At 60.9% G+C, this 110,599-nt stretch carries 111 protein-coding genes, 1 tRNA gene and 2 pseudogenes (2 of these 114 cut by a window edge); 76 read left to right on the top strand and 38 right to left on the bottom strand.

Going from position 1 to position 110,599, the window contains the following annotated elements; translation table 11 throughout:
- Positions 1-920 carry the 5' portion of a bifunctional aconitate hydratase 2/2-methylisocitrate dehydratase gene (acnB, locus tag HW090_RS03695; RefSeq protein WP_179114815.1) on the bottom strand. 1,690 nt of this gene lie to the left of the window's left edge, so 920 of the gene's 2,610 nt are visible here — the first part of the coding sequence; its start codon is at positions 918-920; the stop codon falls past the left edge of the window.
- A 380-nt stretch (positions 921-1,300) separates the two neighbouring features.
- Between acnB and HW090_RS03690 the strand changes: the two genes are divergently transcribed.
- The gene (locus HW090_RS03690; RefSeq protein ID WP_179112210.1) at positions 1,301-1,774 is read left to right on the top strand and encodes a DUF1289 domain-containing protein; all 474 of its coding nucleotides are present in this window, start codon (positions 1,301-1,303) and stop codon (positions 1,772-1,774) included.
- A 21-nt stretch (positions 1,775-1,795) separates the two neighbouring features.
- On the opposite strand, the gene HW090_RS03685 is transcribed toward HW090_RS03690, so the two are convergent.
- Complete coding sequence (locus HW090_RS03685; RefSeq protein WP_179112209.1) at positions 1,796-2,659, bottom strand: universal stress protein; 864 nt, start codon at positions 2,657-2,659, stop codon at positions 1,796-1,798.
- 199 nt (positions 2,660-2,858) lie between these two features.
- On the opposite strand from HW090_RS03685, the gene HW090_RS03680 reads away from it, so the two are divergent.
- A complete protein-coding gene (locus tag HW090_RS03680; protein ID WP_179112208.1) occupies positions 2,859-3,497 on the top strand; it encodes a tRNA-(ms[2]io[6]A)-hydroxylase in 639 nt (212 codons plus the stop codon).
- Between the two features lie 14 nt (positions 3,498-3,511).
- Here the strand turns inward: HW090_RS03680 and lpxH are convergent, their stop codons facing one another.
- Entirely contained in the window at positions 3,512-4,237 is a 726-nt protein-coding gene (lpxH, locus tag HW090_RS03675) for a UDP-2,3-diacylglucosamine diphosphatase (protein WP_179112207.1), read from the bottom strand.
- Complete coding sequence (locus tag HW090_RS03670) at positions 4,234-4,728, bottom strand: peptidylprolyl isomerase (RefSeq protein ID WP_179112206.1); 495 nt, start codon at positions 4,726-4,728, stop codon at positions 4,234-4,236. Before HW090_RS03670 ends, lpxH begins: the two co-directional genes overlap by 4 nt.
- A 173-nt stretch (positions 4,729-4,901) precedes the next feature.
- On the opposite strand from HW090_RS03670, the gene HW090_RS03665 reads away from it, so the two are divergent.
- The 4 genes from HW090_RS03665 to HW090_RS03650 all read left to right on the top strand — a co-directional run bounded on the left by HW090_RS03665 (position 4,902) and on the right by HW090_RS03650 (position 9,705).
- On the top strand, positions 4,902-6,572 hold the full coding sequence (locus HW090_RS03665; RefSeq protein WP_179112205.1) for a glutamine--tRNA ligase/YqeY domain fusion protein: 1,671 nt from the start codon (positions 4,902-4,904) through the stop codon (positions 6,570-6,572).
- Positions 6,572-7,957 (top strand): cysteine--tRNA ligase, encoded by a 1,386-nt coding sequence (gene cysS / locus HW090_RS03660; protein ID WP_179112204.1) that lies wholly within the window; start codon positions 6,572-6,574, stop codon positions 7,955-7,957. The genes HW090_RS03665 and cysS overlap by 1 nt, the downstream gene beginning before the upstream one ends.
- 173 nt (positions 7,958-8,130) lie before the next feature.
- Entirely contained in the window at positions 8,131-8,712 is a 582-nt protein-coding gene (locus HW090_RS03655; RefSeq protein ID WP_179112203.1) for an alpha/beta hydrolase, read from the top strand.
- 51 nt (positions 8,713-8,763) lie between these two features.
- Positions 8,764-9,705 (top strand): sigma 54-interacting transcriptional regulator, encoded by a 942-nt coding sequence (locus HW090_RS03650; RefSeq protein WP_179112202.1) that lies wholly within the window; start codon positions 8,764-8,766, stop codon positions 9,703-9,705.
- Between the two features lie 93 nt (positions 9,706-9,798).
- On the opposite strand, the gene HW090_RS03645 is transcribed toward HW090_RS03650, so the two are convergent.
- Positions 9,799-10,185, bottom strand: coding sequence for a hypothetical protein (locus HW090_RS03645; RefSeq protein ID WP_179112201.1), 387 nt, complete (start codon positions 10,183-10,185; stop codon positions 9,799-9,801).
- Positions 10,186-10,362: 177 nt separating this feature from the next.
- Between HW090_RS03645 and HW090_RS03640 the strand changes: the two genes are divergently transcribed.
- Positions 10,363-10,821 carry a hypothetical protein gene (locus tag HW090_RS03640; RefSeq protein WP_179112200.1) on the top strand — a complete coding sequence of 153 codons (459 nt, stop codon included), beginning with the start codon at positions 10,363-10,365 and terminating at the stop codon, positions 10,819-10,821.
- A 55-nt stretch (positions 10,822-10,876) separates the two neighbouring features.
- Here HW090_RS03640 and HW090_RS03635 read toward each other — a convergent pair whose 3' ends face one another.
- Entirely contained in the window at positions 10,877-11,431 is a 555-nt protein-coding gene (locus HW090_RS03635) for a pesticin C-terminus-like muramidase (protein WP_179112199.1), read from the bottom strand.
- A 165-nt stretch (positions 11,432-11,596) separates the two neighbouring features.
- Between HW090_RS03635 and HW090_RS03630 the strand changes: the two genes are divergently transcribed.
- From HW090_RS03630 to HW090_RS03620, 3 genes are all read left to right on the top strand, one after another.
- The gene (locus tag HW090_RS03630) at positions 11,597-11,980 is read left to right on the top strand and encodes a Mor transcription activator family protein (RefSeq protein ID WP_179112198.1); all 384 of its coding nucleotides are present in this window, start codon (positions 11,597-11,599) and stop codon (positions 11,978-11,980) included.
- A gap of 78 nt (positions 11,981-12,058) precedes the next feature.
- Positions 12,059-12,715: a DUF2589 domain-containing protein gene (locus HW090_RS03625; RefSeq protein WP_179112197.1), complete on the top strand. Its 657-nt coding sequence runs from the start codon at positions 12,059-12,061 to the stop codon at positions 12,713-12,715.
- A 67-nt stretch (positions 12,716-12,782) separates the two neighbouring features.
- Positions 12,783-13,352 (top strand): DUF2589 domain-containing protein, encoded by a 570-nt coding sequence (locus HW090_RS03620; RefSeq protein WP_179112196.1) that lies wholly within the window; start codon positions 12,783-12,785, stop codon positions 13,350-13,352.
- Between the two features lie 111 nt (positions 13,353-13,463).
- On the opposite strand, the gene HW090_RS03615 is transcribed toward HW090_RS03620, so the two are convergent.
- From HW090_RS03615 to HW090_RS03595, 5 genes are all read right to left on the bottom strand, one after another.
- A complete protein-coding gene (locus HW090_RS03615; RefSeq protein WP_179112195.1) occupies positions 13,464-13,874 on the bottom strand; it encodes a hypothetical protein in 411 nt (136 codons plus the stop codon).
- A 108-nt stretch (positions 13,875-13,982) separates the two neighbouring features.
- On the bottom strand, positions 13,983-14,597 hold the full coding sequence (locus HW090_RS03610; RefSeq protein ID WP_179112194.1) for a DUF4136 domain-containing protein: 615 nt from the start codon (positions 14,595-14,597) through the stop codon (positions 13,983-13,985).
- Positions 14,598-14,614: 17 nt separating this feature from the next.
- Positions 14,615-15,364, bottom strand: a complete 750-nt coding sequence (locus tag HW090_RS03605; protein WP_179112193.1) for a methyltransferase domain-containing protein — start codon at positions 15,362-15,364, stop codon at positions 14,615-14,617.
- The gene (locus HW090_RS03600; protein ID WP_179112192.1) at positions 15,361-15,666 is read right to left on the bottom strand and encodes a nucleotide pyrophosphohydrolase; all 306 of its coding nucleotides are present in this window, start codon (positions 15,664-15,666) and stop codon (positions 15,361-15,363) included. The genes HW090_RS03605 and HW090_RS03600 overlap by 4 nt, the downstream gene beginning before the upstream one ends.
- Before the next feature lie 283 nt (positions 15,667-15,949).
- Positions 15,950-17,533, bottom strand: coding sequence for a peptide chain release factor 3 (locus HW090_RS03595; RefSeq protein ID WP_179114814.1), 1,584 nt, complete (start codon positions 17,531-17,533; stop codon positions 15,950-15,952).
- Between the two features lie 205 nt (positions 17,534-17,738).
- Between HW090_RS03595 and HW090_RS03590 the strand changes: the two genes are divergently transcribed.
- The 6 genes and pseudogenes from HW090_RS03590 to HW090_RS03570 all read left to right on the top strand — a co-directional run bounded on the left by HW090_RS03590 (position 17,739) and on the right by HW090_RS03570 (position 26,306).
- Complete coding sequence (locus tag HW090_RS03590) at positions 17,739-20,270, top strand: sulfite reductase flavoprotein subunit alpha (RefSeq protein ID WP_179112191.1); 2,532 nt, start codon at positions 17,739-17,741, stop codon at positions 20,268-20,270.
- A 122-nt stretch (positions 20,271-20,392) separates the two neighbouring features.
- A pseudogene (locus tag HW090_RS18085) lies at positions 20,393-21,151 on the top strand (MCP four helix bundle domain-containing protein); the annotation flags it as partial.
- Positions 21,152-21,193: 42 nt separating this feature from the next.
- On the top strand, positions 21,194-22,057 hold the full coding sequence (locus HW090_RS18080; protein WP_373416379.1) for a methyl-accepting chemotaxis protein: 864 nt from the start codon (positions 21,194-21,196) through the stop codon (positions 22,055-22,057).
- Positions 22,058-22,783: 726 nt separating this feature from the next.
- Complete coding sequence (locus tag HW090_RS03580) at positions 22,784-23,947, top strand: type III PLP-dependent enzyme (RefSeq protein ID WP_179112190.1); 1,164 nt, start codon at positions 22,784-22,786, stop codon at positions 23,945-23,947.
- Positions 23,948-24,160: 213 nt separating this feature from the next.
- Positions 24,161-26,080, top strand: coding sequence for a triacylglycerol lipase (locus tag HW090_RS03575; protein WP_306299184.1), 1,920 nt, complete (start codon positions 24,161-24,163; stop codon positions 26,078-26,080).
- A 52-nt stretch (positions 26,081-26,132) separates the two neighbouring features.
- Entirely contained in the window at positions 26,133-26,306 is a 174-nt protein-coding gene (locus HW090_RS03570; protein ID WP_179112189.1) for a hypothetical protein, read from the top strand.
- 32 nt (positions 26,307-26,338) lie between these two features.
- On the opposite strand, the gene HW090_RS03565 is transcribed toward HW090_RS03570, so the two are convergent.
- From HW090_RS03565 to HW090_RS03535, 7 genes are all read right to left on the bottom strand, one after another.
- Positions 26,339-27,343: a DUF4105 domain-containing protein gene (locus HW090_RS03565; RefSeq protein ID WP_179112188.1), complete on the bottom strand. Its 1,005-nt coding sequence runs from the start codon at positions 27,341-27,343 to the stop codon at positions 26,339-26,341.
- Between the two features lie 199 nt (positions 27,344-27,542).
- Positions 27,543-30,593, bottom strand: coding sequence for a multidrug efflux RND transporter permease subunit (locus HW090_RS03560; protein WP_179112187.1), 3,051 nt, complete (start codon positions 30,591-30,593; stop codon positions 27,543-27,545).
- A gap of 5 nt (positions 30,594-30,598) precedes the next feature.
- Positions 30,599-31,729, bottom strand: a complete 1,131-nt coding sequence (locus tag HW090_RS03555) for an efflux RND transporter periplasmic adaptor subunit (RefSeq protein ID WP_179112186.1) — start codon at positions 31,727-31,729, stop codon at positions 30,599-30,601.
- Between the two features lie 159 nt (positions 31,730-31,888).
- Positions 31,889-32,983, bottom strand: coding sequence for a DUF1513 domain-containing protein (locus HW090_RS03550; RefSeq protein ID WP_179112185.1), 1,095 nt, complete (start codon positions 32,981-32,983; stop codon positions 31,889-31,891).
- Positions 32,984-34,063: an imelysin family protein gene (locus HW090_RS03545; RefSeq protein ID WP_179112184.1), complete on the bottom strand. Its 1,080-nt coding sequence runs from the start codon at positions 34,061-34,063 to the stop codon at positions 32,984-32,986. It lies immediately after the preceding gene.
- 26 nt (positions 34,064-34,089) lie between these two features.
- Complete coding sequence (locus HW090_RS03540; RefSeq protein ID WP_179112183.1) at positions 34,090-35,508, bottom strand: di-heme oxidoredictase family protein; 1,419 nt, start codon at positions 35,506-35,508, stop codon at positions 34,090-34,092.
- Positions 35,509-35,668: 160 nt separating this feature from the next.
- Positions 35,669-37,012 carry an imelysin family protein gene (locus HW090_RS03535; protein ID WP_179112182.1) on the bottom strand — a complete coding sequence of 448 codons (1,344 nt, stop codon included), beginning with the start codon at positions 37,010-37,012 and terminating at the stop codon, positions 35,669-35,671.
- Positions 37,013-37,332: 320 nt separating this feature from the next.
- Here HW090_RS03535 and HW090_RS03530 point away from each other — a divergent pair, with 320 nt between their 5' ends.
- Complete coding sequence (locus HW090_RS03530) at positions 37,333-37,584, top strand: YkgJ family cysteine cluster protein (RefSeq protein WP_179112181.1); 252 nt, start codon at positions 37,333-37,335, stop codon at positions 37,582-37,584.
- Positions 37,585-37,671: 87 nt separating this feature from the next.
- Here HW090_RS03530 and gltA read toward each other — a convergent pair whose 3' ends face one another.
- Positions 37,672-38,943, bottom strand: coding sequence for a citrate synthase (gene gltA / locus HW090_RS03525; protein ID WP_179112180.1), 1,272 nt, complete (start codon positions 38,941-38,943; stop codon positions 37,672-37,674).
- A gap of 361 nt (positions 38,944-39,304) precedes the next feature.
- On the opposite strand from gltA, the gene sdhC reads away from it, so the two are divergent.
- The 13 genes from sdhC to HW090_RS03460 all read left to right on the top strand — a co-directional run bounded on the left by sdhC (position 39,305) and on the right by HW090_RS03460 (position 56,154).
- Positions 39,305-39,679 (top strand): succinate dehydrogenase, cytochrome b556 subunit, encoded by a 375-nt coding sequence (gene sdhC / locus HW090_RS03520; protein ID WP_179112179.1) that lies wholly within the window; start codon positions 39,305-39,307, stop codon positions 39,677-39,679.
- Positions 39,673-40,041 carry a succinate dehydrogenase, hydrophobic membrane anchor protein gene (gene sdhD / locus HW090_RS03515; protein WP_179112178.1) on the top strand — a complete coding sequence of 123 codons (369 nt, stop codon included), beginning with the start codon at positions 39,673-39,675 and terminating at the stop codon, positions 40,039-40,041. The genes sdhC and sdhD overlap by 7 nt, the downstream gene beginning before the upstream one ends.
- Before the next feature lie 3 nt (positions 40,042-40,044).
- Positions 40,045-41,817, top strand: a complete 1,773-nt coding sequence (sdhA, locus tag HW090_RS03510) for a succinate dehydrogenase flavoprotein subunit (RefSeq protein WP_179112177.1) — start codon at positions 40,045-40,047, stop codon at positions 41,815-41,817.
- Positions 41,818-41,828: 11 nt separating this feature from the next.
- Positions 41,829-42,533 carry a succinate dehydrogenase iron-sulfur subunit gene (locus HW090_RS03505; RefSeq protein WP_179112176.1) on the top strand — a complete coding sequence of 235 codons (705 nt, stop codon included), beginning with the start codon at positions 41,829-41,831 and terminating at the stop codon, positions 42,531-42,533.
- 286 nt (positions 42,534-42,819) lie between these two features.
- Positions 42,820-45,651: a 2-oxoglutarate dehydrogenase E1 component gene (locus tag HW090_RS03500; RefSeq protein WP_179112175.1), complete on the top strand. Its 2,832-nt coding sequence runs from the start codon at positions 42,820-42,822 to the stop codon at positions 45,649-45,651.
- 69 nt (positions 45,652-45,720) lie between these two features.
- Positions 45,721-46,941, top strand: a complete 1,221-nt coding sequence (gene odhB, locus HW090_RS03495; protein WP_179112174.1) for a 2-oxoglutarate dehydrogenase complex dihydrolipoyllysine-residue succinyltransferase — start codon at positions 45,721-45,723, stop codon at positions 46,939-46,941.
- Between the two features lie 92 nt (positions 46,942-47,033).
- Positions 47,034-48,470: a dihydrolipoyl dehydrogenase gene (lpdA, locus tag HW090_RS03490; RefSeq protein WP_179112173.1), complete on the top strand. Its 1,437-nt coding sequence runs from the start codon at positions 47,034-47,036 to the stop codon at positions 48,468-48,470.
- A gap of 295 nt (positions 48,471-48,765) precedes the next feature.
- On the top strand, positions 48,766-49,932 hold the full coding sequence (sucC, locus tag HW090_RS03485) for an ADP-forming succinate--CoA ligase subunit beta (protein WP_179112172.1): 1,167 nt from the start codon (positions 48,766-48,768) through the stop codon (positions 49,930-49,932).
- The gene (gene sucD / locus HW090_RS03480; RefSeq protein ID WP_179112171.1) at positions 49,933-50,808 is read left to right on the top strand and encodes a succinate--CoA ligase subunit alpha; all 876 of its coding nucleotides are present in this window, start codon (positions 49,933-49,935) and stop codon (positions 50,806-50,808) included.
- An 81-nt stretch (positions 50,809-50,889) separates the two neighbouring features.
- Complete coding sequence (brnQ, locus tag HW090_RS03475; RefSeq protein ID WP_179112170.1) at positions 50,890-52,206, top strand: branched-chain amino acid transport system II carrier protein; 1,317 nt, start codon at positions 50,890-50,892, stop codon at positions 52,204-52,206.
- Positions 52,206-52,931, top strand: coding sequence for a DUF599 domain-containing protein (locus HW090_RS03470; RefSeq protein ID WP_179112169.1), 726 nt, complete (start codon positions 52,206-52,208; stop codon positions 52,929-52,931). Before brnQ ends, HW090_RS03470 begins: the two co-directional genes overlap by 1 nt.
- Positions 52,932-53,075: 144 nt before the next feature.
- Entirely contained in the window at positions 53,076-54,980 is a 1,905-nt protein-coding gene (htpG, locus tag HW090_RS03465; RefSeq protein ID WP_179112168.1) for a molecular chaperone HtpG, read from the top strand.
- 157 nt (positions 54,981-55,137) lie between these two features.
- Entirely contained in the window at positions 55,138-56,154 is a 1,017-nt protein-coding gene (locus tag HW090_RS03460) for an amidohydrolase family protein (protein WP_179112167.1), read from the top strand.
- 117 nt (positions 56,155-56,271) lie between these two features.
- Here the strand turns inward: HW090_RS03460 and HW090_RS03455 are convergent, their stop codons facing one another.
- From HW090_RS03455 to fabA, 3 genes are all read right to left on the bottom strand, one after another.
- Positions 56,272-57,690, bottom strand: coding sequence for an IS1182 family transposase (locus HW090_RS03455; protein WP_179112166.1), 1,419 nt, complete (start codon positions 57,688-57,690; stop codon positions 56,272-56,274).
- Between the two features lie 111 nt (positions 57,691-57,801).
- Positions 57,802-59,019 (bottom strand): beta-ketoacyl-ACP synthase I, encoded by a 1,218-nt coding sequence (fabB, locus tag HW090_RS03450; protein WP_179112165.1) that lies wholly within the window; start codon positions 59,017-59,019, stop codon positions 57,802-57,804.
- An 11-nt stretch (positions 59,020-59,030) separates the two neighbouring features.
- Positions 59,031-59,546, bottom strand: coding sequence for a 3-hydroxyacyl-[acyl-carrier-protein] dehydratase FabA (gene fabA, locus HW090_RS03445; RefSeq protein WP_179112164.1), 516 nt, complete (start codon positions 59,544-59,546; stop codon positions 59,031-59,033).
- A gap of 419 nt (positions 59,547-59,965) precedes the next feature.
- On the opposite strand from fabA, the gene HW090_RS03440 reads away from it, so the two are divergent.
- The 6 genes from HW090_RS03440 (at position 59,966) to HW090_RS03415 (ending at position 64,374) form a co-directional block, all read left to right on the top strand.
- The gene (locus HW090_RS03440; RefSeq protein WP_179112163.1) at positions 59,966-61,009 is read left to right on the top strand and encodes an NAD(P)H-dependent glycerol-3-phosphate dehydrogenase; all 1,044 of its coding nucleotides are present in this window, start codon (positions 59,966-59,968) and stop codon (positions 61,007-61,009) included.
- Positions 61,006-61,332, top strand: a complete 327-nt coding sequence (locus tag HW090_RS03435; protein ID WP_179112162.1) for a DUF4389 domain-containing protein — start codon at positions 61,006-61,008, stop codon at positions 61,330-61,332. Before HW090_RS03440 ends, HW090_RS03435 begins: the two co-directional genes overlap by 4 nt.
- The gene (sixA, locus tag HW090_RS03430; RefSeq protein WP_179112161.1) at positions 61,329-61,784 is read left to right on the top strand and encodes a phosphohistidine phosphatase SixA; all 456 of its coding nucleotides are present in this window, start codon (positions 61,329-61,331) and stop codon (positions 61,782-61,784) included. The genes HW090_RS03435 and sixA overlap by 4 nt, the downstream gene beginning before the upstream one ends.
- A 57-nt stretch (positions 61,785-61,841) precedes the next feature.
- Entirely contained in the window at positions 61,842-62,264 is a 423-nt protein-coding gene (locus HW090_RS03425; RefSeq protein WP_179114811.1) for a hotdog fold thioesterase, read from the top strand.
- A 203-nt stretch (positions 62,265-62,467) separates the two neighbouring features.
- Entirely contained in the window at positions 62,468-63,265 is a 798-nt protein-coding gene (locus HW090_RS03420) for a DUF4892 domain-containing protein (RefSeq protein ID WP_179114810.1), read from the top strand.
- Between the two features lie 23 nt (positions 63,266-63,288).
- Entirely contained in the window at positions 63,289-64,374 is a 1,086-nt protein-coding gene (locus HW090_RS03415; protein ID WP_179112160.1) for an AI-2E family transporter, read from the top strand.
- Positions 64,375-64,675: 301 nt separating this feature from the next.
- Here HW090_RS03415 and nadS read toward each other — a convergent pair whose 3' ends face one another.
- Positions 64,676-64,963 (bottom strand): NadS family protein, encoded by a 288-nt coding sequence (nadS, locus tag HW090_RS03410; RefSeq protein ID WP_179112159.1) that lies wholly within the window; start codon positions 64,961-64,963, stop codon positions 64,676-64,678.
- Between the two features lie 5 nt (positions 64,964-64,968).
- Complete coding sequence (locus HW090_RS03405) at positions 64,969-65,283, bottom strand: type II toxin-antitoxin system RelE/ParE family toxin (RefSeq protein WP_179112158.1); 315 nt, start codon at positions 65,281-65,283, stop codon at positions 64,969-64,971.
- 62 nt (positions 65,284-65,345) lie between these two features.
- On the opposite strand from HW090_RS03405, the gene HW090_RS03400 reads away from it, so the two are divergent.
- Entirely contained in the window at positions 65,346-65,552 is a 207-nt protein-coding gene (locus tag HW090_RS03400) for a hypothetical protein (RefSeq protein WP_179112157.1), read from the top strand.
- A 280-nt stretch (positions 65,553-65,832) separates the two neighbouring features.
- Here the strand turns inward: HW090_RS03400 and HW090_RS03395 are convergent, their stop codons facing one another.
- Positions 65,833-66,405 (bottom strand): DUF4760 domain-containing protein, encoded by a 573-nt coding sequence (locus HW090_RS03395; protein ID WP_179112156.1) that lies wholly within the window; start codon positions 66,403-66,405, stop codon positions 65,833-65,835.
- Positions 66,406-66,911: 506 nt separating this feature from the next.
- Positions 66,912-67,220, bottom strand: coding sequence for a hypothetical protein (locus HW090_RS03390; RefSeq protein ID WP_179112155.1), 309 nt, complete (start codon positions 67,218-67,220; stop codon positions 66,912-66,914).
- A 207-nt stretch (positions 67,221-67,427) separates the two neighbouring features.
- Here HW090_RS03390 and HW090_RS03385 point away from each other — a divergent pair, with 207 nt between their 5' ends.
- Both HW090_RS03385 and HW090_RS03380 read left to right on the top strand, forming a co-directional pair.
- Positions 67,428-67,643 (top strand): hypothetical protein, encoded by a 216-nt coding sequence (locus HW090_RS03385; protein WP_179112154.1) that lies wholly within the window; start codon positions 67,428-67,430, stop codon positions 67,641-67,643.
- Positions 67,644-67,758: 115 nt separating this feature from the next.
- Complete coding sequence (locus tag HW090_RS03380; RefSeq protein WP_179112153.1) at positions 67,759-68,607, top strand: DUF6387 family protein; 849 nt, start codon at positions 67,759-67,761, stop codon at positions 68,605-68,607.
- A gap of 123 nt (positions 68,608-68,730) precedes the next feature.
- On the opposite strand, the gene HW090_RS03375 is transcribed toward HW090_RS03380, so the two are convergent.
- Entirely contained in the window at positions 68,731-69,216 is a 486-nt protein-coding gene (locus HW090_RS03375) for a hypothetical protein (protein ID WP_179112152.1), read from the bottom strand.
- A 185-nt stretch (positions 69,217-69,401) separates the two neighbouring features.
- Between HW090_RS03375 and HW090_RS03370 the strand changes: the two genes are divergently transcribed.
- The 21 genes and pseudogenes from HW090_RS03370 to HW090_RS03270 all read left to right on the top strand — a co-directional run bounded on the left by HW090_RS03370 (position 69,402) and on the right by HW090_RS03270 (position 81,264).
- Entirely contained in the window at positions 69,402-69,605 is a 204-nt protein-coding gene (locus HW090_RS03370; protein ID WP_179112151.1) for a helix-turn-helix domain-containing protein, read from the top strand.
- Between the two features lie 82 nt (positions 69,606-69,687).
- Positions 69,688-69,957, top strand: coding sequence for an AlpA family phage regulatory protein (locus tag HW090_RS03365; RefSeq protein ID WP_256930734.1), 270 nt, complete (start codon positions 69,688-69,690; stop codon positions 69,955-69,957).
- Complete coding sequence (locus HW090_RS03360) at positions 69,954-70,187, top strand: hypothetical protein (RefSeq protein ID WP_179112150.1); 234 nt, start codon at positions 69,954-69,956, stop codon at positions 70,185-70,187. The genes HW090_RS03365 and HW090_RS03360 overlap by 4 nt, the downstream gene beginning before the upstream one ends.
- Positions 70,184-70,561 carry a DUF3077 domain-containing protein gene (locus tag HW090_RS03355; RefSeq protein WP_179112149.1) on the top strand — a complete coding sequence of 126 codons (378 nt, stop codon included), beginning with the start codon at positions 70,184-70,186 and terminating at the stop codon, positions 70,559-70,561. The genes HW090_RS03360 and HW090_RS03355 overlap by 4 nt, the downstream gene beginning before the upstream one ends.
- A 3-nt stretch (positions 70,562-70,564) precedes the next feature.
- The gene (locus HW090_RS03350; protein ID WP_179112148.1) at positions 70,565-70,999 is read left to right on the top strand and encodes a hypothetical protein; all 435 of its coding nucleotides are present in this window, start codon (positions 70,565-70,567) and stop codon (positions 70,997-70,999) included.
- The gene (locus HW090_RS03345; protein ID WP_179112147.1) at positions 70,996-71,412 is read left to right on the top strand and encodes a hypothetical protein; all 417 of its coding nucleotides are present in this window, start codon (positions 70,996-70,998) and stop codon (positions 71,410-71,412) included. The genes HW090_RS03350 and HW090_RS03345 overlap by 4 nt, the downstream gene beginning before the upstream one ends.
- A complete protein-coding gene (locus tag HW090_RS03340) occupies positions 71,402-71,635 on the top strand; it encodes a hypothetical protein (protein WP_179112146.1) in 234 nt (77 codons plus the stop codon). Before HW090_RS03345 ends, HW090_RS03340 begins: the two co-directional genes overlap by 11 nt.
- Positions 71,632-71,853, top strand: a complete 222-nt coding sequence (locus HW090_RS03335) for a hypothetical protein (protein ID WP_179112145.1) — start codon at positions 71,632-71,634, stop codon at positions 71,851-71,853. Before HW090_RS03340 ends, HW090_RS03335 begins: the two co-directional genes overlap by 4 nt.
- Positions 71,853-72,746: a phage replication protein gene (locus HW090_RS03330; RefSeq protein WP_179112144.1), complete on the top strand. Its 894-nt coding sequence runs from the start codon at positions 71,853-71,855 to the stop codon at positions 72,744-72,746. Before HW090_RS03335 ends, HW090_RS03330 begins: the two co-directional genes overlap by 1 nt.
- 163 nt (positions 72,747-72,909) lie before the next feature.
- On the top strand, positions 72,910-73,518 hold the full coding sequence (locus HW090_RS03325) for an ATP-binding protein (protein WP_256930732.1): 609 nt from the start codon (positions 72,910-72,912) through the stop codon (positions 73,516-73,518).
- Positions 73,515-73,943: a DnaB-like helicase N-terminal domain-containing protein gene (locus HW090_RS03320; protein ID WP_179112143.1), complete on the top strand. Its 429-nt coding sequence runs from the start codon at positions 73,515-73,517 to the stop codon at positions 73,941-73,943. The genes HW090_RS03325 and HW090_RS03320 overlap by 4 nt, the downstream gene beginning before the upstream one ends.
- Positions 73,944-74,012: 69 nt before the next feature.
- Entirely contained in the window at positions 74,013-74,720 is a 708-nt protein-coding gene (locus HW090_RS03315; protein ID WP_179112142.1) for a DnaB-like helicase C-terminal domain-containing protein, read from the top strand.
- Positions 74,721-74,730: 10 nt separating this feature from the next.
- Positions 74,731-74,934 (top strand): annotated as a pseudogene (locus HW090_RS03310) (tyrosine-type recombinase/integrase); the annotation flags it as partial.
- Positions 74,935-75,218: 284 nt separating this feature from the next.
- Entirely contained in the window at positions 75,219-75,497 is a 279-nt protein-coding gene (locus HW090_RS03305; RefSeq protein WP_179112141.1) for a type II toxin-antitoxin system RelE/ParE family toxin, read from the top strand.
- A complete protein-coding gene (locus tag HW090_RS03300) occupies positions 75,497-75,784 on the top strand; it encodes a HigA family addiction module antitoxin (RefSeq protein WP_179112140.1) in 288 nt (95 codons plus the stop codon). The genes HW090_RS03305 and HW090_RS03300 overlap by 1 nt, the downstream gene beginning before the upstream one ends.
- 46 nt (positions 75,785-75,830) lie before the next feature.
- Positions 75,831-77,105, top strand: a complete 1,275-nt coding sequence (locus tag HW090_RS03295) for a hypothetical protein (protein WP_179112139.1) — start codon at positions 75,831-75,833, stop codon at positions 77,103-77,105.
- 488 nt (positions 77,106-77,593) lie between these two features.
- Positions 77,594-77,875, top strand: coding sequence for a DNA-binding protein (locus HW090_RS03290; RefSeq protein WP_256930731.1), 282 nt, complete (start codon positions 77,594-77,596; stop codon positions 77,873-77,875).
- Entirely contained in the window at positions 77,868-78,116 is a 249-nt protein-coding gene (locus HW090_RS03285) for a hypothetical protein (RefSeq protein ID WP_179112138.1), read from the top strand. The genes HW090_RS03290 and HW090_RS03285 overlap by 8 nt, the downstream gene beginning before the upstream one ends.
- Positions 78,109-78,495, top strand: a complete 387-nt coding sequence (locus HW090_RS03280) for a hypothetical protein (RefSeq protein ID WP_179112137.1) — start codon at positions 78,109-78,111, stop codon at positions 78,493-78,495. The genes HW090_RS03285 and HW090_RS03280 overlap by 8 nt, the downstream gene beginning before the upstream one ends.
- Positions 78,496-78,952: 457 nt before the next feature.
- The gene (locus tag HW090_RS03275; RefSeq protein ID WP_179112136.1) at positions 78,953-80,233 is read left to right on the top strand and encodes a hypothetical protein; all 1,281 of its coding nucleotides are present in this window, start codon (positions 78,953-78,955) and stop codon (positions 80,231-80,233) included.
- A complete protein-coding gene (locus HW090_RS03270) occupies positions 80,230-81,264 on the top strand; it encodes a tyrosine-type recombinase/integrase (protein ID WP_179112135.1) in 1,035 nt (344 codons plus the stop codon). Before HW090_RS03275 ends, HW090_RS03270 begins: the two co-directional genes overlap by 4 nt.
- Before the next feature lie 24 nt (positions 81,265-81,288).
- Here HW090_RS03270 and HW090_RS03265 read toward each other — a convergent pair.
- The 5 genes from HW090_RS03265 to HW090_RS03245 all read right to left on the bottom strand — a co-directional run bounded on the left by HW090_RS03265 (position 81,289) and on the right by HW090_RS03245 (position 86,479).
- A tRNA-Met gene (locus HW090_RS03265) sits at positions 81,289-81,365 on the bottom strand.
- Between the two features lie 95 nt (positions 81,366-81,460).
- Positions 81,461-81,832 carry a hypothetical protein gene (locus HW090_RS03260; RefSeq protein WP_179112134.1) on the bottom strand — a complete coding sequence of 124 codons (372 nt, stop codon included), beginning with the start codon at positions 81,830-81,832 and terminating at the stop codon, positions 81,461-81,463.
- A 27-nt stretch (positions 81,833-81,859) separates the two neighbouring features.
- Entirely contained in the window at positions 81,860-82,663 is an 804-nt protein-coding gene (locus tag HW090_RS03255; RefSeq protein WP_179112133.1) for a putative RNA methyltransferase, read from the bottom strand.
- On the bottom strand, positions 82,657-83,805 hold the full coding sequence (gene dapE / locus HW090_RS03250) for a succinyl-diaminopimelate desuccinylase (protein WP_179112132.1): 1,149 nt from the start codon (positions 83,803-83,805) through the stop codon (positions 82,657-82,659). The genes HW090_RS03255 and dapE overlap by 7 nt, the downstream gene beginning before the upstream one ends.
- A gap of 85 nt (positions 83,806-83,890) precedes the next feature.
- Positions 83,891-86,479, bottom strand: coding sequence for a glycosyltransferase (locus tag HW090_RS03245; RefSeq protein WP_179112131.1), 2,589 nt, complete (start codon positions 86,477-86,479; stop codon positions 83,891-83,893).
- Between the two features lie 237 nt (positions 86,480-86,716).
- Here HW090_RS03245 and tcdA point away from each other — a divergent pair, with 237 nt between their 5' ends.
- A complete protein-coding gene (gene tcdA, locus HW090_RS03240; protein ID WP_179112130.1) occupies positions 86,717-87,517 on the top strand; it encodes a tRNA cyclic N6-threonylcarbamoyladenosine(37) synthase TcdA in 801 nt (266 codons plus the stop codon).
- 16 nt (positions 87,518-87,533) lie between these two features.
- On the opposite strand, the gene eco is transcribed toward tcdA, so the two are convergent.
- Positions 87,534-88,007 carry a serine protease inhibitor ecotin gene (gene eco / locus HW090_RS03235; RefSeq protein ID WP_179112129.1) on the bottom strand — a complete coding sequence of 158 codons (474 nt, stop codon included), beginning with the start codon at positions 88,005-88,007 and terminating at the stop codon, positions 87,534-87,536.
- Between the two features lie 212 nt (positions 88,008-88,219).
- Between eco and HW090_RS03230 the strand changes: the two genes are divergently transcribed.
- The 7 genes from HW090_RS03230 to HW090_RS03200 all read left to right on the top strand — a co-directional run bounded on the left by HW090_RS03230 (position 88,220) and on the right by HW090_RS03200 (position 96,096).
- Positions 88,220-90,250: an NADPH-dependent 2,4-dienoyl-CoA reductase gene (locus HW090_RS03230; RefSeq protein ID WP_179112128.1), complete on the top strand. Its 2,031-nt coding sequence runs from the start codon at positions 88,220-88,222 to the stop codon at positions 90,248-90,250.
- Positions 90,251-90,709: 459 nt separating this feature from the next.
- Entirely contained in the window at positions 90,710-91,633 is a 924-nt protein-coding gene (locus HW090_RS03225; protein ID WP_256930730.1) for a 1-aminocyclopropane-1-carboxylate deaminase/D-cysteine desulfhydrase, read from the top strand.
- A gap of 157 nt (positions 91,634-91,790) precedes the next feature.
- Positions 91,791-92,678 carry an NAD(+) kinase gene (locus HW090_RS03220; protein ID WP_179112127.1) on the top strand — a complete coding sequence of 296 codons (888 nt, stop codon included), beginning with the start codon at positions 91,791-91,793 and terminating at the stop codon, positions 92,676-92,678.
- 49 nt (positions 92,679-92,727) lie between these two features.
- Positions 92,728-93,687, top strand: a complete 960-nt coding sequence (locus HW090_RS03215; RefSeq protein WP_179112126.1) for a metallophosphoesterase — start codon at positions 92,728-92,730, stop codon at positions 93,685-93,687.
- Positions 93,674-94,558: a rhomboid family intramembrane serine protease gene (locus HW090_RS03210; protein ID WP_179112125.1), complete on the top strand. Its 885-nt coding sequence runs from the start codon at positions 93,674-93,676 to the stop codon at positions 94,556-94,558. Before HW090_RS03215 ends, HW090_RS03210 begins: the two co-directional genes overlap by 14 nt.
- Positions 94,559-94,673: 115 nt before the next feature.
- Positions 94,674-94,958, top strand: coding sequence for an integration host factor subunit beta (gene ihfB, locus HW090_RS03205; protein WP_131185458.1), 285 nt, complete (start codon positions 94,674-94,676; stop codon positions 94,956-94,958).
- A gap of 214 nt (positions 94,959-95,172) precedes the next feature.
- Positions 95,173-96,096, top strand: a complete 924-nt coding sequence (locus HW090_RS03200; RefSeq protein WP_179112124.1) for a lipid A biosynthesis lauroyl acyltransferase — start codon at positions 95,173-95,175, stop codon at positions 96,094-96,096.
- A 49-nt stretch (positions 96,097-96,145) separates the two neighbouring features.
- Here the strand turns inward: HW090_RS03200 and HW090_RS03195 are convergent, their stop codons facing one another.
- Both HW090_RS03195 and HW090_RS03190 read right to left on the bottom strand, forming a co-directional pair.
- Entirely contained in the window at positions 96,146-96,922 is a 777-nt protein-coding gene (locus tag HW090_RS03195; RefSeq protein ID WP_179112123.1) for a VacJ family lipoprotein, read from the bottom strand.
- The gene (locus HW090_RS03190; RefSeq protein ID WP_179112122.1) at positions 96,919-98,277 is read right to left on the bottom strand and encodes an alpha/beta fold hydrolase; all 1,359 of its coding nucleotides are present in this window, start codon (positions 98,275-98,277) and stop codon (positions 96,919-96,921) included. Before HW090_RS03190 ends, HW090_RS03195 begins: the two co-directional genes overlap by 4 nt.
- 192 nt (positions 98,278-98,469) lie before the next feature.
- Here HW090_RS03190 and HW090_RS03185 point away from each other — a divergent pair, with 192 nt between their 5' ends.
- A complete protein-coding gene (locus HW090_RS03185) occupies positions 98,470-98,787 on the top strand; it encodes a hypothetical protein (RefSeq protein WP_373416361.1) in 318 nt (105 codons plus the stop codon).
- 129 nt (positions 98,788-98,916) lie between these two features.
- On the opposite strand, the gene HW090_RS03180 is transcribed toward HW090_RS03185, so the two are convergent.
- Positions 98,917-100,422 carry a beta (1-6) glucans synthase gene (locus tag HW090_RS03180; protein ID WP_373416360.1) on the bottom strand — a complete coding sequence of 502 codons (1,506 nt, stop codon included), beginning with the start codon at positions 100,420-100,422 and terminating at the stop codon, positions 98,917-98,919.
- Positions 100,423-100,701: 279 nt separating this feature from the next.
- On the opposite strand from HW090_RS03180, the gene HW090_RS03175 reads away from it, so the two are divergent.
- The 3 genes from HW090_RS03175 to rraA all read left to right on the top strand — a co-directional run bounded on the left by HW090_RS03175 (position 100,702) and on the right by rraA (position 103,363).
- Entirely contained in the window at positions 100,702-101,016 is a 315-nt protein-coding gene (locus tag HW090_RS03175) for a DUF485 domain-containing protein (RefSeq protein WP_179112119.1), read from the top strand.
- Positions 101,013-102,671, top strand: coding sequence for a cation acetate symporter (locus tag HW090_RS03170; protein ID WP_179112118.1), 1,659 nt, complete (start codon positions 101,013-101,015; stop codon positions 102,669-102,671). The genes HW090_RS03175 and HW090_RS03170 overlap by 4 nt, the downstream gene beginning before the upstream one ends.
- A gap of 203 nt (positions 102,672-102,874) precedes the next feature.
- The gene (rraA, locus tag HW090_RS03165; RefSeq protein WP_179112117.1) at positions 102,875-103,363 is read left to right on the top strand and encodes a ribonuclease E activity regulator RraA; all 489 of its coding nucleotides are present in this window, start codon (positions 102,875-102,877) and stop codon (positions 103,361-103,363) included.
- A 69-nt stretch (positions 103,364-103,432) separates the two neighbouring features.
- On the opposite strand, the gene HW090_RS03160 is transcribed toward rraA, so the two are convergent.
- Together HW090_RS03160 and HW090_RS03155 are read right to left on the bottom strand one after the other, a co-directional pair.
- The gene (locus HW090_RS03160; protein ID WP_179112116.1) at positions 103,433-106,186 is read right to left on the bottom strand and encodes a response regulator; all 2,754 of its coding nucleotides are present in this window, start codon (positions 106,184-106,186) and stop codon (positions 103,433-103,435) included.
- Between the two features lie 79 nt (positions 106,187-106,265).
- On the bottom strand, positions 106,266-106,892 hold the full coding sequence (locus HW090_RS03155; protein WP_179112115.1) for a trimeric intracellular cation channel family protein: 627 nt from the start codon (positions 106,890-106,892) through the stop codon (positions 106,266-106,268).
- A 122-nt stretch (positions 106,893-107,014) separates the two neighbouring features.
- Here HW090_RS03155 and HW090_RS03150 point away from each other — a divergent pair, with 122 nt between their 5' ends.
- From HW090_RS03150 to relA, 4 genes are all read left to right on the top strand, one after another.
- Positions 107,015-107,911, top strand: coding sequence for an HTH-type transcriptional regulator ArgP (locus tag HW090_RS03150; protein ID WP_179112114.1), 897 nt, complete (start codon positions 107,015-107,017; stop codon positions 107,909-107,911).
- Between the two features lie 82 nt (positions 107,912-107,993).
- Positions 107,994-108,896 (top strand): cysteine synthase CysM, encoded by a 903-nt coding sequence (gene cysM, locus HW090_RS03145; RefSeq protein WP_179112113.1) that lies wholly within the window; start codon positions 107,994-107,996, stop codon positions 108,894-108,896.
- Between the two features lie 21 nt (positions 108,897-108,917).
- A complete protein-coding gene (gene rlmD, locus HW090_RS03140; RefSeq protein WP_179112112.1) occupies positions 108,918-110,267 on the top strand; it encodes a 23S rRNA (uracil(1939)-C(5))-methyltransferase RlmD in 1,350 nt (449 codons plus the stop codon).
- A 94-nt stretch (positions 110,268-110,361) separates the two neighbouring features.
- Positions 110,362-110,599, top strand: partial view of a GTP diphosphokinase gene (gene relA, locus HW090_RS03135; RefSeq protein WP_179112111.1) — the start only. It continues 2,006 nt past the right edge of the window; only the first 238 of its 2,244 coding nucleotides appear in the window; it begins with the start codon at positions 110,362-110,364; its stop codon lies beyond the right edge, outside the window.

The raw sequence follows: 110,599 nt of genomic DNA, 5'->3' as shown, positions 1-110,599 counted from the left end.
ATGGCGTCGCCCATGGCCAGGTCGGTGCAGTCGAATTCGATCGGCAGGGCGCCGGCGTCTTCCATGGTGTTGTAGAAGATCGGGGCGATCTTGGTGCCGAAGCAGAAGCCGCCGCCGCGCTTGTTCGGTACGTTCGGGATGTCGTCGCCGAAGAACCACAGTACGGAGTTGGTGGCGGATTTACGCGAAGAACCGGTACCGACCACGTCACCGACGTAGGCGACAGGGAAGCCTTTGGCTTTCAGCGCTTCCATCTGCTTCAGCGGACCGACCGAGCCAGGTACTTCCGGCTCGATGCCGTCGCGGGCCATCTTCAGCATGGCCAGGGCGTGCAGCGGGATGTCCGGGCGCGACCAGGCATCAGGTGCTGGCGACAGGTCATCGGTGTTGGTTTCGCCGGTCACCTTGAACACGGTCAGGGTGATTTTCTCGGCAACGGCCGGACGGTTCTGGAACCATTCGCCCTCGGCCCAGGATTGCAGTACGCCCTTGGCGACCGCGTTACCGGCCTTGGCGCGCTCTGCGACATCGTGGAACGCGTCGAACATCAGCAGGGTGTGCTTCAATTGCTCGCCTGCGACTTCGGCCAGTTCGGCGTTGTCCAGCAGTTCGACCAGGGTGGCGATGTTGTAGCCGCCCTGCATGGTGCCGAGCAGTTCGACAGCGTGCTTCTTGTCGATCAGCGGGGAGGTCGCTTCGCCCTTGGCGATGGCGGACAGGAGGCCGGCCTTGACGTAGGCGGCTTCGTCCACGCCTGGCGGCACGCGGTTGGTGAGCAGGTCGAGCAGGAAGGCTTCTTCGCCCGCTGGAGGATTCTTCAGCAGCTCGACCAGGCCTGCGGTTTGTTCGGCGTTCAGCGGCTGGGGCACGATACCCTGAGCGGCACGCTCTTCTACGTGTTTGCGATAGGCTTCAAGCACAGTTTTTACCCTCATCATTGGTCCCATGGTGTAACGGGACGCTCATCCGGAAGCTGCTTTCAAAGTTTTACGCCGGGTCGATGAGAGCGGGTGGCGGAGGAGGGAGCGCGCACCCGGCTCTGGACCGGTTCAACTGTGCCGTGACGCTTTGAAAACAGCTTCGCAAGGATAGTGGTGCCGAAAACGGCGTGCCGATTCTACTGGATCGGGACCATAAAGTTAAGCCGCAACGCGCTCGGCCAGGCTTTGTACCGTCTGTCGGGAATCGCTGCCTGGGCTGCGCGGCACCTGGCTTGCACTACTTTCGACAGGCGTCGGGTGACCCTGCTAGGACAAAAGTCTAAGATGCCGTCATCGCTCATTTCGGCCATTTGCTCCCCATGTCTTCCTCGCGTATCAAAACCCCTTGTGTCGGTCTCTGCTCTACGGTCTATGGCGATCAGGTCTGCCGCGGCTGCAAGCGTTTCCATCATGAGGTGGTGAACTGGAACGGCTACGACGAGGAGCAGAAGCGTTCGGTCTGTCGCCGGCTGGAGGTGCTGCTGGTGCAGGTGATGATGGCCAAGCTGGAAGTGTTCGACAGCGCCCTGCTGCGCAGCCAGCTGGAAAGCCGCAGCGTACGTTTCGTGCCGGAGCAGTCGCCTTATTGCTGGGCTTATCAGTTGATTGCCCGTGGTGCGCGACTGATCCAGCAGACCGAGGCCTACGGCGTGGCCCTTTTGCCCGAGTTCCGAGGCTGGGAATTGCCTCGCCTGCGCGATGCCATCGACCGGGAGTTCTTCCTGCTGTCGGAGGCGCATTATGAGCGCTATATCGCACCGGGTTTCCTCCGCGAAGTGTTGGCCGGGCGCTAAGCGGAGCGCCCGGCGCGGGCCTCAGCGCTGGGCGACCAGTTCTTCCAGGTGCTCGATGATGTCGTCGGGCTTCAGCACCAGCACGTCGCTTTCCAGCGCATCCAGCACCACTTCGGCGGTATTGCCCATCAGTACGCCGGAGAAACCGGTGCGCGCCACGGTGCCGAGTACCGTGACCACGGCCTGCAATCGATTGCAGGTGTAGGGAATAAGGGCGTCGGCCGGGCCTTCCTCGATATGCAGGTGGTCGTCCTCGATGTCGAATTCGCTCTGGAACTGCTGGCAGGCGGCGCGGTAGCGCGCCTCGATGGTTTCCTTCAATTGGAAGGCCGGGTCGGCGGCGGCCAGCATCGCCGACGGGTGCGCGCTGATCACGTGCAACTGGCCGCCTGCCAGTGCAGCGATGTCGTAGCCATGGTCGACGATGCTGCTGTGCAGGGTGCGGTGTTCGTTGTCGGCATTGCCGACGTCCACCGCCGCGAGGATATTGCCACCGGTCCAGGGGCGGTCGGTCTTGACCATCAGCACCGGGCAGGGGCAATAGCGCAGCAGCTTCCAGTCATCGGGAGTGAGCAGGGCGCGTTTGAGGATGTTGTCCGGGACGTGTTGCTTGACCACCAGCCCGCAGCCTTCCGCCTGCTGGGCGTTGATGATGGTCTGGTGCACGCTGCCGTCCCAGGCCTGCTGGGTCGAGACGCTATGGCCTTCCTGCTCCAGGCTTTCGCGCAATGTGTCCAGGTAGGCGGCCTGTTCCGGGCGGGTGTCGCACAGCAGTAGATGCAGGTGCGACTGGCTGACACTGGAAATCAGATGGGCTCGCTTGAGTGCGAGGGCTTCCGGCAGGGTAGGGTCGACTACCACGAGGATGCAGCGAATGGCTTGCATGATCGGCTCCGTTTCCAGGTTGGGTGTATCCACTATAGGCAACTGCGAGGCGGTTTGGATGATACAGGTCAGTCCGATGCTGTTTTGCGGGCTCGCCGTCTGGCCTGGCGGCGCAGATCGCGTCAGGCGATTTTTGTCCGTGCGCCTCCCAAGGCTCTCCGTATAATGCCGCCCCCTGACGTTTCCGAGGACGGTTGCCGTGTTGCCTGAAATCCATGAGTTCCTGGGGTGCCGTACGCCCGATGCCTGGGTGCGGGCGGCGCTGGCCGAGCAGGATGTGATGCTGATCGATCACAAGAACTGCGAGTTCAAGGCGGCCTCCACGGCCCTGAGCCTGATCGCCCGCTATAACCAGCACCTCGACCTGGTGAACTATATGTCACGCCTGGCGCGGGAAGAGTTGGTTCACCACGAACAGGTCCTGCGCCTGATGAAGCGGCGCAAGATCGCCATGCGACCGATTTCGGCCAGCCGCTATGCCTCGGGCCTGCGCAAGGTCGTGCGCAACCATGAGCCCTGCAAACTGGTGGATACCCTGGTGGTCGGTGCCTTTATCGAGGCGCGCTCCTGCGAGCGTTTCGAGGCGCTGGTACCGCATCTGGACGAAGAACTGGGCAAGTTCTACTTCGGGCTGTTGCAGTCCGAGGCGCGGCATTTCCAGAACTACCTGCGCTTCGCCTATCAGTATGGCGAGGCCGACGATGTCGAGCAGGTGATCGAGCGTGTCCGTGCAGCGGAGCGTGAGCTGATCGAAAGCCCGGACAGCGAGTTCCGCTTCCACAGTGGCGTGCCGGTGCTCACGGGCGAGCAGCCCGTTTCCGTCGAAATACCGGCTTGATGCCCTGAAGCCGTTCAGGAGTCGAGCGGGAAAGACGCCTGTTGCAAGCCGTGTTCGTCCACCTGCAGGGCCCAGCCGCTACGGTCCCAGTCTCCGAGAACGATGCGTCGGGCGCTTTGGCCGCCGACCTGCAAGGTATGGTCGGCGGGGCGATGGGTATGGCCGTGGACCAGGGTGCGGACGCGGTGGCGACTCATCAGGCGCACCACTTCCTGAGGCGTGACGTCGACGATGTCGCTGGCTTTCATGCGGGTCTGCTCCCTGCTTTTGGCGCGCAGTTTGCGCCCCAGTTTCTGCCGTGTGCGCAGCGGCAGGTTGCGCAGGATCAACAGGCTCAGCGGGTTGCGCAGCCAGCGGCGCAGGCGCATATAGGCCAGGTCGCGGGTGCAGAGTGCGTCGCCATGGCTCAGCAGGACCGGTTCGCCCGCCAGTTCGACCAGGCAGGGATCGGGCAGCAGGCGACAACCCGCCTCGCGGCAGAATGCCTTGCCGATCAGGAAGTCCCGGTTGCCGTGCATCAGGAATACCTGGGTGCCGCGTTGCGCGAGTGCGCGTAGCTGGCTGGCGATGTAGTGATGGAACTCACTCATGGCGTCGTCGCCGATCCAGGCCTCGAAGAAGTCGCCGAGGATGTAGAGCGCTGAAGCCTGGCTGGCCCGATGCTCCAGAAATCGGACGAACGCCCGGGTGATGTCCGGGCGTTCTTCTTCCAGGTGCAGATCGGAGATCAGCAGGATCATTCGATGATTTCGGCTTTCTCGATGATCACGTCTTCGACCGGAACGTCCTGGTGGCCGGACTTCATGGTGGTCGGCACGTTCTTGATGCTCTCCAGTACTTCCAGGCCTTCGGTCACTTCACCGAATACGGCATAGCCCCAGCCCTGGGTGGTGGGGGCGCTGTGGTCGAGGAAGTCGTTGTCCTTGACGTTGATGAAGAACTGCGCAGAGGCGGAGTGCGGGTCCATGGTACGGGCCATGGCGAGGGTGCCGGTCTTGTTGGAGAGGCCGTTGTTGGCTTCGTTCTTGATTGGCGCGCGGGTGGTTTTCTGCTTCATGCCCGGCTCGAAACCGCCGCCCTGGATCATGAAGTTGCCGATTACGCGGTGGAAGATAGTGCCGTCGTAGTGGCCGCTCTTCACGTATTCCTTGAAGTTGGCCACGGTTTCCGGGGCCTTGTCGGCGAACAGCTTGATGGTGATGTCGCCGTGGTTGGTGTGCAGTTTGATCATCTGGGGGTCCGTAGTCTGTGGGGCCTGCCGTCGCCCGTGTGCGAGACTGTGGGGCGCCGGCCTGTCGTTTGCTCTGTCAGGGGGTTGACGGGTTCGCTATCATAAGCCCTTTATTCTGACCGGCCTACCTTGAACGTCTCCAGGCCGTATATCCGCAGACCATTAAGGACATCATGAGCAAGCCAGAGATCACCGCCGCCACGAATTTCCTCCGCGCCATCGTCCAGGCCGACCTGGATGCCGGCAAGCATCAGAAGATCGTCACGCGTTTCCCGCCGGAGCCCAATGGCTACCTGCATATCGGTCATGCCAAGTCGATCTGTCTGAACTTCGGCCTGGCCGAGGAGTTCGGTGGTCAGTGCAATCTGCGCTTCGATGACACCAACCCGGCCAAGGAAGACCAGGAATACATCGACGCAATCAAGGCGGACGTCGAGTGGCTGGGCTTCAAGTGGGCAGGCGAGGAGCACTACGCCTCCGATTATTTCGATCAACTGCACGCCTGGGCGATCCAGTTGATCGAGGCGGGCAAGGCCTATGTCTGTGACCTGACGCCGGAGCAGGCGCGCGAATACCGTGGCAGCCTGACCGAGCCGGGGCGCAACAGTCCGTTCCGCGAGCGTTCCGTCGAGGAAAACCTCAACCTGTTCGCCCGTATGAAGGCGGGTGAGTTCCCCGATGGCGCACGGGCGCTGCGGGCGAAGATCGACATGGCTTCGCCGAACATGAACCTGCGCGACCCGATTCTCTACCGCATCCGCCATGCCCATCACCACCAGACGGGTGACAAATGGTGCATCTACCCGAGCTATGACTTCACCCATGGCCAGTCGGATGCGATCGAAGGCATCACGCATTCCATCTGTACCCTGGAGTTCGAGGATCACCGTCCGCTCTACGAATGGTTCCTGGACAACCTGTCGGTGCCGGCCAAGCCGCGCCAGTACGAATTCGCCCGCCTGAACCTGAACTACACCGTCACCAGCAAGCGCAAGCTCAAGCAACTGGTGGACGAGCAGCACGTCAACGGTTGGGACGACCCACGCATGTCGACGCTGAGCGGCTTCCGCCGCCGTGGCTATACGCCGGCCTCGATCCGCACCTTCTGCGACATGATCGGTGTCAACCGCGCCGGTGGCGTGGTGGACGTCGGCATGCTGGAGTTCGCCATCCGTGACGACCTGGACGCCAATGCCGCCCGCGCCATGTGCGTGCTCAAGCCGCTCAAGGTGGTGATCACCAATTACCCCGAGGGGCAGGTCGAGCAACTGCAACTGCCGCGCCATCCCAAGCAGGACATGGGCGTGCGTGTGCTGCCGTTCTCCCGCGAGATCTATATCGACGCCAGCGATTTCGAGGAAAACCCGCCGGCTGGCTACAAGCGCCTGATCCCGGGCGGCGAAGTCCGCCTGCGCGGCAGCTACGTGATCCGGGCCGACGAAGCGGTGAAAGATGCCGCCGGCAATGTCGTCGAACTGCGCTGCAGCTACGACGAAAACACCCTGGGCAAGAACCCCGAGGGGCGCAAGGTCAAGGGTGTCATCCACTGGGTGCCGCTGGCCGAAAGCGTCGAGTGCGAAGTGCGCCTGTACGACCGCCTGTTCAAGTCGGCCAACCCGGACAAGACCGAAGACGGCGGCAGCTTCCTCGACAATATCAACCCGGACTCGCTGCTTGTTCTCAAGGGCTGCCGCGCCGAGCCGTCGCTGGCGAGTGCCACGGCGCAGGAGCGTTTCCAGTTCGAGCGCGAGGGGTATTTCTGTGCGGATTCCCGCGACAGCAGGCCGGACGCGCTGGTCTTCAACCGCACCGTGACCCTGCGCGACTCCTGGGGAGGGCAGTGATGGCCCTGTCGATCTACAACACCCTGAGCAAGGCCAAGGAACCCTTCCAGCCGCTGGTCGGCAACCAGGCGCGGCTGTATGTCTGCGGCATGACCGTCTATGACTTCTGCCATATCGGTCATGCGCGGGTAATGGTGGCCTTCGACGTGGTGACACGCTGGCTGCGCACGCGCGGCTACGACGTGACCTATGTGCGCAATATCACCGACATCGACGACAAGATCATCCGCCGCGCCAATGAGAACGGCGAGCCGTTCGAGGCGCTGGTCGAGCGCATGATCGCCGCCATGCACGAGGACGAGGCGCGCCTGAACGTGTTGCGCCCGGACATCGAGCCACGCGCCACCGGGCATATCGACGGCATGCAGGCGATGATCCAGACGCTGATCGACAAGGGCTTCGCCTATGCCGCCGGCAATGGCGATGTCTATTACCGGGTCGGCAAGTTCGCCGGCTACGGCAAGCTGTCGCGGCGCAAGATCGAAGACCTGCGCATCGGTGCGCGGGTCGAGGTGGACGAAGCCAAGGACGATCCGCTGGACTTCGCCCTGTGGAAGGGCGCCAAGCCTGGCGAGCCGAGCTGGGCGTCGCCCTGGGGCGACGGGCGTCCGGGCTGGCACATCGAGTGTTCGGTGATGTCGACCTGCTGCCTGGGCGATACTTTCGATATCCATGGCGGCGGCCCCGACCTGGTGTTCCCGCACCACGAGAACGAGATTGCGCAGAGCGAGGCGGCCACCGGCAAACCCTATGCCAACGCCTGGATGCATGCCGGCGCGGTGCGCGTGGATGGCGAGAAGATGTCCAAGAGCCTGGGCAACTTCTTCACCATTCGCGAAGTACTGGAGAAGTATCACCCGGAGGTGGTGCGCTACCTGCTGGTGTCCAGTCACTACCGCAGCCCGATCAACTATTCGGAAGACAGTCTGCGTGAGGCCCGTGGTGCGCTGGAGCGCTTCTACCAGGCCTTGCGTGGCCTGCCGCAAGCCTCGGTGAGCGGTGGCGAAGCCTATGCCGAGCGCTTTGCCGCCGCCATGGACGATGACTTCAATACTCCGGAAGCCTGTGCCGTGCTGTTCGAACTGGCGCGAGAAATCAACCGCCTGCGCGATAGCGATCCGGCAGCCGCTGCTGGGCTGGCGGCACGTTTGAAGGCTTTGGCCGAGGTGTTGGGCGTGTTGCAACTGGATGCCGATGCCTTCCTGCAAGGGCAGGGTGTGGGCAAGGTGGATGCGCAGCAGGTCGAGGCGCTGATCGCCGCGCGTCTGCAGGCTCGTGCCGAGAAGAACTGGGCCGAGTCGGATCGCATCCGTGATGAGCTGGCCGGGTTGGGCGTGGTGCTCGAAGATGGCAAGGGCGGGACGACCTGGCGTTTTGCCGACTGAAGCGTGCAAGACGTGAAAGTCATATGAAAACGGCGCCTGCGGGCGCCGTTTTCATAAGCATCGGTTTTTGAATGATTGTTCTGTTTGGAATAAACAAATAATTTCTTATTCCTTAACATGCTGTCTTCGCCGCTCTAGACTGGCGCCCATTCCAGTTCCGAGAGGTGTGCCCCATGCACAGCCAGAGCATTCGTTACCTGATCCTGCCGGGATGGCAAGGCTCCCCTGATGAGCACTGGCAGAGCCATTGGCAGCGCTGCCTGCCGAATGCTTCGCGGGTGGAGCAGCTGGATTGGGACCTGCCTGATACCGAGAGCTGGGTGGCGTCGCTGGATGCCTGTGTGCGCAGCGAAAATACGCCAGTGATCCTGATCGCCCACAGCCTGGGCTGCGTGACCGTGGCGCGCTGGGCGGCACGGGCCGGCAGCGATCTGCTGGCCAGGGTGCGTGGCGCCTTGCTGGTGGCGCCGGCCGATGTGGAGCGTCTGGCCTGCCCACCTGCGTTGCAGGGGTTCGCCCCTATTCCGCAGCAGACACTGCCGTTTCCCTGCCACCTGGTGGGTTCCGACAACGACTCGGCGGCGAGCGCCGCGCGGGCACTGGAACTGGCGAGGCACTGGGGCGCCGAAGCGTCGATCCTGACGGGTGCCGGGCATATCAACGTCAAGTCCGGGCATCACCGCTGGGAGCAGGGTTTCGTCTATCTCTACCGTTTGCAGCAGCGCATCGAACAACTGGCAAGACGCCGGGCCTGATCGTTGTACCCGTTATCATCGAGCCTGTTGGCTCATCCGCAGGAGAGCACAATGAGTCGCCCCGCAGTACCCCAGCAACCCCTGCTGACCTTCCCTGATGCGGAGCGCAGCCCGCTGAGCATCCGGGCCAAGGCACTGGTCTTCGTCGATCCTCGTTCGCGCCAGTTGCGCACCGAGGTCGAGCGCCTGGCGGTGCGTCCGGCACCGGTGTTGATCCTGGGGGAGACCGGCAGTGGCAAGGAGCTGCTGGCGCGTCATATCCACAATGCCAGCGAGCGCTCCGGTCTGTTCGTGGCACTGAGTTGCAGCGGCCTCGGCGCGCGTACTGCCCAGGCCGAGCTGTTCGGTTATGTCACGGCCAGCCACGAAAGCACGGCGACAGGGCGCGCGGGCTGGTTCGGTTCGGCCAATGGCGGCACGCTCTATCTCGATGAAATCGGCGACTTGTCGCTGAGCCTGCAGGAGCAATTGCTGCAGGCGCTGGAAACCGGCGAAGTGCTCCGGGTTGGCGCCAACCGGGCCACGCCGGTGGACGTGCGGGTGGTGGCAGCAACCAGTATCGACCTGGCCCAGGCCGTTGCGGCTGGCAAGTTCAGCGAGCGGCTCTACCAGTACCTGGGCGATGGCCTGCTGAGCCTGCCACCGTTGCGCGAGCGGGTGGGGGATATCCTGCCGATGGCCGAGTACTTCCTGGGCATCCATGCGCAGCGCCTGGGGCTGGCGTTTCCCATCATCGGCGAAGCGGCGCAACACACGCTGGAAGCCTATGCCTGGCCGGGCAATACCCGGGAGCTGGAGAACATCATCCACTTCGCGCTGCTGGTCAGTCCGGGTGACGAGATCGAGCCGAAGCACCTCAACCTGCCGGGTATCGGCGACCCCCTGGCATCGCTGGAAAGCGGTTTCCGCCAGGCGCTGGCATCGAGTGACGCCACGCAGCGCGAGCGACTGGGCCAGTGGCTGCGCGAGGCTTTGCAACGCTTCGAGGATTGATACGGGGCCGCGGACTTCGGCCAGGGCAGGCTTCCCGCCTGGCTTGAGCAAACAAAGCGCTCCAGAGGCGCGCTTTGTTGCAAGGGTGTCGACTCAGTTAGGCGCTAGCAGTGAGCGGAAGCGTGAATCGCTGCGTTCTGGGTCCAGGGTATACAACTGCTTTTTCTTGTCGACCCAGGTGTAGAGCGCGTACTCCCTGTCACTGTCACCACAGTGCTTGCCCAGGCCATACACTGACAGATGGCTGCTTGGGGTATTGCCGTACGTGTAGAACATCGAGCAGGTGCGGTTACGTTCTCTATCGCGCCAGGTGTAGTGATGGACGGCTTGCCTGCCGATATACAAGGCATTGGCATCAATCGTCAGGTTGCCACGAGCCAGGCGCTCGAACAGGAAATTCATGGCCTCGATCTCGAAGCCGTCATGGTTGAATTGGTCAAGGTTGCCGACCAGCGTGATGGCGGGATTCAAAGTGGGCATATCTAGCCTCTCTCTACTGTGATGGATTGCCAAATTGGCAAGTCCATCTCAGCGCCATGCCACTGCCCACAACAGCAGGAAATAGTTCCGCGACAGCATCCGGGGCAAGATTTCCTGCTGATGCCAACTGTAATACCTTAGGCAATGTACCTATTCGACTACCTAAGGAGCTTGATCATGTCGATGCGCAACCTTTCTTTCCTGCTGATCCTGGCCACAGGCATGTGCCATGCCATGAGCACGGAAAATCTGTCTGATAAAACCCTCAAGGCCTATGGCCAAACGCTTTCCAGTGTCGCGGGCAGCAGCCAGTGGCAGCAGCTATGGCAGCGCACCCGAGCAGCAGGCCACTTCCAGCAGGAAGGCCCGCAAGCGCGCTTTACGGTGCCGATGAAAGATATTCCGGACCTGGTCAGCAGCACCTTGCGTAATGCCCATGATGCTCAATCCGATAGGGGCACACAGGTGATCTATCGAAAAGATTTCGTCCCGCAAGTCGTTGGGGTCGAAGGCGTGAATAACCTCACGGCAGTCTGCGTGCGCGTCGACTGGCGCAGCCTGCCTGAAGGGACGGCTACTGGCGACTTTGCGCAGATGGGCAACGTCAGCCTGCTGCTTGCAAGGCCTTGCCAGTAGCATTGGATTCATCACATCGCAAACTGCCCAGCCGTCAGGCTGGGCAGTCAACACACTACGCCATGGCTTTGCTCAGCAAGGCCGCCTCCTGACGCCTGCGGTTGGTATAGCGATCGCCAAAACTCAGCAAATTGGCATGGGCAGCGACCCAGTCATGCTTCACGATCTGCTGCCAGAAGTTCGGCGTACGCGAGGCAAGGTCACCGTACTGAAACGCCACCGATGCGATGACGGTCTGCATCGGCGCCGGCAACCGGGAAAAATCGCCGCCACCTGACTTCGCATAGTTGCCTGCCAGGCGATTGATGAACGGTTCCTTGAATGCCTCATCAATCTGCTCCGCTTCAGCAGCAGAAACGATCAGCGGCAGCTTGGCCAACTGCGCTACGGCTGTCTGACCGATCATTCCCAGGTAAGGGGAGAGGCGTTCGCACAACGCATCAGGCAATGACATTGCCTGCAGATCAGCCAGCTTGCGCTGGCCCAGATCGAACCCTGTGCCGATGGTCACACCACTGCGACTGCTACCCGCGTCCGGGACATAGCCTCGCGTGGCAGAGCCACCCTCCAGCTTGGCGATAAAACTGAAATCAATCGAATAACGGGACATGTGCAATCCTCCATGGATGGGGATTGGCAGTCGACCATCCTTGGAGAATGCACATCAGCTTGAAGCATTTCCCCTCTATTCAAGGGGATGATTTCCTGCTGAAAAAACACTCTGCGCTGTCCCTAGCATCCTTGGCAGTCCACGAGACAACAAGGAGGCCCTTCCATGGACGAAGATGACCTGCGGCAGGTCGACATCAGGCTGCTGCCACACTCATTGCAAGAGCTCATCGCCTGTATAGGCCTGGAAAACGCATATCGCCTGACGTGCGTATTCGGTGGCCGCCCCAAATACATCCCGAAACACCCCGCCCGTTCTTCACTGGCCGAGCTTTTACCTGCACCGGCACTGGATGCCCTGATCGAGCGTTACGCCGGTATCGCCATTGAAATCCCCAAGGCCGATCACTTCTGCCGGCAGATCCGTAACTTGAAGATCGTCCAGCAAAGCTCGGATGGTCTATCGCGCAGCGCCCTGGCAGATAAATACGGTTTGAGCCTGCGCCAGATCGGCAACATCCGTCGGCAGGACCATGAGACTCCTGGGTAAGAGTTCCTGCTGAATCCCCGCAGCAAGTCCCCATAGCCTGAGATTGCGCATTTCGCGCATACGATAAGGAGATTGACCATGCCCCAGATTGATACCGGCCTGATCGGGTCTGTCATCAACGCTTTGCCGCTTGACCGCATGATTTCAGGGCCGTTGCAGGCCATGATCTCGGCCCAGGTACAGGCGAGCAAAGCCTATGCCGACTTCCTGATGGCTGTCTGCATCAAGGATGGCAAAGCGGTGTCCGTTCAATTCGACTACGACGAGACCCTGGTCGACGAGAGCGGCGTCTACAAAGGTACCGTCACCAAGAAAATGCGGATACCACTGCTGGCCGCCATCAGCCATCCCAACATCACCATCGAAGAAGGCTCGATCGATTTCGAGCTGACCATCAGCCAGCAAGCCGAGGACACCAGTGAAACCGCTGGCGAGGGCAGTTTCGAAGCCAAGCTTGGTTGGGGGCCGTTCAGCGTTACGGTGAAAGGTTCGGTCAGCCACAAGTCGACCCAAACGCGCAAAACCGACACCCGCGCACGCTATGCCATCAGTACCAAGATCGCGCGTCAGGACCCGCCCGAGGCGTTGATGCGCGTGATCGACTTCCTCACCGATGCGGCCACCAAACCGGTGCTGCTACCTGACGCGACAGCCACCGCAGCGACTGATCCGCTACCCACCGATGCGATTCTCGAAGCACCGCAATCGGCGTCAGCCCAGGGCGCCAACACGTAGTAACCACCACAGGCCTCGCTTCGGCGGGGCCTGTTCCTTTCCAAATCCGTGAGCAAGGAGTGCACCCATGGCACTGTTTTCCAGAAAGAAAGAACCCATGAGCGCCAGCGACCTGAGCCACATCACCCGTGGCCTGCACCAAGCTGCAGCGGCAACGCACAACCTCGTCGCCCAGCAGTACATCAAGTTGTTCGATCAGTTCTTTGACTACAACCCGGATGACCTGGGAACGCCCATGAAGGCCAAGATGGTTGAGGTCGGCCTGGATGAGCAACACACCATGCACATTCCGTTGATCGCCCTGGTTGCACCGCGTGGCCTGGGCCTGGAAAGCATGAAGGTCGATCTCTCCGTGAAGATGCACGGCACCGAGCTCGAAAAGGCTACCCACGCCCTGGAAAATGGGGCACTGCAGAGTGAGCGTTTCTTTGTCACCTTTGGCAGTGAGAAACGCCAGGGACAAGAGCGCGACCCGGATGAAATAACCATCAGCATGGAGTTCAAGGCTTGTGAACCTCCGGAAGCGATACACCGGCTCATCGAGGAATACACGAACCTGATCAGCCCGATCCGCATGGCCAGTGCCGCTCCCGCCGTGGTCGACAGTGGGCCTTCCGCAGCACCAACAGTCCTCTGAGTCACCGTGCGCAACCTCTGCACCGTCAACGGGCTCCTAGGCGTTCCTCCCGATTCACCATCCGCGTGCAGGCAAAACAGTGCCGTAACTATTGGCTACGGCACTCCGGCTTCAATCAGAACCCACCGTCATGTTGCGATCACCGCTGCTGGCACTGATGCGCCAACGCTGGCCAAGGGCATAAAGCACACCCAGGCCGCCGAAGAACGTCATGAACACGCCTCCAGACAACAATACCCAGAGGTCACCGGTCGCTTCTGGGTCGGTCACCGCTTCATGAATGATCCATAACCCCATCAATGACAGGCACAAGCCCACTCCGACACCCAGTACCGTGCGCAAGCGAACGATGCGCTGCTCCTGGTGTTTCTGGATCAACGTCAGCAGCGACTCGATATCCCCCGCTTCTACGCCAGTATTGGCGTCGTCAACCAAATCAACCGCCCCGAAGACCAGGCGCATACGGATGGCTTTATCCAGCCACCCCAGCTCGCTGGTATGAATAATGATCGCTCTGTTCATGATTAACGCCCTTGCCAAGTATGGAAACCCAGCCTAGGCGGCACGACTGACTGCGCTCAGCAGGAGCGGTTTCCCTGGCAAGTAATCGTGGTCAGATTTCAGTGGGCATCAGCCGGGCGGGTAGTCGGCCAGCGCTTGGCGTGCCGCATCGCGTAGCGCTTCCTGCCGCTCCATCGACTTGTCGCTGCTGCGGGCCTCGGCCTGGTTGCTCCAGACGCTCTGTCCGCTATGGGCATCAAGCAGTTCCAGGTAGATCACCAGTACGTTTTCTTCATAGTTGCGCGCCACGGGGGCGCGTCCCCAGGCGCCGTAGTCCCGGTCGTAGCGGCCCTGGCCGTAATAGGTGCCGTAGTCGTCATAGACCTGGCGCACGCGCTTTTCCTGGCGGACGCTGGCTTTCAGCTTCAGATCGGGCTGTGCCTGCTCGCCCGAGGGGCGCAGGCCGTGTTGCTCCAGGGCGTCGGCGATGATCGCCTGGATTTCCTCGCTGCTAAGGGAGGCGGTGGCCGCGGGACGCACCTGCCAGCTCCAGCTGCGGTAGCTGGAGAAGCTCAGCGGAGCGGCCGGGTAGGGGCCGTCGATCCTCTGGATGCCTTGGGGTTCGGCCGGCAGCGGGGCGCTCTGTGCCTGGTACGGGTTGTTGCTCTGGCAGGCCGTGAGCAGAGCCGCGCAGGCCAGGAGGCCGAGGCTGCGCTGTTTCGACGACAGGTGGGTGCGGAGCATGGCCTGGTTCCTCCGGTTCAGCGTGGGCGGCACAACCAGTGTAGATAGCGCCCCAGTCCGGCGAAAGCCGGGTGGCGTCGGTGTGCCAGTTCCATGTCGAGCAGCGCCTGGGTGTCGGCGCGTGCCTGGAAGTCGGCAGGCATGTAGTCATGGAATACACGGATGCCGCTGCGATGTTCGACCTGCCAGTGTTCGTCGAGTTGCCTGTCCAGTAGGCGCGGGTCCAGAGGCTGTTGCGGTGTCAGGCTCTGGCCTTCCCCGGCATAGACCTGGCTGCGCAGTTTCTTGAAGTGGCCCTTCAGCAGGTTGCGGTAGATCAGCGCATCACGGTTGTAGAAGGCCAGGGACAGCCAGCCATCCGGCTTGGTGAAGCGGTGCAGTACCGGCAGGATCGCCTGGGGTTCGGCCAGCCATTCGAGTACCGCATGGCACAGCACCAGGTCGTAGCGGTCGTCGAGATGGGCGTCCAGATCCTGCCAGGGCGTCTGGATGAAGCGGGCTGGCAGCTTCGCTTCGTCGAAGCGCTGGCGTGCGCCGTCGAGCATGGGGGCGGCCGGCTCGGCCAGGGTGACGTCATGCCCCTGCGCCGCCAGCCACAGGCTCATATGGCCGAGGCCGGCACCGATATCCAGTACCCGCAGCGGCTGTTGCGGCAGCACTTCGCCCAGGTCCGCCTGCAGTACCGCAAGGCGTATCGCGCCTTTGGCGCCGCCGTAGATTTTTTCGGCGAAGCGCGTGGCCAGTTCGTCGAAGTGGCGGTCGCTCATCGGGCGAATCGCCGTTCGTTATCGGCCAGCTTGGCCAGCAGCGCCTGTTCCATGTCGATGCCCAGCTCGCTGCACAGCAGCATCAGGTACATGAGGATGTCGGCGACTTCCTGGCCGGCATGTTCGTGCTGTTCGGTGCTCAACTGGCGCGCCTGCTCCGGTGTCAGCCACTGGAAGATTTCCACCAGTTCGGCCATTTCCACGCTGGCGGCCATGGCCAGGTTCTTCGGGTTGTGGAACGGCTGCCAGTCGTTGGCATCGCGGATGGCGTGCAGGCGGGCAAGGATGGCGGGCAGGTTCATAACGGTGGCCTCGGGCTGTGCCTGGTGTCGCGTCAAGCAGCGGGTTTCATGGAAGCGGTCTGGCGTAGGGCGCACCGGGACGGGCGGTGCCGCTACCCTTGGTGCGCATGGCGCACCCTATGTCAGACCGGGGCGCGACCTTAGAACCTGTTCACGATCTCGCGAGCTAGAGGACTGCAAGGCAAAAACAGGCGAGGAAGCGGAGTTTACGAGTTGTAAATGAGCATTCCGAGCCTGTTTTTAACGCAGCAGAACCGACGCGTAGCAGATCGTGAACAGGTTCTTAGTGGTGTTCGCGGGTGGCGCGGAAGGTGACGTCCGGCCAGCGCTCCTGCATCAGACTGAGGTTGACGCGGGTCGGCGCCAGGTAGGTCAGGTGGCCGCCGCCGTCGATGGCCAGGTTCTCGTAGGCCTTGTCCTGGAATTCCTTGAGCTTCTTCTCGTCCTTGCACTCGATCCAGCGCGCGGACCAGACGTTGATCGCCTCGTAGGCGCACTCGACCTTGTATTCCTCTTTCAGGCGGCTGGCGACCACGTCGAACTGCAGCACACCCACGGCGCCGAGGATGATGTCGTTGTTGCGCTCGGGGAAGAACACCTGGGTCGCGCCTTCCTCAGCCAGCTCCTGCAGGCCCTGGCGCAGTTGCTTGGATTTGAGCGGATCTTTCAGGCGCACGCGGCGGAACAGCTCCGGGGCGAAGTGCGGGATGCCGGTGAAGCCGAGCGCTTCGCCTTCGCTGAAGGTGTCGCCGATCTGGATGGTGCCGTGGTTGTGCAGACCGATGATGTCGCCTGCCCAGGCCTCGTCCAGTTGCTCACGCTCGGAGGAAAAGAAGGTCAGGGCGTCGGCGATCTTCACGTCCTTGCCCAGGCGCACGTGGCGCATCTTCATGCCTTTCTCGTAGCGGCCGGAGCAGATACGCATGAAGGCGATGCGGTCGCGGTGCTTGGGGTCCATGTTCGCCTGGATCTTGAATACGAAGCCGCTGAATTTCTCTTCGGTCGGCAGCACCTGGCGTTCGTTGGCTGCGCGTGGCAGCGGACGTGGCGCCCAGTCGGTGATGGCGTCGAGCACATGGTCGACGCCGAAGTTGCCCAGCGCCGTGCCGAAGAACACCGGGGTCATTTCGCCCTTGAGGAACGCTTCGGGCTCGAAGGCATGGCAGGCGCCCTGGACCAGTTCCAGTTGCTCCAGGAAGTCGTCGTACATGTCGCCCAGGTGGGCGCGGGCTTCGTCCGAGTCCAGTTTCTCGATGACCTTGGTTTCGGTGCGCTCGTGGCCGTGGCCCGGCGTGTAGACGATGATGCGGTCTTCGCTCAGGTGGTAGACGCCCTTGAAGTCGCGGTAGCAGCCGATCGGCCAGGTGATGGGGGCCGCCTTGATCTTCAGTACCGCTTCGATCTCGTCGAGCAGTTCGATCGGGTCGCGGATATCGCGGTCGAGCTTGTTGATGAAGCTGACGATGGGTGTGTCGCGCAGGCGGCAGACATCCATCAGGGCGATGGTGCGCGGCTCGACGCCTTTACCGCCGTCGAGCACCATCAGCGCCGAGTCCACCGCGGTCAGGGTGCGGTAGGTGTCTTCCGAGAAGTCCTCGTGGCCGGGGGTGTCGAGCAGGTTGATCATGTGCCCGCGGTAGGGGAACTGCATGACCGAGGTGGTGATGGAGATGCCGCGCTGCTTTTCCATCTCCATCCAGTCGGAGGTGGCATGGCGGTCGGACTTGCGCGATTTGACCGTACCGGCCACGGCGATGGCTTGTCCCATCAGCAGCAGGCGCTCGGTGATGGTGGTCTTGCCCGCATCGGGGTGGGAAATGATGGCGAATGTGCGCCGCTTGGCGACTTCGGAGGCCTGGCTGGTCATGGTCGGTGCCTGATGAATAGGGTGCATGGCAAAGCCGGCGATTATAACGTCAACCAGGGCGTTACCCACTCGCCAATTTCTGTCGAGCGACGAGTCGGCTACGCGAAGGTGTTGCCGTGATTTCCCGTAGGCAGCAATTGGAATTGAATGCTTCTCATATATAGTGCGTGCCGTCGATAAAGGTTCGCATCAAGGCAGTGTCATCGTGTTCAAGAAAATAATGTTTCAGTTGCACTGGTTCTTCGGCATCAGTGCCGGGCTGGTGTTGGCGATCATGGGGGTGACCGGCGCCCTCTACAGCTTCGAAGGCGAGATCATGCGCCTGATCAATGCCGACCGCTGGCAGGTGCAGGTGAGCGAAAGCGGTCGATTGGAGCCGGCCGAGCTGATAGCGAAGGTCGAGGCGGACACGGGCGACAAGGTCAGCGGGATATGGATGGATGCCCGTTACGAAGGACCGGCCAGGGTTTTCCTCAGCGTGCCTGCGGGAGAGCGTCGTGGACCGGTGCGTTATGTCGACCCTTACACCGCCGAGGCAATGGCCGAGCCGGTCGGGCAGGGCTTCTTTCGTCTGGTGATGGAACTGCACCGCTGGCTGGCGCTGGGCGATATCGGCAGGCAGATCACGGCGGCCAGTACCCTGGCGCTGATCTTTTTCTGCCTGTCCGGTCTTTACTTGCGCTGGCCGCGCCAGGTGGGCAACTGGCGTAACTGGCTGACCCTGGACTGGTCGAAGACCGGGCGCGCCTTCAACTGGGACCTGCATGCGGTGATCGGCACTTGGGTGTTGCTGTTCTATCTGTGTGCGGCCCTGACCGGTTTGTACTGGTCGTATGGTTGGTATCGCGACGGGCTGACCCGGCTATTGTCGGATGCGCCGGCCGAGCAGCGTGACGGCGGTGGTCGTCGAGGCGAGCGCAGCACTCCGGATGCTACGCCGCCCGAAGTCGACCCCGCGGCGCTCTGGCTGTCGGTCAGGCAGGCCGTGGGGGCGGACATGGCCGCCTGGAACCTGCGCCTGCCGGCAGAGGCGGGGCAGCCGGCCACGGTGTTCTACATCCTCCACGATGCCGAGCATGTACGGGCCTTCAACCAGTTGCAGATCGACCCCCAGAACGGGGCGGTGCGACAGCACGAGCGTTATACCGACAAGAGCTTCAAGGCGCGGCTGTTGGCCAGTGTCTATGCCCTGCACGTGGGCGAATACTTTGGCTTGCCCGGGCGAATCCTGATGTTTCTGGCCAGCGCGGCCATGCCGTTGTTCTTTATCACCGGCTGGCTGCTCTACCTGGACCGCCGCCGCAAGAAGAAGGCGGTGCGGCTGGCGCGGGGCGGTCTGAGCGGGGACGTATCGGCGGATGGCTGGCTGGTGGGTTTTGCCAGCCAGAGCGGCTATGCCGAGCAATTGGCCTGGCAGAGCGCCAGCCAGTTGCAGGCGGCAGGTCTTCCGGTTCGCGTCGAACCGCTGTCGCGCATCGACGACGACAACCTGCGCCAGGCGCGCAATGCGGTGTTCGTGCTCAGCACCTTCGGCGATGGCGAGGCGCCGGACAGTGCCCTGGGTTTCGAGCGCAGGGTGCTTGCAGCCGCCTTGCCGCTGGAGCAATTGAACTATGCGCTGCTGGCGCTGGGTGACCGGCAATACCCGCACTTCTGCGGTTTCGCCCGGCGTGTCGATGACTGGCTGGGACGGCAGGGGGCGCGCAGCCTGTTCGAGCGTGTCGAGGTCGACGGCGAGGACGTAGCTGCCTTGCAGCACTGGCGTCAGCAACTGGGCGAATTGACCGGCACTGCGCCACTGGTGTTCGAGGAGCGACCCTGGAGCAACTGGACGCTGTTGCAACGGCAGTGCCTCAACCCCGCGAGCCAGGGCGCGCCGGTCTTCCAGGTGGCGCTGGCACCGCCAGCACTTACGACCTGGGAGGCGGGCGACATTCTGGAGATTCGCCCGCGTCACCCGCAGGCGCGGGTCGACGAATGGCTGCGCCAGCATGGCCTCGACGGCACGCTCCCGGTGGAGCTGGACGGGTTGCAACCGAGCCTGGCCGAGGCGCTGTGCGAGCGTCAGTTACCGGACACCTTCAGCCATCTGGTCGGCCTGCATGCCCAGGCGCTGGTCGATACGCTGGTGCCGCTGGGTGCACGCGAATATTCGATCGCGTCGGTGGCCGCCGATGGTGTGCTGGAACTGATCGTGCGCCAGGAACATCGCAGCGATGGCAGCCTGGGGTTGGGGTCAGGCTGGCTGACGGCCTACCTGCCCCTGGAGGGCCAGGTGTCGGGGCGGGTGCGCCGTAACAGTGGCTTCCATCTACCGGATGACGATTCGCCGCTGATCCTGATCGGCAATGGCACCGGTCTGGCCGGGCTGCGTTCGCTGTTGCGGGCACGTGCGCTGGCCGGGCAGCGGCGCAACTGGCTGTTGTTCGGCGAGCGTCAACGTGCCCATGACTTCTTCTGTGGGGCGGAGCTGGAAGCTGCGCTGGAAAACGGTGAGCTGCAACATCTGGACCTGGCGTTTTCCCGCGACCAGGTCGACAAGGTGTACGTCCAGGACCTGCTGCGGCAGCGGTCCGAGCGTTTGCAGGCGTGGCTCGCCGAGGGCGCGCTGCTGTATGTCTGCGGCAGTCTGGCTGGCATGGCGGCAGGTGTCGATGAGGCGTTGCGCGAGGTGCTGGGGGCAGAGGGTGTGCAGGCGCTTATCGAGGATGGGCGCTACCGGCGGGATGTCTACTGATTTTCCGGCGGTGGCCAGCCGTCATTGTCTGACAGCATGAGGCTGGCTGCGCTGGATCAAGGGATTGGCGCAGGGCCCTTGATAGCATTATCGAATCATTGTTGCAGGTAGTGGCTGGTGTCATGAACGTGTGTGCAGGTTTGAATCGTTTCTCCATCAAGTTTCGTCTGATCGCGCTGGTGGGATTGCTTTGCTGTCTTATTGTCGCCTTGACCGGCGCTTCGCTGAACGGGATGCGCACGGGCAACGAGGCTCTCATCAGCCTGTACCAGCGCAACCTGCTGCCGACCGACCAGTTGGGCGATATCACCAATCAGATGCAGCAGTCGCGGGTGCAGCTCTTGCTGGCGTTGCAGCACCAACCCGGAAGTGAGTTCGAAAAGGCCCATGACCATCCGGTGAACATGCATTTCGATGCGGTACTCGAGAGCCTGGCCCGTATCGAGCGGTTGCAAGCCGCCCTGGCGGATCAGGAGCGGATCGATCCGGCGGTGAAGACCCAGAACGAGCTGTTCATCCGGCAGTTGCAGTCCTACACCCAGAGTGTGCCCCCGGTGCTGGAAAGCATGCGGCAGGGACGTTTCGGTGAGGGCAACAGCATTCTGTTGAGCAGCCTGAACCCCGCGTTCAATTCCGCCTATGCGAGCGCCCGGGAGTTGAGCAGTCAGTACCAGGCCTCCGCGCAGACCCTGTATGACGCGGCGGAAAAACGCTTTATGACGCTGCTGTACAGCCTGGTCGGTGCCTTGCTGGTGGCGCTGGTGGTGGTGTTCTGCATGGCCAGGACCACCATCAGCGGAATCGTGCGCGGCGTCTGGGCCGTGGAGCGTGCCGCCGAGGAGTTGGCCGAGGGCAACTTGCAGGCTCGGGTGCGTTATGACGGTGGCGATGAGATCGGTCTGATCGCCAAGGCCTTCAACGAGATGGCGATGCGCTTCCAGAATACCGTGCAGGAACTGGCGGCGGCGGTGGAGCAACTGGCGGCCGCCGCGACCCAGACCGCGACCGTCAGCGCCCAGACCGGCAGCGGGATCGCGCGCCAGCAACTGGAAACCGACCAGGTGGCGACGGCGATGCACGAAATGTCGGCGACGGTGCAGGATGTCGCCGGCAACGCAGCCAGTGCCGCGCATGCGGCTTCCGAAGCGGACCAGCAGGCCATCAGCGGCCGGGCGGTGGTCGCGCAGACCGTTTCGGCGATCGAATCCCTGGCCGAGGAAGTCGACAGGGCATCGCAGGTCATTCATGAGCTGGAGCAGGACAGCGTCAACATCAGTTCGGTGGTGGACGTCATTCGCAGTATCGCCGAGCAGACCAACTTGCTGGCGCTGAATGCGGCCATCGAGGCGGCCCGGGCGGGTGAGCAGGGCCGAGGTTTTGCCGTGGTCGCCGACGAGGTGCGCACGCTGGCCTCGCGCACCCAGCAATCGACCAGTGAAATCCAGTCGATGATCGAGAAGTTGCAGGCGGGCGCGGCGAATGCCGTCTCGGTGATGGACAGCAGCCGCAGCAAGGCCCAGGTCGGCAAGGAGCAGGTGAGCACCGCCGGGCATATGCTGGATCAGATCACCGCGTCGGTGACCACGATCAACGACATGAACGCGATGATCGCCTCGGCGGCGGAAGAGCAGAGCGCGGTGGCCGAGGAAATCAACCGCAATGTCACCAATGTCAGCCAGATCGCCGAGGAAACCAGCGAGGCCTCGCGGCAGAACGTGCAGACCAGCAAGGAACTGTCGCAACTCGCCGGGAACCTGCAACGGCTGGTGAAGATGTTCCGCCTGTAGGGGGATGTTTTCAGGGCTGTTCGCTCTCGCGGCAAATATTGAAGTGACTATGAGAAAAAGCCACAACACCGTCGCTCCCGCGTAGGCGGGAGCCTAGGTACGCGGGCTTATGAGCAACGAGCTTTTTCTACAGTCACTGCGGCAGGCGGCTGTGCGGATGCCCCATCCCACCACCTGGCATTTGCACAGGAACGATAAGCGCAAGGCCACCGTATCGTGGGTTAGGTAAAAGGCGTACTGGACAGCAGTGCGCTAAGGCGGGAACCCAGGTGCGCGGACTTATGGCCAGCGAGGTCTTATGTTCCCTGGCCGCACCGACAAGCGGCGGGCACGCGGGGCTTCATCGGGTTGTCATTGTTTTACTTCAGTCTGTACTGCGCAAACGCTGTGCCGCTGCGGTGTGGGGCCGGATTGGAGGCCGGCGGTTTCCCTGTGGGCCGGACTCCGTAAACGCCGCTTCCGGGTGCAGGGTTGCGGGAGTCATCAAAAAGTCTCCATGGGACGTTTTTTGATTGATCTCGGAGTTTCTTGGCTCTAAAGTTCGCGACCGAACGTCCATGCTGGCAACGATCCATCCGGCTCAAGTACTGACGACGAGAGATTACCCCTGGTAATACTCGGCGACATGCCTTGGGAAGTAGGCGAACCAAAGTGGGGAAACTGATGGGACGTTCGGGCTGTACCCCTCATCCGACTTGTGTTTTCCCGTTTGGAGCTCCTTACTTTATGTCGATCAAGGTCGAAGACTATTTCCCGCGCGCAACCTTCCAGAAAATGAAGGCGTTCGCCGACCAGCAGGAAACCCCCTTCGTGGTCATCGATACCGCGACCATCAGCCAGGCCTACGATGACCTGGTGGGTTATTTCCCGTTCGCCAAGGTCTACTACGCGGTCAAGGCCAACCCGGCGATCGAGATCACCGAGCTGCTGCGCGACAAGGGTTCGAACTTCGACATCGCGTCGATCTACGAGCTGGACAAGGTCATGGGCGCCGGCGTCAGCGCTGATCGCATCAGCTACGGCAACACCATCAAGAAGTCCAAGGACATCCGCCATTTCTACGAGAAGGGCGTGCGCCTGTTCGCCACCGACTCCGAGGCCGATCTGCGCAATATCGCCAAGGCCGCGCCGGGTTCGAAGATCTATGTGCGCATCCTGACCGAAGGCTCCAACTCCGCCGACTGGCCGCTGTCGCGCAAGTTCGGCTGCAACCCGGACATGGCCCTCGACCTGCTGATCCTGGCCAAGCAACTGAAGCTGGTGCCTTATGGCATTTCCTTCCACGTCGGTTCGCAGCAGCGTGACATCGACGTCTGGGACGCCGCCATTGCCAAGGTCAAGGTGATTTTCGAGCGCCTCAAGGAAGAAGACGGTATCACCCTGCAGATGATCAACATGGGTGGTGGCTTCCCGGCCAACTACATCCAGCGCACCAATGACCTGCAGACCTATGCCGAGGAAATCACCCGTTTCCTCAAGGAAGACTTCGGTGACGAACTGCCGGAAATCATCCTGGAGCCGGGCCGTTCGCTGATCGCCAACTCCGGCATCCTGGTCAGTGAAGTGGTGCTGGTGGCGCGCAAGTCGCGTACTGCCGTCGAGCGCTGGGTCTATACCGATGTGGGCAAGTTCAGCGGCCTGATCGAAACCATGGACGAAGCGATCAAGTTCCCCATCTGGACCGAGAAGAAGGGCGAGCTGGAAGAAGTGGTGATCGCCGGGCCGACCTGCGACAGCGCCGATATCATGTACGAGAACTACAAGTATGGCCTGCCGCTCAACCTGTCCAGCGGTGATCGCCTGTACTGGCTGTCCACCGGGGCCTACACCACCAGCTACAGCGCGGTGGAATTCAATGGCTTCCCGCCACTGAAAGCGTTCTATATCTGATCTGCCAGCCATGCTCCGGCATGGCTGTATTGACGGCCCTGGCGTCCTGCGACGCCGGGGCCGTTTCGTTACAGCCGGGCATTCGTTGCAATTTGCAGTGCTGCGCGCCTGGCTGACCGTCTTGGCGTACCATTGCGTCTTTCGTCCATGGGCGCTGGCCCTTGCCTGTCATTCGATCGAGAAAGCTGAATCATCGTGGTTGCATTCCGTCCCGTGAAATTTCTGCTGCTGGCACTGCTGTTGTCCGGCTGTGCCGGCGTCAAGGTGTCCTCCCTCAGTACGTCCGATTACATGGCCCAGCGCCGTGGCGATGTCCTGACCACCGGCGAACTGAGCAGCGCCACCGTCAGTGCCTTGCAGGTGGTCGGTATCGCTGACTTCCGTTGCCGTGCGTCCGAGGGCGAGCCTTCCTGCCTGGAGCGGCTGGCGGATACCGATGGACTGCGTGCCGAGCGGCGCCTGTCGGCGTTATCCGAGTTGTGGTTGCAGAGGGCCTTGCGCCTGGAGCGTCAGGAGAGCCAGCAGGCCGATGAGGTGCTCGATGCCTATATGGAGAGTGCCCGGCATGCCTATGCCTACCTGTTTTTCAGCGAGCGCGAGCCGGAGCAACGGGCTTTCGAGGACCGACAGACACAGGTGCGCGACTACTACAACTTCGCTGTGCAGCAGGCGATCACCCGGTTGTTCGAGCGCTATCGCGGGCACCCGCCGGCAGCACGCGAAAGTGGGGATTTCAGCGTATCGGCCGGCAAGTGGAGCGTCAGCGGCGACATGGCCGACGTGCGTCTGGCCAATGGGCGTGACCTGCCGAAAGAGCTGATTCCTGCATCCTCGCTGTCGTTCGCCGGGTTGCGTAACCAATATCGGCGCGCTGGTTTCGGCGCCGAACTGGTGGCGGTGACGGCGCGGCGCGTGGTGGGGCGCGACAGCGCGGCGGTGCCCTACAGTGAAACGCCGTTCCCGGCGATTACCGGGGTCATGAGCTTTCCGGGTGAGAGCCTGGACGAAGTTCTGAGCGTCCGCGAAGCGCGCCTGATGGGGTACGACCCCTACCGGCAGGACAGTGTGCGCCTGTCCGGGCGCGAGGTGCCGCTGGCGGCCAATTTTACGTCCGGCTACGGGCTCTGGCTGGCCCGTTCGGGGTTCGCTGCCCAGTCCCTGCTGACGCTGGTCGGGCGTGGTGAGCCGCTGGAGGAGCCGCGTGTCTACCTGATGCAGCCGTATGACCCGGACCGCCGCGTGATCATCATGCTGCACGGCCTGGCCAGCAGCCCCGAGGCCTGGATCAATGTGGCCAACGAAGTACTGGGCGACGAGACGCTGCGGCAGAACTACCAGATATGGCAGGTCTACTACCCGACCAACGCCCCGCTGGTGTTCAACAATGCCGCCATCCGCAAGGCAGTGAACGAAACCCTGCGTCACTTCGATCCCGAGGCCTCGTCTGTCGCCTCGCAGGATGTCGTGCTGATCGGGCACAGTATGGGCGGCGTGCTGTCGCGGTTGATGGTGTCTTCTTCGGAGGAACTGCTGTGGAGCAGTTTCAGAAGCAGCTACAAGCTGGATGACGCGCGCTTCCGGCGCGTCAGGAAGGAACTCGACGATTACCTGAGTTTCGAGCCTTTGCCCCAGGTGAGCCGGGCGGTCTTCGTCGCGGCGCCGCACCGTGGCACACCGTTCGCCGAGAACCGTGTTTCGCGCTGGGCGGCGGGGATGGTACGGCTGCCGGTGTCGGTGCTCGGGCGCTTCAAGAACATCGCGCAACTGGTCGTCGATCCGGGGGCGGCACCGCCGGCCTCGCTGCTACGGCCGTTGAACAGTATCGACAACCTCAGCGACCAGGACCCGTTCGTCAAGCTGTCGGCACAGATGCCGATTGCGCCGTCCGTTCGCTATCACAGCATCATGGGCAACGACACGCCGAAGCTGGCCTTGCTGGAGTCGAGCGATGGCGTCGTGCCTTACAGCAGCTCCCATCTGGAGGGGGCTGTTTCGGAAAAGGTGATCGCCTCCTGGCACAGTGTCCAGGAGACGCCCGAGGCGATCCTGGAGATTCGCCGGATATTGCACCAGAGCCTGGTCGAGGACGGTGGTGCGCACAGCGCGCCAACACCGACCCAGGCCACGCGCTGACCGTAGGCAAGCAGACCGTCTTGCATCGAGAAGAAGGGGAAGGGAAATGGATATGCACGCACTCTGGGTCACGCTCGGGATTCTTTGCCTGGGCATGGTATTGCTGGGCGTAGGCTTCACCCGACGCGACCAGCCATTCGGCGTCCTGCTGCTGTGGCTCGGCACGCTGTGCATGCTGAGCATCATCGGCTACCGGATTCTGGAAGCGATCAAGATCCTGCCCTGAGGTGAGGTGCGCGTCTGGCGCACCCCTGAGCGTCATTCCCAGCCGGGAACGCCCTGGCGGATGACCTGCGAGAAATTCTCGCTGTCCGTGCTGGCGCGGGCTCGGTCGGTCAGCCGGCCACGTTCGCGTAGCTGCTCCAGTGCGACGCCGGGTGTGAAGCCGTCCAGGGCATACACGTATTCAGGCAGGTAGCCGCTGAGCAGCAGGCGGTAGTCCAGCGGCAGGCCGCCGACGATGTGCTGCATCATGCCGAACACCAGGGTGGTGCAGTTGGCCGTGACCGTGTGGTAGAAGCGCGGCTTGCGCACCAGCTCGTTGGCTTGCCCGACATAGGACAGGAACAGCGAGCGCATGACGTCCTTGGGCATGTCCACCCGGTACAGGTATTCGTCTTCGTCGCGCACATTGCTGCGTACGCGCACCACGTCGCGTTCGTCGGCGGCGATGATGCTCAGTTCGAACTCCTTGAAGAATCCGCCGATCTCCGAGTAGCGCTCATGGCGCTCCTTGCGGATTTCCACCGAGAAGGTGACGAACTCACCGGTCTCGAAGCCGAACGACACCAGCACGTGGGCGATGGCTGGCATCCCCCAGTAGGAAGTGATCAGGTCGACCGAGGCCAGTTTGTCCAGGTCGTAGCGACGGCTTTCCCAGCGCGGCGTGTAGTCCTCGTCGCTGCGCCAGTCGAAGTTGCGCACATGGGGCAGGGTGACGATGTTGCCTTCGATCTGGCCCTGGGCCATGAACATGACGTCGTCGGCCCAGTCCCGCTCGTTGGAGGGGGCGAGGCTGTTCCACCAGAACTGCAGGATGGCGAAACCGAGGATAAAGCCCACCAGACCCCGCCAGCCGTTGCGCCACAGGGACGCCAGGGCGGCCAGCACTGCCAGCGCCAGTACGATGAGCACGACCGTTTTCAGTGCGGCTTCCAGCGGCAGTCGGTAATAGAGCGCGAACCCGCCCCACAGGCTGCACAGGAGGATCAGCAGGGAAAGCAGGCTGCGCGTCAGCCAGTGGCGAAGGATCGGGCCGGGCATGGGGCTTCCTTTTCAGGGGATGAACAGGTGTTCTTCTGGTTTCAGGTCAGGGCCATCGGGACGGTCTGTGCAGATTCCAGCGCCCTGTCGTCCCCGCGCAGGCAGGGACCCAGGTAGGTGAAGTATCACTCATCGCGCAATTCCCGATTGCATGGGAATGACCGGATGGGCCACTCCCATGCATTCAAGGCCAGATCGCTCAGACTGTTGCCGGTTTCGCGTCCTGCGGTTGGTCGGCATGGGCCAGCAGTGTGTAGACCGTCGGCAGCACGAACAGCGTGAAGGCGGTGCCCACCGACATGCCGGTGGCGATCACCAGGCCGATGTCGAAGCGGCTGACGGCGCCGGCGCCGGTGGCGAAGATCAGCGGCACCATGCCGAATACCATGGCGGCGGTGGTCATCAGCACCGGGCGCAGGCGAATGGCGGCCGCTTCTTCCACGGCTTCGCGCACGCTCAGGCCTTTCTCCCGGCGCAACTGGTTGGCGAACTCGACGATGAGGATGCCGTGCTTGCTGATCAGGCCGATCAGCGTCACCAGGCCGACCTGGGTGTAGATGTTCATGGTCGACAGCCCGAGGAACAGCGGAATCAGCGCCCCGCAGATCGACAGCGGCACGGTCACCAGGATCACCAGCGGGTCACGGAAGCTTTCGAACTGCGCCGCCAGCACCAGGTAGATGATGGCCAGGGCCAGGGCGAAGGTGACGAACAGCGCGTTGCCTTCCTGGATGAACTGGCGCGACGAGCCGGCATAGTCGAAGGTAAAGCCTTGCGGCGCTTCCTCCTGCGCGATGCTGCGTACCGTCTCGATGGCGTCGCCCATGCTGACCAGCGGGAAACCCTCGATCATCGCCGAGTTGAGCTGCTGGAACTGCTTGAGGCGGGTCGGGCGGGCTTCTTCGCGCACGGTGATCAGGGTCGACAGGGGCAGCATCTGTCCCTGCTCGTTCTTCACGTAGTAGTTGCTCAGCCAGTCGGGGTTGTCGCGGAATTCCCGTTCGACCTGGGCGATGACCTTGTAGCTGCGGCCCTCGATGGTGAAACGGTTGATTTCGCTCTCGCCCAGCAGGGTGGCCAGGGTGGCACCGAGGTCTTCCATCGACACGCCCATCTGCGCGGCCTTCTCGCGGTCGATCTCGACCACGACTTCCGGCTTGTCGAAGGCGAGGTCGACGTTGAGGATGGCGAACTTGCCGGTGGCCTCGGCCTTGGCCTTGATGCGCTCGGTCACTTGCAGCAGCGACTCGTAGTCGCTGGCGGTGGTGACGGCGAACTGGAAGGGCAGGCCCTCCCCGGTGCCGGGCAGCGATGGCAGGTTGAAGCTGAAGATCTGCAGGCCGGGAATCTGGTCCAGGCGTTTCTGCACCTCGGGCAGTATCTCCATCTGCGTGCGCTGGCGCTCGTCCCAGGGCTTCAGCAGCATGCCGCCGATACCGCTCTGTACTCCATCGAAGCCATTGATCTGGAACGACGAGTAGTACTCGGGGAAGTCCTTGAAGATGGCGATGAATTCGTCGGTATAGGTGTTCAGGTAGTCGAGGTTGGTCGGCTGCGGCGCCTTGGCCATCATGAACACCACGCCCTGGTCTTCCTCGGGCGCCAGCTCGCTCTGGGTGAACATCAGCAGCAGCGGGATCAGCGCCATGATCAGCAGAGCGAACACCACCACCACCGGACGGGCATTCAGCGTGCCGTGCAGGGCGCGCTGGTAGCGGCCCTTGAGTTTCTCGAAAATGCTGTCGAGGCGGTGCGCCAGGCCCGAGGGGTTCTCCTCGTGGCGCAGCAGGCGCGAGCACATCATCGGCGACAGGGTCAGCGCCACCACGCCGGAGATGACCACCGCACCGGCCAGCGTCAGGGCGAATTCCTTGAACAGTGCGCCGGTCAGGCCTTGCAGGAAGCCGATCGGGGCATACACGGCGGCGAGGGTGATGGTCATGGAAATGACCGGTATGGCAATCTCCCGGGCACCTTCGATGGCTGCGTCGAACGGCGTCTTGCCTTCCTCGATGTGCCGGTGGATGTTCTCCACCACCACGATCGCATCGTCCACCACCAGGCCGATGGCCAGCACCATGGCGAGCAGGGTCAGCAGGTTGATCGAGTAGCCCATCATCTGCATGAAGAACAGCACGCCGATCATCGACAGCGGAATGGTCACCACCGGGATGATCACCGAGCGCAGCGCGCCGAGGAACAGGAACACCACCACGATGACGATCAGGATCGCTTCGATCAGGGTCTTGATCACTTCGTCGATGGACGCCTGGATGAAGCGCGTGCCGTCATAGGCGATGGAGACGTTCAGGTTCGGCGGCAACTGGGCTTCCAGCTCCGGCATGATCGCCCGCACTTCCCGGATGACGTCCAGTGGGTTGGCGCTGGGCGTGCCCTTGATGCCGATATAGACCGAGGGAATGCCATCGAAGGAACTGATCGAGTTGTAGCTTTCGGCGCCCATTTCCACGCGGGCGACATCGCCGAGCAGGACGCGGCTATCGCCGTCGGTCTTCAGCGGGATCGCGGCGAAGGCCTCGGGGGATTTCAACTCGGTGTCGGCATTGATGCTGGTGACCACGTACTGGCCCTTCACCTCGCCTGCGGCGGAGAGGAAGTTGTACTTGCGCACCGCATCGCTGACGTCACTGGCGCTGACGCCGTAGGCGGCCAGCTTCACCGGGTCCAGCCACAGGCGCATGGCGAACACCTGGTTACCGAGGATTTCCGCCTCGGCCATGCCGGGCAGGGTGGCCAGCTTGGGCTGGATCACACGCGACAGGTAGTCGGTGATCTGCGGGTTGTTCAACTGCTCGCTGTGGAAGCTGATGTACATCAGCGCCGTGGAGTCGGCCGCTTCCTTGTTCAGCACCGGGTCTTCGGCATTCTGCGGCAACTGGTTCTTGACCGAGTTGGCCTTGCTCAGCAGTTCGGTGTAGAGACGGTCGCTGTCTGCGCCAATGCGGGCATAGACGGAGATCATCGACACGTTCTGCTGGCTGACCGAGGTCATGTAGTCGATGCCTTCGGCACTGGCCAGGCTTTGTTGCAGCGGCTGGGTGATATAGCCCTGGATGGTTTCCGCGTTGGCACCCGGATAGGCCGTGCTGATGGTGATCAGCGCGCTCTCGATCTGCGGGTACTGGCGGATCGTCAGGCTGTTGAAGGCCTGGAAGCCCAGCAGCACCAGCAGCAGGCTGACGACACTGGCCAGTACCGGGCGTCGGATGAAAGGATCGGTGAAAGCCATGGCGATCAGTTCCCCTGCGGCTCGGTGGCGGTGCGCAGGCGGTTCTGCTCGGCGATGCGCACATGGGCACCGTTATCGAGCTTGAGCTGGCCCGAGGTGATGACCTGTTCGCCGCTTTCCAGACCTTTCAGGATGACGATCAGGCCATTACGACGCTCGCCGGTCTCGACGAAACGACGCTCGGCGGTCAGGTAGGGTTCCTTGCTGTCCTGGCCCTCCGGTGCCTCACCGGTCTTGGCGAGCAGGACCGAATTGCCATAAAGGGTGTAGGTGACGGCGGTTTCCGGTACGACGATGCGCTGCTCGCTGCCGGGCAGCAGCACCTGCAGGTCGGCGAACATGCCGGGCAGCAGGCGCTCTTCGGGGTTTTCCAGCTCGGCGCGGACCTGCACGTTGCGCGTGGTGGTCTCGACCTTCGGGTTGATGGCGGTGATCTTGCCGGGGAAGGTTTCCCCCGGGTAGGCCGCGACCTTCACCTCGACGGTCTGGCCCAGCGCCAACTGCGGCACTTGCTGTTCGGCCAGGAAGAAGTCGACGAAGAGGGTGGAGAGGTCCTGCAGGGTGGCGATTGGCGTGCCGGCGGCGATGAAGTCACCGACGTCCACCTGGCGGATACCGATGGTGCCGGAGAAGGGCGCGAGGATGCGCTTCTTCTGCAGGGTCGCCTTGAGCTGGGCAACGCTGGCGTTGCTTCTCTGCAACTGGGCATTGAGACGGTCGAACTCGCTGCGCGAAATGGCCTGGCGCTCGACCAGGCTGCGGGCGCGCTGGAACTCGACCCGTGCCAGGTCGAGGTCGGCCTCGGCGCTGGCCAGGTTGGCCTGTTCGACCAGGCTGTCGAGCAGCACGATGGGCTGGTCCTTGCTGACCTTTTCACCGGAGCGGAACTGCACCTGGCTGACCGTGCCGGCGATTTCCACCGACAGGTCGATACCTTGCGAGGCCTTGAGCGTGCCGATGGCGGGCAGGCGGCCTTGCCAGTCCTGCTGGCGTGACTCCACCACTTCCACACTGATGGCCGGCTTGGGAGCCTGGAACTGTGCGATCTGTTGCTGGACGGATTTGAACTTGATAGCGGCGAGGATCAATACGACCACGATCACCGCGCCCAGCATGAAAAGCATGCGGCGCAACATATTCCGGTTTCCTTGGTGTGTGTGAAGTTCTGACTGTGTTGTTGTCCGGTGGACTTTCCGACAGCTCAAGACCGAGCACGATAAGCGCAGGCGCAGGGCAAGTCAAAACCAACCCGAATGCTGGGTTAATGACGTGCCCGGTGCCCGCGGACAGGTGTTTCAGCCCAGGCGCAAGTGGTTGTCCCAGAGCCCGGCGGGCAGTGCCAGCGGAGTGACCTGCATGCGCCCCGACTGCCAGTCGTAGCGACGACAGCGACCCTGACCCGAACTGACGATAAAGCCCTGGTCGATGGCTGCCACGCCGGCACAATCGGGGAGGTTGGCTTCATGCACCAGCCGCGTGCTGTCCAGGTCCCAGAAGAACACGCGGTTGCCGCGTGGTGCGGTGACGGCCAGCAGGCGCAGCGAATCGTTGATGGCCAGGCTGGCTGTGTACTGGTTCATGGTCTGGCGTTGCGCATCGGCGAGCGGGAAGGGCTGGAACTCCTGGCCCGGACGCTTGATCGCGAGCAGCGGGACGCTGTCCATCGGGTCGCCTTCGTACTGCTGGCCGGACACCACGGTGCCATCGGCGGCCACCGCGAGGTGACGCACGCTGTTCATGCGCTCTGGCAACCGTTCCTTGCTGAGCAGGGTGCCATCGCGATTCATCAGCACCAGGCTGGGCTCCATGGCATCGAGGTTCATCATCTCGCGGCTGTCCGCTTCGGTGCGAATGCCACCATTGGCGACGACCAGGGTCTCCCGGTCCGGCATCCACAGCAACTGGTGCGGGCCTACGCCGTGGGTCGAGCGCTCGTCGACCCGTTCCAGGCGGTCTTCGTGCACGCGGTATACGCCGAGTACGCCTCGGCCGGGTTCGCTCGTGTCGTTATCGGTGGTGTAGAACCAGTCGCCACTGTCGTGGAACACGCCATGACCGTAGAAGTGCCGGTGCTCGGGTGACTGCAGGACTTGCAGCAGCTTGCCGTCGCGCAAGTCGACCAGGTAGCTCTCCCGGCTCGGGCGGCGCCCGACGAAGACGGCGAGGGGGCGCTGCGGATGCACGTAGACATCGTGGCAACGCTCCGCGACCGGCGTGGCGAACACCTGGCTGCCGTCGAGTCGATAGCCAACGGCATAGTGCCGACCCTGGCTGTCGTTGCGCGCCGACAGCAGCAGCGGCTGGCCATCGTGCCTGGACAGCGCCCAGCCACCGAGTGCGCCAAGCGCCAGCAGGGCACTGCCGGCGCCAAGGAATGTACGGCGTTTCATTCAGTCACCATCGTGTGCGTTGAAACCGATCTGGATACCCAGTGCCGCGGACAGGTCGCTCTGGTGCAGGCGGTGCAAGCCGTTGATGGCGTCGTACAGGCTGTTCAGGGCCGCACGTCCATTCTCGTCGGCGAGCAGTTGCACGAAGGGTTGTTCCAGGGCGTCGAGACGGCTGCGGGTCGTGGCATAGGCGTTGTCGATGCGCTCGGCCAGTGCTTTCTGATCGTCGCCGAGCAGTTGCTTCAGGCCGCTGCCTTCCGGTTCGCCCTGCCAGAGGGCGAGCGAGCCTTCGAGGGTGGCGCGGATATTGGCAAGGGTCCTGTCGCTGCGCCAGGATTCAGCCTGGTAGGGCTGGGGGATACCCTTGCTCTGGCGGCCCATGGGTGCGCCCAGCTTCTTCTTCAGGCCATCGAGAGCCGTTACCTGTGTGCGCAGGATGTCGGCGATGGCTTCGCTGGCTTCGGCATAACGCTCATTGGGGAATTGTACGAGTTGCTCATGCATGCCGGCCTTGTCTTGCCATTGCGTCAGGATGGACTCGGCCAGTTTTTGCTGATGTTGGCCTACCGCGACCAGAAGAGCGCAGTAGTGGCGCTTTTCCTCGGGGTTTTCCAGGTTGATGGCCGGGTCGAACAGCACATACTCGTAGGCGCTCAAGCCCTGGACGACGACGCTGGCTCGCTCCAGGTCGGCCTGGGTCAGGTCGGGGTTTTTCTTCAGCAGGGCGCCGACCTGGCGGGCAACGAGGTTCTTCTTGTCCGGCCAGAACTGCACTTGCCAGGCCCGATTGCCTTCGGCCATGGGGCCGATCTGCATGGCTTGAAGGTAGGACCAGTCGGCCTGGGCGGTAAGGAAGTGCTGGCGCGCTTCGCTCAGTGCCTGGCTGCCGTCGCAGAACGCCGTAGCGCTCTCGGCCAGTGCCCGGTCGTTCTTGGCCCACTGGCTGTAGCCCGGCAGCAGGACGCCATCAGCCAATGCCTTGCTGGTGGTGGCAAGAGGGTCGGATTCGCCACAGGCTGTCAGTAGCAATCCCAGCGCGCTGGCGGAGAGAGCGGTGCAGAGCGTTTTCGTTCGGATCATGGTGTCCTCGGCAAGGCATATAACTGTCAGAGTGATTCGAGAAAGGCCAGCAGCGCCTGGCGCTGGTCCTGGTCAAACGTGAGTACGGTCTGTCTGGCACGCTCGGCTTCGCCGGCGTGCCAGAGGATGGCTTCGAGCAGGTTGCGCGCCCGCCCGTCATGCAGGAAGCGCGTATGGCCGCTGACGCGCTGCGTCAGGCCGATACCCCAGAGTGGCGGGGTTCGCCACTCGCGGCCGCTGGCCATGAACTCCGGGCGATTGTCCGCCAGTCCCTCTCCCATGTCATGCAGTAGCAGGTCGGTGTAGGGACGTATCACCTGATTGGCAAGTTCCGGCTCGGCGGCATCGGCGGCTGTGGTGAATGTCGGGATGTGGCAACTGGCGCAGCCGGCCTGGTGGAAAAGGCGTTTGCCGGCCAGTACCTGGGGGGCGTCGACGTCTCGTCGCGCCGGCACGCCCAGGTTGCGGGTGTAGAAGGTCACCAGGTCGAGAATGTTGTCACTGACTTCCGGGCTGCCTCCGTCGGGCATGGCCAGGCATGTCGTCTGGCGTTCGGTGCAACTGCTGCCACTGAACAGGTGGGTGCTGAGGCCCATGTCGTTGAAGAAGGCATCGGCATTCTGCTGGCGCAGGCTGGATTGTCCGGCTTTCCAGCCAAAGCGACCGAGGACCGTTGCGCCGCTGTGATGGTCGTGGACCCAGTTCGGGCGTCCGGAAATACCGTCGCCATTGGCATCGTCCGGATCGGCATTGGCGAGTATCGCTGCTTCGGGAATGGCCTCCAGCAGGCCCAGGCCGATCATCGGCGGCGCCACGCGGACGGAAAAGAGCGTCTGTGGGTGCATGGGGCCGTAGCCCAGTTCGGTGATCGCCAGTTCGGGCTTCTGCAATTCGACCCTGTAACCGTCCTCGAAGCTGACTTCATGGGTGGTGTAGCCCAGCCGGACCTTGCCTTCCGGTGTGACACTGGGCACGGCCATATCCTGCAACTGGCCACCATAGGTGGGCTCGGGGACGATCCCGCGTTGTTTGAGCAACTGTTCATGTTCCGCCGTGGCGGGGATGGAAAGCCGCACCAGCATGGAGACCGCATTGCTCGCATCGGAGGACGGCGGGTGACCACGCCCATCCTTTATATGGCAGCTCTGGCAGGCATTGGTGTTGAACAACGGACCCAGGCCGTCGCGGGCGGTGGTCGAGGCGGGGGCCATGACCCAGGGATTGCGGAAGAAGCTGTTGCCGACGCTGAAGTCCAGCCGCCGTGTCGGTGCCAGGTTGGCCGATGGCATGGAGAAGGCGTTGCGGTCGAATCTCGTCACGGTCGTGGCACCGCCCGAAAGCGCTTCGCCGGGCTCGGCCTGGCTGAAGTCGAGGTCGCTTCGATCACAGGCCACCAGCAATAGAGGCAGGGCGAGGGCGCGAACGAAAAGCGACAGCGGGTGCATCTGGTTTCACCTGTACCTGGACGGGGTGCGATGGTAACAGGCTGCCAGGGGAGAAATGAAAGTCGTATTCATATGGGAAGTGGTGTGATGCGGCGATTGCCCGCAGGGCGGGCGGCCAGGCTGCGGCATGGCGCCACAGCCTGGTGTAGACAACCTTCGATCAGAACTCGTGATCGGCGGTGTCCGGGTTGAGGTCGCTGATCCCCAGTGCCGCAGCGGCTTGTTCGATTGCGGCAGTCTGCTTGACCAGTGCGGCGATGGCGTCGCTGACTTTCTGGTTGCCGGCGGTATTGCCCGATGCGATCAGCTGATCGAAGGCTTCACCGTTGTTCGCGCTATCGACCAGCACCTGCAGTTTGGCCTGGGTTTCGTTCAGGTCGGCCTTGAGGGTGGTGTCCGCCTGGGCGTTCTTCGCTTCTACCAGCGAGGAGAGGCTTGGGCCGCTGAGCGTGCTGCCGTCCACTTTCTTGTATTCGCCCAAGTAGACATTGCGGATGCCCAGGCCGTTATAGAAGTGCGAGTTATGGGTGTTGTCGCTGAAGCAGTCGTGCTCGTCCTCGGTGGAGTTGGCCTCCAGCGATACCTTCATGCGTTCGCCAGCCAGTTCGCCCAAGGACAGGCTGCCCATACCGAAGAGAATCTTGCGCAGGCCGTTCTCGACCGGCTCGGCTTCCAGGCTGGCGCGGTAGTTGTCGGCATCGCCCGCTGTCCATTGTGCGGTCATTTCCGCCAGGTCGGCGACCAGCAGATCCGACACCACTTGCAGGTAGGTGCGGCGGCGTTCGTTGCTGCCACCGGTGGCGCCTTCTCCTGTGAGGTAGTCGGTGTAGGGGCGCTGACCCGCGCCGGGTTCGGTGCCGTTCAGGTCCTGGCCCCAGAGCAGGAACTCGATGGCGTGGTAGCCGGTGGCGACGTTGGCTTCGGAGCCGGCCAGTTCGTTGAGGCTGGCGAGCGTCTCGGCGGTGATCTCGGTGACGTCGATGGTGTCTTCGCCGACCTGGATGCTGGTGTTGGCGATGATATTGGCCGTGGCGCCAGGGTTGCCCAGAGCATGCTGGTAGTCGCCCTCAACGTAGTCGATCAGGCCTTCGTCCAGGGGCCAGGCATTGACCTGTCCTTCCCAGTCGTCGACCAGGGTGTTGCCAAAGCGGAAGACTTCCGTCTGCATGTAGGGAATGCGCGCGGCCAGCCAGGCATCCTTGGCGGCTTGCAGGGTCGCTTCGCTCGGCGCTGCGATCAGGGCTTGCACGGCTTCTTGCAGCTTGAGGCTGGTGCTGTGGGCATCGCTGAAGGCTGCGTGGGCAATCTCGGCGTAGTGACGGACGACTGCCTGGGCGGCCTGCTCGTCATAGTGTGCCGAAGGGGTCGCCGCTTCGCTCTGGCTCTGGGTGGCCGGCTGCGATTCCGTGGGCTGTGGGGCGGCCTGTTTTTCTTCGCCGCAACCCGCAAGGGTGATGGCGACGGCAAGCAGGCTGGCAGTGGCCCAGATAGGAGTACGTGGCATGGCGGGTTCCTTTGCTTTAGCGTGATGTAGATGCCTGGAAGCTGAATGTCCTTTCGCGCCTGATACGTTCAGGTGCTCCGCTAGGGTGTGCTCTTGCAAGCACTGCCTGCAGTGGACGGCGATCCAGGTCGAGGCGTGAACGAGCCTGGCATGATGCGAAAGATTTTCGTTTTGTGCAAAGGTTAGATGAGGTGATGGCCTCTGTATTCGTTCAGTGTGTTTCGTGTGGAGATACCGGGCTGCTGTGGCGGCTGTACGGTACTTGAGGGTGGCAGGAAATCGGCGGCAAAATATGCCAGATCTATCTGGATGTCCTCACGATGAAATGTCGCCCCGGATGCGGTGCCTGCTGTATCGCTCCCTCCATCTCCTCCGTCTTGCCTGGGCATCCGCAAGGAAAGCCGGCGGGTGTGCGTTGCTTTCATCTGTCCCTGGAGAACCTGTGCGAGCTCTTCGGGCGCCCTGAGCGACCGGACGTGTGCGGCCACTTCGAGGCCGACCCCGTCGTTTGCGGGAATGAGCGGGGAGAGGCGATCAGACTGTTGGGCTGGTTGGAACAAGCGACGCTTTGATGGGGGACGCGGTGTTGTGCTGGTCGTCGACAGAAATGAAAAAGGCTGCCCGAGGGCAGCCTTTCGCTTTCAGCGGGTCGTGTCCGCTCAGCGATTCAGGTCGCGTTTTGCGTGACCTGTATACAGTTGACGCGGGCGGCCGATTTTCTGGCCGCTGGCGATCATTTCTTTCCAGTGGGAGATCCAGCCGACCGTGCGCGACAGGGCGAAGATCACGGTGAACATGCTGGTCGGGATGCCGATGGCTTTGAGGATGATGCCCGAGTAGAAGTCGACGTTCGGGTACAGGTTACGCTCGGCGAAGTAGGGGTCTTTCAGAGCGATCTCTTCCAGCTTCATGGCCAGTTCGAGTTGCGGATCCTCGATGCCCAGCTCGGCAAGGACTTCGTCGCAGGTCTGTTTCATGACCTTGGCGCGTGGGTCGAAGTTCTTGTAGACGCGGTGGCCGAAGCCCATCAGCTTGAACGGATCGTTCTTGTCCTTGGCCTTGGCCAGGAATTTCTCGATGTTCGATACGTCGCCGATCTCATCCAGCATGGTCAGCACCGCTTCGTTGGCGCCGCCGTGTGCCGGGCCCCACAGTGCGGCGATACCGGCTGCGATACAGGCGAACGGGTTGGCACCGGTCGAACCGGCCAGGCGCACGGTGGAGGTGGAAGCGTTCTGCTCGTGATCGGCGTGCAGGATGAAGATTCGATCCATGGCCTTGGCCAGTACCGGGCTGATCGGCTTGCTCTCGCATGGTGTGTTGAACATCATGTGGAGGAAGTTTTCCGCGTAGTTCAGGTCGTTGCGCGGATACATGATCGGCTGGCCGATGGAGTACTTGTAGACCATGGCGGCGATGGTCGGCATCTTGGCGACCAGGCGATGCGCGGAGATTTCGCGATGCTTGGGGTCGTTGATGTCGAGGGAGTCATGGTAGAAGGCGGAGAGGGCGCCTACGATGCCGCACATGATGGCCATCGGGTGGGCATCGCGGCGGAAGCCGTTGAGGAACGACTTCAGTTGTTCGTGAACCATGGTGTGGTTCTGGATGGTGCTGACGAACTTGGCCTTTTCCTCTGCGGTCGGCAGTTCGCCGTTGAGCAGCAGGTAGCAGGTTTCGAGGTAGTCGGCTTTCTCGGCCAGTTGCTCGATGGGGTAGCCGCGGTGCAGCAGGATGCCTTTGTCACCGTCGATGTAGGTGATCTGGGACTCGCAAGAGGCGGTCGACATGAAACCGGGGTCGAAGGTGAAGCGACCAGTGGCGGTGAGGCCTCGAACGTCGATCACGTCAGGTCCGACGGTGCCGGATAATACGGGCAGTTCCACGGGGGCTGCGCCCTCGATGATCAACTGCGCTTTCTTGTCAGCCATGTACGGCCTCCTGTTTTATGCTTGGAATCATCATGGCCCCCCACGCAGGGCCCGCATCACTATAGTGAGATAAATCTCAATGTCAATTTGCGAGAAGCCCTGTCGCAGAGGGGGTTTCGGGGGTGAATTCGCAACATGGGGCATATGATTACGACATTCGTATATAGGCCGCTATCAGCCTTTAGTGGCACTTCACCACATTGTCATTAGTGTCCTAACTGTTTATACTCGGAAACCGACCGGCAGGGGCCTGGCAGGCAGTTTTCTGCAGGTTGTCACTCGTGGGTAGCGGGTACTGCTGTGTACTCTTCCCAACAACTTTGCCCTGCGTTCTGGGGCTCTCAAGTGTGAAAAAGAAGCCGTGAAAAGCCAACGACCTGTAAACCTAGATCTTAGGACAATAAAACTCCCAATCACTGCTTACACGTCGATTCTTCACCGTGTATCCGGTGTCATTCTGTTTTTTGGTATTGCGATACTGCTGTTCGCGCTCGACACATCGCTGTCTTCCGAGGAAGGCTTTGGCGATGTCAAGGCGTGTCTGACCAGTCCGCTGGCCAAATTCATAATCTGGGGGCTGTTGTCCGCTCTGTTGTACCACTTGGTGGCTGGTGCCCGTCACCTGGTAATGGACGCTGGCCTTGGTGAGACGCTGGAAGGCGGCAAGCTGGGCTCGAAAATCGTGATCGTCGTATCGGCGGTACTGATCGTTCTGCTGGGGGTGTGGATATGGTAACCAACGTCACGAACTTTTCGCGATCCGGTCTCTACGATTGGATGGCGCAACGTGTTTCTGCAGTGGTGCTTGCGGCTTATTTTTTGTTCCTGCTTGGGTATCTGATAGCCAATCCGGACCTCGGGTATGCGCAGTGGCATGAGCTGTTTTCGTCCAACTGGATGCGCATTTTCAGCCTTCTGGCTCTGGTTGCCCTCAGCGTTCACGCCTGGGTCGGTATGTGGACGATCTCCACTGACTACCTGACCAACATGGCGATTGGCCGCTGGGCGACCGTCGTGCGTTTCCTTTTCCAGGCAGTGTGTGGCATCGCCATGTTCACATTCTTCGTCTGGGGTGTGCAGATTCTTTGGGGTATGTGATCCATGGCTAACATTCGTACGCTTTCCTTCGACGCCATTATCGTTGGCGGCGGCGGTGCCGGCATGCGCGCCGCACTGCAACTGGCACAAGGCGGGCACAAGACCGCTGTCGTGACCAAAGTGTTCCCGACCCGCTCCCATACCGTCTCGGCCCAGGGCGGTATCACCTGCGCCATCGCGTCCTCCGACCCGAATGACGATTGGCGCTGGCACATGTACGACACCGTCAAGGGGTCGGACTACATCGGTGACCAGGACGCTATCGAGTACATGTGCTCTGTCGGTCCAGAGGCCGTTTTCGAACTGGATCACCTGGGTCTGCCGTTCTCGCGTACCGAACAGGGGCGTATCTACCAGCGTCCGTTCGGTGGCCAGTCCAAGGACTTCGGCAAGGGTGGCCAGGCCGCACGTACCTGCGCCGCTGCCGACCGTACCGGTCATGCGCTGCTGCACACGCTCTACCAGGCCAACCTGAAAAACGGTACCTCCTTCCTCAACGAGTGGTACGCCGTGGATCTGGTGAAGAATCAGGATGGCGCCATCGTCGGTATCGTCGCGATCTGTATCGAGACGGGTGAGACTGTTTATATACGTTCCAAGGCTGTCGTCCTGGCCACTGGCGGTGCCGGCCGTATCTACGCCTCCACCACCAATGCCCTGATCAACACCGGTGACGGCGTCGGTATGGCCCTGCGTGCCGGTGTTCCGGTGCAGGACATCGAGATGTGGCAGTTCCACCCGACGGGTATCGCCGGTGCCGGCGTACTGGTGACCGAAGGTTGCCGTGGCGAGGGTGGCTACCTGATCAACGCCCATGGCGAGCGCTTCATGGAGCGTTATGCGCCCAACGCGAAGGACCTTGCTGGTCGTGACGTCGTTGCGCGTTCGATGGTCAAGGAAGTCATTGCCGGTAACGGCTGTGGCCCTGACAAGGACCACGTACTGCTGAAGCTCGATCACCTGGGTGAAGAAGTTCTGCACAGCCGCCTGCCAGGTATCTGTGAGCTGTCCAAAACCTTCGCTCACGTCGACCCTGTGCTCGCGCCTGTTCCGGTCATCCCGACTTGCCACTACATGATGGGCGGCGTTGCCACCAACATTCATGGTCAGGCCATCACTCAGGATGCCAATGGCAACGACACCATCATCGATGGTCTGTTCGCCGTGGGTGAGGTTGCCTGCGTATCGGTGCATGGCGCCAACCGCCTGGGTGGTAACTCGCTGCTCGACCTGGTGGTCTTCGGTCGCGCTGCTGGCTTGCACCTGGAGAAAGCCCTCAAGGAGGGCATCGAGCACCGTGCTGCTTCCGATACCGACCTGGAGCAATCCTTCAAGCGCCTTGCCGGTGTCAACGAACGCACCACTGGCGAAGACGTTGCGCCGCTGCGCAAGGAACTGCAGAGCTGCATGCAGAACTACTTCGGTGTGTTCCGCACCGGTGAGTACATGCAGAAAGGTATCGCCCAACTGGCGGACCTGCGCGAGCGCATCGCCAACGTCAAGATCTCCGACAAGAGCCAATCCTTCAATACCGCTCGTATCGAAGCGCTTGAGCTGCAGAACCTGCTCGAAGTGGCCGAGGCTACCGCGATCGCAGCGGAAGAGCGCAAGGAGTCCCGTGGCGCCCACGCTCGTGAAGACTACGAGGAGCGTGACGACAAGGACTGGCTCTGCCATACCCTGTACTTCCCGGGAGAGAAGCGCGTGACCAAGCGCGCGGTGAACTTCGCTCCTAAGACTGTGCCGGCATTCGAACCCAAGGTTCGGACATACTGAGGTCGCCCCAAATGTTGCAAGTGAGTGTTTATCGCTACAACCCCGATCATGATGAAAAACCTTATGTTCAGGAATTTCAGGTTGATACAGGCGGCAAGGACCTGATGGTTCTGGATGTCCTGGCGCTGATAAAAGAACAGGACGAAGGTTTCTCCTATCGCCGTTCCTGCCGTGAAGGCGTGTGCGGTTCCGATGGCATGAACATCAATGGCAAGAACGGCCTGGCTTGCATTACCCCGTTGTCCTCCGTGGTCAAGGGTAACAAGCTGGTGGTTCGTCCTCTGCCAGGGCTGCCGGTCATTCGTGACCTGGTTGTCGATATGAGCATCTTCTACAAGCAGTACGAGAAAGTCCGGCCTTACCTGATGAACAATACGCCTGCTCCGGCGATTGAGCGTCTGCAAAGCCCGGCGGATCGTGAGAAACTGGATGGGCTCTACGAGTGCATCCTGTGTGCGTGCTGTTCCACCAGTTGCCCGTCTTTCTGGTGGAACCCCGACAAGTTCCTCGGTCCGGCCGCTTTGCTGCAGGCATACCGCTTCCTGGCAGACAGCCGGGACACGGAGACGGAAAATCGTCTGGCTGCCTTGGATGATCCGTTCAGCGTATTCCGCTGCCGTGGCATCATGAACTGCGTGAACGTTTGCCCGAAAGGGTTGAACCCGACCAAGGCAATTGGTCACGTTCGCAACATGTTGCTGCAGAGCGCTACCTGATGGTGGCTGCATCGATGGTCTAGCGGCCCGAGATGCAACATTGCTTTACCGTAACACCTGCGGCGCCGGAGTGATCTACGACGGCGCCGTAGTTTTAGTGAAGTTCTGACTCAGAAGGTCGGTTCTTCAATCTGGAAATTTGATGGCCAGCAGGAGCAACCGGGTGGGAGCCCGGAAACTATCTGCGGGGTCCGTGGTGGCTTTACCTGAGTCGCTGCTTCAGAACTTGGGAAGTCATGCTGCGGTTTCCACGCTGGTGGTGCCTCCTTACCGAAGGTGACCAAACATGCAAGAAAGCGTAATGCAGCGCATGTGGGACAGTGCCCACTTATCCGGTGGCAACGCTGCCTATGTGGAAGAGCTTTATGAGCTCTACCTGCACGACCCCAATTCCGTGCCCGAAGAGTGGCGCAATTACTTTCAGAAGCTGCCTGCCGACGCCGGCACTGCTGCTGATGTTTCTCACTCGACGATCCGCGACCAGTTCATTTTACTGGCGAAGAATCAGCGGCGTGCCCAGCCTGTCTCGGCTGGTAGCGTCAGCAGCGAGCATGAGAAGAAGCAGGTTGAGGTACTGCGCCTGATCCAGGCTTATCGCCTGCGGGGCCACCAGGCCGCCCAGCTCGATCCGCTGGGGCTTCAGCAGCGCGTTGCGCCTGTGGATCTTTCCGTCAGCAACTACGCACTGACCGATGCCGACCTGGATACCGTCTTCCGTACGGGTGATCTGGCCATTGGCAAAGATCAGGCTAGCCTGCGTGAAATCCTGCAGATCCTTCAAGAGACATATTGCCGCACCATCGGTGCCGAGTATGCGCACATCGTCGATTCCGAGCAGCGCAACTGGTTCATCCAGCGCCTCGAGAGTGTGCGTGGCCGTCCTGCCTATTCGGCACAGATCAAGGATCACCTGCTCGAGCGCCTGTCGGCCGCCGAAGGCCTGGAAAAGTACCTGGGTACCAAATACCCGGGCACCAAGCGTTTCGGTCTGGAAGGCGGTGAAAGCCTGATTCCGCTGCTCGACGAGATCATCCAGCGTTCCGGCTCCTACGGCACCAAGGAAATCGTCATCGGCATGGCTCACCGTGGCCGTCTGAACGTGTTGGTGAATACCTTCGGCAAGAACCCGCGCGACCTGTTCGACGAGTTCGAAGGCAAGCGTGTGGAAGGCCTCAGCTCGGGTGACGTGAAGTATCACCAGGGCTTTTCTTCCAACGTGATGACCCCGGGCGGCGAAATCCACCTGGCCATGGCGTTCAACCCGTCGCACCTGGAGATCGTGTCTCCGGTGGTCGAGGGTTCGGTGCGTGCCCGCCAGGACCGTCGCAACGATCCGGTCGGCGACAAAGTGTTGCCAGTGACCCTCCACGGTGACTCGGCATTCGCCGGTCAGGGCGTGGTGATGGAAACCTTCCAGATGTCGCAGACCCGTGCGTACAAGACTGGCGGTACCATCCGTATCGTGATCAACAACCAGGTTGGTTTCACCACCAGCCGTCCGGAGGATACTCGTTCCACCGAGTACGCCACCGACGTTGCCAAGATGATCCAGGCACCGATCTTCCACGTGAACGCGGATGATCCGGAAGCTGTCCTGTTCGTTACGCAACTGGCCGTCGACTATCGCATGCAGTTCAAGCGCGATATCGTCATCGACCTGGTTTGCTATCGCCGTCGCGGTCACAACGAGGCGGACGAGCCGAGCGGCACCCAGCCGCTGATGTATCAGAAGATCGCCAAGCAGCGCACCACGCGTGAGCTCTATGCCGATGCCCTGGTTCAAGGTGGCGTGCTTGACGCTTCCGGTGTGCAAGCCAAGATCGACGAGTACCGTACGGCCCTGGACAATGGCCTGCACGTGGTCAAGAGCCTGGTCAAGGAGCCGAACAAGGAACTGTTCGTCGACTGGCGTCCGTACCTGGGCCACGCCTGGACTGCGCGTCACGATACCCGCTTCGAGCTGAAGACCCTGCAGGAACTGTCCAGCAAACTGCTGCAGACGCCTGAAGGCTTCGTCGTACAGCGCCAGGTTTCCAAGATCTACGAGGATCGCCAGCGCATGGGCGCCGGTGCCTTGCCGATCAACTGGGGCTACGCCGAGACAATGGCTTATGCGACCCTGCTGCTCGAAGGTCATCCGGTGCGTATCAGTGGCCAGGACGTGGGGCGCGGGACCTTCTCCCACCGCCATGCCGCGCTGCACAACCAGAAGGATGGCAGCACTTATGTGCCGCTGAAGCACCTTTATGATGGTCAGCCGCGCTTCGACCTGTACGACTCCTTCCTGTCCGAGGAAGCGGTTCTGGCGTTCGAATACGGCTATTCCTCCACCACGCCGAATGCGCTGGTGATCTGGGAAGCCCAGTTCGGTGACTTCGCCAACGGTGCCCAGGTAGTCGTCGACCAGTTCATCACCAGTGGCGAGCACAAGTGGGGTCGTCTGTGCGGCCTGACCATGCTGCTGCCGCATGGCTATGAAGGTCAGGGCCCCGAGCACTCCTCGGCGCGTCTGGAGCGTTACCTGCAATTGTGTGCAGAGCACAATATCCAAGTCTGCGTCCCGACCACGCCGGCTCAGGTCTACCACATGCTGCGTCGTCAGGCGATTCGCCCGCTGCGCAAGCCGCTGGTTGCGCTGACACCGAAATCGCTGCTGCGTCACAAACTGGCAATCTCGACCCTGGAAGATCTGACCCAGGGTTCGTTCCAGACGGTGATTCCGGAGGTCGATCCGGTCGAGGCCGCCAAGGTCGAGCGTGTGGTCCTGTGCAGCGGCAAGGTCTACTACGACCTGCTGGAGAAGCGTCGCAACGAAGGTCGCGAGGACATCGCCATCGTGCGTATCGAGCAGCTCTATCCGTTCCCGGAAGATGATCTGACCGAAGTGCTTGCGCCTTACAGCAACCTCAAGCATATCGTCTGGTGTCAGGAAGAGCCGATGAACCAGGGCGCCTGGTACTGCAGCCAGCACCACATGCGTCGCGTGATCGCGGCACATGACAAGGCACTGGTACTGCAATACGCCGGTCGTGATGCTTCCGCTTCCCCGGCAGTCGGTTATGCTTCGCTGCATGCCGAACAGCAGGAGAAACTGCTGCAGGACGCTTTCACCGTTTAACCATTCGTACCCGAGGCCGCGCTATTCGCGGCCTCGGTGCAGAAACCGAATCAATAGGATCCCTGAATAATGGCTATCGAGATCAAAGCCCCTACATTCCCTGAATCGGTTGCCGACGGCACCGTTGCCACCTGGCACAAAAAGCCGGGTGAGGCTGTCAAGCGTGACGAACTGATCGTCGATATCGAAACCGACAAGGTGGTGATGGAAGTTCTCGCCGAAGCGGATGGCGTCCTGACTGAAATCGTCAAGAACGAAGGTGACACCGTCCTGAGCGGTGAACTGCTGGGCAAACTGGATGCCGGCGCTACTGCCGCCGCTCCAGCCGCTGCCGCGCCTGCTGCTGCACCTGCCGAAGCTGCTGCGCCTGCTGCCGCTGCTGGCCAGGATCCGATTCTCGCACCTGCCGCGCGCAAGCTGGCCGAAGAGAACGGCATCGCCGCCGACAGCCTGAGTGGCACTGGCAAAGGTGGTCGTGTGACCAAGGAAGACGTGGTCGCTGTCATCGAAGGCAAGGGCGCCGCTCCGGCTGCCGCTGCCAAGCCTGCTGCTCCAGCGGCATCCGCGCCGATCTTCGCCGCGGGTGACCGCGTCGAGAAGCGCGTGCCGATGACCCGCCTGCGTGCCAAGGTTGCCGAGCGTCTGGTTGAGGCTCAATCCTCCATGGCCATGCTGACGACGTTCAACGAAGTCAACATGAAGCCGATCATGGAGCTGCGCGCCAAGTACAAGGACCTGTTCGAGAAGAAGCACGATGGCGTGCGCCTGGGCTTCATGTCCTTCTTCGTCAAGGCCGCCACCGAAGCGCTCAAGCGCCAGCCGGGCGTCAATGCCTCCATCGACGGTAACGATATCGTCTACCACGGCTACCAGGATGTCGGCGTAGCCGTTTCCAGCGACCGTGGCCTGGTGGTTCCTGTCCTGCGCAATGCCGAGCAGATGAGCCTGGCCGAGATCGAGGGCACCATCAACGCCTACGGCAAGAAAGCCAAGGCTGGCAAGCTGACCATCGAAGAGATGACCGGCGGTACCTTCACCATCTCCAACGGTGGTGTGTTCGGCTCGCTGCTGTCGACCCCGATCGTCAACCCGCCGCAAACCGCGATCCTCGGCATGCACAAGATTCAGGAGCGTCCGATGGCCGTCAACGGTCAGGTCGTCATCCTGCCGATGATGTACCTGGCGTTGTCCTACGATCACCGCCTGATCGATGGCAAGGAAGCGGTCACCTTCCTGGTTACCCTGAAGGATCTGCTGGAAGATCCGGCGCGTCTGCTGCTGGACATCTAAACAACAGCCACAAGCCGCAGGTCACGGACTGCCTGATTTTCCTGTCCAGACCTGTGGCTTGCCGCTCGAAGCTCGAGCCTTAGGAGATCGTTATGAGTCAGAAATTCGACGTAGTCGTCATTGGTGCGGGTCCTGGCGGCTATGTCGCTGCCATCAAGGCCGCACAACTGGGTCTCAAGACCGCTTGCATCGAGAAGTACCAGGGTAAGGAAGGCAAGACCGCACTGGGCGGTACCTGCCTGAACGTCGGTTGCATCCCGTCCAAGGCGCTGCTGGACAGCTCCTACAAGTTCCATGAAGCCCACGAGAGCTTCAAGGTCCACGGGATCAGCACTGGCGACGTTGCCATCGACGTGCCGACCATGGTTGGCCGCAAGGACCAGATCGTCAAAAACCTCACCGGTGGCGTTGCTGCGCTGTTCAAGGCCAATGGTGTCACCCTGTTCGAAGGCCATGGCAAGCTGCTGGCCGGCAAGCAGGTCGAAGTCATCAAGTCCGACGGCAGCACCGAAGTGCTGGCGGCCGAGAACGTGATCCTGGCCTCCGGCTCCAAGCCGGTCGATATCCCGCCGGCTCCGGTGGATCAGGACATCATCGTCGACTCCACGGGCGCACTGGACTTCCAGAGTGTACCGAAGCGCCTGGGCGTCATCGGCGCGGGTGTGATCGGTCTGGAGCTGGGCTCGGTATGGGCTCGCCTGGGTGCCGAAGTGACGGTCATCGAAGCGCTGGACAAGTTCCTGCCCGCTGCCGATGAGCAGGTCGCCAAGGAAGCCCAGAAGATCCTCACCAAGCAAGGCCTGAACATTCGCCTGGGTGCCCGTGTCACGGGTTCGAAGATCGAGGGCCGCGAGGTCACCGTCAACTTCACCGATGCCAATGGCGAACAGCAGCAGACTTTCGACAAGCTGATCGTGGCCGTGGGCCGCCGCCCGGTGACCACCGAGCTGCTGGCTGCCGACTCCGGTGTCAACCTCGACGAGCGCGGATTCATCTTCGTCGACGACTATTGCGCAACCAGCGTTCCGGGCGTTTACGCCATCGGTGACGTGGTGCGTGGCGCGATGCTGGCGCACAAGGCATCCGAAGAGGGTGTGGTGGTTGCCGAGCGTATCGCTGGCCACAAGGCGCAACTGAACTACGACCTGATCCCGTCGGTCATCTACACCCACCCGGAAATCGCATGGGTCGGCAAGTCCGAGCAAGTGCTGAAGTCCGAGGGTGTCGAAGTGAACGTGGGTACCTTCCCGTTCGCGGCCAGTGGTCGTGCCATGGCGGCCAATGATACCGCCGGTTTCGTCAAGGTCATCGCCGATGCCAAGACCGACCGTGTACTGGGCGTGCATGTGATTGGCCCGAGCGCCGCCGAGCTGGTTCAGCAGGGCGCGATCGGCATGGAATTCGGTACCAGTGCCGAAGACCTGGGCCTGATGGTGTTCTCGCACCCGACGCTGTCCGAGGCGCTGCATGAAGCGGCCCTGGCAGTGAACGGCCATGCGATTCACGTGGCAAACCGCAAGAAGCGCTGATTCTCGTGGTGGTGGGCCGGTGAGTTTTTCCAAACATCTCCGGCCCCTAGGCAAAGCGCAGTGTTCTCTGGAACACTGCGCTTTGTCGTTTCTGGGTGCGACTAAAGTATTAAGAGTCTCTGTTCAAGGTCTGCTGTGCGTTGCTCCGACTGTGCCAAAAGACGCTGGCTCGCGAGGCCGGTAACAGGCTCTAAGTGATACAGGTCATTGAAAAGTGCCGGAGCAGTTTTCAATGGCTTGGCTGTGAGACGGAAATGCGCAATACCACTACAAGTCCAACCAATGGTAGACCAGCATGAATCTTCACGAATATCAGGGTAAGCAACTGTTCGCCGAGTATGGATTGCCTGTGTCGACAGGCTATGCCGTGGACAGTCCGAAGGAAGCGGCCGAGGCGTGCGACAAGATTGGTGGTACTGAGTGGATCGTCAAGGCACAGGTGCATGCCGGCGGTCGTGGCAAGGCGGGCGGGGTGCAGAAGGTGCACAGCAAGGACGAGGCGCGTGCGTTCGCCCAACGCTGGCTCGGGGAGCGGCTGGCGACCTATCAGACCGATGCCGCCGGGCAGCCGGTGAACATGATTCTCGTGGAAGCCTGCACGGAGATCGCCAAGGAACTCTACCTCGGTGCGGTGGTGGATCGCTCCAGCCGCCGTGTCGTGTTCATGGCCTCGACCGAAGGCGGCATGGATATCGAGCGGGTTGCCCATGAGACACCCGAGAAGATACTCAAGGCCACCATCGACCCATTGGTTGGCGCCCAGCCTTTCCAAGGGCGAGCGCTGGCTTTTCAACTGGGCTTGCAGGGCGAGCAGGTCAAGCAATTCACCAGCATCTTCATGGGATTGGCGAAACTCTTCGCCGATTACGACCTGGCGCTGCTGGAAGTGAACCCGCTGGTGATCAAGAAGGACGGCAACCTGCATTGCCTGGATGCCAAGCTGAATATCGACGGCAATGCGATCTATCGCCAGCCCCGGCTGCGTGGCATGCAGGACACTTCCCAGGATGATCCGCGCGAATCCCTCGCCGCGCGCTGGGAGCTCAACTATGTAGCGCTGGACGGTAATATCGGCTGCATGGTCAATGGTGCGGGGCTGGCCATGGGCACCATGGATATCGTCAATCTCTATGGCGGCCGTCCGGCCAACTTTCTCGACGTGGGCGGTGGTGCGACCGGCGAGCGGGTCAGCGAAGCATTCAAGATCATTCTTTCCGACAGCAACGTCGTGGCGGTGCTGGTGAATATCTTTGGCGGCATCGTGCGCTGCGACATGATCGCCGAAGGCATCATCGACGCCGTGCGCGAGGTCGGGGTCAAGGTGCCGGTGGTCGTGCGCCTGGAGGGCAACAATGCCGAGCTTGGCGCGAGAATGCTGGGCGAGAGCGGGTTCAATATCATCGGTGCCACCAGCCTGACCGATGCGGCCATGCAGGTCGTCAAAGCCGCGGAGGGCAAGTGAATGAGCATCCTCATCGATAAGGATACCCGCGTCATCTGTCAGGGCTTCACTGGGGCCCAGGGCACGTTCCACTCCGAACAGGCGATTGCCTATGGCACGCGCATGGTGGGCGGCGTTACGCCGGGCAAGGGCGGTACGCAGCACCTGGGGCTGCCCGTATTCGACACGGTACAAGAAGCCGTGGAGCAGACGGGGGCCGACGCATCGGTCATCTATGTGCCTGCACCCTTCTGCAAGGATTCGATCCTCGAGGCGGCCTTTGCCGGTATCCGGCTGATCGTCTGCATTACCGAGGGCATTCCCACACTGGACATGCTGCAGGTCAAGGTCAAATGCGATGAGCTGGGCGTGCGCCTGATCGGCCCTAACTGCCCGGGTGTGATCACGCCAGGCGCCTGCAAGATCGGCATCCAGCCGGGGCACATCCATATGCCGGGCAAGGTCGGTATCGTTTCGCGCTCCGGCACCCTGACCTACGAGGCGGTGAAGCAGACCACCGATGCGGGTTTCGGTCAGTCGACCTGCGTCGGCATCGGCGGCGACCCGATCCCCGGAACCAGCTTCATCGATGTGCTCGAACTGTTCGAGGCTGATCCGCAGACGGAGGCCATCGTGATGATCGGCGAAATCGGCGGCAGTGCCGAGGAGGAGGCCGCAGCCTATATCAAGGCGCATGTCAGCAAGCCGGTGGTGTCCTATATCGCCGGTGTGACGGCGCCAGCGGGCAAGCGTATGGGGCATGCCGGGGCGATCATCTCGGGTGGCAAGGGGACCGCACTGGAGAAGTTCGCTGCTCTGGAAGATGCCGGTGTGCGAACGGTGCGTTCACTGGACGAGATCGGCAAGGCGCTGGCCGAGGTCACGGGCTGGCGCTGATTGATGTGTGGGGGCAGAGGCCACCGTTGTGTGGCCTTTGTCATTTTTGCAAGGCGGTACTTCTGGAATGCTTGATATCCGATGGTTCGTTTGAAAGGTTTCGATCTGCTGGCGCTGGGTTTCCTGACCTTCGCGTTGTTTCTCGGTGCGGGAAATATCATCTTCCCCGCCAGTGCCGGGCTGGCGGCGGGGGATCGTCTGTGGAGCACCGCCGCGGGCTTCCTTCTGACCGGTGTCGGTCTGCCACTGCTGACGGTGGTGGCCCTGGCGCGTGTCGGTGGCGGCATGCCTGGTCTGACCGCACCCTTGGGGCGCAAGGCGGGTGTACTGCTGGCAGTTGCGGTCTACCTGGCGGTTGGGCCTCTGTTCGCCACGCCGCGTACGGCGGTGGTTTCCTTCGAGATCGGGGTGGTGCCTTTCGTCGGTGACAGTGCGCTCGCGTTGCTCATCTACACATCGCTTTATTTCGCGGTCGCCTTGTTCTTCGTGCTCTCGCCAGGGCGTTTGCTCGACCGTGTCGGCAAGGTGGTCACGCCTGTCCTGCTGCTGGCCTTGCTGGTGCTTGGCGGCGCGGCGCTGTTCATGCCGGCCGGCGCGCCGGGGGCGGCATCGGACAGCTACCGTGAACAACCCATGCTGAACGGCTTCCTGGACGGCTACCTGACCATGGATGCGCTGGGAGCGCTGGTCTTCGGCGTGGTCATCGCCACTGCCGTGCGTGGACGAGGCATCACTGACCTGGGTCTGATCACGCGCTACACCAGCATCGCCGGGCTGATCGCAGCGGTGGGCCTGTCGGCGGTCTATCTGTCGCTTTTCTACCTGGGTGCGGGTAGCCATGAGGTCGCCCAGGGTGCCGAGAATGGTGGTCAGGTGCTGACCGCCTATGTCGAGCACACCTTTGGTCGGGGCGGCATTCTGCTGTTGTCCGGTGTGATCCTGTTGGCCTGCCTTACCACCGGTGTCGGTTTGCTGGTGGCGTGCGGTGAGTTTTTCAGCGATCTGCTGCGTATTCCCTACAGCCTCGTGGTGTGGGTCTTCACATTGTTCAGTTTCGCTGTGTCCAATATCGGGTTGAACCAACTGATCAGTCTGTCGATACCCGTGATGGCAGGGCTTTATCCGCTGGCGATCGTGTTGGTCGTGTTGAGCCTGCTCGACCGCTTCTGGCTGTCTTCCAGTCGTGTGATGATCCCTGTCATGGCGGTCACGTTGTTCTTTGGCATGATCGACGGCTTCCGTTCGACTGGGGTCGATGTCGCCTTGCCCTGGATGCTGGACCGTTTACCCCTGGCGGGGTTGAACCTGGGTTGGGTGGTGCCGGTGGTGTCGACGCTGGCCCTGGCGATCCTGTGGGACCGCATCCATGGCCGCCCGCTGTTGCAGGAGAGACCTTGATGAGCTTCATCCACGATTATTGGCAGCACCTGCTGGCTGTCTGCTGGTTCCTGGTGTGCTGGGTGGGCTACACCTTCTATGCCGAGTGGAGAGGGCGGGACACCGCTTGCCTGGCCAGCGTGCTGCACCTTTATCGGGTGGACTGGATGCGGCGCCTGCTGCAACGTGACAACCGCATCGCCGATGCCAACGTGATCGGCAACCTGGAGCGCAATGCCGCGTTCTTCGCCTCCAGCACCCTGATCATCCTGGCCGGTATCGTCACGGCGCTGGGGGCTTCCGAGCGTGCGGTGTCGCTGCTGGGTGACCTGCCGTTCGCGCAGCCGGCCAGTCGCGGGCTGTCCGAGATCAAGCTGCTGGGGCTGGCGGTGGTGTTCGTCTATGCCTTCTTCACGTTCAGTTGGTGCATGCGCCAGTACAACTTCGCGGCGATTCTGGTGGCGTCCGCACCGATGGTCGGCGAGCACAATGTCAGCGACCTGGAGCGCAGGGCTTTCGCCAAGCGGGCGGCAAGGGTCATATCGATGGCGGCCAACCAGTTCAACTTCGGCTTGCGCGCCTATTATTTCGGCATGTCGATCCTATCCTGGTTCATCAACCCATGGTTCTTCATGCTGGTGACGGCTGGCGTCGTGGTGATTCTCTACCGCCGCGAGTTCCATTCAGACGTGCTCAAGGTAATGGTCTACACCCCGACTTCTGCGGTGGAGACGCCTCTGGAGTAGCGGGCAGGTCCTGGTTTGGAAATGATGCGTATGGCAATCATTCGATCCGGGCATCCCGCGCCCTTGAAAACATCCTGCACGCCCCCATCTTTGTTCGCATCGCCGCAGTAGCGGTCCCTGCCATTGATGATTGGAGGATGTAGGATGAGTGCGGAGACTCAAAAAGAGACCCTTGGCTTCCAGACCGAAGTGAAGCAACTGCTTCACCTGATGATTCACTCGCTGTATTCCAACAAGGAAATCTTCCTTCGCGAGTTGGTCTCCAACGCATCCGATGCGGTCGACAAGCTGCGTTTCGAAGCACTGGCCAAGCCCGAGTTGCTGGAAGGCGGCGATGAGCTGAGGATCCGCGTCAGTTTCGACGCCGAAGCCAATACCGTCACCCTCGATGACAACGGTATCGGCATGAGCCGCGACGAAACCATCGCGCACCTGGGCACCATCGCCAAGTCCGGTACCGCCGACTTCCTGAAGAACCTTTCCGGTGACCAGAAGAAGGATTCGCACCTGATCGGCCAATTCGGCGTGGGTTTCTACTCGGCCTTCATCGTCGCCGAACAGGTCGAAGTCTTCACCCGCCGCGCAGGCCTGCCGGCCAGCGAGGGCGTGCACTGGTCGTCGAAGGGCGAGGGTGATTTCGAGATCGCCACCATCGACAAGCCCGAGCGCGGTACGCGTATCGTGCTGCACCTGAAGAAAGATGAAAGCGACTTCGCCAATGGCTGGCGCCTGCGCAATGTGATCAAGAAGTACTCGGACCATATCGCCCTGCCGATCGAGCTGCCGAAAGAGCACGTCGGCAAGGAAGAAGACAAACCGGCCGAGCCCGAATGGGAAACCGTCAACCGCGCTAGTGCGCTGTGGACCCGCCCGCGCACCGAGGTGACGGACGAGCAGTACCAGGAGTTCTACAAGCACGTCTCCCACGACTTCGACAACCCGCTGGCCTGGAGCCACAACAAGGTCGAGGGCAAGCTGGAATACACCTCGCTGCTCTATGTGCCGACTCGCGCGCCGTTCGACCTGTATCACCGCGAAGCGCCCAAGGGCCTCAAGCTCTATGTGCAGCGCGTGTTCATCATGGACCAGGCCGACGAGTTCCTGCCGCTGTACCTGCGCTTCATCAAGGGTGTGGTGGACTCCAATGACCTGTCGCTGAACGTCTCCCGCGAGATCCTGCAGAAAGACCCGGTCATCGACTCGATGAAGTCGGCGTTGACCAAGCGCGTGCTGGACATGCTGGAGAAGCTGGCGAAGAACGATACCGAGCAGTACAAGAGCTTCTGGAAGGCATTCGGCCAGGTGCTCAAGGAAGGTCCGGCGGAAGACTTCGCCAATAAGGAGAAAATCGCGGGTCTGTTGCGTTTCGCCTCTACGGCTGGCGAGGGCGGCGAGCAGGTCGTTGCGCTGGCCGACTACGTGTCGCGCTTCAAGGAAGGCCAGGACAAGATCTACTTCCTTACCGGCGAGTCCTATGACCAAGTCAAGAACAGCCCGCACCTGGAAGTGTTCCGCAAGAAAGGCATCGAGGTACTGCTGCTCACCGACCGTATCGACGAGTGGCTGATGAGCCACCTGAGCGAGTTCGATGGCAAGCGGTTCGTCGACGTCGCCCGTGGCGATCTGGACCTCGGCAGCCTGGACTCGGAGGAGGACAAGAAGGCCCAGGAAGAAGTCGCCAAGGACAAGGAAGGGCTGGTCGAGCGCCTGAAGACCGCGTTGGGCGACGAAGTCGCCGAGGTGCGTGTGTCCCATCGCCTGACCGACTCGCCGGCGATCCTCGCCATCGGCCAGCAGGACCTGGGCTTGCAGATGCGCCAGATCCTCGAGGCCAGTGGGCAGAAAGTGCCGGACTCCAAGCCGATCTTCGAATTCAACCCGACTCACCCGCTGATCGAGAAGCTGGATGCCGAGCCGGATGAAGACCGCTTCACCGATCTTTCGCACATCCTCTTCGACCAGGCCGCCCTGGCCGCCGGTGACAGCCTGAAAGACCCTGCCGCCTATGTGCAGCGTCTGAACAAGCTGCTGGTGGAACTGTCCGCCTGACGTTTGTCGAGCGACAGACGAACGCCCTGGCTTGCCGGGGCGTTCTTTTTCATGCGGCAGAAGCGGACCTTGCTGGTTGAGTCCTGGCGCTGAACGGAAAACTTCCTTTGGCGGTCTATGGAATTCACCTTTGCCGCATGAGGAGTTCCGTTTGTCCATGCCCCGTTGTGTTCTCTGCCTGTTCGCGCTGTTACTGGTTTCCGTGGCCCAGGCCCGTGACTACCGCTACAGCGATGCCCACCTGCACTACGTCGACTTCTTCCAGGAAACCGACGGCATGAACAAACTGCTGCGGCAGATGGACGAGGCCGCCATCGACCACATCATGCTCTCCGGTATCCCGGTGGCGAAGAAGTGGGACGAGAACGAACCCAAGCGGCCGCGCTATTACGCAGGCGACGATGCCAACGCCTACTGGTACAGCGCCACCGATGTGTTGATCGCCCATGCCTACAAACAGCTGACGGCTGAGCAGCAGGATCGCTTCCACCCCTTCCTGTCGGGCTTCAATCCCAACGACAAGAACGCCGATGCGCATATCCGGCGCATGCTCGAACTCGATCCAGGGCTCTGGCAGGGTATCGGCGAGATCTTCACCCGTCACGATGACTTGACCGCCCTGATTCATGGCGATGCGCCGCGTGCCAACAACGAGGCGCTGGCACGGGTATACCGACTGGCAGCCGAATTCGACCTGCCGGTGATGTTGCATTCCAACATCACCTCCAAGCGCGAGCGCAACCCGCTCTATCTGGAGGAACTGGAGGAGTCACTGGAGAAGCACCCGAAGACCCGTTTCATCTGGGCGCATGCCGGGACCAGCATGGAATTGCACCGTCATCAGGAGAAACTGGAGTTCCTGTTGCCAACGGTGACCCGTCTGCTGGAGGCCTATCCCAATCTCTATATCGACCTGTCCTGGACCGTGCTGGAACCGTACCTGCTCGATGCCAAGGGGCGGCCTGATGCGGGATGGGTGAAGCTGGTCGAACACTACCCGACGCGGTTTATGCTGGGCTCGGATGTGGTGGGTTCGTTCGATCGCGTGGGGGAGGTATTGCAGGGCTTTGCACCCTTCCTCGATGCCTTGCCCGAGGATGTCGCGATGCAGGTGGCGCGGGACAATTTCCTGTCGATCCTGCCGAAGAAGCGGCAGCGTGAAATCGCTGACTGAGCGATGACTGGAAACGAAAACGGCGCCCAAACAGACTGTGTGAAAACACACTGGCAGGCCTTAAACCAAACGCCCCGACTTGTTCGGGCGTTTGTTTTTTGTACTGGAAAAGGCCTTTTAGCCTATCAACTGCACCATTTTCCGAATGCCCAGAACGCTGATTGCTCGTTTGAGGTTGTAGGCAGTAGTTGCCAAGGCCATTTCAGCCCTAGCTCCATCAAGTTGTCGTAGCAAGAACCGCCCATTTCCAAATAGCCATTGCTTGAGGTTGCCAAATGGATGCTCGACGATGGACCTGCGTCGCACCATCATCTCTGGGTGCAATTCCATCCTCTGCTCCATACGCTCGAAAGCTTCTTCCTGCGCGTGACGCGAGACATAGCGGCGCTGAGCTGTCGTGCATTGGGTTTTCAGTGCGCACGCTGTACAGTCGCTAACCGCTGCCTGATAGATCCGGCTGCCTTTTGAGCACTGTTTCAGGCTTAGCAACTTGCCTGCCGGGCATTGATACCGATCCTGTTCGGTATCGTAGGTAAAGTCCTTTCGCCCGAAGAGTGCTTCTCCGCCTGGATTAGAGGTTCTGCTTGGTGGTACGTATGCCGTAATGGATACGTCCTCGCATGCTTGAAACTGCTGAGCATTCGAGTAGCCCATATCCGCTGTGACCGTCAGAGCGTCCTGCTCCAGATGCGCCTTGGCAGCTTTCGCCATTGGCTCGAGCTGTTTACGGTCGTCACTGTCCTGAGTCACCTCGTGGTGCAAAATCAGACAGTGCTCGGCGTCGACAGCGGACTGCACGTTATAAGCAACACGCGGCCCCTTTGGTGTACGCATCATTCGGGCATCGCTTTCATGCGTGTTGAACTGTTCCAGATCCATAGACTCCATCAAGGCTTGGCAGCTTCGATTGTCCCGTTGCTTGGACTCTAGCTTCACCAAGGCCGCCTTGATCGCGTTGCGATCAATCACTTGCTCTGCTTCAGCCTTGTCTGCAGCGTCCAGCTCGGCCAGATATTGGGCGATGCGCTTATCCAGCTTTTCATCCTGTCGCTTGAGCTGACTTAAGCTCAAATGGCGGCGAGAGGACGCTACTGCTTGAAATTTACTGCCATCAATCGCTACCAAATCACCAGCAATCAGGCCAGCAGGTCGACAGAACTGTACAAAGGTTCGGCACGTAGAAACGAACGCGGCTTTGTTGTTCTTGCGAAAATCAGCAATGGTCTTGAAGTCGGGCTTGAGCCGATTGATCAACCACATCACTTCAATGTTGCGTTGGCATTCTGTTTCAAGACGCCGTGACGAGCGGATGCGTTGAAAATAGCCGTAGAGGTAGAGTCTTAGATGATCGGCAGGGTCGTAAGAGGGGCGTCCAGTCGCCTTGGGCTGGGCTTTGTCAAAACCTAGGTGCCCTAGATCCAGACTGGCAACATACAGGTCGATGACACGAACGAGATGATCCTCAGGGATTAGTTCTTCCAGCGAGACAGGGAACAGACTGGTCTGGTTACGGGACTCCCCTTGGATATAGGCCATAACAAAAAATGCTCCGTATCTTACGATCCGGAGCATTTTCTTAAAGCACCAAGCAGATTGCTAGGTTTTCACACAGTCTGCAAAGGCGCCGTTTTCATAAAGGGCCGGGAATCAGCCTTTCCAGCGTTGCAGTACCAGCGTGGCGTTGGTGCCACCGAAACCGAAGCTGTTGCTCATCACGGTGTCGACGTCGACGTTCTCGCGGGTTTCGCGCAGGATCGGCAGATCGGCGACTTCCGGGTCCAGCTCTTCGATGTTGGCCGAGGCGGCGATGAAGCGGCCTTGCATCATCAGGATGCTGTAGATCGCTTCGTGTACGCCAGCGGCGCCCAGCGAGTGACCGGACAGGCTCTTGGTCGAGCTGATCAGCGGGGCCTTGTCGCCGAACACGGCGCGCACACCCTTGATCTCGGCGACATCGCCAACCGGGGTCGAGGTGCCGTGCGTGTTCAGGTAGTCGATCGGCGTGTTGACGGTGGACAGCGCCTGCTGCATGCAGCGGATGGCGCCTTCGCCACTCGGGGCAACCATGTCGTAGCCATCGGACGTTGCGCCATAGCCGACGATCTCGGCGTAGATATGGGCGCCGCGGGCGAGGGCGTGTTCCAGCTCCTCGACCACCACCATGCCGCCACCGCCGGCGATGACGAAACCGTCACGCTTGGCGTCGTAGGCGCGGGAGGCTTGCTGCGGGGTTTCGTTGTACTGGCTGGACAGTGCGCCCATGGCGTCGAACAGGAAGCTCTGGCTCCAGTGTTCTTCCTCACCGCCGCCGGCGAAGACCACGTCCTGTTTGCCGAGCTGGATCTGCTCCATGGCCAGGCCGATGCAGTGGGCACTGGTGGCGCAGGCCGAGGCGACCGAGTAGTTCAGGCCCTTGATCTTGAACGGGGTAGCCAGGCAGGCGGAAACGGTGCTGCTCATGGTACGGGTCACACGGTACGGGCCGACACGCTTGACGCCTTTCTCGCGCAGGATGTCCAGAGCTTCCATCTGGTTGAAGGTGGAAGCACCGCCGGAGCCGGCGATCAGGCCGGTGCGCGGGTTGGAGACCTGGTCTTCGCTGAGGCCGGAATCCTTGACGGCCTGTTCCATCGCCAGGAAGGCATAGCCGGCGGCATCGCCAACGAAACGGCGGACCTTGCGGTCGATCGCTTCGTCGAGGTTGATGTCGACGGAGCCGGAAACCTGGCTACGCAGGCCCATCTCGGCGTATTCCGGGTTGAAGCGGATACCGGAGCGGCCAGCGCGCAGGTTGGCGGAAACGGTTTCTTTGTCATTGCCGAGGCAGGAAACGATGCCCAGACCGGTGATCACGACACGGCGCATGCGGATAACCCTTAAAAGCTGTCAGTGGAGGAAAACAGGCCGACACGCAGACCTTCGGCACTGTAGATTTCACGCCCATCGACACTGACTGTGCCGTCGGCGATGCCGAGGATCAGCGAGCGACTGATGGTGCGCTTGATATGAATGTTGTAGGTGACTTTCTTGGCGGTCGGCAGGACCTGGCCGAAGAACTTCACTTCGCCCGAACCCAGGGCGCGTCCGCGTCCGGGATTGCCCTGCCAGCCCAGGTAGAAGCCTACCAGCTGCCACATGGCGTCCAGGCCCAGGCATCCCGGCATGACGGGATCGCCCTCGAAATGGCAACCGAAGAACCAGAGGTCCGGATTGATATCCAGCTCCGCAACCAGTTCGCCTTTGCCATATTTGCCACCCACTTCACTGATGTGAACGATGCGATCGACCATCAGCATGTTCGGAGCGGGCAGTTGTGCATTACCGGGGCCGAACAGTTCGCCGCGGCTGCAACGAAGCAGGTCTTCCCGAGTGAATGCCTGTTGTTTGGTCATGCGTCTTCCTCAATCGCCCTTTTCTGGAGGGCTTGCTGCGTTCATCGGCCCCTGGAATCCGAGAGCCTGATCATAGGACTACTCATAGACTTCCGCGTTGTGCACAAAGTCACAGAACGTGGGGGCATCCTTCACTTCACACAATTTTCCAGAGCCGGCAGGCGGCAAAGGCAAAAAACGGACGCTACTTTAACACTACCGGGGGCAGTGAAGAACGTAGAGGCTGACGATGTTTCGTCGTAGATTGGTCAAAAAGGGCGAGATAGTGACTGTTTGCACTGTTTCGACAATGGTCGTAACAGGTGTTTCAAGCGTTCCCGACCTTGCCGGGAGGCTTGTTCCGCGTGTTTCGCCTTGCCTGGCGCGGGCGCGTATAATGGCCCGCTGGCCACTGTCGAGTGGCGAATGATGGAAATCTCATGACACAACAGCAATCCATTGCGGTTCTCGGTGGTGGCAGCTTCGGTACGGCGATCGCCAACCTGCTGGCCGAGAATGGGCATCCGGTGCTGCTCTGGATGCGTGATGCGGAACAGGCCGAGAGTATTCGCAGCCTGCGCCAGAATCCTCGCTACCTGAAGGGGGTGCACATCCATGAGCGGGTGATCCCCGTGAGCGATCTGGTTGCCGCGCTGACCGGTAGCGAGCTGATTTTCGTGGCTTTGCCTTCCAGCGCCCTGCGTCAGGCATTGCAGCCCCACGCGGCATTGCTGGCAGGCAAGTCGCTGATCAGTACGACCAAGGGCATCGAGGCGCAGGGCTTTAGGCTGATGAGCCAGATTCTCGAAGACATAGCGCCGCAGGCGCGCATCGGTGTGCTGTCCGGGCCGAACCTTGCGCGCGAGGTGGCGGAGCATGCGCTGACCGCCACGGTCGTTGCCAGTGCCGACGAAGCCCTGTGCCGCGATGTGCAGTCGGTGCTGCATGGCCCGACCTTCCGCGTCTATGCCAGCTCCGACCGTTTCGGCGTCGAGCTTGGCGGTGCATTGAAGAACGTCTATGCCATCATGGCCGGCATGGCTGCGGCCATGGGCATGGGCGAAAACACCCGCAGCATGCTGATTACCCGGGCGCTGGCCGAAATGACCCGGTTCGCTGTGAAGCTCGGGGCGAATCCGATCACCTTCCTGGGGTTGGCGGGGGTCGGTGACCTGATCGTCACCTGTACGTCGTCGAAGAGCCGCAATTTCCAGGTGGGGCATGCCCTGGGCGAAGGGCTCAGCCTCGAGGAAGCAGTATCGCGTCTTGGGGAGGTCGCCGAAGGCGTCAACACCATCAAGGTGCTCAAATCCCAGGCCGAGGTGCTGCAAGTCTACATGCCGCTGGTGGCAGGGCTGCATGCCGTGCTGTTCGAGGGGCGTACCCTGGACCAGGTCATCGCGATGCTGATGCGTGGCGAACCCAAGACCGATGTGGATTTCATATCCATTGATGGAATGATGAATGGTGAGGTCGTGAAATGAATCGTATCCGACGTATTGCCGAGCGCGAGTCCCTCATCCTGAGGGGCTTCTGGCTGCTGGTCTTTTTCTTCGTCTGGCAACTGGCCGAGCTGTTGCTGCTCGCCGTGGTGCTGGCGCAACTGATACTGCGCCTGGTGCAGGGCTCGATCAGGCCGGGTTTGCAGGCGTTCGGCGACAGCCTGAGCCAGTACCTGGCGCAGATCGGTCGGTATGCCACTTTCAATAGCGAGCGCAAACCCTGGCCGCTGTCCGACTGGCCGTTGCCACGCCCTGCCGATATCGAGGTGGTGCAAGTGGTCACGCCCGAGGAGCCGAAGGCATGAACCTCTGGCTGTTGCGCCACGGCGAGGCGGAGCGGCGGACCTCGCATGACCCGGATCGTCATCTGACCGACGAGGGCCGCCAGGAAGTGGCGCGTAATGCCCGGCGCCTCTTGGGGGAGTCCTTGCAGGTGATACTGGTCAGCCCTTACCGGCGCGCGCAGCAGACTGCAGAGGTGGTTCGGCAGGTGCTGGGCTATGAAGGGCTCTGCGAAACCCATGACTGGCTGATTCCCGACGCAGACCCAGCCGAGGCGCTGCGGCAACTGGACCTTCGTACCGAGGCGAATATCCTGCTGGTGACCCACCAGCCTTTCGTCGGCGAGTTGGCAGGCTGGTTGATCAACGGCCATCGCAGCGATCCTCTGCCAATGAGCACTGGCAGCCTGGCCAGGCTTGAGGGAGAGGCGGTGGCTGTCGGGCTGATGAACCTGGTGACCTTGCATCATCCTTGACCAGGCGGCAGGCTGGCCTCTGCAATCTTGCGCTTTGTTCCTCGAAGGAGGCCCATGATGAGTATCTGGCAGCACGAACCCGACCTCGCCGCGTTGAATGCAAGCATGAAGGGCAGCATTGGCGAGGTGTTGGATATCCGCTTCGAGTCTTTCGACGAACACTCACTCAGCGCAAGCATGCCGGTGGATGCGCGAACCCATCAGCCCTATGGCCTGTTGCACGGCGGTGCCTCGGTGGTGCTGGCGGAAACACTCGGTTCCATGGCCAGCTACCTGTGCATCGACTCCACGCGCTTCCAGTGTGTCGGGTTGGAGGTCAACGCCAACCACTTGCGAGGCCTGCGCAGTGGGCGTGTGAGTGCTGTGTGTACGCCGGTTCACCTTGGGCGTTCGACCCACGTCTGGGACATCCGCCTGGCTGGAGAGGACGGCAAGCCGAGTTGCATCTCTCGCCTGACCGTGGCGGTGATTCCGCTCTAGGGCGGCTTCTGTGATCGTGAGCGGCGCTGGCCACCCGCGTGCAAGACAATGTCGCAAAGCCTTTCTTGACTTGCCGCGGACAACTGGTGAGGCTGGCGCATCGCCTTTTTCGAGCCTTCATACATGACCCCTATTGTGCCTTCCCACCCTGGTTGCCCGTGTTTTATCACTCCCGTGCGTTCGATCCATTGAGGTACGAGATGATGCGTAGTCCATGGATTGCAGGACTGGCCCTGCTGGTTTCCTCCGTTGCCTGGAGTTCGGAGCCTGCGGGTAGCAAAGATCTGGAGATACTGCCGCGCTATCCCCAGGCGCAGATCATCGATTTCCGCGAAGAGGCCGTTGCCGAGCGCATCTATCCCCAGGATGCGATTCGCCGTATCAGTGGCCAGTTGCGCATGAGCGCGCAGGTGGTGCGTTCTGGCGAACTGACACGTATCACTTACCAGTTGCCTGCGGCACATTCAGGTATGGAGGCTTTTACGCAGGCCCGTCAGGCCTTGCTCGACTCCGGTGGGCAATTGTTGTTCTGGTGTGAAGGGCGCGAGTGTGGCTCCAGCAGCCTCTGGGCCAATGAGGTCTTCGGGCGCTCGAGCCTGTACGGACCGGATGCCCAGCAGGGCTACTTGCTGGTGCGTGATGAGCAGAGTCTGTACGCACTCTATGGCATCACCCGTGGCAATGGGCGCTCCTATCTGCAAGTGGAAAGGCTGGCCACCGAGCAGTCGGTCGCGGACATCCTGCCGACGGCGGCCACTCTGCTACGCCAATTGCGCAGTGCTGGCGCGTTGCAACTGGCGCATCTGTCAGGTGAACCGCAGGCGCCCTGGGTTGCTGTGCTGGCCAGTATGTTGCGCTTGGACAGCACCCTGCGGGTCGTTCTCTCAGGCGACTCGGCTGAGGCCTGGCGCGATGCGTTGGTGAATGAACGTATCCGAGCTTCGCGGCTTGAGGTCGATGATGGCGAGCAGGCAGGACTTTCGGTCGGATTGCTGCGTTAATTCCTGACGGAAGGATTCTGGCCATGCTCAACAATGATCGTCTTCTGGTGCAAATCCTGCTGCTGGCATTGCTGGGCGCCTGCCTGTGGGTGATGGCGCCTTTCGTCTCTGCCCTGTTCTGGGCGGCTGTGCTGGCTTTCGCCAGTTGGCCGCTGATGCGCATCCTGACACGTTGGCTGAAGGGCAACGCGACCCTGGCGGCAACCCTCCTGACGCTGGGCTGGATGGTGTTGGTCGCGGTCCCGCTGGTCTGGCTGGGATTCAATATTGCCGACTACATTCGCGACGCCAATGCCCTGATGCACAACATTCAGGTCGACGGCATGCCACCTCCACCGGACTGGTTGGGGCAGGTGCCTCTGGTCGGTGATCGCCTGCTGGATTTCTGGCAGCGTGTGGGTGAGCAGGGGACGGCGCTGTTTGCTTCGGTTCGGCCCTACATCGGCCAGGTTGGCAATTGGCTACTGGTGCGCAGTGCCCGTATCGGTGGAGGTATGCTGGAGCTGGCGCTGAGCCTGGTCCTGGTGTTCTTCTTCTATCGCGATGGCCCACACCTGGCCACTTTCGTACGTAACGTGCTGTATCGCCTGATCGGCGAGCGAGTCGATCATTACCTGGAGCTGGTGGCGGGCACTGTGCAGCGTGTGGTCAACGGGGTGATCGGCACGGCGGCGGCGCAGGCGCTGCTGGCCTATATCGGATTCACCATCGCTGGTGTGCCGGGCGCACTGGTCCTTGGCTTGCTGACGTTCGCTTTCAGCTTCCTGATGGTACCTCCGCTGATCTGGGGCCCTGTGGTGGCCTGGCTGTTCTGGCAGGGCGACTATGGCATGGGGATTTTCCTCGGCATCTGGGGCATGTTCGTCATCAGTGGTGTGGACAACGTACTCAAGCCCTACCTGATCAGTCGCGGTGGAAATCTGCCGTTGGTGGTGGTGTTGCTCGGTGTCTTCGGGGGCGTGCTGGCGTTCGGTTTCATGGGCCTCTTCCTCGGTCCGACACTGCTGGCCGTCGCTTACAGCCTGCTTGGTGATTGGGTGATCAAGGAAGTTCCAGGCGCTACGGTCAAAGGCGCCGCGTCGGTGCCCAGAGAAAAAACGCCGTCATGACCGTGCGTGCTTTGGTCCTGTAGTAACCAGGGGTTCTGGTACTGAGTTGAGGCCTATGTGTGGCAGCAGCTTTGCCGTGAGGGGGGATCGGCCTATCAGTGGATTTGACTCTGTCTGTGGCATTCTGCTCTCGCCAGAAACAAAAAAGGGCTGGCCTAAGCTAACCCTTTGATTTGTTTGGTGGTACGCAGTCATTTGAACTTGATCTGTAAGTTGCTGTTATTTATCTGTTTTGCCAGATAGTGACTCGTTAGGCATACACGTGGGCATACACGGTGCTTGCTGCTGGAGCCGATCAGTGTCAGTTCGCGAGTGCCTGAATAACGTGTGCTGGATCATTGTGGATCGCCCGTAACAAGGCTTTGGCTGGCCCTGTTGGTTCGCGGCGTCCCTGTTCCCAATTGCGTAGAGTGCCGAGCTGAACGTCGATCATTGCAGCGAACCGGGCCTGAGTCAGACCAGTTGCCTTACGGATCTCCTTCACCTGCAGTGCGTCTACAGTGAACTCCCTTGATGGTTGCCTCTCGCCGCGATGGATTTCATCCATCTGTTGGACGCTCTCCAGAAGGTCGTCGAAAAATTTGCTCATGGTGATTACCTCCACCGTTCGATGATGTGCTTGAGCGCTTTGCGTTCCTCTGTGCTCAAGTCGTCTTTTTCATTCTTTGGGTAGATCAGCAGTAGCGCGATCTGTGAGGCCGATGAGAAGTGGTAGTAGATAACTCTGGAGCCACCTCGCTTTCCGCGCCCACTGGAGGCCACCCGTACTTTACGAATGCCTCCCGTGCCTTCGATAACATCACCTTGCTCTGGGCGATCAGCCAGGGTGCGTTGGAAGGCTGCATAGCTATCGTCATCCAAGAGCTCGCGTAGCTGCTTGGTGAAAATTGGAGTTTCGATGAAAATCATGTCTTCATTGTGCGTCAATGGCGTACATGTAGCAACTGCTGATCTATTCAGGGAGTTTTAACGTGTGGCACGTCTTATCTGGTATGGCCGCCTGCATGCCTGAAGCCAGGAAGGATTCTGAGGCTGAAGTGTCCGAAGCGATGGTCGAACGCCTGGACGATCTGGAGTTGGTGCAACTGGCCAAGGCCCGGCTTGATGCCGGCGAGTCAAGAGTCCGCGCTAAGGTCGTAGGTGACGATATCGTGTTTGAGGAGGGAGATGTTCTCTAGTGCCCGTTCCCTCGGAAGGATGGAGCAAATCTGCGCCATCCCTCTTTAGTACGTCGTGCGTCATCTACACGCCGCGGAACGTACTGATGTTTCTTTCCTGGGCAGGCGGGAAATCAACTGGCTACTCACGCGCCACGTTTACTGACTGTGCAAAATCGTGGCGCGTTGTCCCGGGGGCTCAATCATGGGCCAGAAGGGCAGGCGGTTCTGTGATGGGGGAGCAGAACGGGGTGAGTGGGAACAAGAAGCCCTGCGAGGGCGGGGCATATGACAGGAGGCGTTATCCTTGCTTCTTGATCGGCGCAGCCTTCCAGCGTTTTACCATCTTCTCAAAGTCCTGATACAGAGTTTCGGCTACCGCGACCTTGCGAATTTCACGGATGAACGGCTCTGCCTGCTCGTATACGTTTACAACGGTCGTGTACATGCTGTTCTTGAGAATCTCTTCGCAATAGATTTCGTGTGCAACGCATACCGCCGTGCGCTCCCAGTGGTTGAGGACGTAGCGAATTTTGTCTGCGTCGTCCGAATTTCTCTTCTCGGGGTCGGTCGCATAGGTGACTATGTTGTCATTCGGGCTGGTGTGGAGCTGGCGAATGGTTCGGTAACCGCTACGTAGCATGTCGTCGGTTCTCGAGTTAAACATAAGGAGAGCGGTCTCCTTCTGCTTGGCCACAGTCCGATTATGATCCAGAGTGGCCAATGTCGACTCTCTATTTTGATTGAGAGTCGCAATGGTTGCTGTCTTCGCGCTCCTGATTGCCAGGACGGTAGCGCATACGCCGCCCAAGAGGATCAGGTTGTTGGCTGCCGTGCTAGCCGAAAATCTGCATAGAAGGTCTAGGATTTCCATTTCTCGTAATTCTTGTTGGTTGGCAGGCTTCTACGAAAAAGGAGGCTTTCGCCTCCTTTTTCGCAAGGTATCACGTGGGGTTAGATTCCGTCGTACTCGTCTCTGAGGGATAGGTTGATTACGCTTCCTGCTTTACGCTTCCCAATCATTTTTACGCTCACTTTCATGGCACCCTCTCCTAGCTGGCTCTTGTGCGGGCGAACCAGTCACGTAATTAGTATATCAAGCTGTGGATAAGTTCAACGTTGACTTTTTTGATTCCCAATGCATGTCAGGCCAGTTCGTCGCTAATCATCGGCGCTCTACTCCCAAGGTGCGACCGCTCCCGCCATGGCGACCTCATCCCCACGCCACCAGCTCCGTGCCCATCCCCTCAGCAGGCTACGCCCTAAAGGTCCCCGCCGCGCCAGATGGCCTGGCTGGGGGCGTGGTCAAACCCGTTTCGCACTCCACGCTACCAGCCCCGCACCGCCTCCCTCACCCTCAGTGGGGCACTGATCAAGCAGTCACCATCCACTGCACCCAAGCCGCTTGGCCCGGAGACGATCAGCCCAGGCGTCCGCGACAATCACGTCTTTCGAGGATTTATCCTCCCATCCGTTCTTGTCTCGCTGATCGATTATGGCCAGCGACCAGTTGTAGTGAGCCTGGATGATGCCGCACTCGATCTCACGTTGCTTTTTATCTGCCGGAATAGGCCTGTTGATCAGATCTTTTTCATACTCACTGAACGGGCCAAACGCTGAGCATGCAGGCAAAGTGAGAACTACAGCCATAAGCAGCCTGCGGTGCTTTAGCTTCCAGATTGCTGTCACGTTAAGTCTTCCTTTTAAAAGTCCCCACACCTCAGGCGATCTGGCCGAGGATGGTCCGGCTAGGAGTCCTCGTAGGGCCGTATGGTCGCTTTGAGCGCTGCGGCGGCAGATCCTTGCCTCTGCTGTTGCGGAAGCATAAACGGATATAGACTGTATGCCATCACTGTTCGGATAGCCAGTATCCGGCTTAATGCGAAGGAGAGCAGCATGGCACAGCGCGGTAACGTGGTTCGTTCAAAAGGACGGTTCAGCGTGGTCGAGATGGTAAAGACCTACCTTGATGGTAAGCGTGAGGTGATCGGCTATGTAATCACCGGCCCAGGTGCGGACTCGACTTGGTTGTATGGCTCGATTGAGGAGGCAGTCGCTGCTGTCGATGAACTCGATGATGGATACCGTCCGACACCTGGCCCCGGGTTCTAGCTTCACTGCAGCATGAAGCGTTTCGGCCACCCTAGCCCGACGGGGCGAAAAGCGGATTCCCCATCCGCCTGGGTGGCCGGTCTATTCAGAATGGGGCGCCTGGGGAGGTGGGAGGATGGTCAAGATTAACCAGGTAGATGACCTGCCGACTTGGTATGACCTAGAGAAGTATGGAGATTGTGAGAGTTTTGATGGTGCTGAATGGCTTTACCAGCTAGACAGAAGAGTAGATATCTTGCGTATGCATCCTGATTTCAATGAAGGATGCAATACGAGGGATGAGGTTGAAAGGGATATTGTGCTTGATGTGTGGAAGGAGTCTATGAAGGAAATGATGGAATCGGTACGTCAGGAGCCGATGAGTTTTCAAGGATTTAATCGGACGGACTCTTGTTTTAGGCCTAGTTTAAGCGTTTCTCGTGTAACTAGGCGAGATTTTAAAATACAGGCATGCATGGATGAAATTGCTAGAAGGAAAGGTGAAAAAATTCCAGAGAGAAGCGATTGGTGGCGCGTTGTTCGTGGAGATAAAGAGTTAAGGCCGGACGAGGATTTGCCAGCGAATCCTCTCTTCGAGTTTGATTACCACATGAATGGCCACTCATCTATCCCCGTACTTAAGGTTGATCTTTGTGCAACAGACTCTGTGTTGATTGCTTCTTTTGAGCGTTGGCTCAAAGAGGAAAGGGCACGGAGGCCTAGTCATGCCTGTAAGAGGGAGAAACCATCATACCGGGATTGGAAGCGCTATGGCTTGCTACCTTATATGGATTTGTTGACGTGGTCAAAAGAGAATGACTATCAGGTTCCGCACCACATTATGGCGCAAGCCGTAGGCTATAAAAAAGGAGGGGATAGCTTTCGGAAAACTGTTCCTAAGCTGGCGAGCGACCTGATCAAGAGCCTTTCTGAGTTGGAGGCGCTTGTTGCTTTGGAAATTGACTCGGAAAGATTCAAGGCCTGAATCTTTCCGGAAAAATTAGGCTGGCAAACCTCGGCATATAGCAGGCTTCATTTTTCTGTAGTCTTGCTATAAGTTCATTTGTGAGGTGGTCCTAGAAAAAGAATCGTGCCTACAAAATAAGACTTAAAATGGAACTATGTCTTTGTCGCGAATTGGGACGATAGTCGGGCTGTTTTTGTTTTTCTCTACATGTTCAAGAAGTGAGTCCCAGGCAGAGCGAATCCAGGCATAATTTATTTGTTCTGGTGTCGTGCTCCATGTCCCATCTGGATATATTTCCCAAAAGAAAGGGCTTGCCTTGATTGTTTCCCATATTCTTAGTTCATCGTAGGTAAGTGCTTGTGGTATATAAAAAGCCATCTTGACAAAGCGGGTAGATTCATCAGTTGACCATATCTTGTCAATTAGCTCAGAAAACGTCTCACCGAAAGATCCAGTGTGCTGTTGAGCTATTGCATTGGAGATTGCCCATTCGATAACGGCCGTAAGAGATCGTTTTTGCTCTCGCCCCATCATGTCCAAAGCAAATTTGATTTTGGGATCAATCCGAATACCGACGCTGACTGTCGTACTTGTTTCGCCTTTCCGTTTCGTTGTTTTGGTAGCCACCCGCATGTTCCTGCCGTGTCAATTTAGGCCGTTTTTAGACCAAACAGCTGAAGCTTGGCCTACCAGCAAGGTGCCGTCAATCTGGTTGCATGTGGTTTGTTTAGCAAATGCTTGCATGACTATATTTTGCGTTCTATGCTTGCGATAGGTGACTAGATATCTGTCGCCACATGATGGAGAACACCATGGCTCAAGAAGCAATCATCTTTCCTCTTGCTGTAGGCCCTGAAGAGGCTGGTCGCATGACTGGGCACACACGCTCTGCGATCTATGCCGCTATTGCGCGAGGAGAGCTCAAGGCATTCAAGAGTGGCAAGCGCCGCCTGATCTTGACCTGCGATCTGGAGGGCTGGATCAACGGCTTAGCGGGGGGAGGGAAGAGTGAATAGATTCAACAGGCATGAAAAAGCCCCAGGTGCGCCAACACCCAGGGCTTTGGATAACGTCGAAACCAGAGAGGGAAACAACGTCATGAAGAAAGGTACCACGGAACACCCGCAAAGCCACGCAGGCTCTGCGTTGGATGACCCTAACACCCGCATTGTCAGGATGCCTGAGGTGGAAAAGATCACCGGCCTGAAGCGGGCGACGATCTACAAATACCTGGCGTCCGATTCGACTTTTCCCCGGCAAGTGCCACTGAGCGACAGCAAGCAACGTGGAGCGCCAGTCGGCTGGGTGCTGGCCGAGGTTCAGGACTGGGTTCGCAGCCGTAGCGCCCTGCGCGGGGAGGCAGCATGAGCAATCTTACTCGCTTGGCCGAAAAGACCGGCAATGACCTGGTGGCAACTGGCATCGGGCTGGAAACCATCAGCAATCTGCTCTGTGCAGATGGGCGTGAGTATCGCATCTCCGCTGCCGATCTGAACGGCCTTCACCACGCGGCGCTGGCGTTGGCTGCCTACGTTAAAGCTATGGGCTATGACCTGGCCATTGCTGTCGAGACTATGAATGATGGGGGTGTGAAATGAATGCTCGTGTCGAACCGAAAGCGATCCAGATCAAGCCCGACGTCAAAACCGTAGAAGGTACCCGCTTCTACGGCAGTGGCCGGGTCGAAAAGGAGCAGTTTCTGTTCCAGGTAAGTGGCGGGGTCGATTTGACCGATGCGCTGAACAGTATCTCCGACATGCTCGACATGATCGAAGAGCCCATCCTCGACGCGGCGATGGGAGAAAAGGAGTTGCAACACAACGATGCTTGGCGCGTTCATTTCATCCTGAAGGCAGCAAAGGCAGCCGTTGACTCCTTGTGGATCGCCTCTGAGAAAGTTGATCGTGTTGCAAAAGAACTCGCTTCACTGAACAACCAAGGCAGCACTGCCTCCCCGTCAGTCAAGGAGTAACCCATGGCTATCGAAAAACGCCGCATCAGCGGTGCGGGCATTCCTTTGCATAAAGAAAATCAACTTGGTTTTTCTGGCAATGCTGTCGTGCTCGCCATCTCTGGCCAGTCCGTAGGTGCGGGCAGGCAATCAATGTTGAAAGACTTACCAATTCCTGACACTCCTGCTCGCCTGTATGGATCGTTCAACTATGGCCTTCGCAAGGCAGACCATAGCGAGATCCTTGACGACTTCGTCTGGCGCGTTGAGCGCGAGCCAGATGTCCAGAAACGATTGATGCACGCCCAGAGAGCTATCGGTGCGCTGATGGCGCTAACTGCGGTCAACTTTCCCGGGGCAAGTTGTATTTTTTTTCACAAGGATGTGTTTGCTCGCCTATCAGCTATGACCGGTGCAACTCCCGACCAGCTTGTTGCTATGGCCGGGGGGGCGCGATGAGTCTGATAGCTGCTGGCGACCACTCTGCTAGCTCACCTATTGGCAATGAACACTTCCTGTTGCTGGAAAGCCTATTGGCCAAGCTCATGAGTGTTGGATTCGATGCTGCGCAGAAATGCGAACTGGATATGAAAGAAGAGGGCGTAGGTAATACGGAGGCTGAGCAGGTTGCTGGCTGGATTCTGCGGGCCTTCGCAATCGCCAAGTCCGAATTGGCCGAGCTGTTGGCACCTGACTTGCTGAACGATGGTGCTGATTCTCTCGATCCGGCACGGCGCTCCGACCCAGGCATGCTTGCCAAGGTACTTGAGGCCGACTTCGAGCAGAGCACAGTGCTGTTCAGCATATCAGGCCCGATGACGGTTTCACGCAGGGCTTATCGCATCTACGAAGGAGGTTGCGATGGGCATTGAACGATCCCCTCAACAGCCTAAGACGGTCCAGCCCCTTCCTGGTCGCACCATAGCCGGCCCCTGGCCCAGCTATGCGGGTTTCACCCATCTGCCCGAGCACGAGCGTTGGAAACTCTACGAATCCGCCAAGCGCAATCGCCGTGAGCTGGAGGGGCAGGGTTTCGAGATGGTGGAGAGCTACGACGCCTTCGTGCAGCGGGTTACCCGGGAGCTCGACATATGAGCGTAATTCCATTTCCTGGCACACAGCGGGCTCGGTTCGAGGAGCAGGAGCCGCCCATCCGGGACATGAAGGATTTCAGCCTGGTGGTGCTGGCCAACATTGCCATGGGAGCCCTGATTGAGGAACGTGGATGCCCTTGCCCAGAGATCAGCCGCACTCTCTCCGTTGTCGATGAGCTCTACAGACGTTTGCACCTGAAAAGCCAGGGGGACGTTTGATGGCTCGTGCCCGCAATATCAAGCCTTCCATCATGGCCAACGAGGATCTGGTAGAGCTGGATCCTTTTGAGCGCCTTCTGTTCATCTATCTGTGGATGTTGGCGGACCGGGAAGGGCGTTTGGAGGATCGCCCAAAGCGGATCAAGGCCGAGGCATTGCCCTACGATAGTGTCGACGCCGACCTGATGCTGGACAACCTGGCCAGGGCAGGTTTCATCCTGCGATATGACGTGGACGGGGTCAAACTCATCCAGGTACTGAACTTCGCCAAGCACCAGACTCCGCATGTCCGTGAACAGGCCAGCAACCTTCCTGGCTTTGCCTACAAAACAGCCGCTCCAGAACAAAGCAGCGCCAAGGTGGTGCCTGAGCACATCCAAGGCAGTGATGAGCCATCGCCAAGATCGCCTGATTCTCTGATTCCGGATTCTCTGATTCCTGATACCAGAGAAGAGCATGTCCAGACCGGGCAAGCCGGCCAGGACGTTCCCGCACCGGAACAGATCTCCAGCGAGGGGCAGGGGAAAGTCAAACCTGCCACCCCGAAGCCTGATCCGCTGGAGGGCTTCGATCAGTTCTACCGGCTGTACCCGAAGCGGCAGAAGCGAGCCGACGCCGAGAAGGCCTGGCGCAAGCTGAACACCCTCCAGCGCCAGGCGGCCATGGCGGCGTTGCCAAAGCACTGCCAGCAGCCTGACTGGCTCAAGGATGCAGGCCAGTTCGTGCCGTTGCCTGCGTCGTGGCTGAACGGCAAGCGCTGGGAGGACGAGCTGTCCACGCAGAACACTCACCACCCTCCGTCGCGCTTCACCGACCTGGACCAGATCGACCACGAAGCCGGGCTTGAGCAACAGCCCGATGGCACCTACCGGATAGCGAGGCAGCGAGCATGAGCGCTCCCAAGTACACCCTGACAACCAAGCCCCATCAGGTCTGCGAAGCGCATGGGGACTTCGACGACCACCTGATCGAACAATTCGGTGGCGTGGTTGCCCGCGTTGCCACTTCGACGCAAAGAACTCCTCCGACGAATCGGCGAGCCGCGATGCGTCGCAGGTGCAGGCCGACCGTGACCTGAACCAGCGCCTGCTGGATACCGGGATTCCACCCCGGTTCCGCCCGGCTACCCTGGCGAACTACCGTACCGACCGCCATGCCAAGCAGGCCGGTGTGCTGCAGGCCTGCTGGGAATACGCAGAGCATTTCGGCGATGGCCTGCGTGCCGGTCGTTCGATGCTGCTGCTCGGCGCCATGGGTACCGGCAAGACGCATCTGGGCTGCGCGGTGTTGCAGCGGGTGGTGCGCGATTACGGCCAGCATGGCGTGGCCGGGCGTTACGTGTCGGCTCCCGGGATCATCCGGGCGGTGAAGGCGACCTTCGGCAAGTCCGAACGTAGCGAGGATGATGTGTACACCGAGCTGTGCATGCCGGGCCTGCTGGTGATCGACGAGATCGGCGTGCAGCGCGACACGGACTTCGAGCGGCAGGTGCTGTTCGAGGTGATCAATGCCCGCTACGAGCGCGGCCTGCCGACCGTCGCCATCTCGAACCTGAACATCCTGGAGCTGCGCAAGTGCGTCGGTGACCGTGTGGTGGACCGCCTCTGCGAAGGTGGTGGCCAGGTGGTGCTGCTGCGTTGGGACTCTGAGCGGGGGCTGGCATGAGCGAGAGACGCGAGCTGTACAGCCTGGAGGCCGAGCATGGTGTGTTGGGTGCGGTCATGCTGGCCTCCCTGCGCAAGGACGATGGCCTGGTGGAGCAGATCCTGGGCGAGGTGGACTCGGGCGATTTCTTCATCGAGGACAACGCCGCGCTGTTCCTGGCGATTGAGGACAGCAGCAGCGAAGGGATGCCAGTGGACCCGGTGACGGTAGGAATCACCCGGCGCCTGCTGCCCAGCGGTGAGAGCACGCTGGCCTATGCGGGCGAGATCAGCAAAAACGTACCGTCCGCGGCGAACTGGAAGGTCTACGCCAAGCATCTGCATGGCCTGGCCGTATTGCGCCAGGTGGTGGCGGCTGCCAGCACCGTGCATGAGCTGGCCCATGAGAACCGGCCAGTGCCGGAAATCGTCGCCCAGGCCCAGTAGGCGCTGGCTGACCTGCGCGACCTGGGTGAGGAGGATCAGGAGGTCTATCGGATCGGTGAGGTATTGCCGATGGTGGTCGACCGTATCGACAACGACCTCAGTGGTCGCAGGGTGCCACACCTGTCCACTGGCCTGCTCGATCTGGACCGGCTGATTGGCGGTGGACTGCGGCGCAAGTCGATGGTGGTGATTGCCGGACGCCCGGGGGAAGGCAAGACCACCCTGGGGCTGCAGAAGATCGCTCAGAGCATCGTGCTGAGTGGTTCCGGTGTGGGGTTGGTATTCAGCCTTGAGATGACCAAGGAGGAGCTGACCACCCGTGGTATCGCCTCGGTTGGCAGTATTGACCTGCGCCGCCTGGACGATGCCGCTCTGCTGACGGACGACGATTGGCCGAGGATCACCGCCGCTGTAGGCAAGCTGAACCCGGTCGAGTTGTACCTGTGTGATCGCCCAGGCCTGACGGTGGTACGGATCCGCAGCATTGCGCGGCAGGTGCAACGCCAGCATGGGCTGGATGTGCTGGTGGTGGATTACATCGGACTGATCGCCACCAGTGGCCGAGCGGGGAACCGGGCCGAGGCAATCGGCGCTGTCTCCACGTCGCTGAAGAACCTGTCGAAGGAGCTGGGCATCCCGGTGCTGGTGTTGGCACAGCTCAACCGCGAATCGACCAAGCGCACGGGTAAGTCCAGGCGCCCGCAGGCCAGTGATCTTCGTGATTCCGGGCAGATTGAGCAGGCTAGAGACTGGAAGACCAGCCAGAAAACGTCTTGAGGGTTTGATATGCGCATTCCATGGGCAACTGACGCACATTCTCCGGCATACCTTTGCCAGCCACTTCATGATGGGGGGAGGGGATATCCTGACGCTGCAACGTATTTTGGGCCACGGTGATATCAAGATGACGATGCGCTATTCGCATCTGTCGCCTGACCATCTGGCGAGTGCTTTGCGCTTTTCGCCGTTGGCTCAATTGGGAGGGGTGTAGGCTACTTTTGGGCTATTCTTGGGCTACCGACAAAAACAAAAAAGGGCTAGCCTAAGCTAACCCTTTGATTTGTTTGGTGGCTACGCAGGGACTTGAACCCCGGACCCCAGCATTATGAAATGAGGCAACTGCCTGTTGTAGAGCGTGAATGTCAGTAAAAATGGGGCTTTGCGGGTAGCAATGATGTGGTTAGGTGTCGTCCATGGTGGGTTGCAAGTGCTTTTGGGACACGCCTTTGTTTTACCTTGGTTGTTGCGTGATGCGCAACACGGTATATTGCTTCTATGATCAAGTCTTTCCAGCACAAAGGGCTACGCAAGCTCTTCGAAACGGGTAGTACGGCTGGGGTGCAACCTTCCCATGCCAAACGGCTGCGGATGCAGTTGGCGGCCTTGGACACGGCTATGACGGTAGACGATATGGATATCCCTGGCTTCCGCTTGCATCCACTCAAGGGAGAAATGCGAGGGCGCTGGTCGATCATGGTGAACGGCAACTGGCGGCTGACGTTCGAGTTTCGCGACGGAAACGCTTATGTTCTGGACTATGAGGATTACCACTGATGAATATGCATAACCCACCCCATCCTGGTGAATTCATCACCGATATCTACTTGGAGCCGAATGGCATCAGCGGTCGTGAACTGGCCGAAAAGCTGCGCGTAGCACCCTCGACCCTGAGCCGTGTGCTCAAGGGCACTAGCCGTGTAACGCCGGAAATGGCCCTACGCCTTTCGGTAGCGCTTGGTCGCTCGCCTGAAAGTTGGCTAGCCATGCAGGATACTTACGATCTATGGAATGCTCGCCAGCATGTGGATCTGCAGCAGGTGGGAAGATTGGCGTTTGCCTGAATGAATTTGATTTTTAGCTTCCAGCTTCGAAACTCTGCCGAATTTCATGACTAACAAAAAGATTCAAGATAATCCATCTTATGTGGAAGTAAGAAATCTGGTTAACGGTGTCGAAGTTTTCGAGTGCTTGTATAACCTTATTCCACAATTAAGAGAGAAATATCCAGGTTTTCAAGGTGTCTTTGATGAGCTTTCAAAAAGCAAGATTGATATGGATGCGCCCTATATTCCAGATGGATTCAATAAAAGATTCTCCGCTGTAGGCTGGATTGCTTATGAGTCGATGCCAATTGATATTGCTAGGGAGGCTATTAGGATTCATGACGAAACTGGAATAAGTTGCGCTGAAAAATATCTTGCAAATGCTTATGATGAGGCTTTTTTAGATTGGGCATCAAGGGGGTTTCATTATCCAGAAGCTTTTGCTTCACGATTAAGGCTCATAAATTTAGCAAAGGTTGACTATTTGAATGAGAGGTACCACGCATGTGTCCCTCTTCTGCTTATTCTGCTAGATGGGATTGTCAATGACGTGACAAAGAGTATTGGTTTTTTTGCAAGCTCTACGGATTTGACTGCTTGGGACTCAGTTGCCGCTCACAGTTCGGGTCTGCAGGTTCTAGCTTCCCTTTTCTCTAAGGGTAGATTTATTACAACCGAGGAAGAAATAACTATCCCTTACAGAAATGGAATTCTTCATGGCCGTGATCTAGTATTTGATAATAAGTTAGTGTCGGCCAAATGCTGGGCTGCGCTTTTTGCAATTAAAGACTGGGCTGACTCAGTTATCGAAGGCAAGAAGAGTCCGCCCAAAAGTAAAGATGACTTGTCATTGCTTGAGCTAATTGAGAGAAAGGAAAAAAGAGAGGTTGTAAAAAAACTATTCCAAGAATGGCTGCCTAGGCAGCCAAACGAGTTGAGTCATCTTCCTGTGTCAGAAGGGGTGGGCACTATTCCTCAAGGTACACCTGAATTAACTCTCTGGAGCTTTCTAGAGAGTTGGAAAAATAAAAGGTATGGATTAATGGCTGAAGTCTTGCGCCATTGTCTCGGTGAACCAAGAGGGAAGTGCGCCGGCGATGTAAAAAATGACTATTCCAAGCTAAATCTAGCTTCCTTTAATATAGTGTCACTAATAGATACTTCTCCTTCAGTTAGTGTGTTAAAAACAATTTTGAGATTTCCAGAAAAAGACGTGCAATTAGATATTCATTTGTCTTATGTAGACAGAGCTGGGTACAGCTGTGTTAGATCATGTGCTGGTGGTCAGTGGCTTATACTTCAAAACTCTCTAGGTAGTATTCTTTATCCCCAGTATTAATTAAGTCAGCTCTTATTAGTCTGTATGGTAAGGCCTCTTTTATTGGCGAACCATCGCTGGGCCACTTCCGCTGTTACCTGCTGCCCGCTTCTTGTCCTGCCAATTTTAGGTCTGCTTCGGCGTAAGCTGGACTGATCTGTCCTCGGGATGGGTCAACCTCCCCTCGAACAATGTACAGCTCGTACTCAGGATATGCCGCCAGCAGCGCGGACAGGTCCTCCACCCTGGTCTTGGTTCTGATGTCTGTCGCCACGGTCTGCCACCGTCGACGATCGCTGATGGCCGTGCTCTTGGCCAAGGCTGATGGGCCTATATGCCTAACGACCTCTCTTAGCCTTTCTTCCATATTCTAAAACCGTCTATAAAATGACGAAATTTTCGTCACGACGAATATTTCGTCATGTATAGTTTCTCTTGTTGACGAATATTTCGTCATGCATAAATACCCTTAACCACAGTTTATGAGCATTTCAGAGGCAGGGATAGGCATGTCCATACAGCATCTAAGCGAACCACCTTTTGACGTCAGCTTCGACATCGATGGAAAGCGAGTGATCTACCTCGACTGTCGCAATGCCCTCATGTGTAGCAAAGAGGTGTATGCGGCCATGCTGGGTGTCAGCGTTGACACCGTGATCTCCTGGATGCAGAGCGGGACGGTCCCGAGCGTGAAAATGGGCCGGCCGCGTGTAGTCAACCTCGCTCAAATTCGTACTGACTTGGCAAAGGGCAAAACCATCTTCGCGCAGGGAGACTACGTCGATGAGTAAGGAAAATGCACAACACGGCAATGTGGTGGCGCTGGGAACCTCGATTGGCGACCTTTGCAGCATCGTGACCTTCGCCATGGCCAGCGGTATCCCTGTTGAGGAGGTCGCGGAATGGGTGAAGAACGGCACGCTTCCAAGCGTGGTCCTTTCAGACTTCCGCATGGTGAATGTCCGCCAGCTTCGCCAGGACCTACTGAACGGCAAGGTGGACTTCAAGGTGGGGGACTACAGCCATGAATAGCCCCAATCCTATCTTGAACGCCTCCAATGCCATGGACTATGTCGGCCAGACTGTCTTGGTAGAACAGGTTTGGGATGATGTGCCGAAGCCTTTCTGGTCGTGCCTGCATATTGTCGGTGTGGTGCTGCCCATTAGCGGTGTGTATGAAAACTCTTACTTCATGACCCTGCGGCTGGGTGGTCTTGATAAGTATCCCAACGAACTGTTCTTCGCGTGCATTCGTACGATCAGGGTGATGCGGTACCGCGACCGGCATGGTTCCGGCAACGTACTGGGCCGCATAGCCCTCCCTAACGCTGTGGGGTCAAGGGCCGCGCTCCCGGCTCGTCGGAACGGGCACGTTCCGACGAACGGAAGCACGGGCGCAGCGCACCCTTGACGCTACGCGATCATGAATAGCCTGCATGCGGGAGTGTGGGGTGGCTTCATCGCCCCGCGCTCCCGAGCCCTCGGCGGCAAGAGTTGGATGACAAGGGCAAAGCCCTTGGTGTTGAACCACTCGCTGCGCCACTGTCCTCGATGTTTGTCGCGCCTCCCTGTGCGCCGTAGCCGCCTCTGGTTACTCCCTCCATCCCCTGAAACGCTGCCGCTCCTGTTGGCCCTCCTGTTCGCCCTGGGTATGTCCTTGTCCTGGGGTTCTCTGGTGGCTGGCGGTGGTGCTCCAGGGCATTCCTTTTCCATCGGTTGGATGGATGGCGAAGACGGGAGCGGGCGCGGCGGTGGGTAGGTAGCGAGGGACGAGCGACTTGCGCGGCGGCGCGCCCGTGACGTCCCTGTAACACGTCTTAGAAACTCTTTTCAAAGTAATGGTTAATCTTCAATAAAGGGATAAAGCAATGGCAGCTAAAGATTTCATCAGAGTGAATCGTCAAACCGGCGAGCAGTCTGCGACTGGCCGTTTGTTCTTTGACTTCCAGGGCCAGGGTGTGGCCGATCTTTCGCGCGTCCGCCTGCTACGTTGCGGCGTCGATACGGTCCGCCAGCTGTACCGGGGTATGATCCGTCCAGAGGTCATGGGTTTGTTTGAGAAGCCGGGCACCCTGGTCGAGTTTGCAGGGGAGACGTGGCATGCCGGTCGGGTAGGGCGAGACTCGGGCTACCAGTACAAGCTGCAGAATGCCGATCTTGGTTTCATCCTGCTCATCAAAAACTTCAACTCCAAGATCGAGAACATCGGGCCGCACCTCAAGATTGAGGTGTCACCCCATGTGATCGACAGCCAGTCGCCAGACAGCTTACAGACCCGCCTGGATGGGCTAGCAGGGGCCGTGCTGAGCAATCTGGAGCAAAACCAGTGCGCGGTGCACCTTGCTCTTGATCTGCAAGGTTGGGTGCCTCCAGCGGATATGGTGGCCCGGATGCACTGCCGTGCCCGTACCGTCCGTGATATCTCAGGGATCAATGAGCTTCATTGGGAGACGAAAAGCAGCGTCTACGGTCGTGGCGAGACCTTCATGTTTGGCTCGGCGGGTGGCGTCCAGTTGGCCATCTACAACAAGACCGAGCAGGCCAGGGCGACCGATAAGCTCGACTACTGGGAGGGCGTATGGAAGCGCCGTGATAGTTTCGATGATGGCGACTCAGACAACTATGATCCTCAACAGGACGTATGGCGGGTGGAGCTTCGTTACCACCACTCCATCGTCCAGCAGTTCGCCAACGGATCGTATGATCTGCGAACCGGGGGAATCATCGACACCACTTCCTATGCGGCCTTCTCGGGGCACCTGGACGGCCTGTGGCGTTACGGTTTGCGCCAGTTCAAGCTGCTGGCTCGCCCTGGTTACTTCGAGCCGATCTGGACCCTGGTCCGGGAGGATGTGAAGGTCGATCTACCGGTTTTCTCGCTGCTCAATGACACTGAGTATCGCCGTGACTACAAGACGGCACGGGGCTTCTCGGGCAAGAACGTCGAACTATTCCTGGGCAACTTCATCAGCCTGCTGGCCCGGGAGCGTGTCCCAGCAAAAAAGGCTTTCACCACCCTAAAACGCTGGGACTGTTGGCGCGTCATTCGGGAGCATTACGCGGCAAAAGGCGTAAGTGAAGGCCAATTGCTGGAGCATATCGAAACGCTCATGCAAGAGCGCCATGTCAGGTGGGGCAGGGCCATATGATCGTCAAAGGCGCATCGGGTTGGGATGCGGACTTCTGGCTGGATCGTACGGCGGGGATTCGCAAGCGCAAGAAAGGATTCAGGACCAAAGCTGAGGCTGAGCGCTGGGTGTCTGAGTTAAAGCGCGACTACTCCATGCGTGGACGTGATCCAGGAGAGCGCCTGTCTGATCTGGTAAAGGTCTGGCATGAGTTGCATGGGTGTACGCTCAAAGACCCATACCGTTTGCCGCGGACAATGGCAGTAGTCCAGGGGCTGGGCGATCCCATCGCGTCTGAACTGACCGCGTTGGATTTCAGTCGTTACCGGGCCGAGCGTTTGAAGACCTGCACGGCATCGACCGTGAATCATGAGCATCGTTATCTCAAGTCGGTGTTCAACGAGTTGATACGCCTTGGCGTATGGCATCAGGGCAATCCAGTGGGAAGCCTTCGCCAGCTCAAGGTCGATGAGGTCGAACTAACCTATCTGAGCCTGGAAGAGTGCCGCCTTGTGCTGGATGAGTGCGCCGCCTCGATGAACAGCCATACCTTGCCTGTTGCAAAGCTCTGTCTGGCAACCGGTGCTCGATGGGATGAGGCTGAGTCGATTACGCGGGCGAACCTGAGCAATGGCCAGGTGCGTTTTGTCAGGACCAAGAACGGAAAGAGTCGGTCGGTGCCGATCCCGCCAGAGCTTGAGCGTTTGATCCTGGAGCGTGGGTATCCAGGGGCAGGACGACTATTCAGCAGTTGCCGGGGAGCCTTCCGTAAGGCGTATGAGCGGACAGAGCTGAACACGCCTGGGCAGTTGACGCATATCTTGCGGCATACCTTCGCGAGTCATTACATGATGCGTGGCGGGAGCCTGATTGCGTTGCAACGAATCCTGGGGCATGGCGATATCAAGATGACCATGCGATATTCGCACCTCGCGCCTGACCACTTCGCAACCGCATTGATGCTTTCGCCGCTTGCTCTGCTGGAGTCTGCGGGAAGTTTGAGACAAGATTGGGACGCTGCTGGGACAGTGCCAGAAACAAAAAAGGGCTAGCCTAAGCTAACCCTTTGATTTGTTTGGTGGCTACGCAGGGACTTGAACCCCGGACCCCAGCATTATGAATGCTATGCTCTAACCAGCTGAGCTACGTAGCCAACGTGGCGCGCATTATTCTCGTCTTGGTTGAGGCTGTCAACCCTCTGTTTCAATAATTTATCCGTGTTTTTTCAAATGCTTATGTACATGGCTGTCAGTCGGTGTGCCAGCGGATTTCCTGCTCGCCGTTCTGGCTGACACTGATCCAGCGGTCGGCTTCTTCCAAGGCTTCTTCTTCCTGCCAGCCGCCAGGGGCGCAACGGATTTCAACGCCGAGGGCCTGGTAGGCGGCATGGGCGCAGGCAAGGTCGTCGGGCCAGGGGGTAGTGGTGCTTTCCAGTAGCAGGCAATGCCATTTGCCTACGGCGCGTGGCAGCCAGGTCACGGGGATGCCGTTTGCGCTGCATTTGAAGGTCTGGCCTTTCTGCTGCCAGGGCGTGCAGGCGCCAATCGCCTGCTGCAGCCAGTCGTTGACGGCTTGCTGGCTGGCGTCCTTGAGGTAGATCTCGATATCGGGTTGGCGCATGTCGGCGTGCCTTGCAGGTGGTTGGGGTCAGTCCCGCTGAATCCAGTCGTAGCGTATCGCAACCCGTACGGTCAGGGGGCTTTCGATCACGGCGGTGCGGCGTTCGGCGCTGGCGCGCCAGCCGTGAGGGGTCATGGCCAGCAGGTCCGCACGGGCTTGTGCGTCGGCCAAGTGAAGTTCGTAGGTGAGGGTTTCGCTGTGGGCCAGGTGCATGCCGTGTGGAATCAGCGACAGATGCTTTTCGTCGTCGTAGTCACGCACTTCGTCGTACAGGCGTTGGCGCAGTTCCAGCAGGTGCTCGCGGGTTGGTCCCATGCGCAGCAGGCCACCACCGGAAGGCAGCAGGCGCCGGGCCTCCTGCCAGTCGAGGGGGCTGAAGACACTGGCCAGCAAGTCGCAACTGGCGTCTGCAAGTGGGATGCGAGCCATGCTGGCGACCAGCCACTCGACTGACGGCGCGCGCTTGCAGGCGCGTTTCACCGCCTCGCGGGAAATGTCCAGGGCATAGCCTTCGGCAGCCGGCAGCGCCTGGGCGATCAGGGCGCTGTAGTAGCCCTCGCCGCAGCCGATGTCCAGCCAGTGCCTGGGTTGGCGTTCTGCGGCCAGTTGCGCCAGACGCGAGGCCAGCGGCGCGTAGTGTCCCGCTTCGAGGAAGCGGCGCCGAGCCTCGACCATGGCCAGGTTGTCGCCAGGGTCGCGACTGTTCTTGTGCTGCACTGGCAGCAGGTTGAGGTAGCCCTGGCGTGCCCGGTCGAAGCGATGGTTGGACGGGCAGACGACGCTGTTTTCCTGCGGCTGCAGAGGCCCCTGGCAGATCGGGCAGGTCAGCATGCGAGCAGGCGCTTCAGGGTCTGGTAGTAGATGTCGGCGAGCAGGTCGAGGTCGCTGGCCAGGATGTGTTCGTCCACCTGGTGGATGGTGGCGTTGACCGGCCCCAGTTCCACCACCTGCGTGCCCAGTGTGGCGATGAAGCGCCCGTCGGAGGTGCCGCCGCTGGTGCTCGGGGTGGTCTCGCGGCCTGTGATGTCGCGGATGCTGGCGGCGACGGCATCGAGCAGGGCACCGGGTTCCGTGAGGAAGGGCAGGCCGGACAACTCCCAGTCGACGGCCCAGTCGAGGCCGTGCCTGTCGAAGATCTCGGCGGTACGGCGCTTGAGGTCTTCGACGGTGGATTCGGTGGAGAAGCGGAAGTTGAACAGGGCCTTCAGGGTGCCGGGGATGACATTGGTGGCGCCGGTGCCCGCATTCAGGTTGGAGATCTGGAAGCTGGTCGGCGGGAAGAAGGCGTTGCCGGCGTCCCAGTGTTCGGCAGCCAGCTCGGCCAGGGCCGGCGCGGCCAGGTGGATGGGGTTGTGTGCCAGGTGCGGATAGGCGACGTGACCTTGCTTGCCGCGCACGGTCAGGGTGCCGCCGAGGGAGCCGCGTCGGCCATTCTTGACCACGTCCCCGACCTTTTCGGTGCTGGACGGCTCGCCGACGATGCACCAGTCCAGGCGTTGTTGGCGCTCGCGCAGGCGCTCGACCACAGCCTTGGTGCCGTGGTGAGCCGGACCTTCTTCGTCGCTGGTGATGAGGAAGGCGATTTGCCCGGTGTGCTCGGGATAGTCCCGCGTGAAGCGCTCCACTGCGGTCACCATGGCGGCGATGCTGCCTTTCATATCGGCTGCGCCGCGCCCACGCAGCATGCCCTGGGCATCTACCTGGGCCTTGAACGGCGGTGTGCTCCAGGCGGTTTCCGGGCCAGTCGGGACTACGTCGGTGTGGCCGGCGAAGCACAGCACCGGGCCTTGTTCGCCATGTACCGCCCAGAGGTTCTGTACGTCTTCGATATCCATCCGCTCGATGGCGAAGCCACACGCTGCCAGCCGTTCAGCGAGCAGTTGCTGGCACCCTTCGTCCCGTGGTGTCACCGATGGGCGGTCGATCAGCTCGCAGGCGAGTTGCACGGTAGGGGACAGGGTTGCAGCGCTCATCATGGCTCCTGGGGCGGGTGGAAAGGGGCGTCATATTAAATTAAAAAGCCTCCTGGCAGGAGGCTTGTCGGGCGTGCTAGGTGCCTTATTCAGGCACCTCGTCGTCATTCGCGCCCTGGCGTGGACGGGCCGACAGCAGGGCCATGATCAGTGCGGCCAGGTAGGGCAGCGACTGCACCAGCAGCACGATGACCCAGAAGGTCACGTCCAGCCCGCCCTGTTTCTGCGTCAGGGTGATGCCCAGTGCTGCGCCCCAGAGCAGCAGCATGATGAAGACTTCTTCCCGCGCTTCGGCCAGGGCCACCAGCAGGCCGTGGTTGCTGCGCATCTTCGGTGTGCGGAAGAACGGAATGCTGCTGGTGACGAAGCCGTACAGCACCGCCTTGGCGATGGTGTGCGACAGCGCCAGGCCTGCGATGGCCGCAGCGATGGCGTCGCGCATGCGCACGCCGACGGCGCGCCGATAGAGGAAGAGAATCTTGCCCAGTTTGAACAGGAACAGCGCCAGCGGCGGCAGGGCGAAGATCAGCAGCGGAGGATCGACCCGGTTGGGCACGATGATCATCGCCGCCGACCAGAGCAGCGCGCCGACAGTGAAGAAGATGTTCAGGCCATCGGCGATCCACGGCAGCCAGCCCGCGATGAAGTGGTAGCGTTGCCCGCGCTTGAGCTGGCTGCCCTTGCCCAGCAGCAGGCTGGACAGGTGCCGTTTCATGATCTGGATGGCGCCGTAGGCCCAGCGGAAACGCTGTTTCTTGAAGTCGATGAAGGTGTCGGGCATCAGGCCCTTGCCGAAGCTGTGTTCCGAGTAGGCGGCGGACAGCCCTTTCTCGAAGATGCGCAGGCCGAGTTCGGCGTCCTCGGTGATGCACCATTCAGCCCACTTCAGTTCGCTGAGGACGCTGCGCCGGGTCATGGTCATGGTGCCGTGCTGGATGATCGCGTCGCGGTCGTTGCGTGTCACCATGCCGATATGGAAGAACCCCTTGTACTCGCAGTAGCAGAGTTTCTTGAACAGCGATTCCCGCTCGTCGCGGTAGTCCTGTGGCGACTGCACCACGGCGATGCGCGGATCGGCGAAATGCGGTGTCATCTGCTTGAGCCACTCGGGCGCGACGCAGTAGTCGGAGTCGATCACCGCGATGATCTCGGCATCTTCCGCGGTGTGTTGCAGGGCATAGTTCAGCGCGCCACCCTTGAAGCCGGCCAGGGGCGCGACGTGGAAGAAGCGAAAGCGCGGCCCGAGTTTTTCGCAATGCGCCTGCAGGGGTTCCCAGACCGCCGGGTCGCGGGTGTTGTTGTCGATTACCAGCACTTCGAAGTCGGCATAGTCCAGGCGCGACAGCGCGTCGAGGGTCTGGATCACCATGTCCGGTGGTTCGTTGTAGCAGGGCACGTGCACCGAGACCTTGGGGCGGTAGTCGCTGTCGCCGGTGACTGGCAGGAACGGGCGCTGGCGCTGGCGCTTCCAGACGGTTTCCGCCAGTTCGTGGGCTTCGGTCAGCAGCACGATCATCACGCCGAGCGCGCCCAGTGCGAGCAGGACGCCGACGGTGATGCTGAACCAGTCGGCGTATTGCTGGCTGAAGTCGTAGGCGATCCACACCAGCATGGTGGCGACCAGGAAGGCAACGATGGTGAGGAAGGTGCGGCCACGCTGACGCAGGGCGCTGCCGTCGATCATCAGCAGTGCCAGCGCCAGCAGTGCCAGTACGCCGGAGGCGCTGGCCAGCAGGCGCCATTGGGGGATTTCCACCACCGGACCGGTCATGGGGAATTTCATCTGCCGTTCGGCGTTGAACACGCCCCAGTAGGCGCCAACCGAGCCTTCATCACTGGCTTTCCAGGGTTGGTCGAAGGCTTCGATGATGAAGTAGTTGTAGCCGTTGCCGTTCAAGGTGTTGACCAGTTTGCGCAGGTACAGCGCCTGGTCGGCCTGGTTGGCCTCGGCACGTCCCTGGGCGCGGCCATTGCTCGGCCAGCCGACCTCGGCCAGCAGCAATTGCTTTTTCGGGAAGGCTTTCTTCAGTTCGCGTGCCCGTTGCAGCACATAGTCCACCGACTGTTCCTGCGGAATGAATTCCCAGTAGGGCAGGACGTGGGCGGCGATCAGGTCGACGTGCTTGGCCAGTTCCGGGTATTTCTGCCAGATATGCCATTGCTCGGCGGTGGTCACCGGGACTTTCAGGGCGCTGCGTACCCGATCCAGGTAGCCGGCCATCTGCTCAGGTGTGACTTCCTCGCGGAACAGCGCCTCGTTGCCGACGATCACCCGCACCACGCTACGCTCGCGCTTGGCGATCTCGATGCCTTTCTCGATCTGCCATTCGTTGGCCTGCGGGTCGTCGCTGATCCAGATGCCAAGGGTCACGCGCAGCCCGGACTCCTCTGCAAGACGCGGGATTTCCCCGAGCACGCCGTCGACCGAGTAGGTGCGGATGTTGTCGGTCTGCTCGGCGACCAGTTCCAGGTCGGCGCGCACTTCATCCTCGCTGGGATAGTGGTTCTCCTGCGGGTTCTGGTGCAGGCGGAAGGGCGAGAAGGAGTAGCCGGAAATGTGTTCCGGCCAGTCGGGCGCCGAGAGGGGCTGGTTGTACCAGGCCCACAGGCCGGTGAACAGGGAAGCCACGGCCACGACCATGACCAGGTTGAGACCAAATTTGCGTGCGGACATGAATTCAAGGGTTCCAGAGAGAGGAACAGGGGCGCGGCGAATGCCGGCCGCGCATCCTACTCTTGCGTTCGAGAGGTTGTATAGATGCAGGTTCTAGCTGCCCTGACGCGAATGCGGTATCGCAACCATCGCATCGATTCCCGCCTGCGCGGGAATGACGATAGCGTCCAGCGTCCCGTTGCTTTTCAGTGGTTATAATCACCCGCTTTTTGTCACCTGAATCAGCCAGGAGTTTCGATGGTCCTCGATGAGCAGCGTTTCGGCGGTATCGCCCGCCTGTATGGGCGTGAGGGCCTGGAGCGGCTGGCGGCCGCCCATGTCGCGGTGGTTGGTATCGGCGGTGTCGGTTCCTGGGCTGCCGAAGCGCTGGTGCGCAGCGGCGTCGGCGAGATCACGCTGTTCGACCTGGACGATGTCTGCGTGACCAACACCAATCGCCAGGTGCATGCGCTGCAAGGGCAGGTCGGGCGGCCCAAGGTCGAGGTGATGGCCGAGCGCCTGTTGGCGATCAACCCGTCCTGCGTGGTGCATGCAGTGGCGGATTTCGTTACACGCGAGAACATGGCCGAGTGCATCACGGAGCAACTGGATTTCGTCGTCGACTGCATCGACAGCGTGATGGCCAAGACGGCGCTGATCGCCTGGTGCAAACGGCGCAAGATCCAGATCGTCACCACCGGCGGCGCAGGCGGGCAGGTCGATCCGACGCAGATCCGCATCACTGACCTGAACAAGACTTTCAACGACCCATTGGCGGCGAAGGTGCGCTCCATGCTGCGGCGCGACTACAACTTCTCCCGCACGCCGGGGCGCAATTACAGCGTGCCCTGTGTCTTTTCCACTGAGCAACTGCGCTATCCGGCGGCGGATGGTGGCGTCTGCCAGAGCAAGGGTTTCGTCGGCGAGGGGGTGCGCCTGGACTGTGCGGGCGGCTTCGGCGCGTCGATGATGGTCACGGCCAGTTTCGGCATGACCGCGGCGGCCAAGGCCGTGGAGAAACTGGTGGCGGGCGCGCGCAGGCCGAGCGAGCGGGGCTGACCCGGCCGGGCGTCGATCAGCGGGGCTCGGCCTTGCGGGTTTCCTGGTCGGCGCTCCAGATGCGGTAGCTCACTTCCACGTCCCGGGGGGTGTAGACGACGATGGGCAACTTGCTGTTGTAGCGCAGCAGGGTCGGCTCGCCACCCAGTGTCACCAGGGCCTTGCGCTTGGCCTGGCCGGGGCAGCCCATCAACGTGCTCATCGGACCTGTCAGTTTGTCCAGCTGGTAATAGTTATAGCCCCAGCCGCTGACGGTCTTCTCCTGCAACTGACCGCCGAACCAGTGCTGGTTGCAGTCGACTTCCAGTTCCTTGCCAATGATGAGTTCCACTTTGTATCGCTCCTCGCCATCGCGCGGTTCGAGCTGGATGACCTGGCGCACCTGGTCGGCCTGCGCGGACGGGTAGGGCTCCAGCTTGCCATCGGTATTGGCGCAGGCAAGCAGGGGGATGGTGGCAAGCAGCGTCGCGAGGGGTTTGAGGTGGTTCATGGTGTCACTCCTGTGGTCGAGTCGCATGAGTCGGACAGGCTGTTGGCAGTGAAGTTCGTGTGCTGGCGAGTGTGGATGGCATATCTGTGCTGATCCATAGGATCATGATTCTGTCATTTATGGTCATTGAATGCTGCCTGGGCCTGACCTATCGTCCTCTGTATACAGAGATCGCTCCCACTGAGGAGCGGCACCCATGATGAGGACACGCCATGACCGCCTACCCGACCTTGCTGTCCGAGTTGGATCTCGGATTCACCCGCCTGCGCAACCGCACCTTGATGGGCTCGATGCATACCGGGCTGGAGGAAATGCCCGGCGGTTTCGAGCGGATGGCCGCCTACTTCGCCGAGCGTGCGAGAGGTGGCGTTGGGCTGATGGTCACCGGCGGCGTGGCGCCCAATGAGGAGGGCGCGGTACGCCAGGGGGCGGCGAAGCTGTCCACACCTGAGGAAGCGCAGGAACACCGGGTGGTCACGCAGGCGGTGCACCAGGCCGGTGGGATGATCTGTCTGCAGATTCTGCACGCCGGGCGCTATGCCTACAGCCCGCAACTGGTGGCGCCCAGTGCGCTACAGGCGCCGATCAACCCGTTCACGCCGCGTGCGTTGGACGAAGAAGGGATCGAGAAACAGATCGCCGACTTCGTCAATTGCGCCAAGCTGGCACAACAGGCCGGTTATGACGGTGTGGAAATCATGGGTTCCGAGGGTTACTTCATCAACCAGTTCCTGGTGCTGCACAGCAACCAGCGCCAGGACCGCTGGGGCGGCAGCTACGAGAACCGCATGCGCTTGCCGCTGGAGATCGTGCGGCGCGTCCGCGAGGCGGTGGGGGAGCGCTTTATCATCATCTATCGCCTGTCCATGCTCGACCTGATCGAGGATGGCAGTTCGTGGGACGAGATCGTGCAACTGGCGAAGGCTGTCGAGGGTGCCGGAGCGACGCTGATCAACACCGGTATCGGCTGGCATGAGGCGCGTATCCCGACCATCGCCACCAAGGTGCCGCGTGCCGCCTTCACCCAGGTCACCGGCAAGCTGCGGGGCGAGGTGTCGATCCCGCTGATCACCACCAACCGCATCAATACGCCGGAGGTGGCCGAGCAGGTGCTGGCCCGTGGCGATGCCGACATGGTGTCGATGGCGCGGCCGTTCCTGGCCGATCCCGAGTTCGTCGCCAAGGCCGCCGAGGGGCGGGCGGACGAGATCAATACGTGTATTGGCTGTAACCAGGCCTGCCTCGACCATACCTTCGCCGGCAAGCTGACCAGTTGCCTGGTCAACCCGCGTGCCTGTCACGAAACCGAGCTGAATTACCTGCCCACGGCCCGAGCGAAGCGTATCGCGGTGATTGGCGCCGGCCCTGCAGGTTTGTCGGCGGCCACGGTGGCGGCGCAGCGTGGACATCGGGTCACGCTGTTCGATGCCGCCGCCGAAATCGGCGGACAGTTCAATGTGGCCAAGCGTATCCCGGGCAAGGAGGAGTTCTACGAGACCCTGCGCTACTTCAAGCGTCGCATCGAAGTGACCGGGGTAGAGCTGCATCTGCAGACGCGGGCGACGGTGGAACAATTGCGCGAAGGCGGCTTTGACGAGGTGATCCTGGCCACCGGCATCGTGCCGCGCCTGCCGCCGATCGAAGGCATCGAGCATCCGAAGGTGATGAGCTACCTCGATGCGATCCTGCAGCGCAGGCCCGTGGGTGCGCGGGTCGCGGTGATCGGAGCGGGCGGGATAGGTTTCGATGTCTGCGAGTTCATCACCCATCAGGGGGCGCCCACCAGCCTGGATGCTGCTGCGTTCTGGGGTGAATGGGGGATCGACCCGACCTTGCAGGCGCGGGGTGGTGTGGCCGGTATCCAGGCCCGACCGCAGGCGGCGGCGCGTGAGGTCTACTTGTTGCAGCGCAAGGCATCTAAAGTCGGCAACGGTCTGGGCAAGACCACTGGCTGGATCCACCGTACGGGATTGAAGAACAAGCGGGTGCGGATGGTCAGTGCTGTGGAGTACCTGAAGGTCGATGACGAAGGGCTGCATATACGGATTGCCGATGGCGCGCCCCAGTGTTTGCCGGTGGACAACATTATCGTTTGCGCCGGCCAGGACCCACTGCGCGAGTTACAAGAGGGGTTGCTGGCGGCTGGATTGAATGTGCATCTGATCGGTGGTGCCGATGTGGCGGCGGAGCTGGATGCCAAGCGGGCCATCGATCAGGGCGCGCGCTTGGCGGCCAGTTTGTAGGGACGGTCTGGTTGGTGGCGACTTGAGGGCTTGTCCGCGCCATTTGTCCTTACGATCGCGTGTCGCGATCCCGACCAGCCCCTCTACGCAACACGCATGAACTCATCCATGAGGCTCTACGCCGACATCCTTGTCGGCGAAGGTTGCTCCGAGGGGCTGGTCGCGGCCACTACCGAGGTGGTCTTGGGGAAAAGCTCACCCTGTCGCTCCCGCGCAGGCGGGAGCCTAGGTGCGCAAGGATAAGGCCTGCGGGTTTCTTCTTATGGTCACCACCGAAGACGGCTGTGCGGATGCCGGGTGGCGGACGGGGCATTCGCACAGAAGCGATGACGGCAAGCCCATCGTGTCGCGCCCCGAGCATAAGCCGTACCAGGCTGCCGGGCATCTACAGGGTGGCCCAGCCTTCGAGGTAATACGGTTTTGTCCTACACTGGCTCGTTTCGAGCGAGCCGGACGGCTATGTCAGAGATGGATGAATATCAGCCAGGGCCTTTGCCGGCACTCCAGCGCCTGGAGCTGGACTGGCTGGCGCAGGCGGCGGTCGAGGTGGCCGTGTTGCGCCTGGATCGGGTCGATGCCGAGCTGTCCGGTAACAAATGGTTCAAGCTGCTGCACCACCTGCGAGCGGCACGGGCGGCGGGCCGGCAGGGGTTGATCAGCCTGGGCGGTGCCCATTCCAATCATTTGCATGCACTGGCGGCAGCGGGGCGACGCTTCGGGCTGGGGACGGTCGGTTTGCTGCGCGGCGAAGCCAGCATGACGCCAACCATCGAGGACCTGCAAGCCGCCGGCATGCAGCTGCACTGGCTCGGTTATGGCGGTTATCGGGCGCGGCATGCGCCCGGTTTCTGGGAGCCTTGGCTGGCGCGCTATCCTCACTATTATCCTGTGCCTGAAGGTGGTGGAGGGCTGGCCGGTGCACTGGGCTGTGCCGATCTGGTGCCGCAGATACAGGCACTGCTGCCGGCGCTGGGTTGGAGCGATTACCAGGGTTGCTGGCTGGCGGCCGGAACCGGTACGACCCTGGCGGGCCTGGTGCTGGGCGAGGCGGGGCGGCGGCCTGTATATGGCGCCCTGGCCGGCCCTCCCGCGCATGGGGTGGCGGAGAATGTTGCGCATCTGCTGGGCGAGGCGGGTGTGGAGGTGAGGGGATACCGGCTGTTCGAAGCCTGCCGGCAGGGCTTTGGGCGTTTCGATCCGTCATTGCTGGCCTTTATCCAGCAGGTCCGGCAGCAATGCGACCTGCCGCTGGAACCGGTCTATACCGGCAAGGCGCTACTGGCCTTGCGCGATGCGGTGAGGGCGCAGGTATTTCCTGCCGGCACGCGGCTGATCTTCGTGCACACCGGAGGCTTGCAGGGTTTGCGTGGCCTGGGGCGTTAGCTGTGTGGCGGGATTGATCCAGAAATTGTCCTGCAAATGATGTCATATGGCTTGCCGCTTGAAGCTTGCGGCTGCTTTTGGCGGCGGCTTTGCCCATAATCGGCAACCCTGTGCATCTGTATTCACGTCACGAGCCTCGCGCTATCTGGGAGCGGCAATGGAGCAATTCCGAAATATCGGCATCATCGGCCGCCTGGGAAGCGCCCAGGTACTGGAGACGATTCGCCGGCTCAAGCGTTTCCTGATCGAGCGCAATCTCAATGTGATCCTGGACGAGAATATCGCCGAGGTGCTGCCGGGACATGGCCTGCAAGTGTCTTCCCCACAGCGTCTGGGCGAGTGCTGCGACCTGGTGATCGTGGTCGGTGGCGACGGCAGTCTGCTGGGCGCGGCCCGACTGATGGCTCGTCATCGTGTGCCAGTGCTGGGAATCAACCGTGGCAGCCTGGGCTTTCTGACCGATATCCGCCCCGACGAGCTGGAGATCAAGGTGGGGGAAGTGCTGGACGGGCAGTTCACCCTGGAGAACCGCTTTCTGCTGGAAGCCCAGGCGCGGCGCTTCAACGAGCCTATCGGCGAGGGCGACGCTCTCAACGACGTGGTCCTGCACCCCGGCAAGTCGACGCGGATGATCGAGTTCGAGTTGTACATCGACGGGCATTTCGTCTGCAGCCAGAAGGCCGATGGCCTGATCGTCGCCACGCCTACGGGCTCCACCGCCTATGCGTTGTCCGCGGGCGGGCCGATCATGCACCCGCGCCTGGATGCCATCGTCATCGTACCGATGTATCCGCACACGTTGTCGAGCCGCCCCATCGTGGTCGATGGCAACAGCGAGCTGAAGATCGTCGTATCGCCCAATATGCAGATCTACCCGCAGGTGTCCTGCGATGGCCAGAACCATTTCAACTGCGCGCCCGGCGACACCATCACGGTGCGCAAGCGCTCGCAGAAGCTGCGCCTGATCCACCCGCTGGACCACAGCTACTACGAAGTCTGCCGGACCAAGCTGGGTTGGGGCAGCCGCCTGGGTGTGCAGGAGTGACGGCAATGTCCGCTCATACGGTAGGTGAGCATCCCTTCCGGAGCGCGCGATGCTGATCGATCCGCAACGCAGCTACGACCTGATCGGCGACATCCATGGCTGTGCCGAGGAACTGGAGCGGCTGCTGGACCAGTTGGGATACAGCCGGCATGGCTCGGTCTGGCGTCACGCCCGGCGGCAGGTGATCTTCCTCGGCGATATCATCGACCGTGGCCCGAAGATCCGTGAATCGTTGCACTTGGTGCAGAGCATGGTCGCCGCTGGCGAAGCGCATTGCATCATGGGCAACCATGAGTTCAATGCGCTGGGTTGGTATGCGGAGGCTCCGCCGGAGAGCGGCAAGACCCATGTGCGGGAGCGCTCGCCCCGTTATGCAACGCTGTTGAAGGAAACCTTCCAGCAGTTCGAACGCCATCCGGGGGATTGGCAGGCATTCCGGGACTGGTTCTATGAATTGCCCCTGTACCTGGAGAACGAGCGTTTCCGTGTCGTGCATGCTTGCTGGGACAGTCGTGTGATCGCCCGCCTGCGCCCGCATCTGCAGGATGGCTGCATCAGTCCGGATCTGCTGCGCCAGGCTGCCTTCGAGAACGGTTTTATCAGCAAGGCGCTGGACCGGTTGCTGCGTGGCACCGATATGCAACTGCCTGATGGCCTGACGCTGACCAGCGAGGAAGGCTTCACCCGCTCGTTTTTCCGCACCAAGTTCTGGGAGGAAAACCCCCGGACTTATGGCGATGTGGTCTTCCAGCCCGATGCCTTGCCCGAGCATGCCGCGCGCATGCCTCTGAGTCAGAGCCAGAAGAGTCGATTGTTCCTCTACGGTCCTGACGAACCGCTGCTTTTCATCGGCCATTACTGGCGGCGCGGGCGGCCGGCGCCGTTGCGGGCGAACCTCGCCTGCCTTGACTACAGCGCGGTAAAAGGTGGAAAACTGGTCGCCTACCGCCTCGATCGGGAACACCACCTGGACCCAGGCAAGTTTGTCTGGGTCGATGTCGCAAGATAGGAGAGACGAGTTGCTGGAAGCCTTGCGTTTACCGCTGTCCGAAGACCTGAATGGCTTCGTCATGCTGTTGCAGCGCCTGGGAGTGCCTTACCGTGTCAGTGAAGAGGCGGGCGAGCAGGTGCTGAGGGTGCCTGAATCGCAACTGGAGCCGGTGCGCGAACTCTATCGCCGCTATCCCCAGGGAAACGGCGCTCCCGAGATGTCGCGGCCGGATGCGCGCGGTGGCTTCGGCACCGCGTTGTTGCAGCACCCGCTGACCAGCCTGGTGCTGCTGGTGACGCTGGTCGTCGCTGGCTTGACGCAGTTGGGCGATAACCTGGGTGCAGTGCGCTGGTTCAATTTCACCGACTTCCGTATCGAAGGCGACTATGCCTATTTCGCCTCCCTGGGGCAGACGCTGAGCAGTGGCGAGTGGTGGCGCCTGTTGATGCCGATATTCGTGCATTTCGGCGTGCTTCACCTGACCATGAACGGGCTGTGGTTCTGGGAACTCGGGCGTCGTATAGAGGCGCGTCAGGGCGCAATTCTATTACTGGCGCTGACCCTGATGTTCGGTCTGGCTTCCAATCTGGCCCAGTATGTTTTCGGTGGGGCAAGCATCTTCGGCGGCCTGTCCGGCGTCCTCTATGGTCTGCTGGGGCATTGCTGGCTGTACCAGAAGCTGGCGCCGAACGAGTACTACCGTCTTCCGCGTGGTGTGCTGGTCTTGATGCTGGTCTGGTTGCTGGTCTGTCTCTCGGGGCTTATCGACGTGCTCAGTTTCGGGGCGATGTCCATTGCCAATGCGGCTCACGTCAGCGGATTGCTGATGGGTTGCCTGACGGGGTTGTTGGGGGGCTGGTTGGCTCGACGTCGTATCGGCAGGGCTTGAACTTTTTTTTCGAATGTGGGCGGGTGGTCGTCGGTGGGCTGTTCAAAGACTGAACAACATGCTAAAAACGACCGCAGGTCAAATGATCTAGCCGCTTGAAAAAGAAGGGAAAACCATGACCAAGTCGGAATTGATCGAGCGTATCGTCAGCCAACAGGGCCTGCTTTCGTCGAAGGATGTCGAGCTGGCCATCAAGACGATGCTCGAGCAGATGGCTCAGGCATTGTCGACAGGCGATCGTATCGAGATACGGGGGTTCGGCAGTTTCACCTTGCACTACCGTGCGCCCAGGGTTGGACGTAACCCGAAGACCGGGCAATCGGTACCGCTTGAAGGCAAGTTCGTCCCGCATTTCAAGCCGGGCAAGGAGTTGCGTGACCGGGTCAATGAGGACGAGTGAGCCTCTATCCGGCCCGAATTGCCCCCGGCGTTAATCGATAACGATGTCAGGTACGGCGCTGAACAATCGCCCATGGTGGGCCTTTCGCCGATATTTCCCGCACGCCTGATGTGCCCTCCAGGCTTCATGCAATTGCCCTGATGTTTCCTCCACGTTGACGGGCCCTTCTGCGCGCAAGTGCTAGAATGCACGCTTTTTGAACGCGAGCCTGTCGATGGAGCGTCCACGTTTTCGTATCTATTTCCTGCACCCGCGCTTCTGGCCGCTCTGGCTGGGGCTTGGTTTTCTGTGGTTGCTGGTGCAGTTGCCTTATCGGGTGTTGCTGGCGCTTGGTCGCGGACTGGGTCTTGCGATGTACCGTTTGGCTGGTTCGCGCCGGCGAATCGCGAGGCGCAATCTCGAGCTGTGCATGGGGCATCTGGATGCTGACGCACGCGAACGCTTGCTGCGGGCGAATTTCGCGTCCACCGGCATTGCCTTTTTCGAGATGGCGATGAGCTGGTGGTGGCCGCAGCGACGTTTGCAGCGACTGGCGCATGTCGAGGGGCTCGAGCATTTGCAGCAGGCATCGGCCGAAGGGCAGGGCGTCATCCTGATGGCGCTGCACTTCACGACCCTGGAGATTGGCGCTGCGTTGCTTGGGCAGCGTCACACCATCGATGGCATGTACCGCCAGCACAAGAACCCCGTGTTCGACTATGTGCAGCGTCGTGGCCGCGAGCGGCATAATCCGGATGCCACCGCGATCGAGCGCGAGGATGTGCGAGCGATGCTCAAGGTGCTGCGTGCCGGACGGGCGATCTGGTATGCGCCGGACCAGGATTACGGGCGCAAGCAGAGCTTGTTCGTCCCTCTGTTCGGCATCAGTGCCGCCACTGTGACCGCCACCACCAAGTTCGCACGTCTGGGCAAGGCCCGTGTGGTGCCTTTCACGCAGGAGCGCCTGGCCGATGGTTCCGGCTACCGCCTGAGCATTCATGCGCCCCTGGAGCATTTCCCTGGCGAGACCGAGGAAGCGGACTGCCTGCGTATCAATCAGTGGGTTGAACAGGAAGTGACGGCCTTGCCGGCGCAATACCTGTGGGCGCACCGCCGCTTCAAGACACGCCCGGAGGGTGCGCCGAGTCTGTACTCCTGATCCTCGGGCAACCCGTCCGAGCAGCAAGTCCTGTCTGAAATACGACCCGCTATTCCTGTATCTGCAATTCCCTGGCCTTGCTGTAGATGTAGCGCAACTTCTCGTATTCGAACGGTGAGTTGAGCTGGCCATAGCGGAACGGCGTGCTGTAGCGGATATCCACCAGGCGCAGGCCGGTCAGCGGCAGGCTCTCGCCGCTGGCCTGGGCGTAGTTGAGGTAGTCGATCTGGCGCTCGACGGCGAAGTCGGTGACGCGCCCGACGGTATCGCGTGCGTTCGACGGGCCCAGGGCCGGCAGGATCAGGTAGGGGCCGGCGGGGACGCCATAGAAGCCCAGGGTCTGGCCGAAATCTTCGCTCTGGCGCACCAGGCCCATGCGCGTCGCCGGATCCCAGAGGCCGCCCACGCCGATGATGCTGTTGAACAGCAGGCGCGCCGTCGCGTTCATGGCGCGAGTGCCTTTGCCCTGCAAGAGGCTGTTGCTCAGGTTGGAGATCTCGCCCAGGTTGTTGAAGAAGTTGCTGACGCCAGTCCGCACAAAGCGCGGTGTCACCGTCTGGTAGCCGCGCACGGTCGGCAGCATGACCCACTGGTCGAGGCGATAATTGAAGTGATACAGGCGGCGGTTGAAGGATTCGAACGGGTCATGGATCTTCAGCGCGCGCAATGTCGCCCGTTCGAACTCGCGCTGGTCGAGGCCGGGGCTGAAGCTCAGGTTGCGCAGGGGGTGCTTGAACCCATCGCTGTCCACGTCGGGCTCCTGGGCTTGAGCCAGGCCGCTTGCAAGCAATGCTGCCGTCAGGAGCAGGTGATAGCTGCGATTCATTGCTGGTTGCTCCCCACTGAGGCTTGTCGTACGGCGATGCTGGTCGGCGCAGGGCTGGCCTGGCCGCTCATGAACGCCAGCATATGGCGAACATTGTCGGTGTAGCCAAAGTTGCCGCAGTGCCCACCGTAGGGGTAGAGCGTCAGCCGCTCGCCGAAGGTCCGGCGCAGGAAACCCAGGTCCCCGGGGCCGAGGATAATGTCGTCGGCGTTGTGCATGACGGCGATTTTCTGGCTGCTTTGCAAGTAGTCTTCCAGGGCATACAGGCTGACCTGCTGAATCAGTTGCGGCAGGTCGCCACCGCCGTGTCGCTTGCGCCATAAGGGCATCAGTTGCTGTTCCATGTAGCAGTCGAAGTTGCATTGCAGGGCCTTGCGAAACAGCGGTTCGAGGCTGGTGCCTTCGCTGATCGGCTGGCCTGGCGCGGTGATCAGTCCACGGCGGTTGATCAGGTCCGAGGTAAACGCCATGTCGGCAGAGAAGAAGCGGAAGGTGATACCGATCAGCATGGCCAGTTGCTCGTCGGTGAGGCGCTGTGGCGATTGCTGGAAGTCGAACAGCATCGCTTCGTCGAGGTTGATGTAGCCCTTGCGGTGGTAGTAGCTGGCCAGTTTGTCGAGGATCAGCTCATAGAAGGTGTTCTGCCGATTCAGGCCCGGGACTTCTGCCTGGACCAGCTTGTCCATGTTGCCGATCGAGGTGTACAGGTTGACGGGCGGGTTGAGCAGCAGCACGCGCTTGAAGTCGAAGCTGCGCCGGGTTTCGTCGAGCTGGCTGACGAAGGCGGCCTGCAGCGCACCGAGGCTGTAGCCGGCCAGGAAGTAATCGGTGACCTGCAATTTGCGTTGTTGTGCCCGTATGGCCTGCATAACCCGGTAGAGGTCCTTGGCATCGTCGGGGCTGTAGCCGGGCGTGGCGTGCTGCGAGGCGGCGGCCATGAAGTCGTAGCTGGTGGGGGAGGAGATCTGCACGACGTGGTAGCCGGCGCCGTAGAAGATCTTCTTCAACAGCTCGTTGCTGCCGGTGGCGTAGTTGGAGCCGGTGCCGGCGATAAGGAAGATCAGCGGCGCCGGGCCGGATTGGCGGGCCAGGCGGTAGCTCAGGCGCTTCACGGGCCAGAAGTTGTCCGGTAGCCGGTATTCCCGTTCCGGCAGCAGCCTCAGGCTGTAATCGCTTTGCCGGATATCTTCGTCGTCCGGCAGGTTGGCGCGCAGGGCAGAGGGTGTCCCGGCGATCGTCGCCTCGAAGGGGTTATGCAGCGGGTATCCGTACTGGTTCGGATCGATGTCCGCAGCCTGGGCGGGAAGGGCCAGCAGTATCGAGGTCAACACGCTGATGCACAGCAACAGGGGCATGCGTTATTTCTCCATGGGGCTACGGGCGCGCTGTACTATCTGTCCGGGCGCCGTCGGTGTCCAGTGGGCTTGCCTCTGGTCGCGAGGGGGCGTGGTTCATTCTGGCGGTGAGCAACGGTTGCCAGGGTGATTTTCCAGACTGGTTGGAGTTTATGAATGCCGTATCGTTCGGCTTTTGTATGGATTGGTTTGATGCTGCTGGCATTGCTGGCCGGTAGTTACGGTGTACGCATGGCGCTCATGGAGGATGCGCGCTGGTTGGCACTGTGTGGCGATGATCCGGGGCTGCTCGGGTGTCGTCTGCGCGATATGCTGGGGCTGGCGATCCACTTGCGTGTGGCGGGATGGCTGGGGCTGGGCGGCGCGCTCCTGGCGTTCGCCTGGCCGGGGCGCTTCGGTTGGTGGTTGGCGGTCCTGGCGTTGCTCTTCGCCGTTCCGGCACTGGTGCTCTACAACGCGACTCTGGCTGCGTTCGCTCTCGTCATTGCGGGGTTGCGACTGGTTCGCTGATCCGTGATCCCGGCGGCGAAAGCAGCGCTCCATAAGCCTGCGCACCTGGGCTCCCGCCTTCGCGGGAGCGACGGGTTCGCGACAAGTGCTCGAAAGGTCAGAACGGTTCTGTAAACGCAGGCCAGTCCATCAGGTTGGCTGGCTCATTGTCCGCTTCCCTGTTTTCAGGCCACGCCAGAGCGCCACTGCCAGGATCAGGCTGACCGCTGCCCAGCCGAGTGCCTGGATGTTTTGCAGGCCTTCCTGGTAGAGCTGAGGCGCAATGCCGGCACACAGCAAGGCCAGGAGTAGGGATGATTCCCGGGGGTAGGCCGGTACGGCCCGGTAGGCGTAGGCCAGGGCCGGCAGCAACAGGGCTGCGCTCGGGAAGCCTCGATAACGCGCATCGAATACCAGTCCGAGGGTCATCACCGCTGCGGCGAAGCCGCTGGCCAGCAGCAGTTTCGCTGCGTGTGCGTCCAGCCAGGCGAGTACGCAGGCGCGCCTGCCCTGGCGGCTGCCATGGGCCATGACGGTATGCAGCAGGACGATGAGGTTGAGGGCGACCAGAGATAGCCCCCAGCTCCATTCCGCCCAGTTGCGGCTGTCTTCCATGAGCGTCTGCGTCCATAGCGAGAGGCTGGTGACGCCGACGGCGGCGATCAGGCCATGGCCGGGAATATCACGCAGGTTCCGGGGGATTCCGCCCAGGCCGAGGGCCAGCAGCCAGAGCCCCAGGCCGCCACCGAGCCAGAGTGGCCAGTGCGGCTGGTTGGAGATGGCCCCTTGCAGGCTGCCCTTGTCCTGGCGGTCGGCGTCGTACAAGCCCCAGTAGCCGCCCACGGTGCCTTCGCTGGCGCGCTTCCAGGGTTGGTCGAAAGCTTCGATCAGGTTGTAGCGCCAGCCATTGGCCTCGGCCATCTGCACGAAGCCACGAATGAACGAAGCCTGGTTGACCCTGTCGGCAACGGCTGTTTCGCGCTGGCGCCCGGCGCTGGGCCAGCCGGTTTCGCCGATCAGGATACCCTTGGGCGCGAAGGCGCCACCGAAGACCTGACGTACCTGCTCGACTTCTTGCAGCGCATGTTCGATACCACTGGGGTTGTCCTCCCAGTAGGGCAGCAGGTGAATGGTCAGGAAGTCGACCGCTGGGGCGATCTCCGGGTGCTTCAGCCAGAACTCCCAGACGTCGGCATAGGTGACAGGGACGCTGACGGCCTGCTTGACCTCCTCGATCAATCCCGCCAGGCGGGTGGCGGTGACTTCCTTGCGCAGCAGGGTTTCGTTGCCGACGATCACGGCCTCGACGATATCGGCGTTGGCGTTGGCGAGCCTGATCAGGGTGTCCAGTTCCTGCCGGGTCTGCTGTGCATCAGCACTGACCCATGCCCCGAGCAGCAGCTTGAGCCCATGCTTGCGGGCCAGGTCGGGAATGCCTTCCAGGCCCGTGGTCGAATAGGTGCGAATGCACTGGAAGCGCTTGGATAGCAGCGCCAGGTCGGCCTCCATGCGCTCCGGGCGTAGCGCCAGGGGTTGTTCGAAGGGGGACTGGTCCTTGTCGAATGGGCTGTAGGACACGCACTGCAGTTTCTGCTGGGCGGGGACGGCATCCGGTATTTCGCGCGCCTTGCCGATCTCATGCCAGAAGCAGGCCATAGCGACAGCTGCGAAAATGCAGGTAACAAAGTAAAGGGGGCGTATTGGGGGTGAAAACAGGCTCATTGGGCCAAAAACCATGTGGTGGACTCATTTGCGGCTTATGGTCGTCGATCCGTAAACATTGTGCGAGAGCGGTTGGGGCTTCGCGGGGAGGTTGGTAAAAAAATGTCGAAAAAAGACTACTAAGGTCGTGTGGAAAAGCACCGTGGTGGCCCTAAAGTAGCCCCCTGCTCTCCTGCAACGTGGGGAGCTGAACGTGTGGAGCATAAAAATCCAATGAACAATGAAAATGTGTACCGCCAGATCTATGATCATCCCCGCTTCAAGGAGCTGGTCGGCAAGCGCAACCGTCTTGCCTGGACGCTCTCGGCCATCATGTTGATCGCCTATCTGACCTTCATCCTGCTGATCGCCTTCGAGCCTCATCTGCTGGGTGTTCCGCTGGGTTCGGATACTGTCATCACCTGGGGCATTCCCCTGGGCCTGGGCGTGATCTTCCTTGCCTTCATCCTGACCGGTATCTATGTGCGCCGCGCCAACGGTGAATTCGACCGTATCAACCAAGAAATCCTGGATGAGGTGCAGCAATGATCGCTCGTCTGTTCTCCGCAGCCGTCCTGATGGCTGCATCGCCCCTGCTGATGGCAGGCGAGGCGCTGACCGGTGCCGTACAGAAGCAGCCGACCAACTGGACGGCGATCGTCATGTTCGTGGTGTTCATCGCCGCGACCATGGGCATCACCAAGTGGGCTGCCAAGCGCAACACCTCCACCGCTGACTACTACACTGCCGGCGGTAGCATCACCGGCTTCCAGAACGGCTTGGCGATCGCTGGCGACTACATGTCGGCGGCTTCCTTCCTGGGTATTTCCGCACTCGTCTACACCAGTGGTTATGACGGCCTGATCTACTCCATCGGCTTCCTGGTCGGCTGGCCGCTGATCCTGTTCCTGATGGCCGAGCGCCTGCGCAACCTGGGCAAGTTCAGCTTCTCCGACGTGGCCTCCTATCGCCTGGGCCAGACGCAAATCCGCATCCTGTCGGCCCTGGGTGGCCTGACCGTGGTGGCGTTCTACCTGATCGCGCAGATGGTCGGTGCCGGCAAGCTGATCCAGCTGCTGTTCGGCCTGGACTACTACGTCGCGGTGATCCTGGTTGGCGTGCTGATGGTTTGCTACGTACTGTTCGGCGGCATGCTGGCCACGACCTGGGTACAGATCATCAAGGCGGTCCTGCTGCTGTCCGGCGCCAGCTTCATGGCGATCATGGTCATGAAGCACGTTGGCTTCAACTTCGGTGCGCTGTTCTCGCAAGCGGTCGAAATCCATGAGAAAGGCACTGCCATCATGAGCCCCGGTGGCCTGGTGACCGATCCGATCTCCGCGATCTCCCTGGGTATGGCACTGATGTTCGGTACCGCTGGCCTGCCGCACATCCTGATGCGCTTCTTCACCGTCTCCGACGCCAAGGAAGCACGCAAGAGCGTGTTCTATGCAACCGGCTTCATCGGCTACTTCTACATCCTGACCTTCATCATCGGCTTCGGCGCGATCCTGCTGGTCAGCACCAACCCGGAATTCCGCGACGCCGCGGGCGCCATCGTCGGTGGCACCAACATGGTGGCCGTGCACCTGGCCAGCGCCGTGGGTGGCAACCTGTTCCTGGGCTTCATCTCCGCCGTGGCCTTCGCCACCATCCTCGCGGTGGTTGCCGGTCTGACCCTGGCGGGTGCCTCTGCGGTTTCCCATGACCTGTATGCCTGTGTGATCAAGAAGGGCAAGGCCAAGGAAGAGGACGAAATGCGTGTGACCAAGATCACTACGCTGTCCCTGGGTGTGGTCGCTATCCTGCTGGGTATCGCCTTCGAGAAGCAGAACATCGCCTTCATGGTGGGTCTGGCATTCTCCATCGCCGCCAGCTGCAACTTCCCGGTCCTGTTCCTCTCCATGTACTGGAAAGGTCTGACCACCCGCGGTGCGCTGGTTGGTGGTGCACTGGGCCTGTTCACGGCGCTGGCACTGACCGTTCTCAGCCCGACCGTGTGGGTACAGGTCCTGGGTTACGAGCAGGCGATCTTCCCGTACTCCTACCCGGCGCTGTTCTCCATCATCGTTGCCTTCGTCGGTATCTGGGTGTTCTCGGTCACTGACAAGTCGCAATCGGCCAACGAAGAGCGTGCGCGGTTCTTCCCGCAGTTCGTTCGTTCGCAAACCGGCCTGGGCGCTACTGGTGCGGTTTCGCACTAAGCCTTGAGTCGCAGTTGAAGAAAGGGGTGGCCGGTGACGGCTGCCCCTTTTTCATATCGGTACTTTTCATATGCCCGGTGACGGGCTTTCGGCCCATCGCCGGGGCGATGTCGATAATCACCCCAGGTGATTTTCGTTCTCGATGAGAACACCATGCATAATCGGCGTGTGTCGGTTTTCACATTCAACCAAGGAGATACCCCATGCATTACGTTACCCCTGACCTGTGTGACGCCTACCCGGAACTGATCCAGGTCGTCGAGCCGATCTTCAGCAACTTCGGTGGTCGTGATTCCTTTGGTGGCGAGATCGTTACCGTCAAGTGCTTCGAAGACAACTCCCTGGTCAAGGAGCAGGTCGATCTGGATGGCACGGGCAAAGTGCTGGTGGTGGACGGTGGTGGTTCGCTGCGCCGCGCACTGCTGGGCGACATGCTGGCCGAAAAAGCGGCACGCAACGGCTGGGAAGGCATCGTGGTGTATGGCTGTGTGCGCGACGTGGACGTACTGGCGCAAACCGAACTCGGTGTGCAGGCCCTGGCCAGCCATCCGCTGAAGACCGACAAGCGCGGCATTGGTGACCTGAACGTGGTAGTGACCTTCTGTGGCGTCACCTTCCGCCCGGGTGAGTACATCTATGCCGACAACAACGGCATCATCGTTTCGCCCCAGGCACTGAGCATGCCGGCCTGAGGGACTTCGGGGGATTCGTGCGTACTTGGGAGATCGCTCCCGGTGCGCATGGCGCCCTCTGCAGTACTGTCAGGATTGCGGGCGGGCAGCCTGTTGCAGGCGGGTGATGGCTGAATCCAGTTCGTCCAGAGCGATGTCCACGCTGTAGTGATCCTGCTTCAGCAGTATTTCTGCGCGCTGGCAGGCATTGCGCAGTTGCGGTACGCCGCTGTAGCGCGTGGCGCCATGCAGGCGGTGTACGCGTTCCAGCAGTGTCTGTCGGTCATTCGCTTGCCGTGCCTGGCGGATGGCTTGCTGTTCGTCTTCGAGGGAGTCCAGCAGCATTTTCAGCATGTCGGCGGCCAGCTCGGGCTTTCCGGCCGCCAGTCGAAGTCCTTCCTGAGGGTCCAGCACCCTGGTCTCGTTCCGAGGCTTTGGCGTATCGACAGCCTTGCCACTCTGGGGGCGCAGGCTGAGACCGGTCCATTTCAGGACGATCTGCCCCAGCTGCCGTTCGCTGATCGGCTTGGTTACGTAGTCATCCAGGCCGGATTGCAGCAGTGCGCGTTTTTCGCTGGCCATGGCGTGGGCCGTCAGCGCCACCACGGGTGTCGTACGGGCGCCGCTGGTCTGTTCCCACTGGCGTATTGCCTCGGTCGTCTGGCGGCCATCCATCCCCGGCATCTGTATGTCCATCAACACCATGTCGAAGCTTTGCTGGCGCATCACATCCAGCGCCTTGCGACCGCTGTCTACCGCCACGACCTGCGCGCCCATGTCGTTGAGCAGGGTTTCCACCAGCATCAGGTTGGCCGGGTTGTCGTCGACGCAGAGCAGGCGTGCCTGGTGACCGTCGCCCGTGGCCGCCGGTCCGCTGATGGCCTGTTGCGAGCAACAGAACTCGAGCAAGGTCTGCTGGAGCTTGCGGGTGGCGGTGGGTTTGCTCTGCAACTGGATGTGGGTGTGTGATTCGGGGAGTATCTCGTGATAGCGCGCCTGTTCGGTGGTCGGGCAGAGCACGATGCACTTGCAGTCCAGCTCGACGATTTCCTGCAGGCTCTGGTAGAGCTGATGGGGCGTGGTGTCCTGCTGGGTTATGCCGAGGATGGCGATACCGATGGATTGTTCGCGTTCATATTCGCTGGTCAGTTGCTGCTGGAGCTGTTCCAGGCTGTCGTGAACACTGACCTGCAAACCACAGCTTTCAAGCTGGTGCTGCAAGGCCTGGCGCGTCAGCGGATGTGTTTCGAACAGCGCCACGCGCCGTCCGAGAAGCTCCATGTGCGGCAGGTCTTCGATGTCGTCGCGCGCCTTGGGCAGCGTCAGCCTGATCCAGAATTCGGAGCCTTCCTCGAGGATGCTGTCGACACCGATTTCGCCGCCCATCTGCTCGATCAGCCGCCTTGAGATGACCAGGCCCAGCCCGGTGCCACCCGGCTGGCGTGACAGCGAGTTGTCCGCCTGGCTGAAGGCCTGGAAGAGTGCGCGGATGTCCTGTTCGGTCAGGCCAATGCCCGTATCCTGCACGCTGATACGCAGTTGTGCGCTGTCGCTGTCCTCTTCTTCGAGCATGGCGCGCACGGTGATGGAACCCTGGCTGGTGAACTTGATGGCATTGCTGACCAGATTGGTCAGCACCTGGCGCAGTCGCAGGGGGTCGCCGATCAAGGACAGCGGTGTATCCCGGTAGACCAGGCTGACCAGTTCCAGGCGCTTCTCGTGGGCGGCGGGTGCGAGGATGGTCAGGGTGTCTTCGATCAGGTCGCGCAGGTTGAAGGGAATGTTCTCCAGCACCAGCTTGCCGGCTTCGATTTTCGAGAAATCGAGGATTTCATTGATGATGGCCAGCAAGTTGTCGGCCGATTTTTCGATGGTGCCGAGGTAGTCCTGCTGGCGGGGCGTGAGATCGCTTTTCTGCAACAGGTGGGTGAATCCGAGGATACCGTTGAGGGGTGTGCGGATTTCATGGCTCATGTTGGCCAGGAATTCGGACTTGATACGGCTCGCCTCCAGTGCTTCCTTGCGTGCCATGTCCAGTTCGATGTTCTGGATCTCGATGGTTTCCAGGTTCTGCTGCACGTCCTCGGTCGCCTGGTCGATGCTCTGTTGCAGTTCCTCCCGTGCACTGAGCAGGGACTCGGCCATGCGATTGATGCCCGAGGCGAGCTCGTCCAGCTCATGCCCGCCGAGTGCCGGCAGGCGCGTCTCCAGATGGCCTTCCTTGAGTTGTCCGACGGCATGCTTGATGCGCTGCAGGGGCTGGCTGATGCTGCGGCCCATGCGCAGGGCGAGCAGTGCCGTGATGATCAGGCCGGCAACGATCAGCAGCAGGCTGGTGAACAGGCTGCGGTAGCCACGGACCAGCGTGGCGTGGTGCGAGAGTTCCAGGTCCAGCCAGCCGATCAGGCGCACATCGTCGCCGCGGATATCGTCTTCGAGGTGCAGGTGGCGGGCCTGGATCGGCATCAGGATGCGCGTGGTGTCGAGGCTGCTGACATGCGTCAGGTCTTGCGGGTCGCTGGGTGGCGGCGGGGTGAGCATGTTCGGCCCGGCATGGACTTTCAGCACGCGCTCGGGATCGAGAATCGCCACGGCGCGGACATCCGGATGGTCGAGTACCTGATTGAGGATGCGTTGCAGGCGCCAGTCATGCCCCTGTGCGATGGGTGAGGCGACCAGGGGTGCCAGTTGCCGGGCGATCAACTGGCCGCGCTCGTCGAGTTGCTGGTGCATCTGGGCAAGTTGCAGCCAGGAGAAATAACCGCCAATCGCCACGGCCAGCAAGGTGCCTGGCAGCAGGGTCAGTACCAGCAGTCGCGTTCTGATCCCCAGGTCTTTGAGCACGTTCCATATCCTCCGGCCAGGCGTTGACTTGAGCCGCTCAGTGTAGCGGCTCGATACGCGGGCGGGGACATTATGTGGTTCAGTCCAGGCCGCGGATGTCCTTGTCCTGGAAGCTGGGCAGGCGCCAGTGGAACGCGACGGCCAGGACACGGAACAGGAAGCCGCTGCCCAGCGCTACCAGCGACGCGCTGTTGCTGCCGATGCCGACGTGCAGCAGTGCCACGTAGAGCACGCCGGTGAACAGCGCGACGGTGGCGTAGAGCTCACGCTGCAGCACCATGGGGACCTGGGTGCAGAGCATGTCGCGCAGCAGGCCGCCGAAGATGCCGGTGATGATACCGGCCAGTACCACGATCGACGGGTGTGCCCCCATGCTCATCGCGACATCGCAGCCGATCACGGTGAAGGCCACCAGGCCAAGACCGTCGACCAGCAGGAAGACCATTCGCAGGTGGTGCAGGTGGCGGGCGATGAAGCCGGTGACGATGGCCGCGCCGATGGTGAAGGTCAGGTATTCGGGGTTGGCGATCCAGCCTACCGGGTAGTGCCCGAGCAGCACATCGCGTGCCGTTCCGCCGCCGAGCGCAGTGACCGTGCCGAGCAGGCAGATGCCGAACAGGTCCATGCCCTTGCGCATGCCCATGATGGCGCCGGACATGGCCTCGGCGGTAATCGCGATCAGGTAGATGGTGTGCAGGAGGGTCACGGTCGACTCCGGGGCGGCATGGGGGCTGAAAGGTGCGCGATTATGGGGCAGACTGGCGCTTGAATAGGCATGGCTAAGTATTTATAGGCTATGCAAAGTTTTTCTTAATAAAGGATGGCGGCATGAATCTCGATCCGCGCCAGACCGAGGCTTTTCGGGTGGTGATAGAGGCGGGCAGTTTCGAGCAGGCGGCCCTGCGCCTGCACCTTACGCCACCCGCGATTTCCCAACGGGTGCGCGCGCTGGAAAGCGCGCTGGGCAGCGCCTTGATCGTGCGCAGCCGACCGTGCCGGGCGACCGAGGCGGGCCAGCGCCTGCTGCAATACCTGCGCCGGGCGATGCTGCTGGAGGCGGATCTGCTGGCCGAGCTGGCGCAGCGGGAGGACGCGCCGCTGGTGGTGGTTGCCGCCTTGAATGCCGACAGTCTGGGGACCTGGTTCTTTCCGGCGCTGGCCGAAGTGCTGATCCGCGAGCGTGTGCTGCTCGACCTGACGGTGGAGGACCAGGACCACACCTACAGCCTGCTGGAAAGCGGCCTGGCGATCGGTTGTATCGGCACCGAGGCCAAGCCGATGCGCGGTTGCAGCGCTAGTGCCCTGGGGCGCATGCGTTATCGCATGGTGGCGTCACGGGACTTCGCCCAGCGGCATTTTGCGGCAGGATTCAGCCGTGATGCGGCACGCAAGGCGCCGGTGGTCGCCTACACGCGCAAGGACACCCTGCAGTCTTCTTTCCTGCTGAGCCGCTTCGGCTTGCCCGAGGGCGCTTACCCGTGCCACTACGTGCCCGGTGCCGAGCCGCACTTCAATGCCATTCGCTATGGCCTGGGTTACGGCATGGTGCCCGAACTGCTGCTGTGCGATGCCCTGGCTTCGGGGGAGATGCTCGACCTGGCGGCGGACGATCCCCTGGACATCTCGCTCTATTGGCACACCTGGACGGTGCAGTCGCCGCGAATGGAGCAGCTGTCGCGCCAGATCATCGAGGCCGCGCCGAAGATTCTCGCACGGCCGCTGTAAATTGCCTGCCTGAGCGCTGCCCGCGAGCGGACGCTTGCCGGTATCATGTGCGACTTTTCAGGCCGTGCGGTTCAACGACGTCATGACTACCCATTACCCGACCATCGCCGATTGCGTTGGTAACACGCCTCTGGTGCGCCTGCAGCGCCTGCCCGGCAAGACCAGCAATACCCTGCTGGTGAAGCTCGAAGGCAACAACCCGGCCGGCTCGGTCAAGGACCGCCCGGCGCTGTCGATGATCACCCGCGCCGAACTGCGTGGCGACATCGTGAGCGGCGATACCCTGATCGAGGCCACCTCCGGCAACACCGGCATCGCCCTGGCTATGGCCGCGGCGATCAAGGGCTACCGGATGATCCTGATCATGCCGGACAACTCCAGTGCCGAGCGCAAGGCGGCGATGACCGCTTATGGCGCCGAGCTGATCCTGGTCAGCAAGGAGGAGGGCATGGAGGGCGCGCGCGACCTCGCCTTGAAATTGCAGGCCGAAGGGCGCGGCAAGGTCCTGGACCAGTTCGCCAATGGCGACAATCCCCAGGCCCACTACAGCAGTACCGGCCCCGAAATCTGGCGCCAGACCCACGGCAGCATCACGCATTTCATCAGCTCCATGGGCACCACGGGCACCATCATGGGCGTCTCGCGCTATCTCAAGGAGCAGAACCACGCGATCCAGATCATCGGCCTGCAGCCGCTGGAAGGTTCGGCCATTCCCGGTATTCGCCGCTGGCCGCAAGCCTACCTGCCGAAAATCTTCGACGCCGAGCGTGTCGACCGTGTCGTCGATATGTCCCAGGACGAAGCCGAGCAGGTCATGCGCAGGATGGCCCGTGAAGAAGGCATCTTCTGTGGTGTGTCCTCGGGTGGCGCGGTGGCGGCGGCTCTGCGCCTGTCCGAGGAGGTGGAGAATGCGGTGATCGTCGCCATCATCTGCGATCGCGGTGATCGCTACCTGTCGACCGGTGTCTATGACGCACCTGTCTGAACGCCCTGAGGGAACACGCTGATGGCCAGGCGTACATCCGGCTTGCGCTTCCAACCCAGTGGTGGCGAGAAGGCGCAGCAGTTGCCGGTCGGCAAGAAGCAGCGCCTGAGCATCGAGCGCCTGGCCAATGACGGGCGTGGCATCGGTTTCAATGCCTCACGGACCTGGTTCATCGAAGGTGCATTGCCTGGTGAACAGGTCGAGGCGCGTGTGCTGGCCGCACGGCGACAGATCGTCGAGGCCCGTTGCGAACAGGTCTTGCAATCAAGTCCTTCCCGGCGTACCGAAACCTGCCGGCATGCCCGCCAGTGTGGCGGTTGCAACCTGCAGCACGCCTCCGCTGAGGATCAGTTGGCGCTGAAGCAGGCTGCCCTGGCCGAGCACCTGCAACGAACAGCCGGGCTCGAACCGCAAGCCTGGGCACCCGCTCTCAGCGGGCCAGAGTTCGGCTACCGCCGACGGGCGCGGCTGGCAGCGCGCTGGGATGAGCGCCATGGCCGGCTGGCTGTCGGTTTTCGTGCCCGTTCGAGCCAGGACATCATTGCCCTGGAACAGTGCCCGGTGCTGGTACAGCCCTTGCAGAACCTGCTGCCGGACTTGCTGGGCGTCTTGCATTCGCTGGAACGGCCACGGACGCTTGGGCATATCGAGCTGTTCAGCGGTGCCGGTGAAGCGCTGCTGGTGCGTCATGTCGGGGCATTGGCCGTGGCGGACCGTGAGCGTCTGCTGGCGTTCACCCGGCAGCATCGACTGCAACTGTGGTTGCAGGGCGAGGAGGGCCCGCAGCCCGCCGAGGACTATGGGTTTCTCGGTTATCGCCTGGAGCCTTGGGCGCTTGAGCTGGCCTGGCGGCCGGGGGATTTCGTGCAGGTGAATGCCAGCGTCAACCAGGCCATGGTGCAGCAGGCGCTGGAGTGGCTGGCGCTGCGCGACGGCGAGCGGGTGCTGGACCTGTTCTGTGGGCTGGGTAATTTTGCCCTGCCGATGGCGCGTAGCGGTGCCGAGGTAGTGGCCGTCGAGGGTGTCGAGGCGATGGTGGCGCGGGCGCGGGACAATGCGCGCCTCAATGGGCTGGATAATGTGCACTTTTTCCAGGCCGACCTGTCGAAGCCGCTGGCCGACGCACCATGGGCGGCGGGCGGCTTTTCCGCTGCGCTGCTGGACCCGCCGCGAGACGGCGCTTTCGAGGTGGTGCGGCAGGTGGCGGCGTTGGGGGTGCAGCGGTTGGTCTATGTGTCCTGCAACCCGGCAACGCTGGCGCGTGACAGTGTCGAGCTGGTCAGTCAGGGCTACCGGTTGAAACAGGCCGGCGTACTGGACATGTTTCCACAGACCGCGCATGTGGAGGCGATGGCGCTGTTCGAGCGTTGAGGTCGCGTTCGACGAACGCCCTGCTTGTGGTTCAATCGGTCGGCATCGAGAATGCCGACATGTGTACGCAGCATCTGCGTAGAGGAATGGCGAGATGGTACAGGTTAGAGCGCTCCAAACGATCAACGACGATGGCAGCGTCAACCTCGAGGGTTGGCTGGACCATGTGTTGTCGATGGACCCGGCGCTGAACCGAGAAGGATTACGCCAGGCCTGCGAGTTCGCTCGCGATGCCGAGCAGCAGGCCGATGCGCAGAAGAAGACGCCTGGCCGCGAAGGACTCTGCTATCTGACCGGGCTGGACATCGCGGTCATCCTCGCCGACCTCAAGC

Source organism: Pseudomonas sp. ABC1, from assembly GCF_013395055.1.
In the GTDB taxonomy this organism is placed as follows: domain Bacteria; phylum Pseudomonadota; class Gammaproteobacteria; order Pseudomonadales; family Pseudomonadaceae; genus Stutzerimonas.
The sequence above is the reverse complement of the archived record's forward strand: the minus strand, read 5'-3'. Positions and strand labels throughout refer to the sequence as shown.

What these genes read in the sequence shown, in the direction of transcription:
- HW090_RS03690 (WP_179112210.1), top strand. Translation starts at nt 1,301, where the DNA reads ATGTCTTCCTCGCGTATCAAAACCCCTTGTGTCGGTCTCTGCTCTACG.
- HW090_RS03685 (WP_179112209.1), bottom strand. Translation starts at nt 2,659, where the DNA reads ATGCAAGCCATTCGCTGCATCCTCGTGGTAGTCGACCCTACCCTGCCG.
- lpxH (WP_179112207.1), bottom strand. Translation starts at nt 4,237, where the DNA reads ATGATCCTGCTGATCTCCGATCTGCACCTGGAAGAAGAACGCCCGGAC.
- HW090_RS03670 (WP_179112206.1), bottom strand. Translation starts at nt 4,728, where the DNA reads ATGATCAAACTGCACACCAACCACGGCGACATCACCATCAAGCTGTTC.
- HW090_RS03665 (WP_179112205.1), top strand. Translation starts at nt 4,902, where the DNA reads ATGAGCAAGCCAGAGATCACCGCCGCCACGAATTTCCTCCGCGCCATC.
- cysS (WP_179112204.1), top strand. Translation starts at nt 6,572, where the DNA reads ATGGCCCTGTCGATCTACAACACCCTGAGCAAGGCCAAGGAACCCTTC.
- HW090_RS03655 (WP_179112203.1), top strand. Translation starts at nt 8,131, where the DNA reads ATGCACAGCCAGAGCATTCGTTACCTGATCCTGCCGGGATGGCAAGGC.
- HW090_RS03650 (WP_179112202.1), top strand. Translation starts at nt 8,764, where the DNA reads ATGAGTCGCCCCGCAGTACCCCAGCAACCCCTGCTGACCTTCCCTGAT.
- HW090_RS03645 (WP_179112201.1), bottom strand. Translation starts at nt 10,185, where the DNA reads ATGCCCACTTTGAATCCCGCCATCACGCTGGTCGGCAACCTTGACCAA.
- HW090_RS03640 (WP_179112200.1), top strand. Translation starts at nt 10,363, where the DNA reads ATGTCGATGCGCAACCTTTCTTTCCTGCTGATCCTGGCCACAGGCATG.
- HW090_RS03635 (WP_179112199.1), bottom strand. Translation starts at nt 11,431, where the DNA reads ATGTCCCGTTATTCGATTGATTTCAGTTTTATCGCCAAGCTGGAGGGT.
- HW090_RS03630 (WP_179112198.1), top strand. Translation starts at nt 11,597, where the DNA reads ATGGACGAAGATGACCTGCGGCAGGTCGACATCAGGCTGCTGCCACAC.
- HW090_RS03625 (WP_179112197.1), top strand. Translation starts at nt 12,059, where the DNA reads ATGCCCCAGATTGATACCGGCCTGATCGGGTCTGTCATCAACGCTTTG.
- HW090_RS03620 (WP_179112196.1), top strand. Translation starts at nt 12,783, where the DNA reads ATGGCACTGTTTTCCAGAAAGAAAGAACCCATGAGCGCCAGCGACCTG.
- HW090_RS03615 (WP_179112195.1), bottom strand. Translation starts at nt 13,874, where the DNA reads ATGAACAGAGCGATCATTATTCATACCAGCGAGCTGGGGTGGCTGGAT.
- HW090_RS03610 (WP_179112194.1), bottom strand. Translation starts at nt 14,597, where the DNA reads ATGCTCCGCACCCACCTGTCGTCGAAACAGCGCAGCCTCGGCCTCCTG.
- HW090_RS03605 (WP_179112193.1), bottom strand. Translation starts at nt 15,364, where the DNA reads ATGAGCGACCGCCACTTCGACGAACTGGCCACGCGCTTCGCCGAAAAA.
- HW090_RS03600 (WP_179112192.1), bottom strand. Translation starts at nt 15,666, where the DNA reads ATGAACCTGCCCGCCATCCTTGCCCGCCTGCACGCCATCCGCGATGCC.
- HW090_RS03595 (WP_179114814.1), bottom strand. Translation starts at nt 17,533, where the DNA reads ATGACCAGCCAGGCCTCCGAAGTCGCCAAGCGGCGCACATTCGCCATC.
- HW090_RS18080 (WP_373416379.1), top strand. Translation starts at nt 21,194, where the DNA reads ATGGCGATGCGCTTCCAGAATACCGTGCAGGAACTGGCGGCGGCGGTG.
- HW090_RS03580 (WP_179112190.1), top strand. Translation starts at nt 22,784, where the DNA reads ATGTCGATCAAGGTCGAAGACTATTTCCCGCGCGCAACCTTCCAGAAA.
- HW090_RS03570 (WP_179112189.1), top strand. Translation starts at nt 26,133, where the DNA reads ATGCACGCACTCTGGGTCACGCTCGGGATTCTTTGCCTGGGCATGGTA.
- HW090_RS03565 (WP_179112188.1), bottom strand. Translation starts at nt 27,343, where the DNA reads ATGCCCGGCCCGATCCTTCGCCACTGGCTGACGCGCAGCCTGCTTTCC.
- HW090_RS03560 (WP_179112187.1), bottom strand. Translation starts at nt 30,593, where the DNA reads ATGGCTTTCACCGATCCTTTCATCCGACGCCCGGTACTGGCCAGTGTC.
- HW090_RS03555 (WP_179112186.1), bottom strand. Translation starts at nt 31,729, where the DNA reads ATGTTGCGCCGCATGCTTTTCATGCTGGGCGCGGTGATCGTGGTCGTA.
- HW090_RS03550 (WP_179112185.1), bottom strand. Translation starts at nt 32,983, where the DNA reads ATGAAACGCCGTACATTCCTTGGCGCCGGCAGTGCCCTGCTGGCGCTT.
- HW090_RS03545 (WP_179112184.1), bottom strand. Translation starts at nt 34,063, where the DNA reads ATGATCCGAACGAAAACGCTCTGCACCGCTCTCTCCGCCAGCGCGCTG.
- HW090_RS03540 (WP_179112183.1), bottom strand. Translation starts at nt 35,508, where the DNA reads ATGCACCCGCTGTCGCTTTTCGTTCGCGCCCTCGCCCTGCCTCTATTG.
- HW090_RS03535 (WP_179112182.1), bottom strand. Translation starts at nt 37,012, where the DNA reads ATGCCACGTACTCCTATCTGGGCCACTGCCAGCCTGCTTGCCGTCGCC.
- HW090_RS03530 (WP_179112181.1), top strand. Translation starts at nt 37,333, where the DNA reads ATGAAATGTCGCCCCGGATGCGGTGCCTGCTGTATCGCTCCCTCCATC.
- gltA (WP_179112180.1), bottom strand. Translation starts at nt 38,943, where the DNA reads ATGGCTGACAAGAAAGCGCAGTTGATCATCGAGGGCGCAGCCCCCGTG.
- sdhD (WP_179112178.1), top strand. Translation starts at nt 39,673, where the DNA reads ATGGTAACCAACGTCACGAACTTTTCGCGATCCGGTCTCTACGATTGG.
- sdhA (WP_179112177.1), top strand. Translation starts at nt 40,045, where the DNA reads ATGGCTAACATTCGTACGCTTTCCTTCGACGCCATTATCGTTGGCGGC.
- HW090_RS03505 (WP_179112176.1), top strand. Translation starts at nt 41,829, where the DNA reads ATGTTGCAAGTGAGTGTTTATCGCTACAACCCCGATCATGATGAAAAA.
- HW090_RS03500 (WP_179112175.1), top strand. Translation starts at nt 42,820, where the DNA reads ATGCAAGAAAGCGTAATGCAGCGCATGTGGGACAGTGCCCACTTATCC.
- odhB (WP_179112174.1), top strand. Translation starts at nt 45,721, where the DNA reads ATGGCTATCGAGATCAAAGCCCCTACATTCCCTGAATCGGTTGCCGAC.
- lpdA (WP_179112173.1), top strand. Translation starts at nt 47,034, where the DNA reads ATGAGTCAGAAATTCGACGTAGTCGTCATTGGTGCGGGTCCTGGCGGC.
- sucC (WP_179112172.1), top strand. Translation starts at nt 48,766, where the DNA reads ATGAATCTTCACGAATATCAGGGTAAGCAACTGTTCGCCGAGTATGGA.
- sucD (WP_179112171.1), top strand. Translation starts at nt 49,933, where the DNA reads ATGAGCATCCTCATCGATAAGGATACCCGCGTCATCTGTCAGGGCTTC.
- brnQ (WP_179112170.1), top strand. Translation starts at nt 50,890, where the DNA reads ATGGTTCGTTTGAAAGGTTTCGATCTGCTGGCGCTGGGTTTCCTGACC.
- HW090_RS03470 (WP_179112169.1), top strand. Translation starts at nt 52,206, where the DNA reads ATGAGCTTCATCCACGATTATTGGCAGCACCTGCTGGCTGTCTGCTGG.
- htpG (WP_179112168.1), top strand. Translation starts at nt 53,076, where the DNA reads ATGAGTGCGGAGACTCAAAAAGAGACCCTTGGCTTCCAGACCGAAGTG.
- HW090_RS03460 (WP_179112167.1), top strand. Translation starts at nt 55,138, where the DNA reads ATGCCCCGTTGTGTTCTCTGCCTGTTCGCGCTGTTACTGGTTTCCGTG.
- HW090_RS03455 (WP_179112166.1), bottom strand. Translation starts at nt 57,690, where the DNA reads ATGGCCTATATCCAAGGGGAGTCCCGTAACCAGACCAGTCTGTTCCCT.
- fabB (WP_179112165.1), bottom strand. Translation starts at nt 59,019, where the DNA reads ATGCGCCGTGTCGTGATCACCGGTCTGGGCATCGTTTCCTGCCTCGGC.
- fabA (WP_179112164.1), bottom strand. Translation starts at nt 59,546, where the DNA reads ATGACCAAACAACAGGCATTCACTCGGGAAGACCTGCTTCGTTGCAGC.
- HW090_RS03440 (WP_179112163.1), top strand. Translation starts at nt 59,966, where the DNA reads ATGACACAACAGCAATCCATTGCGGTTCTCGGTGGTGGCAGCTTCGGT.
- HW090_RS03435 (WP_179112162.1), top strand. Translation starts at nt 61,006, where the DNA reads ATGAATCGTATCCGACGTATTGCCGAGCGCGAGTCCCTCATCCTGAGG.
- sixA (WP_179112161.1), top strand. Translation starts at nt 61,329, where the DNA reads ATGAACCTCTGGCTGTTGCGCCACGGCGAGGCGGAGCGGCGGACCTCG.
- HW090_RS03425 (WP_179114811.1), top strand. Translation starts at nt 61,842, where the DNA reads ATGAGTATCTGGCAGCACGAACCCGACCTCGCCGCGTTGAATGCAAGC.
- HW090_RS03420 (WP_179114810.1), top strand. Translation starts at nt 62,468, where the DNA reads ATGCGTAGTCCATGGATTGCAGGACTGGCCCTGCTGGTTTCCTCCGTT.
- HW090_RS03415 (WP_179112160.1), top strand. Translation starts at nt 63,289, where the DNA reads ATGCTCAACAATGATCGTCTTCTGGTGCAAATCCTGCTGCTGGCATTG.
- nadS (WP_179112159.1), bottom strand. Translation starts at nt 64,963, where the DNA reads ATGAGCAAATTTTTCGACGACCTTCTGGAGAGCGTCCAACAGATGGAT.
- HW090_RS03405 (WP_179112158.1), bottom strand. Translation starts at nt 65,283, where the DNA reads ATGATTTTCATCGAAACTCCAATTTTCACCAAGCAGCTACGCGAGCTC.
- HW090_RS03395 (WP_179112156.1), bottom strand. Translation starts at nt 66,405, where the DNA reads ATGGAAATCCTAGACCTTCTATGCAGATTTTCGGCTAGCACGGCAGCC.
- HW090_RS03385 (WP_179112154.1), top strand. Translation starts at nt 67,428, where the DNA reads ATGGCACAGCGCGGTAACGTGGTTCGTTCAAAAGGACGGTTCAGCGTG.
- HW090_RS03380 (WP_179112153.1), top strand. Translation starts at nt 67,759, where the DNA reads ATGGTCAAGATTAACCAGGTAGATGACCTGCCGACTTGGTATGACCTA.
- HW090_RS03370 (WP_179112151.1), top strand. Translation starts at nt 69,402, where the DNA reads ATGGCTCAAGAAGCAATCATCTTTCCTCTTGCTGTAGGCCCTGAAGAG.
- HW090_RS03365 (WP_256930734.1), top strand. Translation starts at nt 69,688, where the DNA reads ATGAAGAAAGGTACCACGGAACACCCGCAAAGCCACGCAGGCTCTGCG.
- HW090_RS03360 (WP_179112150.1), top strand. Translation starts at nt 69,954, where the DNA reads ATGAGCAATCTTACTCGCTTGGCCGAAAAGACCGGCAATGACCTGGTG.
- HW090_RS03355 (WP_179112149.1), top strand. Translation starts at nt 70,184, where the DNA reads ATGAATGCTCGTGTCGAACCGAAAGCGATCCAGATCAAGCCCGACGTC.
- HW090_RS03350 (WP_179112148.1), top strand. Translation starts at nt 70,565, where the DNA reads ATGGCTATCGAAAAACGCCGCATCAGCGGTGCGGGCATTCCTTTGCAT.
- HW090_RS03345 (WP_179112147.1), top strand. Translation starts at nt 70,996, where the DNA reads ATGAGTCTGATAGCTGCTGGCGACCACTCTGCTAGCTCACCTATTGGC.
- HW090_RS03340 (WP_179112146.1), top strand. Translation starts at nt 71,402, where the DNA reads ATGGGCATTGAACGATCCCCTCAACAGCCTAAGACGGTCCAGCCCCTT.
- HW090_RS03335 (WP_179112145.1), top strand. Translation starts at nt 71,632, where the DNA reads ATGAGCGTAATTCCATTTCCTGGCACACAGCGGGCTCGGTTCGAGGAG.
- HW090_RS03330 (WP_179112144.1), top strand. Translation starts at nt 71,853, where the DNA reads ATGGCTCGTGCCCGCAATATCAAGCCTTCCATCATGGCCAACGAGGAT.
- HW090_RS03320 (WP_179112143.1), top strand. Translation starts at nt 73,515, where the DNA reads ATGAGCGAGAGACGCGAGCTGTACAGCCTGGAGGCCGAGCATGGTGTG.
- HW090_RS03315 (WP_179112142.1), top strand. Translation starts at nt 74,013, where the DNA reads ATGGTGGTCGACCGTATCGACAACGACCTCAGTGGTCGCAGGGTGCCA.
- HW090_RS03305 (WP_179112141.1), top strand. Translation starts at nt 75,219, where the DNA reads ATGATCAAGTCTTTCCAGCACAAAGGGCTACGCAAGCTCTTCGAAACG.
- HW090_RS03300 (WP_179112140.1), top strand. Translation starts at nt 75,497, where the DNA reads ATGAATATGCATAACCCACCCCATCCTGGTGAATTCATCACCGATATC.
- HW090_RS03295 (WP_179112139.1), top strand. Translation starts at nt 75,831, where the DNA reads ATGACTAACAAAAAGATTCAAGATAATCCATCTTATGTGGAAGTAAGA.
- HW090_RS03290 (WP_256930731.1), top strand. Translation starts at nt 77,594, where the DNA reads ATGTCCATACAGCATCTAAGCGAACCACCTTTTGACGTCAGCTTCGAC.
- HW090_RS03285 (WP_179112138.1), top strand. Translation starts at nt 77,868, where the DNA reads ATGAGTAAGGAAAATGCACAACACGGCAATGTGGTGGCGCTGGGAACC.
- HW090_RS03280 (WP_179112137.1), top strand. Translation starts at nt 78,109, where the DNA reads ATGAATAGCCCCAATCCTATCTTGAACGCCTCCAATGCCATGGACTAT.
- HW090_RS03275 (WP_179112136.1), top strand. Translation starts at nt 78,953, where the DNA reads ATGGCAGCTAAAGATTTCATCAGAGTGAATCGTCAAACCGGCGAGCAG.
- HW090_RS03270 (WP_179112135.1), top strand. Translation starts at nt 80,230, where the DNA reads ATGATCGTCAAAGGCGCATCGGGTTGGGATGCGGACTTCTGGCTGGAT.
- HW090_RS03260 (WP_179112134.1), bottom strand. Translation starts at nt 81,832, where the DNA reads ATGCGCCAACCCGATATCGAGATCTACCTCAAGGACGCCAGCCAGCAA.
- HW090_RS03255 (WP_179112133.1), bottom strand. Translation starts at nt 82,663, where the DNA reads ATGCTGACCTGCCCGATCTGCCAGGGGCCTCTGCAGCCGCAGGAAAAC.
- dapE (WP_179112132.1), bottom strand. Translation starts at nt 83,805, where the DNA reads ATGAGCGCTGCAACCCTGTCCCCTACCGTGCAACTCGCCTGCGAGCTG.
- HW090_RS03245 (WP_179112131.1), bottom strand. Translation starts at nt 86,479, where the DNA reads ATGTCCGCACGCAAATTTGGTCTCAACCTGGTCATGGTCGTGGCCGTG.
- tcdA (WP_179112130.1), top strand. Translation starts at nt 86,717, where the DNA reads ATGGTCCTCGATGAGCAGCGTTTCGGCGGTATCGCCCGCCTGTATGGG.
- eco (WP_179112129.1), bottom strand. Translation starts at nt 88,007, where the DNA reads ATGAACCACCTCAAACCCCTCGCGACGCTGCTTGCCACCATCCCCCTG.
- HW090_RS03230 (WP_179112128.1), top strand. Translation starts at nt 88,220, where the DNA reads ATGACCGCCTACCCGACCTTGCTGTCCGAGTTGGATCTCGGATTCACC.
- HW090_RS03225 (WP_256930730.1), top strand. Translation starts at nt 90,710, where the DNA reads ATGTCAGAGATGGATGAATATCAGCCAGGGCCTTTGCCGGCACTCCAG.
- HW090_RS03220 (WP_179112127.1), top strand. Translation starts at nt 91,791, where the DNA reads ATGGAGCAATTCCGAAATATCGGCATCATCGGCCGCCTGGGAAGCGCC.
- HW090_RS03215 (WP_179112126.1), top strand. Translation starts at nt 92,728, where the DNA reads ATGCTGATCGATCCGCAACGCAGCTACGACCTGATCGGCGACATCCAT.
- HW090_RS03210 (WP_179112125.1), top strand. Translation starts at nt 93,674, where the DNA reads ATGTCGCAAGATAGGAGAGACGAGTTGCTGGAAGCCTTGCGTTTACCG.
- ihfB (WP_131185458.1), top strand. Translation starts at nt 94,674, where the DNA reads ATGACCAAGTCGGAATTGATCGAGCGTATCGTCAGCCAACAGGGCCTG.
- HW090_RS03200 (WP_179112124.1), top strand. Translation starts at nt 95,173, where the DNA reads ATGGAGCGTCCACGTTTTCGTATCTATTTCCTGCACCCGCGCTTCTGG.
- HW090_RS03195 (WP_179112123.1), bottom strand. Translation starts at nt 96,922, where the DNA reads ATGAATCGCAGCTATCACCTGCTCCTGACGGCAGCATTGCTTGCAAGC.
- HW090_RS03190 (WP_179112122.1), bottom strand. Translation starts at nt 98,277, where the DNA reads ATGCCCCTGTTGCTGTGCATCAGCGTGTTGACCTCGATACTGCTGGCC.
- HW090_RS03185 (WP_373416361.1), top strand. Translation starts at nt 98,470, where the DNA reads ATGCTGCTGGCATTGCTGGCCGGTAGTTACGGTGTACGCATGGCGCTC.
- HW090_RS03180 (WP_373416360.1), bottom strand. Translation starts at nt 100,422, where the DNA reads ATGGCCTGCTTCTGGCATGAGATCGGCAAGGCGCGCGAAATACCGGAT.
- HW090_RS03175 (WP_179112119.1), top strand. Translation starts at nt 100,702, where the DNA reads ATGAACAATGAAAATGTGTACCGCCAGATCTATGATCATCCCCGCTTC.
- HW090_RS03170 (WP_179112118.1), top strand. Translation starts at nt 101,013, where the DNA reads ATGATCGCTCGTCTGTTCTCCGCAGCCGTCCTGATGGCTGCATCGCCC.
- rraA (WP_179112117.1), top strand. Translation starts at nt 102,875, where the DNA reads ATGCATTACGTTACCCCTGACCTGTGTGACGCCTACCCGGAACTGATC.
- HW090_RS03150 (WP_179112114.1), top strand. Translation starts at nt 107,015, where the DNA reads ATGAATCTCGATCCGCGCCAGACCGAGGCTTTTCGGGTGGTGATAGAG.
- cysM (WP_179112113.1), top strand. Translation starts at nt 107,994, where the DNA reads ATGACTACCCATTACCCGACCATCGCCGATTGCGTTGGTAACACGCCT.
- rlmD (WP_179112112.1), top strand. Translation starts at nt 108,918, where the DNA reads ATGGCCAGGCGTACATCCGGCTTGCGCTTCCAACCCAGTGGTGGCGAG.